Here is a 115,343-nt window from a genome sequence, read left to right on the forward strand (position 1 = left end):
GCCGCGCAGGGTGCAGGCGAAGTTGGAATCGGCAGCGCCCTGGACACCGTGCGGGAGCGCGGCGCTGCGCTCCCGTTTGTTGACACCCGTCACAATTTATTTAATTTACTCGTAAGCCCGGCAAATAAACCTGCCGTTACCTATTTGTTAGGTTCGCGCATGTCAGAGGCATCGAGCAGGTGTTGCGCAGCAAGCGCGGGGGTCAACTCCCCGTCCCGCACCTGACGTTCGATCTCGGCGCGCACGCGCTTCACGTTCGGGTTGGACAACACCCGGTCGAGCACCGCATCCCGCACCATCGACCAGGTCCACTCGACTTGCTGAGCACGGCGTCGGCTCTCGAACTCCCCCGCCTCGGTGAGCACGTCGCGGTGTTTGAGCACGGTCGCCCACAGCTCCTCGAGGCCCGTGCCCTCCAGCGCGCTCATCGTGAGAACCGGTGGGCGCCACAGAGTTTCGCGGGGATAGATGAGTCGGATGGCGCCGGAGAGTTCGCGGGCAGCCCGTTTGGCCTCGATCGCGTGCTCACCGTCGGCCTTGTTCACCACGACGATGTCGGCGAGCTCGAGAACACCCTTCTTGATGCCCTGCAGCTGATCGCCGGTGCGCGCGAGCGTCAGGAACACGAACGTGTCGACCATGTTGGCGACCGTCACCTCGGACTGCCCCACGCCGACCGTCTCGACCAGGACCACGTCAAAACCGGCCGCCTCCAACAACACGATCGTTTCGCGGGTCGCCTTGGCGACGCCGCCGAGCGTGCCCGAGGTGGGCGATGGGCGGATGTAGGCGTCGGGGTGCACCGCCAGCTGTGCCATGCGGGTCTTGTCGCCCAGGATCGAGCCCCGAGTCCTGGTCGAGGACGGGTCGACGGCCAGCACCGCGACGCGGTGTCCCTGGTTGATCAGGTACATGCCTAGCGCCTCGATCGTCGTCGACTTGCCGACGCCGGGCACCCCGGTGATCCCCACGTGTAGCGAGCTGCCCGCATGCGGGGTCAGCTTCAGCAGCAGTTCCTGGGCCTGCTCGCGGTGGTCGACACGCGTCGACTCCACCAGCGTGATGGCCCTGGCCAGAGCGGCGCGGTCGCCGTCCGCCACGGCGGCCGCAAGGTCGGCGGTCGGATCGGCCATCTAGTCGAGGCGGTAGCCCAGCCGCTCGGCCAGCTTGTGCAGGAGGCCGACCGCCGCGTCGGCGATCACCGTGCCGGGCGGGAAGATCGCGGTGGCCCCGGCCGCGTAGAGCTCGTCGAAGTCACCGGGCGGGATGACCCCGCCGACCACGATCATGATGTCGGGCCGACCGACTTCGGCGAGCGCTTCGCGCAGCGCGGGCACCAGGGTCAGGTGCCCGGCGGCGAGCGACGAGACACCGACCACGTGCACGTCGTTGTCGGCGGCCTGCCGCGCGACCTCCTCGGGGGTGGAGAACAGCGAGCCGACGTCGACGTCGAAGCCGATGTCGGCGAAGGCGGTCGCGATCACCTTCTGCCCGCGGTCGTGGCCGTCCTGGCCCATCTTGGCGATGAGGATGCGCGGCTGACGACCGTCGGCTTCGGCGAACTTCTGCACGAGGTCGGTGGCTTGCGTGATGTTGCTGACCCCTTTACCCCCCATCTCATCTCGGTAGACGCCGGCGATCGTACGGATCTCGGCGACGTGGCGCCCGTAGACCCGCTCGAGCGCATCGGAGATCTCGCCGACGGTGGCCTTGGCCCGCGCGGCGTTGATCGCCAGGGCCAGCAGGTTGTTGCCGAGCCCATCGGAGCCCGCCGGCTCGCGGGTGCCGGCCGCCCGGCTCAGCTCGGCCAGCGCGGCGTCCACCTCCGCCTGGTCGCGATCGGCCCGCAACTGCTGCAGTTTGGCGAGCTGCTCGGCGCGCACGCGGCTGTTCTCGACCTTGAGGACCTCGACCTCGTGATCCTCGTCGACCTGGTACTTGTTCACGCCGATCACCGTCTGCTGGCCGGAGTCGATGCGCGCCTGCGTGCGCGCGGCGGCCTCCTCGATGCGCAGTTTCGGGATGCCGTCGGAGATCGCCTGGGCCATCCCGCCGTGCTCGACGACCTCGCCGATGTGCATCCGCGCCGCGGTGGCCAGCTGGTGGGTCAGCCATTCGACGTAATACGAGCCGCCCCACGGGTCGATCGGGCGCGTGGTGCCCGACTCCTGCTGCAGCACCAATTGGGTGTTGCGCGCGATGCGTGCCGAGAAGTCGGTCGGCAACGCCAACGCTTCGTCGAGCGCGTTGGTGTGCAACGACTGGGTATGCCCCTGCGTCGCGGCCATCGCCTCGATACAGGTGCGCGCGACGTTGTTGAACGGGTCCTGGGCGGTCAACGACCAGCCCGATGTCTGCGAATGGGTACGCAGCGACAGCGATTTGGGATTCTTCGGGTTGAACTCGGCGACCAGCTCGCTCCACAGCAGCCGGCCCGCCCGCAGCTTGGCGACCTCCATGAAGAAGTTCATGCCGATGCCCCAGAAGAAGGACAGCCGCGGCGCGAACTTGTCGACGTCGAGCCCGGCATCCAGACCCGCCTTGATGTACTCGACACCGTCGGCCAGGGTGTACGCCAGCTCGAGATCGGCTGTGGCACCGGCCTCCTGGATGTGGTAGCCCGAGATCGAGATCGAGTTGAACTTTGGCATCTTGACGCTGGTGTAGCCGAAGATGTCGGAGATGATCCGCATCGACGCCTGCGGCGGGTAGATGTAGGTGTTGCGAACCATGAACTCTTTGAGGATGTCGTTCTGGATGGTCCCGGCCAACTTCTCCGGCGGCACGCCCTGCTCTTCGGCGGCGACGACGTACAGCGCGAGGATCGGCAGGACGGCGCCGTTCATCGTCATCGACACCGACACGGTCGACAGGTCGATGCCGTCGAACAGCTGGCGCATGTCGAGGATGGAATCGATTGCCACGCCTGCCATTCCGACGTCACCCTGAACGCGTGGATGGTCGGAGTCGTAACCGCGGTGGGTGGCAAGGTCGAACGCCACCGAGAGGCCCTTCTGACCCGCGGCGAGGTTGCGCCGGTAGAACGCGTTGGACTCCGCGGCGGTGGAGAAACCCGCGTACTGCCGGATGGTCCACGGCTGGTTGACGTACATCGTGGGGTACGGGCCCCGTACGAACGGCGGTTCACCCGGGAACGTGTCGAGCGGATAGCCGGCGGCCGCGGCGGCGTCGCGGTCGGAGCCGATGTAGACGGGCTTGACGTCGATGCCCTCCGGCGTCACCCAGTCCACCTGGTCAGCGCTGTACCCGTGCGTCGCGGCGGCCGCCTCCACGTGTGCGGTGACGGCGGCTTCGGTCGGCGCTTCGGCACGCTTCTCGCCGTGCAGCGGGACGTCGGCGAAGCTCCCGATGGTCTTTCCGATCCCGGCTGTGGCAGTCACCTCAGGCCCCCAATCTGGTGAGCAGGTCCGACAACGTGGCGACCGCGTCGATCTTCGCGGTCAGGTAGCCGTCCGGTTTGGAATCAGCTTGCGCGACGGCCTTTTCCGGCCCGGCGAGCAGCACATGCGTTACGCCGGCCGCGCGCGCCTCTTCGACCGCGGCCGAGGCTTCCTCGGCGTAGCGGGCGTCGGTGCCGCAGATCACGGCGATCGGCGGGGTCTGATCCGCCTCGGTCACCGCTTCGATACCGCCCGACGCAAGCAGGTTCGCCGCGAAGGTGGTGCGCACGTTGTGTTCGGCGAGCGGACCGAGCGGCAGCAGCAGCACCTCGGGTCGGGCCCCGGTCTTCTCGAGGAAGGCGTCGGAGCGGTCCCGCAGTTCCTCGAAGCCCGCCGCATATCGGGCCACACCGGGCAGCGAATCACCCTGCGGCAGAGCCGGATCGGCGATGTTGGGAAACTCGTTCACCCCCGTCAGCGCGGTGCGCCGGTGTGCGATGTCCTCGGCGCGCCGCTCGGCCACCTCGGCGATCTGGGATGCGATGTGATCACGGGCCTGTTCGAAGCCGCCGCGGGACTCGATGTCCTGGAAGTGTTTCCAGGCCTGCTCGGCCAGTTGCTCGGTGAGGTCCTCGACGTGCCAGGAGCCCGCCGCCGGGTCGAGCACGCGGCCCAGGTGCGATTCCTCGAGCAACAGCAGTTGGGTGTTGCGCGCCATCCGGCGCGCGAAGCTGGGGGCCGTCCCCGGAAAGCCACCGGGAATCGCGACGTCGAACGGGTGGACCTGGATGGTGTCCGCCCCGCCGACACCGGCCGAGAAGGCGGCCACCGTCGTTCGCAGCATGTTCACCCAGGGATCGCGCTTGGACATCATCGGCAGCGACGTCGTGGCGTGCAACCTGACCGCACCGTGCTCCGGCGCCCCGACCACCTCGGCGGCCCGGGCCCACAGCAGGCGCGCGGCCCGCAGTTTGGCGATCGTCATGAACTGGTCGTCGTCGGCGGCGATGCGGAAACTGATCTGCCGCAGCGCATCCGCGACACCGACGCCGCCCTCTTCCAGCGCCCGCAGGTAGCTCACGCCCGCGGACACCAGGCCCGCCAGCTCCCACGACGCGTTGGCGCCGAGGTTGTGGAACGCGGGTCCGTCGACGGTGATGGCGCGAACGCCGCCGCGGTAGTCACCGAGTCTGGCGGCGGTGGCCACGACGTCGGCGGTCTCGGGAGCCACGCGTCCGCTCAGCGGTGACGTCAGCGGGTCCGCGCCGAGGTCCACCGAGAGCCGGGAGCGCTGATCGTCGTCCAGGTCGCTCAGCAGGCCGAGCACCGCGTCGGCGGCCGGAAGGTAATCGGGCCCGGCGATCTCGAAGAACACGGGGACGAGGTCGAGGAAGACGCCGTCGAACAGCCGGTCGAGCTCGGCGGGCACGACGCCGGCGGGCGCACCGACGCGGATGACGAGCGCGCTGACCCCCTCGGTGAGGCTGAGCAACACCGCGCCGTTGTGTTCGGCCACGTTGCCGGGCCCGTTCGCCGGAAACGCCTCGGCGACTTTCCAGCCGGCCTTGACGTCGCGCAGTGCGTCACCACCACGCACGAACGGCCACTGCCCGGGCAGCGGGGGTTCGGGTAGCGCATCGGCGCTCGTGTACAGCGGGCGGATCGCGAAGCCGTCGTAGGTGGGCGAATCCAGCAGTCGCTCGGGTTCGGCGGGTAGATCGGCGGGATCCCGCCGGGTGCTCTTTGCCAGCACCGCGGCCACCGCTGAGCGCCAGCGCTCGCGATCGGCCTCGACCACAGTGGGTTTCTGCACGATCATCAGGCTAAATGATCGCAGTCACAGCGGTGTCCGCCGGTCGGCCGACTCGCGGGCTCGCGAACAGGTGACTGCGGCCGCGGTTCCGTAGTCTTGGTAGACGTGAACTCCGTCGTCAGCACCCTGCGCGCGGTCCGCGGCGCGGTGATCGCGACGCTTTCGAGCGTCTCCAGGGCGCGTCTCGTCGGTTCCCTGGCGGCGATTGTGATTCTCGTCGCAGTTGCGTTGCTGGTCCCGATGCCGACCGCCGTGCAGTTGCGTGACTGGGCCACCTCGGCCGGGCCGTGGTTTCCGCTGGCGTTCTTGGCCGCCCACATCGTGGTGACGGTGTTCCCGTTTCCGCGCACGGCGTTCACGCTGGGTGCGGGCCTGCTCTTCGGGCCGGTGCTGGGGATTCCGCTGGCGGTGACGGCGGCGACGATCAGCGCGGTCATCGCGGTGCTGCTCGTGCGCGCGGTGGGTCTGCGACTGGACCGGGCGGTGCGCCACCCGCGAATCGAGTCCGTCAACGCGCGGCTACGCGAACGCGGGTGGCCGACGGTGCTGTCGATGCGGCTGATTCCCGCCGTGCCGTTCGCCGTGCTCAACTACGCCGCCGGCGTGTCGTCGGTGCGCGTGCTGCCGTACGCGCTGGCCACCCTGGCGGGACTGGTGCCGGGCACCGCGGCGGTGGTGATCCTCGGTGACGCGCTCACCGGCAACGTCAGCCCCCTGCTCGTGCTGATCTCGTTCTGCACGGCCTGTTTGGGCGTGGCAGGTCTGGTCTACGAGGTCCGCGTGCACCGGCGTCATCAGCGCGAGCGGACCATCGCACCGGAGGCCGAAGAGGCGCTCCGCCTGACGCGGTGAGGTGCACTTGATCGGGAGGGCCGGAACTTCCTACGCTGTTTTGCACACATGAGTGTCGACGTACGAACGAGGGTCGACGGCGAGCCCGCGCTTATTGAGCCCGCCGAATTCTTCGAGGCCACACTCCCGCGACTGTTCGTCGACTCGAACGAACGGCTCGCGCCGTCGCTTCAGCAGCGGCCGCCGCGACCGCTGACCGTTTCGGTAGACGATCAACGCTGGACTCTCGGCGTCGACGGCCGGCGCATGACATGCGCGAGAGGGGCGGCGACCGGCACGGAATTGCGCATCGACGCAGAGCAGCTGGCGGCGCTGGTCAACGACCAGGTCACCCCGATGGGATGGCTGACCACCGGCACCTTGCAGATCGCCGGGCAACTGTCCGACGTTCTGGACTGGTGGCTCCTGCTGCGAGCCGCACTCGACAGCACGACCCCTCATGTCAACGGCGCCGTCGTCTTCAAGGATCGCGACGGCGAGCAACTGGACCTGAAACACTGCTACACCCCGGACGATCCAGCCGACGAGATGGCCTGGTTCCTCGAACAAGCCGGCTACCTGCACATCAGGGGCATGTTCAGCCAGGCGGAGATGGCCGCCGTCTCGACCGAAATGGATCTTGCCGCACCGCGCTACTTCGAAGGCGACGGGCGTTCGTGGTGGGCCACCCTCGAGGACGGGAGCAGCGCGCTGGTCCGGATGCAGGGGTTCGATGCGGAATCTCGAACAGCCGCTGAGCTCGTCGCTGACGAACGCCTCTTGGGAATCGGTGGGTTGACCGGTGACGGCCACGTCTTCAGCGGGTGGGAAGGCAAACGCCTCGAGGCGCTTTTCAAGCCGCTCGGCGTCACACGGGGGATTTCAGATGTCCCCTGGCACAAGGATTGTGCCCTCGGCCGGCACAGTTATGACTGCTGTGGGCTGACGGTCGGCATCTCAGTGACCGCGGGCGGTGCCACGTCGGGCCAGCTGCGCGTCGTCGCCGGTTCGCATCGAGCCCTCGTGTGGCCGGCACCCAGCCTCCAACCGGGTCTCGACCTTCCCGTCGTCGATCTGGCCACCGAGGCCGGCGATGTCACCGTCCACCTGTCGTGCACGTTGCACATGGCCCAGCCACCGGTAGAACGGGATCGGCGGGTGATGTACACCAGCTTCAGCCTTCCGACAATCGACACCCACGCCCAGGTCGGCCGTCAGCAGGTGAAGCGGATGGCCGACGCGGCGCCGCTGAACACGAGCCAGTGAGCCCGGTCAGCGGGAGTGCGCCCCGCCGCCGGATTCGCGTTCCTGCGGCGCGGGATTCGGCTGCTGCTGGCCGATTCCGGGAAACGACGGCGGTGGGGTGACGGCCGCGGGACCGTCCACCGACGTGCGCGCCTCGGCTTCGGCCTTCGCCACGGCGCGGGCGATCTCGGGATCGGTCTCGGTGTTGAACCAGTCGGCGACCTCGTCGTCGTCATCCTTGACCGGCACGTCGTCGACCGGCGACGGCGTGTAGCGGAACACGCCGTCCTCCCCCGGCGCCCCGAGTAGCTTGGTGAAACCCTGTAGCGCCGAACCGAAGTCGCTGGGCACCAACCAGACCTTGTTCGCCTCACCCTTGGCCATCTGGGGCAGGGTCTGCAGGTACTGGTAGGCCAGCATCTCCGGCGTAGGCCGGCCCGCCTTGATGGCCGCGAACGTCTTCTCGATGGCCTTGGCCTGGCCCTGGGCCTGCAGGTAGGCGGCGGCGCGTTCGCCTTGGGCGCGCAACATGCGCGACTGGCGGTCGGCCTCGGCGGCCAGGATCGCGGCCTGCTTGGCGCCCTCGGCTGCCAGGATCTGGGCCTGCTTCTGGCCCTCGGCCTGTTTGATGGCCGATTCCCGGTTGCCTTCGGCGGTCAGGATCATCGCGCGCTTCTCGCGGTCGGCGCGCATCTGCTTTTCCATCGAATCCTGGATCGACGGTGGTGGGTCGATGCTGCGCAGTTCGACGCGCGCCACCCGCAGACCCCACCGGTTGGTGGCCTCGTCGAGCACGCCGCGCAACGCCGTGTTGATCTGGTCGCGCGAGGTCAGCGTCTGCTCCAGCGTCATGCCGCCGACGAGGTTGCGCAGCGTGGTCGTGGTCAGCTGCTCGACGCCGACGATGTAGTTGCTGATCTGGTAGACGGCGGCCTGCGGATTGGTCACCTGGAAGTAGACCACCGTGTCGATCTGCACGGTCAGGTTGTCCTCGGTGATCACCGGCTGCGGCGGGAAGGACACCACCCGCTCGCGCAGGTCCACCCGGGCGCGGATCCGGTCGATGAACGGCAGCAGCAGCGTCAGCTGACCGGACACTGTCTTGCTGTAGCGACCCAGCCGCTCGATGACCGCGGCCTCGGCCTGCGGTATCAGCGCGATCGACTTCGCGACGATGATGGCGGCGAACACCACCAGCACGCCGACGAGCACCAGGCCCGCGACGGCACCATCCATGACGATTCCTTCCCTCGTACCCAGTGAGTCCTAGGCGAGCCTCTGGACGACGGCGGTGGCACCGTCGATCTGCACGACGGTCACCTGGTCGCCCGGTTCGTAGACATCGTTCTCGTTGAGGGGGCGCGCGGTCCAGACTTCGCCGTCGAGCTTCACCTGGCCCTCGTGCTGGGCCACCCGGTCGAGCACCAGCGCGCTCTTGCCCTCGAGCGCCTTGGCCGGATCGGGTAGGCCGCCGCCGGCCTGGAAATGCCTGCGCAGCGCGGGCCGCACGAGCACGAGCAACAGGATGGACACGACGGCGAACACTGCGCCGTGGACCCACAGGTCGTCGAAGATCAGGCTCGACCCGGCGGCGGCCAGCGCCCCGCCGCCGAGCATGAGCAGGAACAGGTCGCCGGTCAGTGCCTCGGCACCGGCGAGCGCCAGCGCGGCAATCAACCAAATCAGCGCAGCGGGCATGACACCACCCTATCGTCGTGTCCGACCGGCTGCGGGCGTAACAACTACACTTCGAACATCATGTGGTGTCCCAGTGTTTCGCTGTCGGTGTGGGCCAATGCCTGGTTAGCGGGCGTGGCCGCCCCCGACGATGTGCTCGACGCGCTATCGCATTGGGCGCCAAAGCATTCCGTAACCGCCTATGATTCGGTGGCGGCCGGCGCGACCGGTTTGCCCTGGCCCGATCTGGTGGATACGGGCGCGGTGTCGCTGTTGCAGACGCTGCGCACCGCCGCCGGTCCCGGCCTGACCGAACCGCCGATCGGCCTGGCGCTGCCGGTCCCCGGCGACGTCCGGGGTCTACCCGCGGGCACCCAGTTCCAGCGCGACGCGGTGACGGCGGGTGAAGCCATCGTCGTCTCCGGTCCGGGGTCGATCGGCCTCGTGCCCGACTTCGAATACGACGAATTCGATGACGAGGACGAGTTCGACCGCGACCCGTGCGGGCTGTCGTGGACGGTGTACTCGATACCCGATGCGTCCACGTCCGCCGGATACGGCGACCTGGCCGAGGCGGAGTACGCGCTACGGTCGGCGGTCCGCTCGGCGGCCGACGCGCTCGGGGCACTGCGTGCCGGCGCGGCCGAGATCGACGTGGAGGATCCCCGCGGACTGGTCGAGCAGACGCTGGAATCCACCCGCATGCACCGCCTTCCCGACCACGCGCCGCACCGGGCGGCGCGCGTGCTGGAGAACGCCGCGCACGTCGACGCGATCATCTCGGTCAGCGCCGGGCTCATACCGATCGGGCTGCACAGCTCCGCTGAGGTGCAGATCGCCAACGACGCGCTGCGGCCGCTGTCGACCGTGGTGCGCTCGGCGCGACTGGCCGCGATCGACGCGGTTCTGCATTCGGCCTGGCAGGGCTAACCACAGGCCGGCGTACAGACCACGCCGTCGACCGAATACCCCTGCAGCGGCGGTGGATTCGTTCCGGAAACCCGTACGGGGTCCCGGCCGTCGCGTAACTCGGCGAGCAGCTCGGCGGCGACCCGCGCGAGATCCGCGTTGGGCGTCGCCGCCCTCGCGAAGCCCATTCCGGCTGCTTCGGCCTGTTCGCGCAGTTCGTGGTCGAGGTCCCACACCACCTCGATGTGGTCGGCGACAAAACCGATCGGGCAGACGATGACGGCTGTGGCGCCGTTCTCGGCGAGGGACGAAAGATGGTCGCCCACATCGGGTTCCAGCCACGGCACCTGCGGCGGCCCGGAGCGCGACTGCCACACCTGGTCGTAATCGTCGTATCCGGCCGCGGCCGCCACCAGCGCCGAGGCATACCCGACCTGTCGCTCGTAAAGCTCAGTGCCGCAGCGCGACCGCGCGGCCAACGGAATCGAGTGCGCGGTGAACACCAGGCGGGCATCCTCCGGCACCGTCGCTGCCGCAGCCGTGATCGCGTCGGCGAACATCTGGACGAACAGCGGATGGTCGAAGTACTGACGCAGTTTGATCAGCTGCGGGGCCGAGGCACCCGCCGCCTGCCGCCCCCGCGCGATGTCCTCGACGTACTGCGTACAACTCGAGTAGCCGCCCCACGCGGACGTGGTGAACACCGCCGCACGGCGCACCCCGTCGTCGCGCATCGCGGTCACGGTGTCCTCGACGTAGGGCTCCCAGTTGCGGTTGCCGAAGTACACGGGAACGTCGACGTAGCTGCGCAGCCGCTCGATCACCGCCCGGTTGATGCCGTTGATCGGTGAGACGCCGCCGAAATGCAGGTAGTGCTCGGCGACATCCGCCAACCGCTCCGGCGGGATGCCACGGCCGCGGGTGACGTTCTCCAGGAACGGAATCACGTCGTCGGGACGCTCCGGCCCGCCGAAGGAGAGCAGCAGGACGGCGTCGAACTCGGTCACAACAACTGCGTGCTGGCGCCGCCGTCGGCGTAGATCACGGTGCCGGTGGTGGCCGGCAGCCAGTCCGACAGCAGGGCGCACACCGTCTTGGCGACCGGCGTGGGGTCCTTCATGTCCCAGCCGACCGGTGCGCGCTGATCCCAGCCTTCTTCGAGCAACCGCATCTGCTCACCGGCCTCGGCGCCGAGCGCACCGCCGACGATCGCACTCATCGCCAGCGTGCGGATCGGTCCGGCCGCCACGAGATTGGAGCGCACACCGTACGGTCCGGCTTCGCGCGCGACGAAACGGTTCACCGACTCGAGCGCACTCTTGGCGACCGTCATCCAGTTGTAGGCGGGCATCGCGCGGGTCGGGTCGAAGTCCATGCCGACGATGCTGCCGCCGCGGTTCATGATGGGCAGCGTCGCCTTCGCCAGCGAGGCGTACGAATAGGCCGAGATGTGAATGCCTTTGGCGACGTCCTCGTAGGGCGCGTCGAAGAACGGGTTGATGCCCATGCCCGACTGCGGCATGAAGCCGATCGAGTGCACCACGCCGTCGATCTTGTTGCCCTCGCCGATCACCCCGGTGATGCGCTCGGCCAGCGTGTCGAGGTGCTCGTCGTTCTGCACGTCGAGTTCCAACAGCGGCGCCGGGTTGGGCAGCCGGTCGGCGATCCGCTGGATCAGCTTCAGCCGGTTGAATCCGGTCAGCACCAACTCGGCGCCCGACTCCTGGGCGACCTTGGCGATGTGGAACGCGATCGACGAGTCGGTGATGATCCCCGTGACGAGGATGCGCTTGCCTTCGAGCAAACCGGTCATGTGAAAGTCCCTCTCCTTCGCGAAAAGATCTAATGGCCCATACCCATGCCGCCGTCGACGGGGATCACCGCGCCGGCGATGTAGCTCGCATCCTCGGACGCCAGGAAGCTGACCACGCCGGCCACCTCCTCGGCGGTGCCCACCCGCTTGGCGGGGATGAAATCGAGCGCCCCGGCCTGGATCCGCTCGTCGAGGGCCCGGGTCATCTCGGTGTCGATGTAGCCGGGCGCGACGACGTTGGCGGTGACGTTGGCCTTGGACAGCTCGCGGGAGATCGAGCGGGCCATGCCGATCAGGCCGGCCTTGGCGGCCGCGTAGTTGGCCTGGTTGCCGATGCCCCACATGCCCGACACCGAGCCGATGAAGATGATCCGGCCGAAGCGCTTGCGCTGCATGGTGCGGGATGCCCGCTGCGCCACCCGGAACGCTCCCGTGAGGTTGGCGTCGATGACCTCGGTGAACCGCTCTTCGGTCATGCGCATGAGGAACGCGTCCTTGGAGATGCCGGCGTTGGACACCAGCACCTCCACCGGTCCCTGATGCTCCTCGACCTCTTTGAATGCGCGGTCGACGGCGGCGTTGTCGGTGACGTCGCACACGACCCCGAACAGTCCTTCGGGGACTCCAGAACCGCGGTGGGTGACGGCGACCTTGTGGCCGTCGGCCGCGAGGCGCTGCGCGATGGCCAGGCCGATGCCACGATTGCCGCCGGTCACCAGCACCGAGCGGGCGACGAAAGGCGGACGACCACCGGCCGATTCGGACTCGGCGGTCGCTCCTGTGTCATTGCTCGTCGCGTGCGCAGTCATGCCCGCCAACCTATCGCCTGCCCGCCATTCCTAAGAAATCGCCTTAGTGAACGGGTGCGCTCACAGCGGTAGCCGGCGGTTGATCAGCAGGGCGGCCACCGCCGCCACGGCCGCGAACAGGGCACCGAGCCGGAGCCAGCCGGTGGTCGCCTCACCTCGCACGGTCTCGTACCCGATCTGGTCCTGGAGGGTGTCGTAGACCTTGTTCAGCTCGTCGAGGTTGGACGCGGTATAGGCCTCGCCGCCGGAGAGCTGGGCGATCTTCTCCATGCCCTCGTCGTCGACGGGCACCGGGACCCGCTCGTTGTTCACCTCGACCGACCCGTTCGGCGTGCCGAACGAGATCGTCGAGACCGGCACACCCTGATCTTTGGCGGCCCGCGCCGCGGTGAACGCGCCCTTCGGGTTGTCCGGGTTGTTCGGCACGGTTTCCTTGCCGTCGGAGAACAACACGATGTGCGCAGGCGGTGGCGTATCGCCGCCACCGATGACGGCGCCGACGGTGGAGATCGACGACAGAGCGGTGAAGATGGCCTCACCGGTCGCAGTCTTGTCGGCCACCTGCAGATTCTCGATGGCGCGCCGGCTCGCGTCGCGGTTGGTGGTGGGCGAGACCAGAACGTTGGCGGTTCCGGCATAGGCGATGACTCCGAGGTTGATACCCGGCGTCAGCTCGTCGACGAACCTCTTCGACGCCTCCTGGGCGGCGGCCAGGCGGCTCGGTTCGACGTCGGTGGCGCGCATCGACTGGGAGACGTCGATGGCCAGCACCACCACCGCGCGGTTGCGGGGAAGGCGCTGGTCGTGGGTGGGCCCGGCCAGGGCGATGGTGCACAGCAGCAGCGAGATCGCCAGCAGTGCCGCGGGCACGTGACGCAGCGGACTGGGCCGATGGGGCGCGACGCTGTCGAGCAGTTCGGTGTTGGCGAAGCGCTGCAACCGCTTTCGCCGGGCGATCTGGGCTGCGGCGTACAGCCCGGCCAGCACCAGCAGGACCACCAGGAACAGAAGGAACCACCAGATGTGCTGAAAACCGGTGAGCGACAGCGGTCCCAGCAGTGGAATCGTCATGTCAGATCGTCATCCCTTGCGAATCAGTTCGGCAGACGACGGTTGATGAACAGGGCCGCCAGCGTCGCCATGGCGAGCGCCAGTGTTCCCAGCCGCAGCCACCCCACGCTCGCATCGCCACGGATCGTCTCGTAGCCGATCTGCTGCTGAAGGTTGGCGTAGACCTCTCGCAGCTGTTGAAGGCTCGACGCGGTGAACGCCTCACCGCCGGACAGGTCGGCGATCTTCTTGAGCATCTCGTCGTCGACCGGTACGGGCTGGCGCTGGTCGTTGATCTCGACATAGCCGTACGGCGTGCCGAACGAGATCGTCGAGATCGGCACCCCCTGCTCCTTGGCGGTGCGGGCCGCAGTGTAGGCGCCCTTGGGGTTGTCCGGGTTCGACGGCACGGTCTCCTTGCCGTCGGAGAACAACACGATGCGCGCCGGCGGGGGTTCGTCGCCGCCGCCGATGACCGCTCCGACGGTGGCGATCGCCTGCAGCGCCGTGAAGATGCCCTCACCGGTCGCCGTGCGGTCGGCGAACTGCAGTTTGTCGATCGCGGCCTTGGTGGCCTCCCGGCCCGTGGTCGGCGACACCAGGACGGTCGCCGTGCCGGCATAGGAGATCAACCCCAGATTGATGCCGGGGGTGAGTTCGTCGGCGAACTGCTTGGACGCCTCCTGCGCGGCCGCCATCCGGTTCGGGGCGACGTCGGTGGCCCGCATCGACTGCGAGACGTCCATCACGAGCATCACCACCGCGCGGTTGCGCGGGATGCGGACGTCGTGCGTCGGGCCGGCCATCGCCACCGTCAGCAACACCAGGCCGATGACGAGCAGGATCGCGGGCACGTGCCGCCAGCGCGAAGGACGTTTGGGCGCAACGCTTTCCAACAGCTCCATGTTGGCGAACCGCAGCATCCGCCGATGCCGGGCCAGCTGAACCACCATGTAGAGCCCGACGATTCCGAGCACCGCGAGTAGGAACAGGAAGAACCAGGCGTTTTCGAAACCCGACAGCGTCATGGGTCCGAGCAACGGCAATGTCATGTGCGCCTAATCATCTCGATATCAGGCGTGGCCCGCCAGCGCGCCACGCCTGCGGTTGGCGACGAACCGGACGACGTCGGCGATCCAATCGCGGTCGGTGCGCAGCGTCAGCAGCGGTGCATCGCATCGCCGCAACGTCCTGGCCACCTCCGCGCGGTGCGCCGCGGCCGCCCGCTCGAAGTCGTCGCGCAACTGTTCGTCGATGGTGAACTCACGGGTCGCCCCGGTCTCGGCATCCTGCAGCACCACTTCGCCGACCGCAGGCAGTTCGACGTCGCGCGGGTCGAGTACTTCGATTCCGAGCACCTCGTGGCGCCCCGCGATCGCCCGCAGCGGCCGCATCCAGTTGATCGGCCCGAGGAAGTCGCTGATGATCACGGCCATCCCGCGGCGGCGCTCGGGTCTGCGCAGCGCGTCGATCGCCGCGGCAAGGTCACCGCGGACACCGGCGGGCGCCTTGGGCATCGTGGCGATGGCGCGCAACATCTCCTGCTCGTGCATCCGGCCCGACAGCGCGGGCACCCGCCGCATGGTGTCGCCGTTGGCGATGATCGCACCGATCCGGTTACCGCCCCCGCTGTTGAGGAACGTGATCGCCGCGGCGGCGGCCACCGCGAGATCGCGCTTCTCGCAACCGGTTGTGCCGAAGTCGAGGCTGGCCGACATATCGATCACGAGCCAGGTCTCGAGTTCGCGGTCGGCGATCATCTGCCGCACGTGCGGATGCGTGGTGCGCGCCGTGACCGACCAATCCATCCGGCGCACATCGTCGCCGGGCTGGTAGAGCCGCGACTCCCCCGGTTCCGATCCCGGGCCGGGCAGCAGGCCGAGGTGGTCGCCGTGCAGCACGCCGTCGAGCTTGCGCCGCACCGTCAACTCGAGCTTGCGCAGCGCCGCGCTCAGTGCGGGGTCACGGATCTCGCCGCGCTTCAGCGACGGCAGATCAACGGAGCGCCGGGAACTGGTCACCGATTGCTGGCCGCACCAGCGGCGGCGGGCACGACGGGCGGCACCGAATGACCTTGCTGCGGAATGGCGTTCACCTGCGGCAGGGCCACGGTCTGCAGAATGCGGTTGATCACCGTCTCGGCCGAGATCTCGTCGGCCAGCGCGTCATAGGTCAACACCAGCCGGTGCCGCAGCACATCGGGGATGACCTCGACGACGTCCTGCGGGATCACGTAGTCGCGGCCCCGCACGAGAGCCAGCGCGCGCGACGCCGCGATGATGCCGAGCGATGCGCGCGGTGATGCGCCGTAGGCGATCCACGCCTTGGCGTCGGGCATGCCGAACTTCTCGGGCTGACGGGTCGCGGTCACCACCCGGACGACGTAGTCGACCAGCGCGTGGTGCACGAAGTTGTTGGCCGCCACGTCCTGCAGGCGCAGCAGGTCACCGGGCGCGAGGATCTGCTTGGGCTCCGGCGGCTTGACGCCCATCCGGTAGATGATCTCGCGCTCTTCCTCGGGCGACGGGTAGTCGATGTTCAGCTTGAACAGGAAGCGGTCGCGCTGGGCCTCGGGCAGCGCATACACGCCCTCCTGCTCGATCGGGTTCTGCGTGGCCATCACCAGGAACGGCTGGGGCAGCGGAAACGTCTTGCCGCCAATGGAGATCTTGCGCTCGGCCATGACCTCCAGCAGAGCCGACTGCACCTTGGCCGGGGCGCGGTTGATCTCGTCGGCCAGCAGGAAGTTGACGACGACGGGCCCGAGTTCGATGTCGAACTCCTCCTTACCCACCCGGTAGATGCGGGTACCGACGATGTCGGTCGGTACCAGGTCGGGCGTGAACTGGATGCGTGCGAAGGTGCCGCCCACCACCTTGGCGAAGGTCTCGACGGCCAGCGTCTTGGCCACGCCGGGCACACCCTCGAGCAGGACGTGGCCCTTGGCGAGCAGGCCGACCAGCATGCGTTCGACCAGTTGGTCCTGTCCGACGATGATCCGCTTCACCTCGAAGACGGCCCGCTCGAGCGTGTGGACCTCCTGCTGCAGACCGCCATTCTGGGAAGCCGGGCTCGACGGTGCGGCGTGTGAGCCCTGGTATCCCTGTGCCGGTGCCTGGCCGGGGTAGCCTCCAGGCCCCTGCGACGGCCCACTCGGTGAGGTCATCAACATTCCTTCCACATAACTCGCTGGTCAAAGCGGCGCAGGCCGGTCTGGGCTGCACGCTCGACGTCAACTATTCCAGGCACGACAGAATCCGTCGACGTTGCCCGATACCTTCAGGTTCGGCTCAGGTTGCGCTCAGGATTCGATGATGCGCGCCACATACGGCTGCAGGCCGGAGTGACGCACGGGGCCGACCGTGACCTTGCCGGCACTGCCCGAGGACTCGAGCATCTGACCGCCGCCCAGATAGATGGCCACGTGCTGGCTGCCGCCGGGACCCCAGAACAGCAGGTCGCCGCGCTTGGCCTGCGATGTCGGCACCTTGCGGCCGGTGTCGTACTGGTCGCCGGAGTACTTGGGGATCAGCACCCCCACCCCCGCGAACGAGAACTGGGTGAAGCCCGAGCAGTCGAACCCGACGGTGTTGGCCCCCGAGTCGATACCCCGGCTCGGGCCGTTCGGCTTTCCGCCGCCCCACGAGTACGGCACGCCCATCTGCGAGGCGCCGCGACGGATCACGTACTCGATCGCCTGCGGTCCACGCACCCGGCCCGGCGCGACGCTCGCCGTGGCCGCCTCCGGCGGCGCGAGACCCAAGGTGGTCAGGAACTTGCGGCCCAGGTTCATCGTGACCTCGGTGGCCTGGGCGGTCGCCGCGAGCGAGGCGTTGGCGATCGCGAGGGGATCGCCCGGGGCGCCGGCGCTGATCAGTTTGGGCAGCGTCGGATCCCACTGGCCGTCTTCGGGCGCCGACGCCGCCGGCGTCGCCAACCCGACGGTGAGTGCGACGGTCGCCACCAGCAACGCGCAACCGCCCAGGAACCGAATCAGCTTGAAACGCAAAGTTTTCCTAACGTCTGTCGCTGGTGACCTCTCACCATTCGATGAGACGGGTCGCGTACGGGGTCATGCCACTGGTACGCACCGGCGAGATCTTCACCACCGAACCCGTGTAGGGCGCTTCGATCATCTGTCCGTCGCCCAGGTACAGCGCCACGTGCTGGCTGGCGTTGGGACCCCAGAACAACATGTCGCCGCGCCGCATCTGTGAGGTCGGGACCTTGCGCCCGGCGTTGTACTGCGAGCCCGAGTAGTGGTCGAGCTTGATGCCGACGCCGGCGAACGCGTAGAGCATCAGCCCCGAGCAGTCGAATCCGACTGTGCCCGCGCCGGAGTCGATACCGCGGCTGGGTCCGGCGGCGTTGCCACCGCCCCACGAGTACGGCACACCCATCTGCGACATGGCCCGTTTGATCACGAACTCGGTCGCCTGCCTGCCGTAGACGCGGGGAATCGCGCCGTTGTTGAAGGCCGGCGCGGCAGCCGGTTTCGGGAGGATTCCCACCGACTGCAGGAATTTGCGCCCGAGGTCCTGGGTCACCTGCGCCGAGGTCGACGCGATGCCGAGAACCGCGTTGATGATCGCGATCGGGTCGCCGCTGACGAAGGCACTGGGGATCGCGGGCAACGTCGGATCCCACGGCGTGGCCCAGTTACCGGTGCCGGGGTCGACGCCTTGCGGGGCGCGGTCCCAGTCCGGGCTACCCGGCGCCGCGGCGGCCGCCGGTTGTGCCGGAGCACCGGCCGCTTGCGCCGGAGCGGCCTGAGTGCGCGCCTCGGCGAGCTTGGCCTGCGCGGCCTTGCGCTCGGCGGCCAGCTTGTCGAGTTGGGCCTGCTGGGATTTGAAGGTCTCCTGCGCGTTGGTCAGTGCCGAAACCGCGGACTGCTGGCTGGCCTCGGCGTCGGCGACGGCCTTGTCCGCGTTCTGTTTCGCCAGCCGCGCCGCGGACTCACGGTTGACCTGCTCGGTACGGGCCCGTTGCAGATCGGCGATCACCTGCTGCGAGCTGATCGCCAGTGTCTGCCCCGCCGCTGCGGTCTTGATGACCTCGGCGGGATCGCCCGCGGTCAGGTACGAGTCCGAGGGGCCGTTGACGTATGTGGCGGCGGCAAACGAGTTGAACCGCTTCTGCGCCTGCTCGATAGCGATGTTGGCGTCCTCGACGCGCTGTCGGCTCGCGTCGACCTCATGCTGCGCGGCGTCGGCGTTGTCCCGCGCGGTCTGCACGTCGAGGATCGCCTTGTTGACGCTTTCCTGCTGCTGCTGGATCTCGGCACCCAGATCCTGCAGCCTCTGGTCGGCATCGGCGACGGCGGCGACCAGCGCCGCGAGGCTGTCGGGACTGCTGGGTTGAGCGAGGGCCAGGCCGGGCGTCGTGGCCAACATGGTCGCCACGACCAGGGCCGCGCAGAACCGTCCACACGGCCGCGTAGCGGATGCGCCAGGTGTGCGTCTCATCCGACTCAGTTCTCCTATGGCTTCAGGCGAACGTGCGGACACATTCGTCGCGGTGACTGTGCTCATTTGTCACAACATGCACATCTACAACACAGTTACCGATTGCACCGTACGTCACATCTGACGCCAAAGAAACTTAAGTCGCGAATTACAACTTTGTAATTGAAAGAAGTGTTATCGCGTCGTGACTTCGCCAATACCGAGGCGGTATCCGATCACGCCAAAACCGTTGCCGCAGTGCGGTTTCAGGCGTCCTCGCGCGACGCGGCACGCTTGGCGCGAACCTGCAAAAGTCGCGTACCGATAACGGCGGCAACCACTCCCAAGACCACCACAATCGTCAATGCAGTCCACGGAAAGTGCGATGCCGTCAACTCGCTGAGGAAATTCTTCGAACCCTGCACCGGGCCACGCCCTTCGGCCACGTCCTGGCCCGCCTCCAACGTCATGCGGTCGAACGTCGTACTGAAGGTGCCCGAATCCGTCGGGCTGAGCACCAGCACCGTCGACCCCGGGAACGCCTCCCCCACCTCGGTGGCGATATCGCGCAGTGGCGTGTCGATCGGCGGGTTCTGATCCACGACGACGATCTTCAGGTCGATGCCCTTCTGCTGGGCCTCGGCGACCACCTCGGGCAGGCCCTCGTTCTCCGGCCTGGGCGAGGCGCTCACCCCGTCGTCGCGAACGTCCTCGATGACCAGGTTCAGACACGTGTCGACCGGCGTGGTCGCGGGGTCCATGCCCACGGGCCCGCAGACGTCGGGAGGGATGTAGGCCGGCAGAAACGGAATCACATGCGGTCCGAACACAGAAGAACCGTACGTGATGGGTACCCGACAGGGTGACAGCACGCGCGGTCCCGGACGAGACCGAGAACGGACCCCGTCGGCCTTGCAGGACAAGCGTACTGTTAGAGTTGAAACGTGGCCGTCACAGCCCGTCGGCTGCGAGAACTAGCCGGGAGTTGATGTGAGCAAAGGTAATACGGAAAATTCTTCCCCCAATTCTTTTGGCGCCCGCGACACCCTGAAGGTCGGAGACAAGAGCTACGAGATCTACCGCCTCGACGCGGTGCCGGGTACCGACAAGCTGCCCTACAGCCTGAAGGTCCTTGCCGAGAACCTGCTGCGCAATGAGGACGGCGCCAACATCACCAAGGACCACATCGAGGCCATCGCCAACTGGGACCCCGAGGCCGACCCCAGCGTGGAGATCCAGTTCACGCCGGCGCGCGTGGTGATGCAGGACTTCACCGGCGTGCCGTGCATCGTCGACCTGGCGACCATGCGCGAGGCCATCGCCGACCTCGGCGGCGACCCCGAGAAGGTCAATCCGCTCGCCCCGGCCGACCTGGTGATCGACCACTCGGTGATCGCCGACCTGTTCGGCCGCGCCGACGCATTTGAGCGCAACGTCGAGATCGAATACGAGCGCAACGGCGAGCGCTACCAGTTCCTGCGCTGGGGCCAGGGCGCCTTCGACGACTTCAAGGTGGTGCCGCCCGGCACCGGCATCGTGCACCAGGTCAACATCGAGTACCTGGCCAGCGTGGTGATGGACCGGGACGGGGTGGCCTACCCGGACACCTGTGTGGGCACCGACAGCCACACGACCATGGTCAACGGCCTGGGCGTGCTCGGCTGGGGCGTCGGCGGTATCGAGGCCGAGGCCGCGATGCTGGGCCAGCCCGTGTCGATGCTCATCCCCCGTGTCGTCGGGTTCAAGCTGACCGGCGAGCGGCAACCGGGAGTGACGGCCACCGATGTCGTTCTCACGGTCACCGAGATGCTTCGCCAGCACGGTGTGGTCGGCAAGTTCGTCGAGTTCTACGGTGACGGTGTGGCCGAGGTGCCGCTGGCCAACCGGGCCACGCTGGGCAACATGAGCCCCGAGTTCGGCTCCACTGCGGCGATCTTCCCCATCGACGAGGAGACCATCAGCTATCTGCGCTTCACCGGGCGCAGCGAGGAACAACTGGCGTTGGTCGAGGCCTACGCCAAGGAACAGGGCATCTGGCACGACCCCCAGCGGGAGCCCAAGTTCTCCGAGTACATCGAGTTGGACCTGTCCGATGTCGTGCCGTCGATCGCCGGGCCGAAGCGCCCGCAGGACCGCATCGCGCTCAACGAGGCCAAGGCGGCCTTCCGTCAGGACATCACCGACTACGTCGAGGACGGCGAGTTCAACGGCGAGTACTCGCAACTCGACGAGGCCATCGACGAAACCTTCCCGGCCAGCGATCCGGTGCGCAACACGTCGTTCCTCAACAACAAGAAGCCCCCCGCCCACGTCGCCTCCGCGGCGCTCGAACCCAATGGCCGGCCGAGCAAGCCGGTGACCGTGAAATCCGACGAGCTCGGCGAATTCGTGCTCGACCACGGCGCGGTGGTGATCGCCGCGATCACGTCGTGCACCAACACCTCCAACCCCGAGGTGATGCTCGGCGCGGCGCTGCTGGCCAAGAACGCCGTCGAGAAGGGTTTGGCCACCAAACCGTGGGTGAAGACGACGATGGCGCCGGGCTCGCAGGTGGTGACCGACTACTACGAGAAGGCCGGGCTGTGGCCGTATCTGGAGAAGCTGGGCTTCTTCCTCGTCGGCTACGGCTGCACGACCTGCATCGGCAACAGCGGCCCGCTGCCCGAGGAGATCAGCAAGGCCGTCAACGACAACGACCTCGCGGTGGCCGCGGTGCTGTCGGGCAACCGCAACTTCGAGGGCCGGATCAACCCGGACACCAAGATGAACTACCTGGCGTCCCCGCCGCTGGTGATCTCCTACGCGCTTGCCGGCACGATGGACTTCGACTTCGAGGCCATGCCGCTGGGCCAGGACGAGGACGGTAACGACGTCTACCTGCGCGATATCTGGCCGTCGCAGTCCGACATCAACGACACGATCGCCAACGCGATCAGCCAGGAGATGTTCACCAAGAACTACGCCGACGTCTTCAAGGGCGACGAGCGCTGGCGCAACCTGCCGACCCCGGAGGGCAACACCTTCGAATGGGCCGAGGAGTCGACCTATGTGCGCAAGCCACCGTACTTCGACGGGATGTCGGCCGAACCGGAGCCGGTGACCGACATCAAGGGCGCGAGAGTGCTGGCGCTGCTGGGCGATTCGGTGACCACCGACCACATCTCACCCGCCGGCGCGATCAAGCCGGGCACGCCGGCCGCCGAGTACCTGGAGTCCAACGGCGTCGAGCGGGCGGACTACAACTCCTACGGTTCCCGGCGTGGCAACCACGAGGTGATGATCCGCGGCACGTTCGCCAACATCCGGCTGCGCAACCAGTTGCTCGACGACGTCTCGGGTGGCTACACCCGCGACTTCACCAAGGACGGCGAGCAGGCGTTCATCTATGACGCCGCGCAAAACTATGCGGCGCAGGATATTCCGCTCGTGGTGCTCGGCGGCAAGGAGTACGGTTCGGGTTCGTCGCGTGACTGGGCGGCCAAGGGCACGCGGCTGCTGGGTGTGCGCGCGGTGATCACCGAGTCGTTCGAGCGGATCCACCGGTCGAACCTGATCGGCATGGGCGTGATCCCGCTGCAGTTCCCCGAGGGCGAGTCGGCGGAGTCGCTGGGCCTCGACGGCACGGAGACGTTCGACATCACCGGCATCGAGGAGCTCAACGAGGGCAAGACCCCGAAGACGGTGCACGTCACTGCGGAAAAGGAAGACGGCTCCAAGGTCGAGTTCGACGCGGTGGTGCGCATCGACACCCCGGGTGAGGCGGACTACTACCGCAACGGCGGCATCCTGCAGTACGTGCTGCGCAACATGCTCGAGTCGCAGTAACCGAAGAAGGGACAACCGCGTTGCCCCGGGTCACCGACGACCACCTGGCGGCGCGTCGTCGGCAGATTCTCGACGGCGCCCGCCGGTGTTTCGCGGAGTACGGCTACGACAAGGCGACCGTGCGGCGGCTCGAGCAGACGATCGGGCTGTCGCGCGGCGCCATCTTCCACCACTTCCGGGACAAGGACACGCTGTTCTTCGAACTGGCCCGCGAGGACGCCGAGCGCATGGCCGATGTCGCCGCGCGCGAGGGGCTGGTCCAGGTGATGCGCGACATGCTGGCCGCGCCGGAGCAGTTCGACTGGCTGGCCACCAGGCTCGAGATCGCGCGAAAGCTGCGCAACGATCCCGACTTTCACCGGGGCTGGGCGGAACGGTCCGCTGAGCTGTCGGTGGCCACGACCCAGCGGCTGCGCATGCAGAAGCAGGCCGGCCGGCTGCGCGACGACGTGCCCAGCGCCGTGCTGCAGACCTATCTCGACCTCGTCCTCGACGGCCTTGTCGCGCGTTTGGCGTCGGGTGACGATCCCGAAAAGCTCAGTGCCGTACTGGACCTGGTCGAGGCGTCACTGCGGCAGCGACGCGACCAAGAGACCGTGCCGCAGAGCGACTAGCGGCGCCTGCTGCGGTGGTTCGGACCGCCACGGCTGCGCATCGTCGTACCCGACTCACGCAGCATGCTGTGGATGGAACCGTACGAGCGTCCCGTGGACGCGACCAGAGTACGGATACTTGCGCCACCCTCGTAAGCACTCCGCAACTCGTTCAGCAACTGGTCTCTCGACTTGTCCAGCTTCTTCATCAGCACCTCCCCGCTTCGATGCCCCGACGGATACCCAGCGTAGGAAGCGGTTACACACGACGCTTGAAAATGCCCAAACGCTTCGCGGAACGGACCGGGCCGGCTTGACCGGTCACCCAGTTCAGGCGAGCTCGATCAGATCCGAGTAATCCTCGGACCAGTAGTCCTCGGTGCCGTCGGGAAGAAGGACCACGCGTTGCGGTTCGAGTGCCTCGGCGGCGCCGGGATCGTGGGTCACCAACACGACCGCGCCGACGTAGCTGCGCAGCGCATCGAGGACCTGCTCGCGCGAGGCCGGATCGAGGTTGTTCGTCGGCTCGTCGAGCAGCAGCACGTTCGCAGTGGACGCGACCAGGCCAGCCAGCGCCAGCCGGGTCTTCTCACCGCCGGACAGCGTGCCCGCCGGCTGGTCGAGCTGCGGTCCACTGAACATGAAGGCGCCCAACAGCCCGCGCAGGTCCTGCTCGCCGGTGTCGGGTGCGGCGTGGCGGATGTTCTCCCACACCGTCGCGTTGTTGTCCAGGGTGTCGTGCTCCTGGGCGAAATATCCGAGCTTGAGGCCGTGACCCGGTTCGAGGCGCCCGGCGTCGGGCGTCTCGGTGCCCGCCAGCAGGCGCAACAGGGTGGTCTTGCCGGCACCGTTGAGCCCGAGCACCACCACCCGCGAGCCTCGGTCGATCGCCAGGTCGACGCCGGTGAAGACCTCGAGCGAGCCGTAGTTCTTGGTCAGCCCCTTGGCGACGAGCGGGGTGCGCCCACACGGCGCGGGGGTGGGGAACTTGATACGGGCCACCTTGTCGGCGACGCGTTCCTCGTCGAGTGCGGCCATCATCCGGTCGGCGCGGCGCAACATGTTCTGCGCGGCAACGGCTTTGGTGGCCTTGGCCCCCATCTTGGCCGCTTGGGTGCGCAACGCGGACGCCTTGCGTTCGGCGTTGGCGCGTTCGCGGCGGCGCCGGGCTTCGTCGGTGGCGCGGGCGTCGAGATATTTCTGCCAGCCCATGTTGTAGACGTCGACTTCGCTGCGCACGGCGTCGAGGAACCACACCCGGTTCACCACGTCGGCGAGCAGGTCGACGTTGTGGCTGATGACCACCAGGCCCCCGGGATGGTTCTGCAGAAAGTCACGCAGCCAGCCGATGGAGTCGGCGTCGAGGTGGTTGGTCGGTTCGTCGAGCAGCAGCGTCGTGCTCGAGCCCGCGCCGCTGTCGGAGGCCGCGAACAGAATCCGGGCCAGCTCCACGCGGCGGCGCTGACCGCCGGACAGTGTGCGCAGCGGTTGGGTGAGGACCCGCTCCGGCAGTCCGAGGCTCGCGCAGATACGGCCCGCCTCGCTCTCGGCGGCGTATCCGCCCAGCGCGGCGAAGCGCTCCTCGAGCTGACCGTACTTGCGCACGGCCTTGTCGCGGGCGGCGTCGTCGGCGACTTCGGCCATCAGCAGCTGCTGTTTTTCGAGGTCGGCGAGCAGGGTGTCCAGGCCGCGCGCCGAGAGCACCCGGTCGCGGGCGAGTACGTCCAGGTCGCCTTCTCTGGGATCCTGTGGCAGGTAACCGATTTCGCCGTTGCGGACGATGTCGCCCGCATACGGTTCGCCCTCGCCGGCGAGGATGCGCATCGTGGTGGTCTTACCCGCGCCGTTGCGACCGACCAGTCCGATCCGGTCGCCGGGCTGTACGCGAAGCGCGGTTCCGTCGGTGGACAGCAACGTGCGCGCCCCGGCGCGGACCTCCAGGTCCGTTGCGGTGATCACGCTGTGCGGTCCTTACTTGTCGTCGGTGAATACGGGGTCTCGTTTTTCGGCGCGCGCTGCCACCGCTTCTTCGAAGTTGGCGGTGAGCAAACGGACGAACAGTTGTCCGAGGCCCTCGGCTTGCATGTGCCCTTCCAGGCTACCGGCGTCCAGTCCACTCCAAAGTGTGCGCTTGGTCAACTCGATTCCGGGCCGGGAGAACGCGGCGATGCGCTCCCCCATCTGGTAGCAAACCTCGAGCAGCTGATCGTCGGGCACCGCGTGCGACACCAGGCCGATGCGTTCGGCCTCTGCGGCGTCGACGTCGCGGCCGGTCAGCATCAGCTCGAACGCCCGTGACGTGCCGATGGCGCGCGGAAGCAGATAGGACAGTCCCAGCTCGCTGGCGGTCAGGCCGTTGTTGATGCCGGCCGCGCGGAAGTAAGCACCGTCGGCCGCCACGCGGATATCGCAGGCCAGCGCCAGGCACAGGCCCCCGCCGATCGCGGCGCCGTTGACCGCCGCGATGACCGGCTGGTGCATTTTGCGCAGGGCGAGGATGACGTCGTCGAGCACCTCCATCGAGCGCAGCGCGAACGTCGGCCGGGTCAAACCGTCGATGTGAGGCACCGAACCGGCCGACTTGTGGTCGGCGCCCGAGGAGAATCCGCGGCCGGCGCCGGTGAGCACGACCGCCCGCACGGAGTTGTCGTAGGTCAGCTCGTCGAGCACCTTCTTGAGCGGAACCATGACGTCGAACGCCATGGAGTTCATTCGCTCGGGGCGGTTCAACGTCACCAGTGCGACGCCGGGTCGCGGCCGGTCGACCAGGACGAAGTTGCTCTGCTCGTTCTCTGCTTGCTCGCTCACGCATGCACGCTATCGCGTGCGGAGGTTCACTCCGGCTGGCCGTTATCCTGCGCGGCGATCGCCGCGTCGATGTCGAACTCCTTGACGCGCTGGACCAGTTCCTCCAGGGCCGCGGGCGGCAGCGCGCCCGCCTGGTTGAACACCAACTTGCCCTTCTTGAACGCCATCAGCGTGGGGATGGACCGGATGTCGGCCGCGGCGGCCAGCGCCTGCTCGGCCTCGGTGTCGACCTTGGCGTACACGACGTCGGGGTGTTGTTCGGAGGACGCCGCGAATGTGGGGGCGAACGCCTTACACGGGCCACACCACGACGCCCAGAAGTCCACCAGCACGATCTCGTTGTCGTTGATGGTGTCGTTGAATTGTTCGGCAGTGATGTCTTGGGTAGCCACGTTGCTTCCTAACGCTGATGGTCAGCTGTCTGTTCCCAGCCTACGGGCGGATACCCAGTTCAGTGCGGCCGCGCTCGAAGAACTCGGTGACCCGCGCGGCCAGCGCGTCGACGTCGTGCGTGGCGTCGAGTGGGTAGAGGGCTCCGAACGGCGCATTCCAGAACGGTCCCGTCCGCTTCTGCCATGGGCCGACGTATGCGTACGGCGTCGGGTGGGTCTCATCACCGGCCGACACCCCGTAGTTCACCTCGTCCTCGACAGCGGCGACATCGAAGTGCTCCGGCCACAGCGTCGGATGCTGCTGCGGCAGAACATGTTTGAGGGCATATCCACCCGCGTAGTGGGCCCGCTGGAGCCACGCCGCCGCATCGGGATCGAGTGCGAGCTCGGCGTGGGCGGGCAACGGATCGACGATCCGGTAGACGCCCTCCGGCGGCCCGGGTACCACGCCGGCCGCCTCGGCGATGGCCGCGACGCGGCCGGCCAGCGCAACGCTGCCGTCCGGGAAGACCAGCTCCGTACCGTGCACCGACAGGGGTAACGCGACGGCGGCGAAACCGTCGGGGCGCACCGCGAGCCGGATCGTGCCCGCGGACCGGTACTGGGGGCCTGCGATGAGGCTTTCGGCCACACCACGCAGTTGACGGCGGGTGGCGACGTAAGGATGGCTCATACCGCATCGAGCGTACGGGCGTGGGTCAGCAGCTGGGATTGCCGTCGCGGCCACCAGAACAGCTCGACGAGCAGTGCGACCAGGTAGATGACGGATGCCACCGCGTTACCCCAGGAGCCGAAGAAGGCGTCCCAGACCGCCGCGCCCAGCGCGACGACCAGGGCGATGACCAACACCCACCGCAGTGGACGGGCCTCTTCCGCCGCGGCGCACAACCCCCGCGCGTAGTCGATTTCTGGCCCCGCCAGCCGGGAATCGGCCAGGTCGCCCCCGCTTCGCACCGCGCGCACGACCGCGACCCGCTCCTGACCAGTGAGCTCTCTCGATCCCGGCCAGTACCGGTTCATCCGGCGCGCCATCCAGATGCCGTAGAACGTGCCGACGACCACCGTGACGATGACAGCGCTGAGGAGGAAGCCGGAATCGAGCCACGCCAAAACGCCGAGGCAGAGCCCGACACAGCCGCCGATCAACAGCGCGCGCCATCCGAACCCGCCCCGCCAGACGAACGCCGGGACCGTGACCACGAGATCATTCTGGGCTCTTCGTCCACGACTTCGTATGACAATGTCGGCAATTCCGAATACCAACACCACCTCCCCTGCTCCGGCAGGTCCCGTGCCGGTGTTCAGATTTCCGTCAAAGCCTTCGGCCGCAGCAGCAATGTGGCCACGACGCTGATCAACGCGGTGACCACGAGGTAGGTGCACGCGAGCCACGGCGACTGATTCGTGGCGGCGATCAACGCGGTCAGGATCAGCGGGGTCAGACCCGACGCGTAGACCCCTGACAGCTGATACACCGTCGACAGCCCGGTGTAGCGGATACGTGCCGGATACAGCGACGCGTAGAGCGTGCCCTGGGCACCGTAGAACCACGCGTGAATCACGCCGAACACCACCAACATTCCGAGCGCGTAGGCGGTCATGCTGCCGGTGTTGAACAACGCGAACACCGGGAACACCGCGACGGCGTAGGCAGCGATCCCGCTCGCGTACACCGGTCGCGCCCCGAACCGGTCGGTCAGCAATCCCGAGACGGGGAGCAGCGCGGCCATCAGCAGCGCCGCGACCGTGACGGCGATGAGCACCGGAACCCGTTCCAGCTTCAGTGTTCCGGTCGCATACGAGATCGCGAACACGCCCCATGTATTGAAGGCCGCGCCCTCGCCCCATCGCGACAGCAGTCCCAGCACCGTATTGCGCAGCGCGGGAGGGCGGAACACGTCACGCAGCGGCGCTGCCGAGCGGTCGTCCTCGTCGCGGACCTTCTCGAAGGCCGGTGTCTCGGTCGCCTTCGATCGAACGATGAAACCGAAGACCACCAGCACGATGCTGAACAAGAACGCGATCCGCCAGCCGTACGACTCGAAGGCATCCTCGGGCAAGGCGATTTGGAGCAGCGCGAACACGCCGGTGCCCAGTGCGAGCCCGAGCGCCAGACCGACTTGAGGCACGCTGCCCGCGAAGCCACGCCGATGCGCCGGACTGTGTTCGACGGCGAGCAAGATCGCCCCGGCCCATTCGCCGCCGAGCGCGAAACCTTGTACGACGCGCAGGAGTACCAACAGGATGGGCGCGAGCACCCCGATCTGGGCGGCGGTGGGCAGCACCCCCATCAGAGCGGTCGCACCGCCCATCAGGACCATGGTGAGTGCCAGCGTCTTCTTCCGGCCGATCCGGTCGCCGACGTGGCCGAACACGAACCCGCCGATCGGGCGCACGATGAACCCGACCGCGAACGTCGCGAAGGACAACAGCGTCCCGACCAGCGAGCTCTGATCGGGGAAGAACGCCTGGTTGAACACCAGGCTCGCCGCGGTCGCATAGAGAAAGAAGTCGTACCACTCGATCGTGGTTCCGACGAGGCTCGCGACCAGCGCGGTGCGGACCCTCGACGCATCCGCCTTCGAATCGATCAGCGCGCGTGCGGGTTCGGGGGAAACATCTGTCGCCGAAGACACGAGATTCGACAATTGTCGATTCGGCGACGGCGGCACAGATTTGTGCCCGCCGTGATTCGAAGGCTGACTCCACGAGGCCGTGGCGGGCCAGACCCGACGCTGCCTGAGCTAGACGGTGAAACCCAACGCGCGCAACTGCTCGCGGCCGTCCTCGGTGATCTTGTCCGGCCCCCACGGCGGGTTCCACACCCAGTTGATCTTCAGCTCGTTGACCAGCCCTGCGCCGACCAGCGCTGTGCGCGACTGGTCCTCGATCACATCGGTGAGCGGGCAGGCGGCCGAGGTCAACGTCATGTCGATCAACGCGACCTTGCCCTGCTCCCCCTGCTCGACGTCGATCCCGTAGACCAAGCCCAGATCGACGACGTTGATACCGAGCTCGGGGTCGACGACGTCACGCATCGCCTCCTCGAGATCGAACAACAGTTCCTCGTTGGGCACTGCGGTATCACTCATCCTGCCTCCTGAAATCTCTCCGATGCCTGTGACAGTGCATCTTTGAAAGCCATCCACCCCAGCAACGCGCACTTGACCCGCGCCGGGTACTTCGCGACGCCGGCGAACGCGATGCCGTCCCCGATGACGTCCTCGTCGCCCTCGACGGTCCCGCGCGAGGAGATCATCTCGCTGAAGGCGGCGACCGTTTTGAGTGCGTCGCCGACGCTCTGGCCGATCACCTGATCGGTCAGCACCGATGTCGAGGCCTGGCTGATCGAACAGCCCTGCCCGTCATAGGAGATGTCCACCACCTGCTCACCGTCGTCGGACAGCGCCACCCGCAGCGTCACCTCGTCGCCACACGTCGGGTTGACGTGATGGACCTGAGCTCCGTACGGCTCACGCAATCCACGGTTGTGCGGGCGCTTGTAGTGATCGAGGATCACTTCCTGATAGATCTGATCCAGCCGCACGTCAGTCCCTGCCGAAGAATTCCACGGCCCGGCGCACACCAGCCACCAACCGGTCGACCTCGTCGATAGTGTTGTACACCGCGAACGACGCCCGCGCGGTCGCGGCGATCCCGAACCGCCGATGCAGCGGCCACGCGCAGTGATGGCCGACACGCACCGCCACGCCCTCGTCGTCGAGCACCTGGCCGACGTCGTGGGCGTGAACTCCGTCGACCACGAAACTGACCGGCGACGCCCGGTTCTCCAGCGACGTCGGGCCGATGATGCGTACGCCGTCGATTGCGGACAGTCCCTCCAGCGCGGCGGCCACGAGCTCGGATTCGTGCGCTTGCACGGCGCTCATCCCGATCTCGCGCAGGTAGCGCGCGGCGGCGGCCAAACCGACCACTTGCGACGTCACCGGCGTTCCCGCCTCGAAGCGCTGCGGCGCAGGCGCGTACGTCGTCTCCTCCATCGTGACGGTCTCGATCATCGAGCCGCCGGTCAGAAACGGTGGCATCGCATTCATCAGCGCAGAGCGTCCGTACAGCACGCCGATACCCGTCGGCCCCAACATCTTGTGCCCGGAGAACGCGGCATAGTCCACGCCGAGCGCATGCAGATCGACAGGCTGATGCGGCACCGACTGGCAGGCGTCGAGCAGGGTCAGCGCGCCGACGGCCTTGGCCCGCGTGACCAACTCGTCGACCGGCGCCAATGCGCCGGTGACATTCGAATGATGGCTGAACGCAACGATTTTCACACGCTCATCGAGCTGCAGCGAATCCAGGTCGATGCGGCCGTCCTCGGTGACGCCGTACCACTTGAGCGTCGCTCCCGTCCGGCGCGCCAACTCCTGCCACGGAACCAGGTTGGCGTGGTGTTCGAGTTCGGTCGTCACGATCACATCACCGGGCCCGACGGCGTGGTCGAACCGCTTGTCCCCGATCGCGTACGAGACCAGGTTGATCGCCTCGGTCGCATTCTTGGTGAACACCAACTCATCGGGATCGGCGCCGACGAACGCCGCGATGTCCGCCCGGCCATCCTCGTAGGCGTCGGTCGCCTCCTCCATCAACTGGTGCGCGCCGCGGTGCACCGCGCCGTTGGAGGTCACGAGGAACTCGCGCTCGGCGTCGAGGACCTGCACCGGCCGTTGCGAGGTCGCCCCGGAATCGAGATACGCCAACGTGTTTCCGCCGCGCATCTGCTTCTTCAGGATCGGGAAGTCCGCGCGGATGGCGGTCAGATCCAGCGGGCGAACGGTGGCGGTCATGGCTACGCCTCCGCGGCAGCCGTCTGCGCGAAGCGGACGTAGCCCTTCTCCTCGAGCTCGTCAGCGAGCTCGGGACCACCGGAAGTGACGATGCGGCCGTCGACGAAGACGTGGACGAACTGCGGCTGGATGTAGCGCAGGATTCGTGTGTAGTGGGTGATCAACAGCACGCCGCCGTTCTCGGTCTCGGCGTAGCGGTTGACGCCCTCGCTGACCACCCGCAACGCGTCGACGTCCAGGCCGGAGTCGGTCTCGTCGAGGATCGCGATCTTCGGCTTGAGCAGCGCCAGCTGCAGGATCTCGTGGCGCTTCTTCTCCCCACCCGAGAACCCCTCGTTCACGCTGCGTTCGGAGAACGACGGGTCGATCTCGAGGTCGCCCATCGCGGACTTGACCTCTTTGACCCAGTGCCGCAGCTTCGGAGCCTCACCGCGCACCGCCGTCGCCGCCGTGCGCAGGAAGTTCGACATCGACACACCCGGCACCTCGACCGGGTACTGCATCGCGAGAAACAGGCCGGCGCGGGCGCGCTCGTCGATGCTCATCTCGAGCACGTCCTGCCCGTCCAACGTGATCGAACCGGACGTCACCGTGTACTTGGGGTGACCGGCGATCGCGTAGGACAGCGTGGACTTGCCCGAGCCGTTCGGCCCCATCACCGCGTGGGTCTCCCCCGACTTCACGGTCAGGTCGACGCCCTTGAGGATCGGGATCTCGGTCTGCTCAGGGGTTTGCACCGAGACGTGCAGGTCTTTGACTTCAAGTGTGGTCATGATTGCGTTGTTCTCGATTCCGTGATCGCTAGTTCTCGTTCGATGGCTTCGGTGAGGCGCTCGCGCACCGCGGGCACGGCGATCTTGGCGATGATCTCGTTGAAGAAACCGCGCACCACCAAACGCCGCGCCTGGTCCTCGGGGATGCCGCGGGCCCGCAGATAGAACAACTGCTCGTCATCGAAACGCCCGGTGGCACTGGCGTGTCCGGCGCCGATGATCTCGCCCGTCTCGATCTCGAGGTTGGGCACCGAGTCCGCCCGAGCGCCGTCGGTGAGCAGCAGGTTGCGGTTCACCTCGAAGGTGTCGGTGCCGGTGGCCTCCGCGCGGATCAACACGTCACCGACCCACACGGTGTGCGCATCAGGCCGGTTGGATGCCGGATCACCTTGCAGCGCACCCTTGTACAGCACATCGGATTTGCAGCTTGGATGGGCGTGGTCGACCAGTAACCGCGACTCGAAGTGCTGGCCGTCGTCGGCGAAGTAGGTGCCGAGCATCTTGGCGTCGCCGCCGGGTCCGGTGAACCGCACCGTGGCCGTCGTCCGCACCACGTCCCCGCCGAGCGTCACGTTCACGTGGCCGAGCACGGCATCCTTGCCGAGGCGGGCGTGATGCGCGCTGACGTGCACGGTGTCGTCGGCCCAGTCGGCGATCCAGATCACCCCGAGGCCTGCCGAATCGCCGACGATGATCTCGACGTTGTCGGCGTAGGTCCCGCTGCCACGCAGATCCACGACGACGATCGCGCGCGAAAGCTCCTCGACGCGGATTTGCAGATGCCCGTAGGCCACCGCGCCCTCGCCGGGGCCGTCGATGTCGATCTCGATCGGTTCGGCGACCTCGGTGTCACGGCCGACCGTGACGATGGTGGCGGTGTCGAACGACGAATACGCCTGTGCGGCAACTCGGTCGGCGGGCACACCGCCCTGGCCGAGCCGCTCGTCATCGCGACCGACCGTCTCGACGGTGACACCGGGGCACTCCCTCACGGTGATGCGTGCGCTGCCGGTGGCGACGGCGGAACCGTCGTGCAGGCCGCGCAGGCGCTTCAACGGCGTGAACCGCCAGATCTCGTCGCGGCCGCCGGGCACCTCGAAGGCGTTCACGTCGAAGGACGTGAAGATCTCGCCTTTGTTGAGTGCCGACCCGGCTGGTGTCCCTTCGACCGCTGTCTGCAGAGGGGAACTCACTTAGCCCACAGCCCCTTCCATCTGCAGCTCGATCAGCCGGTTGAGCTCCAGCGCGTACTCCATCGGAAGCTCCTTGGCGATCGGCTCGACGAAGCCGCGCACCACCATCGCCATCGCCTCGTCCTCGGTCAGGCCGCGGCTCATCAGATAGAACAGCTGATCCTCGCTGACCTTGGACACGGTGGCCTCGTGGCCCATCGTCACGTCGTCCTCACGGATGTCGACGTAGGGGTAGGTGTCGGAGCGGCTGATCGTATCGACAAGCAGCGCATCGCATTTCACGCTCGACCGCGATCCGTGGGCACCCTTGTTGACCTGGACCAGGCCGCGGTAGGAGGCCCGACCGCCGCCGCGGGCGACCGACTTGGACACGATGTTGCTCGACGTGTTGGGCGCCAGGTGCAGCATCTTGGCGCCGGTGTCCTGATGCTGCCCCTCGCCGGCGAACGCCACCGAGAGCACCTCACCGCGAGCGTGCTCACCGGTCATCCACACCGCGGGGTACTTCATGGTGACCTTGGAGCCGATGTTGCCGTCGACCCACTCCATCGTCGCGCCGGCCTCGGCCCGGGCCCGCTTGGTGACCAGGTTGTAGACGTTGCTCGACCAGTTCTGGATGGTCGTGTAGCGGCAGCGGCCACCGGATTTGACGATGATCTCCACGACCGCGGAGTGCAACGAGTCGCTCTTGTAGATGGGCGCGGTGCAGCCCTCGACGTAGTGCACGTAGGCACCCTCGTCGACGATGATCAGCGTGCGCTCGAACTGGCCCATGTTCTCGGTGTTGATCCGGAAGTAGGCCTGCAGCGGGATGTCGACGTGCACACCGGGCGGGACGTAGATGAACGAACCACCCGACCAGACCGCCGTGTTCAGCGCGGAGAACTTGTTGTCGCCGGCCGGGATCACGGTGCCGAAGTACTGCTTGAAGATCTCCGGATGCTCACGCAGCGCGGTGTCCGTGTCGAGGAAGATGACGCCCTGCGCCTCCAGGTCCTCGCGGATCTGGTGGTAGACCACCTCGGACTCGTACTGCGCCGCGACACCGGAGACCAGGCGCTGCTTCTCCGCCTCCGGGATGCCCAGCTTGTCGTAGGTGTTGCGGATGTCCTCGGGCAGGTCGTCCCACGTGGCCGCCTGCTTCTCGGTGGACCGCACGAAGTACTTGATGTTGTCGAAGTCGATGCCCTCGAGGTTGGAACCCCAGTTCGGCATCGGCTTCTTCTCGAAGGTGCGCAGCGCCTTCAGCCGGATGTCGAGCATCCACTGCGGCTCGTCCTTCTTGCCGGAGATGTCGCGAACCACCGCCTCGGACAACCCGCGCTGTGCGCTGGCGCCCGCGACGTCGGAGTCCACCCAGCCGTAGCCGTACCGGCTCAGCGAGGCGATCGCCTCGTCCTGGCTGAGCGGTTCGCCTACCTTGTGGACTTCAGGTGTCGTCGTCATCTCGACGCTCCTTGCTTGCTAGTGGGGGCTGTTGGGGCTGAAGCACTGATCTTTTCGACCAGAGGTACGTGCGTTGTGCAGGCGCAGTCGCCGTTGACGATGGTGGCGAGCCTCTGCACGTGGGTTCCCAGAATCTCCGCGAAAGCCTCACGCTCGGTCTCGCACAACTCGGGGAACTCCTCCGCGACGTGTGAGACCGGACAGTGATGCTGACACAGCTGGATTCCGTGGATTGATCCAGGCGCCGGTGTCACCGAAGTCACACTGGTCGCGTAGCCGGCCTTGGTCAGCGCGTCGGCCACCCGGTCGGCTTTGGATACAACGTCATCGGGGCCCTTGGTTACTCCCGCGAGGATCCCGTCGATACGGCGCCGCGCGAACGTCCGCACGGCGTCATCGCCGCCGATCTCGCGTAGCTGACGAATGGCCGCCGCGGCCAGGTCGTCGTAGGCGTGGCCGAGCTTGGCACGACCCGCCGCGGTGAGCCGATACCGTTTCGCGGGCCTGCCGCGGCCGGTGTGCTGCCAGGCCGCCGCCGCGCTGGCCTGCGCGTCGCCGGCCTCGATCAATGCGTCGAGGTGGCGACGCACGCCCGCAGCGGAGATTCCGAGCTGTTCGCCGATCTCACCGGCGGTGATCGGTCCGGATTCGAGCAGCAATTGCACGATCGCACCACGCGTCTGGCGATCGGCTCCTGCCTCCGGACTGAATTTCACAACACTATTGTGACGGAATTCGGAAACCGCTGTAAAGCAAGGGCACCCTTAGCGGGACGGCAGCCATGACGTGGACGGTTACGCTGCTGAGGTGGCAGCCCGCCTCCCGTCGTTCAGCTCGTCGATCGCCCGTTGGCACGCCGACGAACGCCCGGTGGGCTCGCCGCTCAATGATGCCGAGGTCATCGCGCTGCGCCGGACACGGCTGTTCGGTGCTGCCGGCACCGTCCTGATGGCGATCGGCGCGCTCGGCGTCGGGGCCAGGCCGGTCGTGCAGGACCCGACGTTCGGTGTGCGGTTGCTCAACCTGCCCTCGCGCATCCAGACCGTGAGCCTGACCATGACCACCACCGGCGCGGTGATGATGGCGCTGGCCTGGCTGATGCTCGGGCGGTTCGCTCTCGGCGACCGACGCATGTCGCGCAGCCAACTCGACCGACTGTTGTGGCTGTGGGTGCTGCCACTGCTCATCGCCCCACCGATGTACAGCCGCGACGTCTACTCCTATCTGGCGCAGAGCGAGATCGGCGTCAAAGGCCTCGACCCGTATCGAGTCGGCCCGGCCACCGGCCTGGGCCTGGACCACGTGTTCACGCTCTCGGTGCCGAACATGTGGCGCGAGACACCCGCGCCGTACGGGCCGCTCTTCCTGTGGATCGGTCAGGGTATCTCGACGCTGACGGGTGAGAACATCGTCGCCGCGGTGCTCTGCCACCGATTGGTCGTGCTGCTCGGCGTGGGCCTGATCGTCTGGGCGACCCCGCGTCTGGCCCGGCGCTGCGGCGTCGCCGAGGTGAGCGCGCTGTGGCTGGGCGCCGCCAATCCGCTGCTGATCATGCATCTGGTCGGGGGCATCCACAACGAGGCGCTGATGCTGGGCCTCATGCTTGCCGGCACCGAGTTCGCGCTGCGCGGTGTCGACGCCGCCGCGCCGCTGCTGCCCAGGCCACTGTCCTGGCCGCACGGACGCGAGCAGTGGGCGCGCTGGTGGCCGCTGACGATGCTGCTGGTCGGCGTCGTGCTGATCACGCTGTCCTCGCAGGTCAAATTGCCGTCGCTGCTGGCGCTGGGTTTCGTCGCGATGGCGCTGGCCTGTCGATGGGGCGGCACAGTCAAGGCGTTCTTCCTGGCCGGCGGATCGTTGACCGCGGTGTCGGTGGTGGTGATGGCGCTGATCGGGTGGGCCAGCGGCCTGGGGTTCGGCTGGCTGAACACGCTGGGCACCGCCAACGTCGTGCGCAGCTGGATGTCGCTGCCCACCCTGCTGGCCCTGGGCACCGGTCAGGTCGGCATCCTGCTGGGGCTCGGCGACCACACCACGGCGGTGCTGGGACTCACGCGTGCGATCGGCGTGTTCATCATCGCGATCCTGGTGACCTGGCTGTTGCTGCTCGTTCTGCGGGGACGCCTGCATCCGGTGGGCGGGCTCGGCGTCGCGCTGGGGGTGACGGTGCTGCTGTTTCCCGTCGTCCAGCCCTGGTACGTGCTGTGGGCCGTCCTGCCCCTCGCGGCGTGGGCCACCCGGCCGGCATTCCGCAGCACCACGATCGTGGTGACGCTGGCCGTCGGCATCTTCGGCCCCACCGCCAACGGCGATCGCTTCACGGTTTTCCAGATTCTCCTCGCTACCGCGGCGAGCACCGTGATCGTCGCCGCGCTGTTTCTGCTCACCTACAACCGGTTGCCCTGGCGCAGCGTGGCCAGCCCGCCGCACGAGCAACCGCCACCACCGCCACCACAGCCCGCGCGGCCCGACGCTTACGCTGAGTCCCCGTGACCCACTCTGGATCCGGGGCGTCGCCCCCCGTGCCCGTGCGCCTCAGCGGGGTCACGAAGCGCTACGGGTCGACCGTCGCGGTGTCCGACCTCGACCTGCAGGTGCAGGCCGCCGAGGTGTTCGCGCTGCTCGGGCCCAACGGCGCCGGCAAGACCACGACTGTCGAGATGTGCGAGGGCTTCATCCGGCCCGACTCCGGCACCATCGAGATCCTCGGCCTCGACCCGTTCGGCGACAACGCCCGGTTGCGTGAGCGCATCGGCGTGATGCTGCAGGGCGGCGGCGGCTACCCGGCGGCCCGCGCCGGCGAGATGCTCAACCTGGTGGCGTCCTACGCGGCCAACCCGCTCGATCCGGCATGGCTGATGGACACTCTGGGGCTGACCGAGTCGGCGCGCACGACCTACCGCAGGCTGTCCGGTGGCCAGCAGCAGCGGCTGGCGCTGGCCTGCGCGGTGGTCGGCCGTCCGGAGCTGGTCTTCCTCGACGAGCCGACCGCGGGAATGGACGCGCATGCGCGAATAGTGGTGTGGGAGTTGATCGATGCGCTGCGTCGCGACGGCGTGACCGTCGTGCTGACGACCCATCAGCTCACCGAGGCCGAGGAGCTGGCCGACCGCATCATGATCATCGACCACGGCGTCCCGGTGGCGACCGGTTCGCCCGAGGAGCTGATGCGCAGCGGCGCCGAGAACCAGCTGCGGTTCCGCGCCCCGCGCATGCTCGACCTGTCGCTGCTGGTTTCCGCGCTGCCCGAGACTTACCAGGCAACCGAGACCGCGCCGGGCGAATACCTCGTCGAGGGCGCGATCAACCCCCAGGTCCTGGCGACGGTGACGGCGTGGTGCGCGCGTCTCGATGTGCTGGCCACCGATATGCGCGTCGAACAGCGAAGCCTCGAGGACGTGTTCCTCGACCTGACCGGGCGGGAGTTGCGGCCGTAATGACGAATCGCTTTGCGCCGGGCACCTTCACACCCGATCCGGGGCCGGCCACGGTGCAGAAGATGCTCGCCGCGCAGTTCGGCCTGGAGGTGCGGCTGCTGCTGCGCAACGGCGAACAGCTCTTGTTGACGATGTTCATTCCGATCACGCTGCTGGTGGGCTTGACGCTGCTGCCGCTGGGGTCGTTCGGGCCGAACCGGGCGGCGACGTTCGTACCCGCCATCATGGCGCTGGCCGTGATCTCCACCGCGTTCACCGGGCAGGCGATCGCCGTGGCATTCGACCGCCGCTATGGGGCGCTCAAACGCCTTGGCGCCACGGCCCTTCCGGTGTGGGGCATCATCGCGGGCAAATCGCTGGCGGTGGTCGCGGTGGTATTCCTGCAGGCGATCGTGTTGGGCACCATCGGGGTTGCCCTCGGCTGGCGACCGCACCTGGCGGGGCTCGCGCTCGGCGCAGCGGTGATCGCCTTGGGCACAGCGGGTTTCGCGGCGCTGGGGCTGCTGCTCGGTGGCACCTTGCGCGCCGAGATCGTCTTGGCCCTGGCGAACTTGCTCTGGTTCGTGTTCGCGGGGCTCGGCGCGCTGACGCTCGAGGGCGGCATGGTGCCCTCCGTCGCGCAGTGGGTGGCCCGGTTGACGCCGTCCGGCGCCCTCACCGAAGCGCTGACCCAGGCGATGACGTTGTCAGTGGACTGGTTCGGCCTTCTGGTGCTCGCGGTCTGGGGCGCCGTCGCCGCGCTGTGCGCGCTGCGCTGGTTCCGCTTCACCTGAGCGCAGCTGCGGCAGCAGATATTCGAGCTGTCCGACCTCTTCGATGTTGTGCTTCACCCAGGCGCGCAACTTGTGGTCCGGGAACCGTCGGCGCACGATCCTGTTCACGGGCGTGAGCAGCGGTGAGCGCGCGCCGAGATCCATCACCGTCACGTAGTGGGCGCCGTCGGCACCCGCAGACCAGGTGTGCTCCAACTGGAAGATCGGAATCCCCGCAACGCGTTTGACCAGTCGGATGCCGGTCTCGTCGAGCTTTTCGACCCTTGCGATCTCGTCGATCTTGTATTCGGGTCGGCCGCCGAAAGCCTCGACCATGCGGAATCGCGCGCCATCGGCCGCACCACCTCCCGGTGCCGGACGGGCCAACGCCCAGTGGATGTGATCGATCGGGTGCCAGGCGAGATAGCGGTCGATGACCTCTCCCCCGTACGCCATCGTTTCGCCGAGGTGCGTGAACCAGTCGAGGAGCATCGCCGGGGTTACTTCCGCGAGCGGTCGGTGGTCGATGGTGATGCGGCGCCTGCCATGGCGATGGTCGAGATAGTGCACGGTCGCGGTGTCGACGCAGCGCAGCGGATAAAGCACCGGGCGAGCCATGGGATCCTCCTAAGATACGGATGCGTTTCTTATAGCCCGACGGTAAGCTTCCGCGTTAAGATACGCAAGCGTTTCTTCTCGAAGGAGTGGCGGATGGCGCGTCGGCGCGGCCAAGAACTCGACGCTGCGATCCGTGACGCGGCGCTCGATCTGCTCGCCCGGGTCGGACCGGCCGGTGTCACGATGGAGGCCGTCGCCGCGGCGGCCGCAACGAGCAAACCCGTGCTCTACCGTCGCTGGCCCGATGCCACCGCCCTGCTCCGAGACACGCTGCTCAGCATCGCGACCGAGGCCATCCCGCACGAGGACACCGGCAGCTACCGCGGCGACATGCTCGCCGTATTGCGCGGATGGGCCGCGCTATTCACCGGCCCTCGGGCGCCGCTGATCCGCGCCGCGATCGCGGCCGGCTCCCACGACCCAGACCTCACCGAGGCCTTCCGCAACGGCGTCATCGGCTGGCGCAAAGAGGAAATGGCCGCGTTGTTGGCGCGTGGTGTTGTCCGCGGCGACGTGCGCGCCGACGTTCCCGTTGAGATCGCCCGCGAGTTGGGGCAGAGCGTGCTGTGGCACCGGCTGCTGATCACCGGCGACCGCATCGACGACGATCTGGTCGTGCAACTGGTCGACGAGGTCCTGGTTCCGTTCGTGTCGCCCCGGTAACCGGCTCACCCGCTACTACGGCTTGTAGTTGCGCTGCTCTACCATCGGAACCGTGCGACGCGCCTTTCTGCGGCTGGTCGATCTGCTGCCGCTGCCCAGCCTGCGGACCCAGCGCGTCATCGCCTTCCTGGTCATCCTGACCCAGGGCGGGATCTCGGTGACGGGCGCGATCGTCCGCGTCACCGCGTCCGGGCTGGGCTGCCCGACCTGGCCGCAGTGCTTCCCGGGCAGTTTCACACCGGTGCCTGTCGCGGAGGTTCCGGTGGTGCACCAGGCGGTCGAATTCGGCAACCGGATGGTCACCTTCCTCGTCGTGCTCACCGCCGCGGCTGTCGTGCTGGCCGTGACCAGGGCCCGTCGCCGCCGCGAGGTACTCGTCTATGCGTGGCTGATGCCGGTGTCGACCGTGGTTCAGGCGGTCATCGGCGGCATCACGGTGCTGACCGGGCTGCTGTGGTGGACGGTCGCGATTCACCTGCTGGCGTCGATGACCATGGTCTGGCTGTCGGTGCTGCTGTTCGTCAAGATCGGTGAGCCCGACGACGGAGTCCTCATCCGCCGGGCGCCCACGGCGCTGCGGCAGCTGGCCCTGCTCAGCGCCGCGGCCCTGGCCGCCGTACTCGTGACCGGCACGTTGGTGACCGGCGCGGGCCCACACGCCGGAGACAAGAGCGTCGACCGCACGATCCCCCGCCTGGAGGTCGAGATCACCACGCTGGTGCACGCGCACTCGGCCCTGATGGTGGCCTACCTTTCGCTGCTGATCGGCCTCGGTTTCGGGCTGCTGGCGGTGCGCGCACCCCGTCCGGTACTGCAGCGGCTGGGTGTCCTCGTTGCCCTGGTCGTGGCTCAAGGCCTGGTCGGCACGGTGCAGTTCTTCACCGGCGTGCCCGCCGCGTTGGTGGCCGTGCACGTCGCCGGCGCTGCGCTCTGTACCGCCGCGACGGCCGCGCTATGGGCGTCGATGCGAGAGCGGGCCGAGCCCGAACCGGTCGAGCGCTGATTCGACGGCGACGACGAACTCGCGCTGCTGTCGGGACCTGGTGGTTTCGTCCAGCTGCATCCAGCCCAGTGACGGTTCGACGAGCTCGACTTCCAGTACGCGTGGGTCAGAGCGTCCGCCGATGACGTCGACCCGCGCGTAGAGCAACTCATCGACGGACAGGTCCAGGTGCGCGGCCGCCGCCGCCAGCGCATGGTGCCCGATGTCCCAGACCTCGAAATCGGGGTCGGCGGGGCCGAGGGACTCCTGGGCGTAGGTACCCGACTCGTCGAAAGCGGGCGCCTCGCCGAGCCGCTGCAGGATCGGGCCCTTCGCGAAGGCATGCGACTGCGCGCCGCCGATGAACACCAACGCGGTCTCCCCGTCTTCGATGCGCGGGTCATAGGGCTGGATCACCACGGTCCGACCGGCGTCCATCAGTCGGGCCGCATGCCGCCGCGCATCCGCATGATTCGAAAACCGAAGGGTGCCAACCGATCCCACGCCGACGGCGGGTTTGACCACGACTTCGCGGCTGTTCGGCAGCGCAACCGCGTCACCGGGGGCGAAGAACCGGCTCGGGACCGTCGGCACTCCCGCTGCCACCAGGTCGGCCAGGTAGCGCTTATCGGTGTTCCAGGGCACCACCCGGGCCGGGTTGAGCAGGTTGCGGACCCGCCGCGTCCAGGACAGGAATTCGTCGAGGCGATCGATGTAGTCCCACGTCGCCCGCAGGATCACCAGATCCGCCGTCACGGTCGCCGGGTCGTCCCACGACATCCAGCGCGCGTGTAACCCATGCTTACCCAGCGCCGCGACCAGGCCGGCGTCGTCGCCGTCCCCTTCCGGCAGTGCCGGGCATCCGGCCAACACGATGCGTGGATGGAACACGTCGGGCCGCGCGAGCTTCACGAGTGCCAGGATATTGGCACGATGGAGCCATGCATGCCATCGAAGTCGCAGAGACCGGCGGACCCGAAGTCCTCACCTACGTCGAGAAGCCACAGCCCACGCCGGGCCCCGGGGAGGTGCTCATCAAGGCCGAGGCCATCGGCGTGAACTTCCTCGACACGTACTTCCGGTCGGGCCAGTACCCCCGGGAGACGCCGTTCATCGTCGGCAATGAGGTGTGCGGCACCGTGGCGGCGATCGGTGAAGACGTCGCCGCGCTGAAGGTCGGTGATCGGGTCGTCACCGCTCAGGCCAACGGGGCCTACGCCGAATACAGCGTCGCCCCAGCTGATTTCGTTGCCTATGTACCGGAAGGCGTGGCCCCTGATGCGGCCGCCGCATCCCTGCTCAAGGGCATGACGGCGCACTACCTGATCAAGTCGCTGTATCCGGTGCAACAGGGCGACTCGGTGCTGGTGCACGCGGGTGCGGGCGGCGTCGGGCTCATCCTCACCCAGTGGGCGACCAGCATGGCGGTACGCGTCATCACCACCGTCTCGACGCCGGAGAAGGCCGAGCTGTCGCGTCAGGCCGGTGCGGTGCGAGTGCTGGACTATCCGACCGACCCGGCTGCCTTCGGCGCCGAGATCAAGGAGATGACCGACGGTGGTGTCGCGGCCGTGTACGACGGGGTGGGGGCCGCGACGTTCGAAGCCAGCCTGGCCAGCCTGCGGGTGCGGGGCACGCTGGCGTTGTTCGGGGCCTCGAGCGGGCCGGTGCCGCCGTTCGACCCGCAGCTGCTCAATGCGGCGGGCTCGCTGTTCCTCACCCGGCCGACGCTCGTGCACTACACCCGCACCGCCGACGAATTCGCATGGCGTGCCGGTGAACTTCTCGATGCGATCGCGTCGGGCACGCTGACGATCACGGTCAGCGAGCGCTATCGTCTCGCCGATGCCGAGCAGGCGCACCGCGACCTGCAGGGCCGCAAGACCGTCGGTTCGGTGGTGCTGGTGCCCTAGCGGAGCGGGCTACAGCAGCGTGGGCAGCGCCAGGACGGAGTCGACCGCGAGGGCCAGGAACACGACGGCGAGATAGTTGTTCGACTGCAGGAACAGGCGCAGCGGCTTGACCGCCTCGCCGCGACGCACGCCGTTGTAGAGCTGGTGCGCCATCACCAGGAACCATCCGCCGGCCAGCAGCGCAACCGCCGCGTACAGCCAGCCGGTGACGGGCGTCAGCGCGAGCGTCGCGGCCACCGTCAGATACGTGTAGATCAGGATCTGCTTGGTGACCTGACGTTCGGTGGCGACCGCGGGAAGCATCGGGACGCCCGCGGCGCGGTAGTCCTCCTTGTAGCGCATCGCCAGCGCCCAGGTGTGCGGCGGAGTCCAGAAGAAGATGATCGCGAACATGACCACTGCGGGCCAGGCGATCGTCCCGGTGACCGCGGACCAGCCGATCATCACCGGCATACAACCGGCCGCCCCGCCCCACACCACGTTCTGCGAGGTGCGGCGCTTGAGCAACAGCGTGTAGACGAGTACGTAGAACGCGATCGTCGCGCCGGCGAGATGGGCCGACAGCATGTTCGTCGTCCACCACAGCCAGAAGAACGACGCGACCGACAGGGCCAGCCCGAAGATCAGCGCGTGACTGCGCGGAACCGTGGCACGCGCCAGCGGCCTGCGCTCGGTGCGCTTCATCATCTTGTCGATGTCGGCGTCGGCCACGCAGTTCAGTGCGTTGGCGCCTGCCGCGGCCAGCAGTCCGCCGAACAGGGTGTTCAGGATCAGCAGCGGATCGACCGTGCCCCGGCTCGCCAAGAGCATGGCCGGGATGGTGGTGACCAGAAGCAGTTCGATGACCCGCGGCTTGGTCAGCGAGACGTAACCGAGAAGCGTGTCGCGGATTCGCGTCCGGAACCGCCCCCGCGGCGACATCGAATCCCCGTCGACGAGGTGATGACCGTCGCGAACTCTCACGCAGTTGCTCCTGTCGAAATGGTCCCAGCGCGCGGGCGTCTACTACAGACGATGGTAGACCGCACGACAACGCCGTCCTAATCCTGCCCGGCATCTCGCCCCAGCGGCCTGCATTGCGCGACCATCCCGCACTAGGGTGGTTGAACGTGCAGCTGAGAAATGCTCTATGCCGACCAGGAGTGCGCCTGTGACCACACTCGAAGAAATCTCCGCGCTGACCCGCCCGAATCACCCCGAGGACTGGACCGAGGTGGACTCGGCGGCGGTCGACACCGTCCGGGTGCTTGCGGCCGACGCGGTGCAGAAGGTCGGCAACGGCCATCCCGGAACCGCGATGAGCCTGGCGCCGCTGGCCTACACGCTGTTCCAACGTCAGATGCGTCACGACCCCAGCGATGTGCACTGGCTCGGCCGCGACCGCTTCGTGCTGTCTGCCGGCCATTCCAGCCTGACTCTGTACATCCAGCTCTATCTCGGCGGATTCGGGCTGGAGTTGGACGACATCAAAGCCCTGCGGACGTGCAAGTCCAAGACCCCGGGCCATCCGGAGTTCCGCCACACCGACGGCGTGGAGATCACCACCGGTCCGCTTGGACAGGGCCTGGCCTCCGCGGTCGGCATGGCGATGGCCTCGCGCTACGAGCGCGGGTTGTTCGACCCCGACACTCCCTGGGGTGAGAGCCCGTTCGACCACTACATCTATGTGATCGCCTCCGACGGCGACATCGAAGAGGGCATCACCAGCGAGGCGTCCTCGCTGGCGGGCACCCAGCAGCTCGGCAACCTGATCGTGTTCTACGACAAGAACCAGATCTCAATCGAACACGACACCAACATCGCGCTGTCCGAAGATGTCGCCGCCCGCTACCGGGCCTACGGCTGGCACGTGCAGGAGGTGGAGGGCGGCGAGAACGTCGTCGGCATAGAAGAAGCCGTGCGGGCCGCCAAGGCGGTGACCGACAAACCGTCGTTCATCGCGCTGCGCACGATCATCGGCTACCCGGCCCCCAACAAGATGAACACCGGCGACGTGCATGGTTCGGCGCTGGGCGAGGACGAGGTCGCGGCGACCAAGAAGATCCTCGGCTTCGACCCCGACAAGACCTTCGAGGTGCGGCCGGAGGTCATCGAGCACACCCGCAAGCTGGTGGACCGCGGCAAGGAGGCACACGCCAAGTGGCAGACCGACTTCGACGCGTGGGCCGAGCGTGAGCCCGAGCGCAAGGAGCTGCTGGACCGGCTGCTGGCTCAGAAACTGCCCGACGGCTGGGATTCGGACCTGACCTACTGGGAGCCGGGCTCCAAGCCGTTGGCCACCCGCGCCGCGTTCGGTCAGGTGCTCAACGACGTCGCCCCGAAGCTGCCCGAATTGTGGGGTGGTTCGGCGGACCTCGCGGGAAGTAACAACACCACCATCAAGGGGGTGAACTCGTTTGGCCCGCCGTCGATCTCGACGGACGATTTCACGGCGGACTGGTACGGCCGGGTGCTGCACTTCGGTGTGCGCGAACACGCGATGGGCGCGATCCTGTCGGGCATCGTGCTGCACGGCCCGACCCGCGCGTTCGGCGGCACGTTCCTGCAGTTCTCCGATTACATGCGGCCGGCCGTGCGGCTCGCATCGCTGATGGACATCGACACCATCTACATCTGGACCCATGACTCGATCGGTCTCGGCGAGGACGGCCCGACGCACCAGCCGATCGAACACCTCGCGGCGCTGCGCGCGATCCCGAACCTGTCCGTGGTCCGACCGGGCGATCCCAACGAAACGGCGTACGCGTGGCGCAGCATCATCGCCCGCGGAAACGGCAGCGGTCCGGTCGGTTTCATCCTGACGCGCCAGGGCATCCCGGTTCTGGAGGGCACCGACGCCGACGGGGTGGCCCGCGGCGGCTACGTCCTCGGCGGCGGCAACCCCGCCGACGACGCGGACGTGATCATCATCGCGACGGGTTCGGAACTACAGCTGGCGGTGGAGGCGAGAAAGCAGTTGGCGGAAAAGGACATCACGGCCTACGTGGTGTCGATGCCGTGCGTGGAGTGGTTCGAGTCGCAACCGCGCGAGTACCGCGATTCGGTTCTGCCTCCGAGCGTTTCAGCGCGCGTGGCGGTCGAAGCGGCCGTCGCGCAGAGCTGGTACAAGCTCGTCGGCGACACCGGGGAGATCGTCTCGATCGAGCACTACGGCGAGTCCGCCGATCACAAGACGTTGTTCCGTGAGTTCGGGTTCACTCCCGAGGCTGTGGTGGCCGCCGCGGAGAGATCGATAGACAACTGAGGTCGAAACGCTAGGAAAGGCACAGCTATGGCTCAGAATCCGAATCTCGCGGCTTTGTCCGAGGCAGGCGTGTCGGTGTGGCTCGACGATCTGTCGCGCGACCGACTGCAGACAGGAAATCTCCAGGAGCTCATCGACACCAAGAGTGTCGTCGGGGTGACAACCAACCCGTCGATCTTCCAGGCCGCACTGTCCAAGGGACACGCTTACGACGAACAGGTCAATGAGTTGGCCGAGCGTGGCGCGGACGTGGACGCCACGATCCGCACCGTGACCACCGACGATGTGCGCAACGCCTGCGACGTATTGGCCAAGCAGTACGAGCTCTCCGACGGCGTCGACGGCCGGGTGTCGATCGAGGTGGACCCGCGGGTCGCGCACGACACAGACAAGACCATCCTGCAAGCGATCGATCTGTGGAAGACCGTCGACCGGCCCAACCTGCTGATCAAGATCCCCGCGACGATGGCCGGCCTACCCGCGATCACCGCGGTGATCGCCGAAGGCATTTCGGTCAACGTCACGTTGATCTTCTCCGTGGAGCGCCACCGACTGGTGATGGACGCCTACCTCGAAGGCCTCGAGAAGGCCAAGGAGGCGGGCCACGACCTCTCCAAGATCCATTCGGTCGCTTCGTTCTTCGTGTCCCGGGTGGACACCGAGATCGACAAGCGATTGGAGAAGATCGGAACGCAGGAGGCGCTGGATCTGCGGGGCAAGGCCGGTGTCGCCAACGCGCGACTCGCCTACGCCGCCTATGAGGAGGTGTTCGTCGGCGGTAAGCGCTACGAAGCGCTCAAGGGCGACGGGGCGCGTGTGCAACGTCCGCTGTGGGCCTCCACCGGGGTGAAGAATCCCGAGTACTCGGACACCTTGTACGTCACCGAGTTGGTCGCCCCGAACACGGTCAACACCATGCCGGAGAAGACGATCGACGCCGTCGCCGAGCACGGCGTGATCACCGGCGACACGGTAACCGGCACGGCCGACGAATCGCAGGCGCTGTTCGACAAGTTGGACGCCGTCGGTATCGACCTGCCCGACGTGTTCCGCCTCCTCGAGGACGAGGGTGTGGAGAAATTCGAGAAGTCGTGGCTCGAGTTGCTCGAGGCGACGCAGGAACAGCTCAACGCCGCCAAGAAATGACGGACTGGGTGAATCCGCTTCGCGACAAACGCGACAAGCGGATGCCCCGGATCGCGGGGCCCTGCGGGATCGTCATCTTCGGTGTCACCGGCGACTTGTCGCGCAAGAAGCTGATGCCGGCGATCTATGACTTGGCCAACCGTGGCCTGCTGCCTCCGTCTTTCTCGTTGATCGGATTCGCCCGAAGGGACTGGGCCGACGAGGATTTCGGTCAAGTGGTCTACGAGGCGGTGAAGAAGCACGCCCGCACGCCGTTTCGGCAGGAGGTGTGGGATCGGCTGGCCGAGGGATTCCGGTTCGTTCAGGGCACTTTCGACGACGACGCGGCATTCGGCCGACTTGCCGAGACGCTCGAGAAACTCGACGCCGAACGCGGGACGGGTGGAAATCACGTTTTCTACCTGTCTATTCCCCCGAACGCGTTCCAGCCGGTGTGCGAGCAGCTGCACAAGTCCGGTTTGGCGAACCCGCAGGAGGGCCGCTGGAGCCGCGTGGTGATCGAGAAGCCGTTCGGCCACGACCTGGAGAGTGCGCAGGAACTCAACGAGGTCGTCAACAGCGTGTTCCCCGAGGAGTCGGTGTTCCGCATCGACCACTACCTCGGCAAGGAGACGGTGCAGAACATCCTCGCGCTGCGGTTCGCCAACGAACTGTACGAGCCGATCTGGAACAACAACTACGTCGACAGTGTGCAGATCACGATGGCCGAGGACATCGGGCTGGGCGGCCGCGGAGGTTATTACGACGGGGTCGGCGCCGCGCGCGACGTCATCCAGAATCATCTCCTGCAACTGCTGGCCCTGACCGCCATGGAGGAGCCGGTCAGCTTCGGTCCGAAGGAACTGCAGATCGAGAAGATCAAGGTGTTCTCGGCCACGCGGCCGATGCAGCCGCTCGATCAGACCACCGCACGCGGGCAGTACGCGTCGGGCTGGCAGGGCAGCGAGAAAGTGGTGGGGCTGCTCGAAGAAGAAGGCTTCTCGAAGGATTCGAAGACCGAGACCTACGCGGCCATCGCGCTGGAGGTTGACACCCGGCGGTGGGCCGGTGTGCCGTTCTTCCTGCGCACCGGAAAACGGTTGGGGCGCAGAGTGACCGAGATCGCGCTGATCTTCAAGCGGGCGCCGCACCTGCCCTTCGACAAGACCATGACCGAGGAACTCGGCCAGAACGCACTGGTGATCAGGGTTCAGCCGGACGAAGGCATCACGACCCGATTCGGGTCCAAGGTGCCCGGCAGCGCGATGGAGGTCCGCGACGTCAACATGGACTTCTCTTACGGGTCGGCGTTCGCCGAGGACTCCCCCGAAGCCTATGAGCGGCTGATCCTCGACGTGCTGCTCGGTGAACCCTCGCTGTTCCCGGTGAATAGGGAGGTCGAATTGTCCTGGGAGATCCTCGATCCCGTGCTGGACTACTGGGCCGCGCATGGCAAGCCTGAGGCGTACGAGTCGGGCACCTGGGGTCCGGCCTCGGCCGACGAGATGTTGCATCGCATGGGCCGGGAATGGAGGCGGCCGTGATCGTCGACCTGCCGAACACCAACACGAACGACATCAACAAGAAAATCACCGGCCTTCGCGAGGAGGGCGGCGCGATCACCCTGAGCCGGGTGCTCACCCTGGTGGTCTCGCTCGATTCCGATGAGCTGCTGGAAGAATCGATCGAAGCCGCCAACTTCGCCAGCCGCGAGCACCCCTGCCGGGTGATCATCGTGGTGCCCGGGGATCGTGACGCCGACGACGCCCGGCTGGACGCGCAGCTTCGCGTCGGCGGGGATGCCGGCGCCGGGGAGATCGTCGGGCTGCGCCTGCACGGTGAGCTCGCCGATCATGCGAGCGCCGTGGTGCTGCCCTTCTTGTTGCCCGATACCCCGGTGGTGGCATGGTGGCCGGCAGGCGGGCCGGCGGTGCCCGCCGAGGATCCGTTGGGCCGGTTGGCGATTCGTCGAATCACGAACGCGACGCAATGTTCTGATCCGCTGAGCGCGATCAAAGGGCGACTTGCCGGCTACACCGCCGGAGACACCGACCTGTGCTGGGCGCGGATCACGTACTGGCGGGCCCTGCTGGCCGCCGCCGTCGATCAGGAGCCGCACGCGCCGATCGCGTCCGCGGTGGTGTCGGGTCTACGCGACGAGCCGTCACTCGACGTGCTGGCGGGTTGGCTCGCGGCTCGAATCGACGGTCCGGTGCACCGACAGGTGGGCGAGTTGAAAGTCGAGCTGATCCGCGACGGTGAGACCATCACTTTGCGTCGGCCGCAGGACGGCGTCACCGCGACGCTGAGTCGCACCAGTCGGCCCGAGGCCCGAATCCCGTTGGCGCGCAGGGAGGCCAAGGAGTGCCTGGCCGAGGATCTGCGTCGGCTCGACCCCGACGAGATCTATCACGAGGCCCTGCAGGGAATCGACAAGGTGCAATACGTATGAGCGCGACCATCGAGCGTCATCCCGACACCGCAACGTTGGTGGCGGCCGCGGGTGATCGACTTGTCGCGGCGATGGTCGCGGCCATCGACAAGCGCGGGTCGGCGCACATCGTACTCACGGGCGGGGGCACCGGTACCGGGCTGTTGAGGCGCGTGGCCGAGAAGGGCGCCGAGATCGACTGGGCGAAGGTGCATCTCTACTGGGGCGATGATCGCTTCGTGCCGGCCGACGATGACGATCGCAACTACAAGCAGGCCCGGGAGGCGCTGCTGGACCACGTGAGCATCCCGGCCGGGAACGTGCACCCGATGGCCGCCAGCGGCGCGGAGTTCGGCGACGACCTCCACGCTGCCGCAGCGGCATACGAGCAGGTGCTGGCCGCCAACGCCGAGGGTGGCGAGCCGGCCCCGGACTTCGACGTGCATCTTCTGGGGATGGGCGGCGAGGGCCACATCAACTCGCTGTTCCCCCACACCGCCGCGGTGCGTGAGACCGAGCGGCTGGTGGTCGGTGTCGAGGACTCCCCCAAGCCGCCGCCGCGCCGGATCACGTTGACGCTGCCCGCGGTTCGACGGTCGCGGGAGGTGTGGCTGGTGGTCTCGGGTGACGGAAAGGCCGACGCGGTCGCAGCGGCAATCGGCGGTGCTGATGCCGACGACGTGCCGGCGGCGGGTGCGGTGGGGCGCGAGGCGACCGTGTGGTTGCTCGACGAGGCCGCGGCAAGCAAGCTCTGATGACTGGCTGAGGCCGTGGAACTCAGTGCCGCTCTAGGACGAACGCCTCGATCCGCCGGTCGCCGGCCCAGACTTCTTCCTTGCTGAGACCTGGATACATCCGTACGCCCCGTGCCCATATCCCTTCTCGCTCGTCCGGCGTGGCGAGCCGGGCGGTGGCATCCCAGGTGTCGCCCTCGATCGTGACCCGTGCCGACGGGTTCGCCCGAGGTTGTAGTACCAGCCTGGGTGTGTGGCGCCACCGTAGTTGGCGGCGACGACAGCCACGCCGTCGGGGTGTGGGATCCCCAAAAGCGCTACCGCGCGGGGCTTTCCAGATTTTGCGCCGGTCGTGGTGAGGATGACCGTGGGAAGGCCAGCGGCGATCCCGGCGAAACTGTACTTCCCGCCGCTGAGCTTGCTGACCAACTGGTCCAAGCGGTGTGCGGTGGGACGAAAGATCACCCGTCCCGCCTTGGTCCCGGCAACGCGGCGCATCACCCGATGGAACGGATTGGCATCGCCGAAGGAGCGCACAGCCATAGCGGCATTCTTCCGGACCCGGCGCGATGACAGTTCCGATTCCGGCGCGATCCCACGAATGTCCGAGCACCGCGCTTGTCAGGGTATGCGAGTACTATCGCACATATGTTCGAGGCATTCGATGACGCGGCGGTGGTGGACACCATCGCTGCGTCATCGCGCGAACAGAGCGCAGCTTGTGGCCGCGAGCTGATGGCCATCGGCGAGCTCTATGCCCGCCGCGCCCCAGATGACGACGATGAACGGACGAACTGGGCGATCGACGGCCACGCCAATGTGGTCGCCGAGATCGCGGCGGCACTGAACATCAGCCGCGGGCGAGCGGCCAGTCGCCTGCACTACGCCATCGACCTCCGCGAGCGCTTGCCCAAGGTCGCCGAGGTCTTCGCGAGCGGACAGATCGACTTTCGGATGATGACCGCCCTGGTCAACCGCAGCTCCAATGTCCAGGACGACGATCGCCTCGCCCGGCTCGACGCGGCGTTCGCGAAATGGTCGCCCAAATGGATGAAGTTGTCCGGGCCGAAGCTGCACGAGCGCATCGACATGTGGGTGGAGAAGTTCGACCCGGACGGGGTTCGGGAACCGAAGCCGCCCAGCGACGACCGATATGTCGAGGTCGGTCCGATCAGTCCAGGCATGGTCGGGGTCTGGGCCAAACTCGCCTTCGCCGACGGCGTGGCTTTCGACACGCGCATCGATGAGATTGCCGCAACGGTCTGTCGCGACGATCCGCGCACCGCTTCACAACGCCGCGCGGACGCGATGGTGGCGATGAGCGCAGGGCAGATGCGGCTCCAGTGCGGCTGCGGCGCCGAGGACTGCCAGAACGGGGCCCCCAGCCGGCCTGCGAGCGAGGTCGTCGTCAATGTGATCGCCGAGCAGGCCACGATCGAGGGCCGGTCGGACAATCCGGGATACCTGCCAGGCTTCGGCGCGGTGCCCGCCTCGTTGTTGCGCGAGATGATCGCAACCGCGCGGGTGCGCCCCGTTCCGCTGCCCGAACCCTGCCCCGAGCAGGGCTACCGGCCGTCGGCGGCGTTAGCTCGTTTCATCCGATGGCGTGACCTGACGTGCCGCTTTCCCGGATGCGATGTAGCGGCATCTGCGTGCCAGATCGACCATACGATCCCGTATCCAATGGGACCCACCCATCCGTCAAACTTGAAGCTGCTCTGCGGGTTTCACCATCTGCTGAAAACTTTCTGGTGCGGTGCCGACGGGTGGTCAGACCGACAACTCGCGGACGGCACCGTCATATGGACGGCGCCCAGCGGGCACACGTACACCACCACCCCCAGCGGTGCCGAGTTCTTCGAACAGCTGGGCCGCCCCACTGGCGATATCGTGGTCGCCCCGCACCCGGGTGGGCCAGACGATCTTCATCGCGGCGCGAAGATGCCAATCCGCAGGCGCACCCGCGCGGAGGACAAGGCATATCGGATCGCGCTGGAGCGGCAACACAACGCCGAGCGCATCGCTCGCAAAGAGCTACTCCTCGCCGAGCGACTCGCCAGAGACGATGAACCACCGCCGTTCTGACCAGCGTTCAGCCTGAGAGGGCCGAGAGATCATCGTTCTGTCCGTCGCGGAAGCCCGCGTCGTAGTCGGCCCGTGAGGTCGTGGTGTCCGATCCGACCATGACAATTCGCGGATCCATCGGGCACTGCCGAGAGGTGGTTTCTGCGTGGCTCACATGTGTTCAGACGCCGGGTTACGTCCAGCGGTTCCGACAGCGGTCATAATGGCCCTCATGGCAGACAAGGGTGGTAGGCCGGTGCGCACCGGCCCGGAACGCATCAGGAAGCTCGCCCAGGCGGCGCTGAATGCCGACGTCACCGTCGAGCAGGTCGACACCATCCTCGAAGGGCTGAGCGAGACGCTCGAGGATCTCAACAGTTCCACCGCCAACCTCGATGCCACCCTGGAACGGTTCAACGAGACCATCAATCAGATCAACCAGCTCGCCCCCCGTCTGAACGCTGTGGTCGACCGTATGGAGGGCATAGTCGGGCGAGTGGAACGCATCGTCGGGCTCGGCGAGTCGGTGATCTCACCGCTCGCCGCGACCGAGCAGGTGGTGCGCGGGGCGGTGAACAAGGTGCGCCGCTCCACCGGTCTCTAGATTGCCTGCTGTCTAACCGCTGTTGCGAAGTGCGCTCGCCAGCCCGCTCATCGTCAACAGGATCCCCCGCTGGACGAGTTCGTCGTCGTCGCCGGACCGATAGCGGCGCAGTAACTCCACTTGCAGATGGTTCAGCGGTTCCAGATACGGAAAGCGGTTGAACACCGAACGGGCCAGCGCCGGGTTGTCGGCCAACAGATCGTCCTGGCCGGTGATGAGCTTGTGCATCCGGATCGTGCGCTCATGCTCGTCGGCGATCTTGTCGAACACCCGCCGCCGCAACTCCTCGTCGTCGACCAGTTCGGAGTAGCGGGCCGCCAGCCCCAGATCGGATTTGGCCATGACCTGCGCCATGTTCGACAGCACGGTGCGGAAGAACGGCCAGCGCCGGTACAGGTCCCGCAAAACCTCGACGCGGTCCTCCTCGGACTGCGGCCCCTCGGCGATCCACTCCTCGAAAGCCGTGCCGGTGCCGTACCAGCCGGGCAGCATCACCCGCGACTGGCTCCACGCCAGCACCCACGGGATCGCCCGCAGATCGGCGATCGACGTTGTCGGCTTACGCGACGAAGGCCGGCTGCCGATGTTGAGCGCCCCGATCTCACTCACCGGCGTCGACGACTTGAAGTAGTCGACGAAACCGGGTGTCTCGTGGACCAATCCGGCGTATGCGCGCTGAGCGCGTGCGGCCAGATCGTCGAGCACCTCGTAGGCTGGGCCGGCCTCGTCGCCGAGGCCTTCCACGTCGAGCAGCGTGGCCTCCAACGTGGCGGCCAGGAGGGTCTCGAGGTTGCGGTACGCGGCTTGTGGTTCGGCGTATTTCGCCGCGATGACCTCGCCCTGCTCGGTGAGCCGCAGCGACCCGTTGACCGCGCCCGGCGGCTGGGCCAAGATGGCGTCGTAGCTCGGCCCGCCACCTCGACCCACGGTGCCACCGCGACCGTGGAAGAGCCGCAACCGAATTCCGGTCTTACGTGCCGTCTCCACCAGGTCGAGCTCCGCACGGTACAGCGCCCAGTTCGCCGCGAGGTAGCCGCCGTCCTTGTTGGAGTCGGAGTAGCCGAGCATCACCTCCTGGCTATCGCTGCGCGCCGACACGATCGACCGGTACACCGGAAGATCCAGCGCCGCTTCGAGAATGGAGGATCCGCGCTGCAGATCGTCGATGGTCTCGAACAGCGGCACGATACCGACGGGCGCGTACGGCCGCTCCCCCGACACGTCGAGCAGCCCGACCTCTTTGAGCAGGATCGCGGCCTCCAACATGTCGGACACCGACTCGCACATCGAGATGATGTAGTTCGGCACCGCCCGCGACCCGAAGACGCGCACCGCCCGCGCGGCCGCCGCGACGATGTCGAGTTCTTTGCGGGCCAGCTCGGACAGTTCGGCGCCGGGCTTGACCAGCGGGCGCCGGGTCGACAGCTCACCCGCGAGCAGTTCCACCCGGTCCGCCTCGGCCAGCGAGCCGTAGTCGGGGTGCACACCCGCCCACGCCAGCAGCTCGGCGACGACCTCCTCGTGCACGTCGGAATTCTGCCGCATGTCGAGGCCGCAGAGGTGAAACCCGAATGTGCGCACCGCCTCCCGTAGCCGCGCCAGCCGGTCGTCGGCCAGCACCGCGCTGCCGTTGCTCCGCAGCGACTCATCGACGGTGTCCAGGTCGGCGAGCAACTCAACGGGCGACTCGTAGCGCTCGAGACCCAGATCGAGTTCGTGCTCGGGCTGCTCGTCGAGGGTCTCCTTCGCCGTCGACGTCAGTCGGGAGTGGATCACGCGTAGCGCTCGCCGGTAGGGTTCGTCGGCCCGTGCGGGTTCCTCGCAGCGGGCGGCCAACGCGTCGAGCCCCTCGCTGATCCGCACCAGCCGCGCCGACATCGACAGCTCCTCTTCCAGTGCGGTGATCTCGGCGAAGTAGTGGTCTAGCGCCGTGTAGGCGGCGCGGCCGGTTGCGAGCCGGACGACGTCGGCGGTGACATTGGGGTTGCCGTCACGGTCCCCGCCGATCCACGACCCGGGCCGCACGATCGGTTCGTCCAGCAGCCCGGCGTCGGGCCAACGAGCCTGCAGTTCGGTGCGCACATCGGCGTTCACTCGGGGGATGACTTCGAAGAACGCCGCCGGGTAATACCGCAGACCCGTCTCGATCTCGTCCTGGATCTTCAAGCGCGACAACCGAACCAGCGCCGTCTGCCACAGCGTCAGGATGTGGCGGCGCAGCTCGAGCTCGATATCGCGTCCATCGGCGTCGCTGCGCCCGTGCAGGCGTAAGCGCATCAGCTCGGTGATGCGGTGTTGGGTGTCGAAGACCGTGCGGCGCCTCGTCTCGGTCGGGTGCGCGGTGATCACCGGCGAAACCATCGCCCCGGCGAGCGCTTCGGCGACGGTGGCGGCATCGAGGTCGACGGCGTCGAGTTTGGCGTACGTCGCGGCAAGGCTGCTGTTCTGCGGCGGCTCACCCGCTTCGACATGGACCGCCCGGCGACGCTCTCGGTGAATGTCCTCAGCGACGTTGGCCAACAGTGCAAAGTGAGTGAAGGCGCGGATGACCGGGATCGCCTGACGGATGTCGATGCCGTTGAACATCCCCGCCAGTTCCGCGCGGTCGATCTCGGACCGGCGCACCCGGAACGACTCGACCCGGGCGCGCTCGACGAGGTCGAACACCTCGTCGCCGTTCTGCTCACGCACGGTGTCGCCGAGTATCGCTCCGAGAAGGCGAATGTCTTCGCGCATCGGCTCGGTGGCGTCACGACCCACCTTGGTCCGCTGGACCGCGCCGATCGGTTCCAGCGCATCGGGAAGTTCGGCCATGCGCTCAGTATCGCCGTCGCGGTCGGGGTCTGCGCGACGGGAACTCCCGGCACCGCTGAGAGCGCGCAAGAAAAATGTCCGAAACCGACACCACGGAGCAATTCCGGCGCACGCTTGGTACATCACACACCCTCGTCAGAGGACCGACGATGACCGATTCACCTCCACTTCTGCATCGACTCATGATTGCCGGCTGTGCCGGCGCCTTTCTTGCACTGAGCTGGCCTGCCAGCGCGGCCGCTGCGCCCGACGACGGCACGTGGGACGTCGAGCAGTACGACAATTGCATGAAGCAGACTGTCCGCAACGCCGACCTGTGCTGCGTCGACTCGGGCGGCGTGCCGACCAGTGACCCGAACGACACCCAGTCCGACGGATCGCCGAACTGCTATGCCCCGCCTGCACAGGCGCAGCAAGCGGAGCAACAGCCGGCCGCCCCGATGGGGCCCGGCGCGGTCCGGGGAGACCTGCCCGTCCTTCAGCTGCCGCCGGCTCAGCCGGCTCAACCGCAGCAACCGGTGGCCCCCATGCCGCCGCGCGTACTCGCGCCCTAGCACTGGGGAGCCCGCACGCGGGCAAGTGGGTCGCACCGGCTACGACGGCCGTGCGCTCCGCGTCAGCTGTACTTGATCAGCAGGGCCACGCCGACGATCGAGACGAGCCAGATTCCGGTGACGAACAGCGTCAACCGGTCGAGGTTCTTCTCCACCACCGTCGAGCCCGACAGGCTGGACTGAACGCCGCCGCCGAACAGCGTGGACAGGCCGCCGCCCTTGGCGCGATGCAGCAGCACCAGGAGCACGACCAGCACGCTGGTCACTACCAGGGTGATCTGCAGGGCCAATTCCATGGGCGCAAGACTACCTAATCGTCGGCGACGCTCACCAATCGGCGCGCTACGGCAAGGGCCCGCCGGCCGCGATGGCCGACAGCGTCGCGAACTGCTCACCGTCGAGGGAGGCACCGCCGACGAGGGCTCCGTCGATGTCCTCCTGCGCGACGATGTCGCCGACGTTCTTGGCATTGACCGACCCGCCGTACAGCACCCGGACACCGGCCGCCACCTGCGGCGTCGCCAGCTTGCCCAGCTCGTCGCGAATTGCCTTGCAGACCTCCTGCGCGTCCGCCGCGCTGGCCACCCGGCCGGTGCCGATGGCCCACACCGGCTCGTAGGCGATCACGGCCTGGCCGATCTGCTCGGCCGACAGGCCCGCCAGCGACCCGCGCAGCGACTCGACGTTGTGCTCGACGTGGTTACCCGCCTCGCGGACTTCGAGTTGCTCACCGATGCAGATGATCGGCACCAGCCCGTGCCGGAAGGCGGCCGCCGCCTTGGCCGCTACGAGGGCGTCGTCCTCGTGGTGGTAGGTGCGCCGTTCGGAGTGCCCGACGACGACGAAGGTGCATCCCAGCTTGGCCAGGAACGCGCCGCTGATGTCGCCGGTGTAGGCGCCCGAATCGTGCTGTGAGAGATCCTGGGCGCCGTAGGACAGCAACAGCTTGTCGCCGTCGACGAGGGTCTGCACGCTGCGTAGGTCGGTGAACGGCGGGATCACCGTCACATCGACCTTGTCGAAGTACTTCGCAGGCAACGCGAACGCGATCTTCTGCACCAGCGCGATCGCCTCGAAGTGGTTGAGGTTCATCTTCCAGTTGCCGGCGATCAGCGGCTTACGGCTCACGATTCTCCAGACCTCTCACTGTTCCAATACGGCGATACCGGGCAGCTTTTTGCCTTCAAGGTATTCCAGCGAGGCCCCGCCCCCGGTCGAAATGTGGGAGAAGCCCTCTTCGTCCAGACCGAGCTGACGGACCGCCGCGGCGGAATCGCCGCCGCCGACGACGCTGAATCCGCCCTTGGCGGTCGCGGCGATGATCGCCTCGGCGACGCCCTTGGTGCCCGCCGCGAACGCCGGGAACTCGAACACGCCCATCGGGCCGTTCCAGAACACGGTCTTGGCGTTGGACAACAGCGTCGTGAACCGCTCGACCGAGCCCGGTCCGATGTCCAGGCCCATCTTGTCGTCGGGAATCTTGTCGGCGGCGACGACCTCGGCCGTCGCGTCCGCGGCGAACTTGTCGGCCACCACGATGTCCACCGGCACGTGGATCACGTCGGCGTAGGTGTCGAGAAGCTTGCGGCACGTTTCGATCATGCCTTCCTCCAGCAGCGAGGAGCCGACTGAAACGCCTTGTGAGGCAAGGAAGGTGAAGCACATGCCACCGCCGATAATCAGGCTGTCGGCCTTCTCGGCGAGCGATTCGATGACCGCCAGCTTGTCCGACACCTTGGACCCGCCGAGCACCACGGCGTAAGGCCGGTCGGTCGAGGTGGTCAGCTGCTCGAGCACCTTGACCTCCGCGGCCACCAACGTGCCCGCATAGTGCGGGAGCAGCGTCGCGACGTCGTATACCGACGCCTGCTTGCGGTGCACCACCCCGAAACCGTCGGAGACGAAAGCCCCGTCCTCACCGACCAGTTCGACGAGCTGCTTGGCCAACGCCATCCGTTCGGCGTCGTCCTTGCTGGTCTCGCGCGGGTCGAAGCGGATGTTCTCCAGCAGCAGGATGTCGCCGTCGGTCAAACCCTCGGCACGGGCGAGCGCGTCGGTTCCGACGACATCACCGGCCAGCTGAACATGGCGACCGAGCTGCTCCCCCAACGCCTTCGCCACCGGAGCAAGCGACAGCTTCGGATCGGGTCCGCCCTTGGGCCGACCGAGATGCGCTGTGACGATCACCTTGGCGCCGGCATCGGAGAGTGCCTTCAGCGTGGGCACAGACGCGGTGATACGACCCGGGTCGGTGATGTTGCCTTCATCGTCGAGCGGGACGTTGAGGTCCGAACGAACAAGCACTCCCCGATCCGAAACACCTTCTGCCAGAAGGTCTTCCAGAGTCTTGATGGAAGACGAAGCCACGGCTTACAGCGACTTGCCGACGAGCGCGACCAGGTCGACCAGCCGGTTGGAGTAGCCCCACTCGTTGTCGTACCAGGACACGGTCTTGGCCTGGTTGTCGATCACCTTGGTCAGGCCGGCATCGAAGATCGAGCTGTGTGGGTCGGTGACGATGTCGCTGGAGACGATCGGTGCGTCGTAGTACTTCAGGATGCCCTTGAGCGGACCGTCCGCGGCCGCCTTGAACGCCGCGTTGATCTCGTCAGCCGTGGCGGACTTGGACAGCTCGGCGGTCAGGTCGGTGCACGACCCCGTGGGGATCGGCACGCGCAGCGCATAGCCGTCGAGCTTGCCCTTCAGCTCGGGCAGGACCAGGCCGATCGCCTTGGCGGCGCCGGTGGAGGTCGGGACGATGTTCAGCGCGGCGGCGCGGGCGCGGCGCAGGTCCTTGTGGGGGCCGTCCTGCAGGTTCTGGTCCTGGGTGTAGGCGTGGACCGTCGTCATCAGGCCCTTGACGATGCCGAACTCGTCGTTGAGCACCTTGGCCAGCGGGCCGAGGCAGTTCGTGGTGCACGAGGCGTTGGAGATGATGTTCTGGCTGCCGTCGTACTTGTCGTCGTTGACGCCGAGGACGATCGTGATGTCCTCATCGGTGGCGGGCGCGGAGATGATGACCTTCTTGGCGCCGGCGTCCAGGTGGCCCTGCGCCTTGTCCCGCTTGGTGAAGATGCCGGTGGACTCGACGACCACGTCGACCCCGAGATCGCCCCACGGTAGGGCCGCCGGGCCCTCCTTGACCTCGAGGGCCTTGATCTTCTGGTCACCGATGACGATGGTGTCGTCGCCCTCGAGACTGATCTCGGCGGGGAACCGGCCGAGGATCGAGTCGAACTTCAGCAGGTGCGCCAAGCTGGCGTTATCGGTGAGGTCGTTGACGGCAACGATCTCGATGTCGGTGCTCTTGCCCTCGGCCTTCTGCGCGGCGAGCGCCCGGTAGAAGTTGCGCCCGATGCGGCCGAAGCCGTTAACGCCTACCCGGATGGTCACTGGTCTCTCCCTTAGTTGCCTCAACGTGTAGTGCTCGACCGCCAGCCTAGTGGTGTGATAGCGGCCACGTGTCACCTGGTCAGTGCATGGCCAGGCGTTGATCCGCGTACGGGTTGCCGAGCCACTTGCGGCGCATCTGCTGCAGGGTGCCGTCGGCCTCCAGCTCGGCCTGCGCGACGGTAAGCCGTCCGAGGAGCGCCTGGTCACCGAGCGGAACCGCGATCGCGATGTCTTCGACGGTGAGGCCGCGCTGGACGACCTCGACCGCTGGAACCGCCCTGACCAATTCGGTCAGCACCGGCGCGAGCTTCATCAAGGCGTCGCAACCTCCGGTGGACAGATCGGTCAACGCGTCGCTGATGGAGCCATAGTCGTAGAGGCGCACGGCGCCGGCCTTGCCCTCCGCGGCGAGGCGCTCGGCGATCGGCTGGCTGGTGTTGCCCCGCTGCACGCCGAGGGTCAGGCCCTGCAGGTCGTCGATGGAGGTGACGCGCGGCAGCCGGCGGGTGTCGACGGCCAGCGCTTGACCGGAGATGAGGTACGGAGGAAGGAATGTCGCCTTCCTCTCGCGCTCGGGTGTGACGGTGGTACCGGCGGCGACGCAGTCGTAGTCCGATCCCAGCCCGTCGAAGATGCCGTCGAAGTCGGCTCCGTCGTAGGGCACGAATTCGATTGTCGCGCCGATCTTGTCACCCAGCGCGTGCATCAGGTCGATGTCGAAGCCACCGTCGTCGGGCATCGCGTTGAAGGGCGGGTCGGGCTTGGCCACACCGACTCTCAATGTCTCCATGGATTCACCGTAGTTGTTGCGCGCAACCGGCCAAAGCTGCTGCGGGGCTGAACAGAAACCTGTCGTGCGCCTCGATGGCCGACCGCAAAACCCTGTCAAGGCAAACAAGCGCGACCCGCATGGCATCCGCTTCGGACTCCCACCGGCGAGTCGAACCCTCGATGTCGGTGAACAGAAACGTCACGACGTCCCGCGGTGCATTCATGACGATTGGTCGAGTTCTGCTCGGAGCCGAGCTATTTGATCGTAGGCGTAGGCCGCGATCTCGGCAGTCGTCAAGGCTTTGCCCGTACCGGCAAGCGCTTCATACGTGCCCTCATCGAGAGCGTCACGCAAGGAATCCGTCGCGGCTTCGAACTCTGGAATGACAGCCAAGGCAAGCGCGTTGCCCGCGAAACCAGAGATCACGGCCGCGGGTTCGTATCGTCCCAGACGTCCGAACAGCGAAGCGAGAATGGCCAGCGGGGTGCAGATACTACTGGTGTTGCCGGAGTCGTGATATGAGCGGATCGCCAGCGTGATGTGGTCCAAGGCCGAACTCATGTCGCCCTCCTCGACCTCGAGTCTGGCCAGACCGACCGCCGGTATCGACTCGTTGAAGCGGACGCCGTTGTCCCGGGCGATCTCTAAACTTCGCCGTAAGACGGCGATAGCGCGTGCCGGGTCTGTCGTACTGATCGCGAAGCCACAGGCACTCAACGCGAACGAAACCATGAACGGGTTGTGGGTGCCCTCGGCATCTTCGACGAGGCCGTTCGCAGCTCTTATAGCCCGGTCGTAGGCACCGGAGAATACCAGGCCGAAAATCTCACTACCCCTGATGAACACATTGGCGTCTTGTCGGCGTGCAAGTTGGGCACGGCAAGATTCCGCCCACTTACCGGCCTCGCCCACGGCGAGATTCGCCGAGCCGAGCCAGTTCTCGATTCCGTACGGCAGCGGGCTGCGGTTCTTCTCGAGGATCACCCGACCAAGCCGGTCGTACTCGAACGCTTCCTCGATCCGCCCGGCCATCCAACATACGGACGCTGTAACACAGAGATGTGGCAGCAGCGGATGATCGATGTCGTTCGCCGGCCCGATGAGCTCTTCAGTCCAGGCGACCGGCTCGTAGTTCGCCACGCAGAAACCGATCAGTGCGGCGTGAGTGGCGATCGTGGCGGCCGTGTCGAGATCATTTCGGCCCGAGCTGAAGCGAAACGCTGTGCGCAGGTTGGCGAGCTCCTTGAACAACCAGTCATAGGCCTCGCGTTGGCGGGGGCTGTCCCACAACGCCGTGATGTCGGCGACCCGTTGAGCGAAGTAGTGGGCATGGGCGGTTCGAACCTCAGTTGCTTCAGCGGAAATTGCGAGTTCTTCCGCGGCGAATTGGCGAATGGTTTCGAGCATGTGATACCGAATTCGTTTCGCAGACCGGTCCGCGACGAGCAAGGACTTGCGCACCAGCGCGTCAAGTCCATCGAGGACAGCGTAATCATCGGCTTCATCGAACCCAGCCACTGCGCAAGCACTTTCCAGATCGAAACCGCCCGTGAACACCGAACATCGGACCAGGATTGACTTTTCGTTCTCCGACAGGAGGTCAAACGACCAGGCGACCGCGTGACGCAGCGTTTGATGCCGACGAGACCCGCGTCGTGATCCCACTAGCAGCCGGAACCTGTGATCGAGGCGGTCACGCACTTCGGTCGCCGTCATCGAGGCCATCCGCGAACCGGCCAGTTCGATCGCGAGGGGGATCCCGTCGAGACGTCCACAAATCTCTGCGACCGCGTCCGCCTCGTCCCGCATCGAGAAATGGGGTGCAGCCGCGCGGGCGCGCTCAGCGAACAGGGTCGCTGCCGGCGACTCGGCCCCAGCATCGACGGCCAACGCAGGAACCGGCCAGATCTGTTCGCTTTCGACGCCCAGCCCCTCCCGGCTGGTGGCAAGTACTCGCACTGTCGTCGATTGGGTGAGTACTGCCTCAACGACCTCAGCTGCGGCGTCGAGCACGTGCTCACAGTTGTCGATTACCCACAGCCTGTTCCGGCCTTCTTGCGCCGCGGCCATCGTTTGCGTCACGGTTCTTCCAGGTTGCTGCGTGATACCTAAGACTGCGGCCATCGCGTCAGGTACCGCGGACGGATCAGAAACGGCCGCGAGCTCAAAAACCCAGATGCCATCCGGGAATTCATCGATCATGCGGCTGGCGGCCTCAAAACCCAAGCGGGTCTTTCCGACACCGCCCATCCCGGTCAACGTGACGAGGCGATGGGCCCGTATGGCATTCTGGACGTCGAGAAGCTCCGACTCACGCCCGATGAAGCTGGTCGTATGTGCGCGTAGATTCCCGTGACTCGCGTCCACTGTCCGTGGGGCCGGAAACGCGGTCTGTAGCCCCTGTGCGTGGACCTGAAACAGCGTCACCGGAACTGAAACGTCGCGCAGCCGCTGCGGGCCAAGGGTCACGAGTTCCACGCCGCCGAGAAGAACCGCCGTCGACTCCGCGACGAGGATCTGTCCACCGTGACCGGCCGCCATCACGCGGGCCGCGCGGTTGAGCACCGTGCCGAAGTAGTCACCATCGCGAACCTCGGCCTCACCGGTCGCGATACCCATCCGCACCGGCAACTCCAACTCGCGCTGGGCGTCGACGGCGGCCTCGACCGCGGCGCTCGGTGACGCGAACGCGGCAGCAAGACCATCACCACTGTGGCTGAACACGAATCCGTCATTCGCCTCGATGGCGGACCGCAACACCTTGTCATGGCAAGCAAGCGCGACCCGCATGGCATCCGCGTCGGACTCCCACCGACGAGTGGAACCCTCGATGTCGGTGAACAGGAACGTCACGACTCCGGTGGGCGGGTCACCCGCGGACACAAGTGAAGTGTCGGCCGAGTGGCCGCTTGTCACACGCTTTTCGCCGAAATGCCCGCCGTATGGCGAATCGAGTTAGGCGTCCTCGAGCAGGTCCGGGGTGACGGCCGCCTCGGTGTCGGGAATGCCGTCTTGTTTGGCCTTGCGATCGGCCATCGACAGCAACCGCCGAATGCGGCCCGCCACAGCGTCCTTCGTCATCGGCGGATCGGCGAGCCGGCCCAACTCCTCCAACGACGCCTGCCGGTGCTCGACGCGCAACTTGCCGGCGGCGGCGAGATGGTCGGGCACCGTATCGCCGAGGATCTCCAGCGCGCGTTCCACGCGTGCGGCCGCGGCGACCGCCGCCCGGGCCGAGCGACGCAGGTTGGCGTCATCGAAGTTGGCCAGCCGATTGGCGGTGGCCCTGACCTCGCGCCGCATCCTGCGCTCTTCCCATGTCAGCCGGGTGTCCTGCGCCCCCATCCGCGTCAACAGCGCACCGATCGCCTCACCGTCGCGCACCACCACCCGGTCGGTACCGCGCACCTCGCGTGCTTTCGCGCTCACCCCCAGCCTGCGGGCGGCGCCGACAAGTGCCAGCGCGGCCTCCGGACCCGGACAGCTGACTTCCAACGCCGACGAGCGTCCCGGTTCGGTGAGCGATCCATGCGCCAGAAATGCTCCGCGCCAGGCTGCTTCGGCATCGGCCACGCTGCCGCCGACCACCTGTGCCGGCAGCCCACGCACCGGGCGGCCCCGCAGATCGAGCAGACCGGTCTGCCTGGCCAACGCCTCGCCGTCCTTGGCCACCCGCACCACATACCGGGTGCTCTTGCGGATCCCGCTGGCCGATACGACGTGCACCGTGGCGTTGTAGCCGTACAGGTCGTAGATGTCTTTGCGCAGCCGCCGGGCGATGATGCCGAGATCGACCTCCGCCTCGACGACCACACGACCCGAAACGATGTGCAGTCCGCCGGCGAACCGCAGCAGCGAGGCGACCTCAGCGCGCCGAGCACTGACCGAATTGACGATCAGCCGACTCAACTCATCCTTGACCTCGGCTGTCATCGCCACGGGTCGTCACCTCTCGGTCCATTCGCTGTCGACGTGGGCACTGCCGGCGCCGGAGCGGCGGCGCCGCGAAGACGCACACCTTCCAATGCCGCGGCCAAGCGCGCCGGGTCATGTAAAGGTGTACCAGGTCTGGATACGTCGGCAAACTGAACTTGAGCACGAAGGATGTTCGCGGTTCGACGCAGTTGCTCACGCTCACGCTCGCTGGGCACCCGGCTGGCGTCGACGATGATGTCGTGCACGCTGAAGTCGGGCGCATGCTGCGACAGCACGTGGATGTGTCGCTCGACCGAGAAGCCCGCCGTCTCCCCCGGTTCGGCCACCAGGTTGAGCACCAGAGCCCGCCGCGCCGCGGTCGCTTGTAGCGCAGCCGCGAGCTCGGGAACCAGCACATGCGGGATGACGCTGGTGAACCACGAGCCAGGGCCCAGCACCACCAGGTCCGCCGCCATGATCGCGTCCACGGCCTGTCGGGTGGCGGGCGGATCCCCGGGCAGCAGCCGCACGCGGCGGACCTTGCCCACGGTCGTCGCGATCGCCACCTGTCCGCGGATGACCCGGCTCATGCGGGGGTCGGATTCCAGACCCGCCACGTCGGCCTCGATGCCGAGCCCCATCGGGCACATCGGAAGCACGCGACCCTTCACGCCGAGGATGCGGCCGAGTTCGTCGAGCGCGGCGACCGGGTCGGCCAGCACCTCGCTGAGACCCGCGAGAAGTAGGTTGCCGATCGGATGTCCGGCCAACGCCCCGCTGCCACCGAACCGGTGCTGAATGATCGTCGCCCACAGTCGGCCATGTGGACTGTCAGATGCCAACGCGGCCAACGCCATTCGAAGGTCACCCGGAGGCACGACATCCAGCTCGTTGCGCAGTCGGCCCGAAGAGCCGCCGTCGTCGGCGACCGTGACGATGGCCGTCACGTGCGGTGTCAGCCTCCGCGCCGCCGACAAGGTCGCATAGAGCCCGTGTCCACCACCGAGTGCAACGATGCGCACCGCGGCGAGCCGCGAATCAGATGAAGTCATTCGCGACCCAGATCCCGATGCAACACCCGCACCGTCAGGTCATCACCGCCCTGAAGCTGCGCCGCCAATGCCTCGGCGATCGCCACGCTTCGATGTTTGCCGCCGGTGCATCCGATGGCGACGGTCATATATCGCTTCCCCTCGCGGCGGTATCCGTCGATGACTACGTCGAGCAGCCGATGATAGGTCTCCAGGAAGTCGCCCGCACCGGGTTGCCCGAGAACATAGTCGCGGACCGCGGGATGCTGACCGCTGTGCGGGCGCAGGTCGTCCACCCAGTGCGGGTTCGGCAGGAACCGGACGTCCATCACGGTGTCGGCGTCCATCGGCAACCCGTACTTGTAGCCGAACGACTCGACCGTGACATTCGTGTGCGCGACGGTCTCGCCACCAAAGGCGCGTTCGATGCTCTCGCGCAGCGCGGGCACCGACAGCGAGGAGGTGTCGATCACCAGATCGGCCGACGCACGCACCGGCGCCAACAGCGCGCGCTCGGCCGCAATACCTTCTGCCAGAGTCTGATTGCCCTGGAGCGGATGACTCCGTCGGTTCTGTTCGTAGCGGCGCACCAGGCTCTCGTCAGAAGCGTCCAGGAAGAGCACCCGCGGCGCGATGTTGCGGGTCGCGAGCTCGTTGCGGACCCAGTCCAGGTCTCCGGTGAAACCGCGCGAACGCACATCCATCACCACCGCCAGCTGGGTGATCCGCGAACCGGCCGCCAGCCCCAACTCGACCATCTGCGCGATCAGTTCCGGCGGAAGGTTGTCGGCGACGTACCACCCCAGATCTTCGAGCACCTTGGCCGCGGTGCCCCGGCCCGCGCCCGAGAGGCCGGTGACCAGAACCACGTCGATACCGGAGTCGGCGTTGGCCTCGTCGCGAAGCTCCTCGTGCATTCCCTGGTCCGTCATCCCGATACCCTGCTCTGATCATCGTCGACGGCCGGCTCGGGCGCGTCGCTTTCGAGCGGTACGCCGAGCGCGTCGAGCACGGCGCGGGCGGTGGCGACACCGATGCCGGGTACCGCGGTGATCTCCTCGATCGACGCCTCCTTCAACCGGGCCACCGAACCGAAGTGGGTGACCAGTGCTTTGCGGCGATGCTCACCGAGCCCTCGAACCGAGTCAAGCGCCGAAGCGGTCATCCGCTTGGAACGCTTGCTGCGGTGATAGGCGATGGCGAACCGGTGCGCCTCGTCACGGACGCGCTGCAGAAGGTAGAGGCCTTCACTGTTGCGCGGCATGATCAGCGGGTCGGGCTCCGACGGAACCCACACCTCCTCCAGGCGCTTGGCCAAGCCGATCACGGCCACGTCGGTGATACCCAGTTCGTCGAGCACCGCCTGTGCGGCGTTGACCTGTGGCGCACCACCGTCGACCACGAACAGATTGGGCGGGTAGGCGAACTTTCGCGACTTCCCCTCCGCAGAAAGCTCTGTCGGATGCTGCACGTCGTGCAGGTGACGGTAGAACCGGCGCCTGGTCACCTCCGCGATCGACGCGACGTCGTCGGAGCGGCCCTCCCCCGCGGCCTCACGGATCGCGTAGTGCCGGTAATCGGACTTGCGCGGTAAGCCGTCCTCGAAGACCACCAGCGAGGCCACCACATCGGTGCCCTGCACGTGGCTGATGTCAATGCACTCGATACGCAACGGCGCCTCGGCCAGCCCCAATGCGTCCTGAATGCTCTGCAGCGCAGCGGTTCTCGCGGTGAAGTCACCGGCACGCTTGAGCTTGTGCTGGGCGAGCGCATCCTGCGCGTTGCGGCGGACCGTCTCGGCGAGCGCGCGCTTGTCACCGCGCTGCGGCACGCGCAACGACACCCGAGAGCCGCGCAGCTGGCTGAGCCAGGCCGCCAATTCGTCGGAGTTGCCGGGCAGGCACGGAACCAGCACCTGGCGCGGTACCGGATTGGTCGCCTCGTCGCCGCCGCTGTCACTGGCGCCACCCAATTCGGCCTGATCGCCGTAGAACTGCGTCAGGAACTGTTCCACCAAGCGTTCCTGGCTTGATTCACCGGGCTCCCCGGACTTTTCCACGATCCAGCCGCGCTGGCCGCGCACCCGGCCGCCGCGGACGTGGAAAACCTGCACCGCAGCTTCCAGTTCGTCGTCGGCGAATGCCACCACGTCGGCGTCGGTGCCGTCGCCGAACACCACCGCCTGTTTCTCCAGCGCCCGTTTGAGAGCGCCGATGTCGTCGCGCAGGCGTGCGGCCCTCTCGAAATCCAGTTCCTCGGCGGCCTGGTTCATCTGGTGTTCCAAGTCGCGGATCAACCGATCGGTCTTACCGGCGAGGAAGTCGCAGAAGTCGAGGACGATCTGGCGGTGCTCCTCGGCACTCACCCGACCGATGCAGGGAGCCGAACACTTGTCGATGTAGCCCAGCAGGCAGGGCCGATCGATTTGCCTGTGGCGCTTGAACACTCCTGCAGAACACGTGCGGGCCGGAAACACCCGCGTCAGGAGGTCGAGGGTTTCGCGGATCGCCCACGCATGCGAATAGGGTCCGAAGTACCGGACGCCCTTGCGCCGCGCCCCGCGGTACACCATCAGCCGCGGGTACTCCTCGTTGAGCGTGACCGCGAGCACCGGGTACGACTTGTCGTCTCGATACCTGATGTTGAATCGCGGATCGAACTCCTTGATCCAGTTGTATTCGAGCTGGAGCGCCTCGACTTCGGTGTTGACCACCGTCCACTCGACGCTGCCCGCCGACATCACCATCTGCCGGGTGCGCGGCGCCAGGTTGACGACGTCGGCGAAGTAGGAGTTCAGTCGGCTGCGCAGGCTCTTCGCCTTGCCGACGTAGATCACCCTGCCGTGCGGATCGCGGAATCGGTAGACGCCCGGTTCGACGGGGATCGACCCGGGAGCGGGTCGGTACGTCGATGGATCGGGCACGGATCCAGGTTACTGCCGCGTTCCGACCGCCCCGATCCACTACCGTCGAGTGATGCGGATCTCGTCGCTGACCAAGGTGATGGCCCCGCTGACCGGGTTGGTGCTGGTGTTCGCCGGCTGCTCGACCGACGACGGCGCCGAGCCCGAGGCCGCCGGACCGTGTGCGATCGTCGCGAACGGCACCCCGGTGGTCAAGACCACCGCCGCCCCCTCTCCCGGGTCGCCGCCGACCTCCCGCGACATCTCCGTCAATCCCGAGGTGGCCACGGGTTACCGCACCGACATGACGCCGGTGCGCACCAACAGCTATTCGGTGGCCACCGCGAATCCGCTGGCCACGCAGGCCGCGTGTCAGGTGCTCCGCGACGGCGGCACCGCGGCGGACGCGCTCGTCACCGCGCAGGCCGTTCTCGGCCTCGTCGAACCGCAGGCGTCCGGTCTCGGCGGCGGCGGCTTCCTGCTCTACTTCGACGCGGCCTCCGGTGAGGTGCAGGCCTACGACGGTCGCGAAATCGCGCCGGCCGCGGCCACGGAGAACTATCTGCGTTGGGTGTCGGAAACCGACCGCACGGAGCCCAAGCCGGACGCCAGGGCCTCGGGCCGCTCGATCGGTGTGCCCGGCATTGTCCGGATGCTGACCGAAGTGCACGCCGATCACGGCAAGACGGGTTTGCGCGATCTGTTCGCTCCCGCAGTCAGGATGGCCGACGACGGCTTCGACATCAGCGCGAGGCTTGCGGCGGCCATCGATGATGCGGCACCCGAACTCAAGCGCGACCGCCAAGCCGCCGAATACTTCCTCAACGCCGATGGCAGCCCCAAGATCGAGGGCACCCGGCTGACCAACCCGGCGTACTCGAAGACGTTGGGAGTCATCGCAACCGACCCCGCGGCGTTCTACACCGGCGCCATCGCCCGCGACATCGTCGCCGCGGCGGCCGACGGATCCGGTGGCCGGACGCCGAGCCTGATGACCGTCGAAGACCTCGCGGGCTACACGGTCAAGGAACGCGAACCGCTGTGCAGGCCGTACCGCGGACGGGAGATCTGCGGAATGCCGCCGCCGTCGTCCGGCGGCATCGCCGTCCTGGCGACGCTCGGCATCCTCGAACACTTCCCGATGGCCGATCACAAACCCGGTGACGTCGACCTCAACGGCGGCCGGCCGTCGGTCATGGGTGTGCACCTGATATCGGAGGCGGAGCGGCTGGCCTACGCCGACCGCGACAAGTACGTCGCCGACACCGATTTCGTGCCGCTGCCGGGCGGCTCACCCGACACGCTGCTCGGCAGCGACTACCTCGCCGGGCGGGCGGCGCTGATCTCCGAACAGCACAGCATGGGCACCGCGAAACCCGGCGAGTTCGGCCCGCCGACCAGCCCCGCACCGCCCGTCCCGGAACACGGCACCAGCCAGGTCAGCATCGTCGACTCACACGGCAACGCCGCGTCGTTGACGACCACCGTCGAATCGGCGTTCGGTTCGTTCCACATGGTGGACGGGTTCCTCCTCAACAACCAGCTCACCGATTTCTCGGCCGAGCCGGCAGGCCCCGACGGCGCGCCGGTGGCCAACCGGGTCCAGCCCGGTAAGCGACCCCGCAGCACGATGGCGCCGACGCTGATCTTCGACCAGGCGCAGGACCGGCCCGGGCAGCGCGGGCGCCTGTATGCGGTCCTGGGTTCGCCCGGCGGTGCGGTGATCATCCAGTTCGTCGCGAAAACCATTGTGGGAATGTTGGATTGGGGACTCGACCCACAGCAGGCGGTGTCGATGGTCGACTTCGGCGCGGCGAACACGCCGAAGACCAACGTCGGCGGCGAGCATCCGGTCATCGACACCTCCGATGGCGGCAACCACGACCCGCTCGTGCGGGGGTTGCGCGCACTCGGCCATCAGGTGGACCTGGCCGACCAGTCAAGCGGCCTGTCGGCGATCACCCGGGACGGCACAGGCCTCATCGGCGGGGCGGATCCGCGCCGGGAAGGGTTGGTCATGGGCGACACCCGATGACCGCACGCGTCGCCCTGCTCTGCGAAACCGACTGGCAGACATTCGCCGCCATGCGCTTGAGGGCGCTGGCCGACTCGCTGGGTGAAAGGGATCCGAGCTACCGGGACGAGGCGGCCTTCACCGCAGCGCAGTGGCGGCGGCGGTTGCGCGACCATGCCCAGTTCGTCGCGTTCGACGGTGGCCGTCCCGTCGGCATGATCGGGGCGCAGCAGGAGAACCGCGAGACCGTATACCTGTACTCGCTGTGGCTGCAACCTGCGGCGCGGGGCCGTGGCCTGGCGCGGCGGCTGGTCGCCGCGGCCCTCGACTGGGCGCGCACCAGCGACTCGCACACGGTTCGGCTGCGGGTGGCGACCGGCAACGCGGCGGCCCGTCAGGTGTACGAGAGCATCGGGTTCACCGTCGCAGCCGAGCAAACCACCTCCGGGCTCGACGAACTCGCGATGTCGCTCAGCGTGAGTTGAGCCCCTTGTAGCGCTCGACGACGTCGCGAACGCGGTCCATCGCGTCGATGGCGCGTCCCTTATCGACGGCCTGGATCGCCATGATCGGGATGTACTCGTCGTCGGGCAGATCCACACGCGCCCACCGCGCGCCGCGCGGGAAAGAGATGTCGACCACGTCCGACCACGGAATCGTCTTGTCACCGACGAGGTTCCGCACGGTCACACCCGATGCGCCGACGCGCAGCCGGGGCCGGGCGAACATCAGGACGACCGCGGCGATGACGACCCCGAGCAGCGCGATCGCCACCTGGTCGGCGGTGCGGAAAATCACCCCTGTCGAGCTGATCTTGAGCAATGCGCCGACCGTCACGTGCGCGGCGAGGATCACCGCTGCGGCGGCGTAAGCGAAATACGGTGCCAGATGCGGGCGTATCTCGACATCCCAGTCGGTCATGAACCCGAACGAAGGTCGCGCAAGGTCAGCGCGGTGGACAGCGCGGCGGCCGCCGCCTGCGCACCCTTGTCTTCAGACGACGAGGGCAGCCCGGCCCGGTCGAGAGCCTGTTGTTCGGTGTTCGTGGTCAGCACGCCGTTGGCCACCGGTGTCGACGCATCCAGCGACACCCGGGTCAAACCCTGCGTCACCGCGTCACACACGTAGTCGAAATGCGGTGTCTGCCCGCGGATCACCACACCCAGCGCCACGACCGCGTCGTGATTGGCCGCCAGCGCCTGCGCCACGACGGGAATCTCGATGGCGCCCAGCACCCGCACCACCGTCGGATTCTCGACTCCGGCGGCGACAGCCACCTTGAGCGCCCCGTCGAGCAGCGCGTCGCAGATGGTCTCGTGCCAGGTGCTGGCCACGACGGCGAGCTTGAGTCCCGATCCGTCGATGTCCGGAAGATCGGGTACGCCCGTACCGCTCACAGGGCTCCACCGAGGTCGGTCGGGCGGCGGTCACCGAGCAGGTACACACCCTCGTCGTAGTCGGCCATGGTGGTGGCCTCGTGATAGGCGTCCAGCCCGCTCAGATCGTGGCCCATCCGGTCACGCTTGGTCATCAGGTAACGGATGTTCTCTTTGTTCGCCCGCACCGGGAGCGGCACGCGTTCGATGATGTGCAGCCCGTAACCGTCGAGCCCGACGCGCTTGGCCGGGTTGTTGGTGAGCAGCCGCATCGAGCGCACGCCCAAATCGACCAGGATCTGCGCTCCGATGCCGTAGTCGCGGGCGTCGGCGGGCAGGCCGAGTTTGAGGTTGGCGTCGACGGTGTCGTCACCGGCGTCTTGCAGTTGATAGGCCTGCAGCTTGTGCATGAGGCCGATGCCGCGCCCCTCGTGGCCGCGCATGTACAGCACGATGCCGCGGCCTTCGCGCGCGACCATCGCCATCGCCGCGTCGAGCTGAGGCCCGCAGTCGCAGCGCCGGGAACCGAACACGTCACCGGTGAGGCATTCGGAGTGCACGCGCACCAAAACGTCGTGGCCGTCGCTGGTCGGGCCCGCGACGTCACCCTTGACCAGCGCGACATGTTCGACGTCGTCGTAGATGCTGGTGTAGCCGACCGCGCGGAATTCGCCGTGGCGGGTCGGTATCCGAGCCTCGGCGATGCGCTCGATGTGCTTCTCGTGCTTTCGCCTCCACTCGATCAGGTCGGCGATCGAAATCAGCGCGAGGTCGTGCTCGTCGGCGAAGATCCGCAGCTCGTCCGTCTGCGCCATCGAGCCTTCGTCTTTCTGGCTGACGATCTCGCAGATCGCACCGGCCGGCTGCAGCCCGGCGAGGCGCGCCAGGTCGACGGCGGCCTCGGTGTGGCCGGGGCGGCGCAGCACGCCACCGTCCTTCGCCCGCAGCGGCACTACGTGGCCGGGCTTGGTGAAATCGTCGGCGATGCTTGACGGATCCGCCAGCAGCCTCATCGTCGTCGCCCGGTCGGCAGCAGAGATACCCGTTCCCACACCGTTTTTCGCGTCCACCGTGACGGTGTAGGCGGTGCCGTGCTTGTCCTGGTTCACCGCGTACATCGGCAGCAGACCCAGCTTGTCGCAGATGGCGCCGTCCAGCGGGACGCACAGGTAGCCCGAGGTGTAGCGGACCATGAACGCGACGAGCTCCGGAGTCGCCTTTTCGGCGGCGAAGATGAGATCGCCCTCGTTCTCGCGATCCTCATCGTCGATCACGACGACGGCCTTGCCCGCGGCGATATCAGCCACCGCGCGCTCAACAGTGTCAAGCCTCGTCACCACATCAGTATGAACCACCGGGGTCCAGAACTTATTGCCAGGCCGCTGAGCTGGACGTTTACCCCCGCTTTCAGCGTCGGCGGCACCGTGTGGAACCTCTGTGTATTTTCGGGATTGTTCCTCGGCCGAGTCGCCGGATGTCTACGCTACGTTTCCTGGTCACGCTCAAAGGGACTCATATGAACGCGTCACGTCTCACCGTCTCGAGGCTGCTGTTCGCCGTGTGCGCTGTGGCCGCCTCCGGTCTCTTCTTCGGATCCGCTCCCGCGGTCGCCGAGCCGTTCGACCCGGCACCTCCGGGGCCTTCCGCCGGTGCTTCCGACGTGATCCCGGCGGTGGGAGTGCTCGAAGGCATGTGGCGGCAGTACGTGCCCCGAAACGTGGCCCCGCCCGACCAGATGGGTGCGGTCGACCGGTTCTTCAACGAATTCGTTCCGACCGCCACCCAGGTCAGCGACTTCTTCACCGTCATCCAGCAGTTCCGCGGGCCGCTCGGCTACTAGCCCCGGGTAAGACCGCCGGCCTGAAAGTGGCGGCGGGTCAATCGCTTTGGGGAGACAGCAGTCGCTCGACGTACTTGGCGATCACGTCCACCTCGAGGTTGACCAGCGTGCCGACCTCTGCGCGGCCGAGAATCGTGAGATCGAGCGTCGTCGGGATCAACGACACCTCGAACCAGTCGTGGCCGAGCCCGGACACCGTCAGGGAGACGCCGTCGACGGTGATGGAGCCCTTCTCCACGACATAACGCGACAACGCGGTCGGAAGCGCGATGCGCACCACGACCCAGCGCTCCGACGGTGTGCGCGCGATCACGTGCCCCGTGCCGTCAACGTGGCCCTGCACGATGTGCCCGCCGAGGCGGCTGTTCACCGCCGCCGCACGCTCGAGGTTGACCCCGCTGCCCACCCCGAGACGGCCCAGGCTCGACCGGTTCAACGTCTCCCCGATCACGTCGGTGGTGAACGTTGAATCCGGCCTCACCTCGACGACGGTCAGGCAGACGCCGTTCACCGCGATCGAGTCACCGTGGCGGGCGTCCGAGGTGACGAGCGGCCCGCGGATGGCGAGCCGGGCGAAATCGCCGAGATCTTCCTTGCCGACGACCTCGCCGATCTCTTCGACGATTCCGGTGAACACCTCGCCAGACTATCGAGAGCACCGCCTCCTTCGACGTTGCCCCGTTCGCCCTGGCAGCGCCCCGTGCGCCGAGTCCGCGCGTCCGGACCCTTTACGATGCAGTCATGCCCACGCGCCTCCTGACGATCCTCGCCGCCCTCGTTGCCGCCATCGCCCTGCTGGCGGGTTGCTCCTCTACATCGGAGGAATCGACGAAGGACCTCCCCGACGGGGCGACCCTGCTCCAGCAGTCGAGCGAGACCACCAAGAAGCAGACCAGCGCCCATATGAAGCTCACGGTGGAGGGCACGATCGAGAAGCTCCCCATCGAGTTGCTGGAGGGTGACCTGAGCAATGCGCCCACGTTCACGGCCCATGGCAAGGTCAACCTCCTGATGGGCGGCCAGCGTCTCGAGGGCGTGGAGTTCGTCGTCGTCGACGGTGACCTCTACGCCACGTTGACCCCGGGTGGCACGTTGTCGAACTTCGGTCCCGCCGTCGATATCTACGACGCCTCGCTCATTCTCGACCCCGAAACGGGGTTGGGCAACGTACTGGACAACTTCTCCGACCCGAAGGCCGAGGGCCGTGAAACGGTCAACGGCGTGGAGACGGTCCGAGTGACCGGGACCGTCAGTGCCGATGCAGTGAACAAGATCGCGCCGCAGCTCGGCGTGACCGGTCCGGTGCCCGGTACGGCCTGGATCGCCGAGGGTGGCGACCACGAGTTGGCCCAGGTCAAGTTGCAGCCCGACTCGGACAGCAGCGTCACCATGGCAATGTCGGAGTGGGGTAAGCCGGTGACGGTCACCAAGCCCCCGGCAGCCTGATGTCGGTTTCAACGCCAGCCACGAACACCCGCGCCGTAACCACACGGTCGAATCGCCGGATCGCGATCAGCGCGGGCAGTCTCGCGGTGCTGCTCGGCGCACTCGACACTTATGTCGTCGTCGCGATCATCACCGACATCATCGTCGACGTCGGCATACCGATCAATCAGCTGCAGAGGGTGACGCCGATCATCACCTGCTACCTGCTGGGTTACATCGCGGCGATGCCGCTGCTGGGCCGGGCCTCGGACCGGTTCGGTCGCAAGTTCATCCTTCAGGTGAGCCTGGCCGGTTTCGCGGTCGGATCCGTCGTCACCGCGATGTCGAATGACCTGCTTCCGATGGTGATCGGCCGCACGATCCAAGGTGTCGCCAGCGGTGCGCTCTTGCCCGTCACGCTGGCGTTGGCGGCAGACCTGTGGGCCAGCCGCAACCGCGCGTCGGTCCTGGGCGGTATCGGCGCCGCGCAGGAATTGGGCAGCGTGCTAGGCCCGCTCTACGGCATCGCCGTCGTCGCAGTCCTCAACACTTGGCGCGACGTCTTCTGGATCAACCTGCCCCTCGCCGCCGTGGCGATGGTGCTGATCCACTTCAGCCTGCCCTCCCAGCTCAAACCCGAGAATCCTGAACGGGTGGATGTCGTCGGCGGCGTGCTGCTGGCCGTCGCGCTGGGCCTGACGGTGATCGGGCTGTACAACCCCGCGCCCGACGGCCGGAAGATCCTGCCGAGCTACGGACTGCCAGTGCTTTTGGGCGCGGCGGTGGCATTGATTTTGTTCTTCGTCTGGGAGCGGTTCGCCCGCACACGCCTGATCGAACCCGCCGGTGTGCACTTCCGACCATTCTTGGCGGCGCTGGGCGCGTCCCTGTGCGCAGGCGCGGCGTTGATGGTCACGCTCGTCAACATCGAACTATTCGGCCAAGGTGTACTCGGCAAGAACCAGACCGATGCCGTCCTTCTGCTGCTGCGGTTCTTGATCGCGCTGCCGATCGGTGCAGTGATCGGCGGGTGGCTCGCGACCAGGATCGGTGACCGAGTGGTCGCATTCGTGGGTCTCATGATTGCGGCGGGGGGATATTGGCTGGTGTCGAATTGGGGGGCCGATGTACTGACCACCCACCACGACCTCGGCTTCGTGAGACTGCCCGTGCTCGACACCGATCTGGCGATCGCCGGCTTGGGTCTCGGCCTGGTGATCGGACCGCTTACCTCGGCGGCACTCCGCGTGGTGCCCGCCGCCCAGCACGGGATCGCCTCTGCGGCAGTGGTGGTTGCGCGCATGGTCGGCATGCTCATCGGTCTGGCAGGATTGACCGCCTGGGGTCTTTACCGGCTCAACCAGCACCTTCAGACCCTTCCGTTCCCGCCGGCCAACACGCTGGCCGAACGCCTGGCGGCCGAAGGGGCCCGCTACCGCGAGGCCTACGTGCTGCAGTACGGCGATATCTTCCTGGTCACGGTCGTGGTCTGCGTGGTCGGCGCACTCCTGGGCCTGCTGATCGGCGGCAAGCAGGAGCACGCCGACGAACCGGCGGAAGTTGTAGACGGCGCCTAGCAGCGCTCGAGGCCGGGGCGCAGCAGGGTCGGCTCGGCCGGCTTGACCGCGTCTTCGACGGCCTCGGCGGGCTGAGCCCGGAAGGTATCGCAGATCAACGCCTTGAGGGTGCGGGGATGCATCGGGCGATAGCTGAGCCAATCCTGCAGTGCAGTCATGGTCGTCGTCCTTTGTTCGTGCTCACCAGCGCGCAAATCGTCGGTGAAAGCGCGATTACGGAGGGCCACACGTGGCCCACTCTGGTACGAGTGTACCGACGTGAGCGCGCTGATTGACTCCTCGACGCGCGGGGTATGCGGGGCATCACACCTAACCTCAACGGAGAAATCTCATGGCAAGTTCACTGAATGGCAAGAAGATTGCGTTTTTGGTCGCTCCCGAAGGTGTCGAGCAGGTCGAGCTGACCGAGCCGTGGAAGGCCGTCGAGCAGGCCGGGGGCACCCCGGAGCTGGTGTCGACGGAGGTTGGCAAGATCCAGGCGTTCAACCACCTGACCCCCGCCGACACCTTCGAGGCCGAGAAGGCCGCCGACTCGGTGTCAGCGTCCGACTATGCGGCGTTGGTACTGCCCGGCGGCGTCGCCAACCCCGACAACCTGCGCATGAACGCCGACGCGGTCGCGTTCGCAAAGAGCTTCTTCGATGCGGGTAAACCGGTCGCGGTGATCTGTCACGGGCCGTGGACGCTCATCGAGGCGGACGTGGTGCGGGGCCGCACCCTGACGTCGTGGCCGAGCGTGAAGACCGACCTGGTCAACGCGGGAGCCAATTGGGTGGATGACGAGGTCGTCGAATGCTCGCGTGGGCCAAACACTTTGGTGTCCAGCCGCAAGCCTGATGACCTGCCCGCCTTCTGCAACACGTTGGTCAGCGCTTTCGCGAAGTAGCCGAAACCCGCTACGCCGACGGCGGTAGCCGGGGTAACGTCGCCGACATGCTCATCGCCGCGCTGCGCGACATGCAGTGGCGAAGACGGCGTTTCGTCATCGCAGTGCTGTCCACGGCGATCATCTTCGGAATGACGCTGGTTCTCACGGGTTTGGCCAACGGTTTCCAGACCGAGGCCAGGCGCACCGTCGACAGTCTGGGCGTCGACCAGTTCGTCGTGAAGGCGGGCGCATCGGGCCCGTTCGTGGGCGCCACTCCGTTCGCGCCCGTGGAATTGCGTCGTATCGCCGCGGCTCCGGGCGTCGACGCCGCCGCTCCCCTCGCCTACGCCGGCGGCACCGCGACTTTGGACGGGGATACGCGCAATGTCGACATCTTCGGTGCGCCCGAACGCGGACCGGGGATGCCGGAGGTCGTCGAAGGGCGCGCCCCCACGGAACCCGACGAGGTCGCGGTGTCGACGACGTTGGGTCGCGGGGTCGGTGACGAGGTCGAGATCGCTTCGCAGAGGCTGCGTATCGTCGGCTTGGTGGAGAACTCGACCGCATTGGCCAACCTGCCCAATGTGTTTCTCACCACAGAGGGCGCCCAGCAGTTGGTGTACGGCGGGGAACGACTGGTCGCCTCCATCGGCGTTCGCGGTTCGCTCGAGCAGGTGCCGAACGGCTATCGAACGGTCGACCGCGACGGAGCGATCGAGGACCTGCTGCGCCCGTTGAAGGTGGCCGTCAACTCGATCACCATCGTCGCGGTCCTGCTGTGGATCGTCGCGGCGCTGATCGTGGGTTCGGTGGTCTACCTGTCTGCGCTGGAACGGCTGCGAGACTTCGCGGTGTTCAAGGCGATTGGGGTGCCTACCCGTTCGGTGATGGCCGGGCTCGCGCTGCAGGCGGTGATCGTGGCGCTGTTGGCCGCGTTGGTCGGCGCCGGACTGTCGCTGTTGCTCGGACCGCTGTTCCCGATGCAGGTGATCGTGCCCACAGAAGCCTTCGTCGCGCTACCGGTGGTCGCGGTGGTGATCGGGCTGATCGCCAGCGCGGCGGGGTTACGTCGCGCGGTGTCAGTCGATCCCGCGCTGGCGTTCGGGGGGCCCTGAGCCGATGGGCGATCTGTCGATCCAGAATCTCGTCGTCGAATACACCAGCGGCGGGCACACCGTGCGCCCGATCGACGGCTTGAATCTCGACGTCGCCGCAGGCTCGCTGGTGATTTTGATGGGCCCCAGCGGATGCGGGAAGACAACGCTGTTGTCGTGCCTCGGCGGGATCCTGCAACCCACCTCTGGCACCATCAAATTCGGCGATGTCGAGGTGACCGCGCTCGGCGAAAATGAGCTCGCGAAATACCGCCGCGAGACGGTGGGATTTGTGTTCCAGGCCTTCAATCTGGTGCCCAGCCTCACCGCGGTCGAGAACGTGATGGTGCCGCTGCGCGCAAACGGCATGTCGCGCCGGGCTTCCCGGAAGCGGGCCGAACAGCTGCTGGGGCGGGTAGGTCTGCAGGACCGTCTCGACCACCGGCCAGGTGACCTCAGCGGCGGGCAGCAGCAGCGCGTGGCGGTGGCCCGGGCGATCGCGCTCGATCCACCGCTGATTCTGGCCGACGAGCCCACAGCGCATCTGGATTTCATCCAGGTCGAAGAGGTGCTGAAGCTGATCCGCGAGCTGGCCTCCGGCACCAGGATGGTGGTGGTCGCGACACATGACAGCCGAATCCTGCCGCTGGCGGATCGGGTGGTCGAGATGGTGCCGAACTTCGCCTCCGCCGACCGCCCGCCGGAGACCGTGGAACTGGAAGCCGGTGAGGTGTTGTTCGAGCAGGGCACCATGGGCGACCTGATCTACATCGTGGACCGGGGCGAGATCGAGATCATGCGCGAACTGTCCGGTGGCGGTGAGGAATTGCTGAAGCTGGCGGTTGAGGGCGACTACTTCGGTGAGATCGGACCGCTGTTCCACCTGCCCCGGTCGGCGACGGCCAAGGCGCGCACCGATGCGACCGTCGTGGGGTACACGGTCCAGGCATTTCGGGAGCGGCTGGGGATGGCGGGAGTGCGCGACCTGATCGAGCACCGCCCGCTGAGCGGCGAATCAGACGAGGGCCCGCTGAGCGGCGAATCAGACGAGGGCCCGCTGAGCGGCGAATCAGACGAGAGCCCGCCGAGCGGCGAATCAGACGAGAGCCCGCTGAGCGGCGAGGATCCGGCTACCCCGGAATGAGGCTCAGCAGCACGTCGGGGCCGATGGGCTCGATCCTGTCGAAGCGCCACCGCTGGGCGTGCGCGATGCTCAGCACACCGACGTCGTCCACCGCCGTGATCGGACCGCCGAGAAGGATCGGCGCGACGTAGGCCAGGATCCGGTTGATGACGCCGGCGCGTAAGAACGCTCCGGCCAACGTGGGGCCACCCTCCAGCAGCACGTCGGTCCGATCGGACAGCGCCTTGACCACTTCGTGGGGATCGCGGGTGCGGATCACCATCGTGCGTGAGTCGTCGTTGAGAACCCTTGCCTCGTGCGAGATCTCACGCTCCCCGACGACAACCCGCAGGGGCTGACGGTCGGCGAGCGTGCCGTCGGGCAGTCGCGCCGTCAGCGCCGGATCGTCGACGAAGACGGTACCGGTCCCGACCACGATCGCGTCGGCGACGGCACGCCTGCGGTGCACGTCGGCACGGGCGGCTTCGCTGGTGATCCACTGGCTGCTGCCGTCCGCCGCCGCGCTGCGACCGTCCACGCTGGTCGCGAACTTCCATGTGACATGCGGTAATCCGGTGCGCTGTTTGTGCAACCACTCGCGCAGCGGGCCGCCGGCCACCGCGTCTGCGAGCACGCCCGCGGTCACGGCCATCCCCTCCTCGGCCAGGCGCGCTGCTCCACCCGCGGCGATCGGGTTCGGGTCGGCGACCGCGTACGCGACCGCCGAAACACCCGCGGCGACAAGTGCATCGACGCACGGCGGTGTGCGGCCGTGGTGGTTGCAGGGCTCGAGCGCCACGACGGCGGTGCCTCCCGCGGCGCGCTCGCCGGCCCTTCGCAGGGCGACCACTTCGGCGTGCGGGCCGCCGGGGGGTTCGGTCGCACCCACACCGGCCACCTCGCCGTCACGATCCAGAATGACCGCTCCGACCGGCGGATTGGGGTAGGTCGTACCCTTGACCTTCTCGGCCTGCTGGACCGCCAGCCGCATCGCGGCTTCGAGGTTCATGCCCGCAGATGCTTGGAGGCGGCGGCGGCCTGCCTGCGCAACGACTCCACCGCCGCGGCGGGATCCTCTGCGCTGTACACCGCCGAACCCGCGACGAAGCAGTCGACCCCCGCCTCGGCCGCCTGCTCGATGGTGTCGGCGTTGATGCCGCCGTCGATCTCGACGACGATCGTCAACTCGCCCGCGTCCACCAGCCGCCGGGCCGTACCGACCTTCACCAGCACTTCGGGGATGAACTCCTGCCCGCCGAATCCCGGCTCCACCGACATGATCAGCAGCGTGTCGAACTCCGGCAGGATCTCCAGGTACGGCTCCAGCGGGGTGCCGGGCTTGACCGAGAGCCCCGCCTTGGCGCCCGCGGCCCGGATGTCTCGGGCGACGCCGACCGGGTTGTCGGTGGCCTCGGCGTGGAACGTGACGTTGTAGGCGCCCGCTTCGGCGTACGGCGGTGCCCACCGATCGGGGTTCTCGATCATCAGGTGGCAGTCCATCGGGATGTCGGTCACCTTCAGCAGCGACTCGACAACCGGCTGACCGATGGTCAGGTTCGGGACGAAGTGGTTGTCCATCACGTCGACGTGCAGCCAGTCGGCACCGCGCACGGCCTCGGCTTCGTCGGCGAGCCTGGCGAAGTCGGCGGCCAGGATCGACGGCGCGATCAGGGGTCCTGCCATGGGCCTACCCTACTTTGAGCGCCGCGGCGAACATCGCATCGGTGCCGTGGCGGTGCGGCCACAACTGCACGTGCGGCCCACCGCCGAGGTTGTCCGCGGGCGCGAACAGCGGCCGGGTGTCCAGCGCCGTCACGGGGTGTCGGCGCAACGCGTCGGAAACGACGCCCACGGTCTCGGCCAGGTGCGGCGAACAGGTGGCGTAGAGCACCACGCCGCCCGGACGCGTCAGCCGGATCGCCGACGCCAGAAGTTCCCGTTGCAGTTTCGCCAGCGGCGGCACATCGGCGGGCCTGCGCCGCCACCGTGCCTCGGGCCGGCGCCGCAGCGCGCCCAGGCCGGTGCAGGGGGCGTCGACGAGCACCCGATCGAAGCCGGGTTCCACACCGGGGTCACGTCCGTCGACGCGCAGCACATCCACGTGCAGGCCGCGGGTGTTCTGTTCGACGAGATCGGCGCGCGCGGGTGCGGGCTCCACCGCGGTGACGCGGGCGCCGTCGGGGGCCAGCGCGGCCAACATGGCGGTCTTCCCGCCGGGGCCCGAGCACAGGTCCAGCCAACGTCCGCCGTCGGTGCCGTCGATCCCGGCCAGGGTCAGCGCCCGCGCGACGAGTTGGCTGCCCTCGTCCTGCACCAGCGCGGCGCCGTCGCGCACCGCTTGCAACCGGCCGGGGTCACCGCCGGTGAGGTACACCGCGTACGGCGAATACCGTCCCACCGTGCCGTCGGCCTGCTCGGCCAGCTCCTGCGCGGTCAACGCGCCGGGGCGGACGGCCAGGTGCACGGCGGGCCGGGCGTCGTCGCTGGCGAGCAACGCGTCGAGCTCACCGGCGTCGGCGCCCAGCGCATCGGCGAAGGACTGCGCGATCCACCGCGGGTGCGCGTGCACGAACGCCGAATGACCGACGGGGTCGGTCACCGCGTCGGGGGCCAGTTCCGCGACCCAGGACTGCTCGTCGCGGGAGGCGATCGTGCGCAGCACTCCGTTGACGAAACCCGCACGAGCCGAATCGAACTCGATACCTGCCTGCTCGACGGTGGTGGACACCGCGGCGTGTTGTTCCACCCGGGTGCGCAGCAGCTGATAGGCGCCCAACCGCAGCAGGTCGAGCAGGACCGGGTCGATCTTTTCGGTGGGGCGGCCCGCGGCGTGACCGATGACCGCGTCCAACAGCCCCCTGGTACGGCAGGCGCCGTATGCCAGTTCGGTGGCGAAGGCGGCGTCTCGGCCGCTGATGCCGCGTTCCCGCAATAACGCCGGCAGGGCGAGGTTGGCGTAGGCGTCCTTTTCCGAGACGGCGCGCAACACGTCGAATGCGACGCGACGAGCCGGGTCCAGGGGCTTGCGTCGTTGCGGACGGTTCCTGCGGGGCTTGGTCATTCGGCTCGTGCCGAGTCGTCGAGGCGGGCGCCGCGGGCCCAGTCGGCCGCGTTCATGAGCTTCTTGCCCGGTGGCTGGATCAGCCCGAGCAGCACCGGGTCCGAGGCGGTGCCGATGCGCACGCCGTCGCGGCTGACGCGGATCGCGCCGGGCGCCAGGGCTTCTGACGCCCCGTCGACGGTGACGGGACCGACTTTGACGCGAAGGTCGCCGATCATCGTCCAGGCGCCGGGATTCGGTGTGACGGCGCGGATCCGCCGTTCGACGACATGGGCGGGCAGATCCCAGCGCACGCGAGCCTCGTCGACGGTGATCTTGGGAGCGATCGTCACTCCCTCCGATGGCTGCGGTACCGCCGTCAACGTGCCGTCGGCGATCCCGTCGAGCGTGCGCTCGAGCAGCTCGGCACCCGAAATGGACAGTCGCTCAAGGAGATCACCGGCCGTATCCGTTGGCCGGATGGTTTCGGTGACGACGCCGTAGACGGGACCGGAGTCCAGGGCGGGTTCGATGAGGAAGGTCGTCGCGCCGGTCACGGTGTCGCCCGCGGCGATCGCCGCCTGTACCGGTGCGGCTCCGCGCCAGGCGGGCAGCACCGAGAAGTGCAGGTTCACCCAGCCGTGTTCGGGTACGGCGAGCAGTCGCTCGCTGAGCAGCGCGCCGTAGGCGACCACCGCGCAGCATTGCGGTGCCAGCTCCGTCAGTTCGGCGATGAACTCCTCGGAGTTCGGCTTCGACGGCCGCAGCACCGGGATGTCGTGTTCGAGCGCCAACCGCGCTACCGGCGACGGTGAGGGCTTGCCGCGCCGCCCCGATGCCGCATCGGGGCGGGTCAGCACGGCGACGACGTCGTGGCGTGGTGATTCGATGAGACGGCGCAGCGACGGCAGGGCGGGTTCCGGGGTGCCGGCGAAGACGATGCGCACCGCGTCAGTCTAGAGACGGCGGCGGTGACGGCGTCCGGGTGCTCAGCGCGGGGTCTGGTAGTACTCGCGTTCGGACACTCCGGTCATCGGTGCGACGAACATCCAAGGGATGGTGGTGATCAACCGGTTCAGGGTCGCGACGGAGTCGTTGTAGTACTGGCGCGCGAACGCGAGCTTGTTCTCGCTGTCGGTGAGGTTCTCCTGCAGATTGAGGAAGTTGTTCGACGAGTTCAGCTGCGGGTAGTTCTGGCCGAGCGCCAACAGCGGGGCCAGCGCGGTGTCGAGCTGCTTCTCGGCGGCGCTTCGTTGTGCCACCGATGTGCCGGTGGTGGCCGAGGTCAACGCGGCGCGTGCGTTGGTGACGTGGTCGAGGATGCCCTTCTCGTGTGCGGCGAAGGTCTGCACGGTGTGCACCAGGCTGGGGATCAGCGATGCGCGGCGCGTGAGCTCGACGTCGATACCGCTGAGCGCCTCGGCGACGCGTACGTCGGCCGATCGCAGCTTGTTGTAGCCGACCACGAAGACGATGAACGCCAGCACCGCCAACACCAGTGCAATCGTCAGTAGCAGCGTCACCATGAGCCGCCCCCTCCTCCTCCGCCGCCACCACCACCGCCGCCGCCGCCCCCGCCGCTGGACCCGCCGCCCCCACTAGACGACTGAGATGCGGTGTACGCGCCGATCGACGACGACAACGCGGATTCGAAGCTGTCGAAACTCGCTCCGCCGGAACCGCCCATGAACCCCGAACCGCCATATGTGGTCGAGTTGTACCAATCCGGCTGTGGCGCAGCCGTTCCCATCGTCGTCTCATACTTCTTGGCCCACAAGGCCGCGGCGCCGGCGGCGACCGCGAACGGGACATAGGCCGAATAGAGGTCTTTGCGCGCCCCGAAGTCGAACCGCGCCTCGGCCGAGTCGGTGGTCAACATCCGGTGGAAACCCCCTGCACGCGACCAGAGTTCGCGGCCGGCCTCGGTACGCCTGGTGCCCACGCCCGCGGCCCAGGAACCGATCGACAACAAGAAGAACGCCGCGAACGGCAGCGCCCACATCGTCGTCGGGAAGAGCCAGCGGAAGACGGCGCACAGCATCAGCACGAACGCGATCGCGTTCGCGGTGCGGAGCCAGAGTTCCTTGCGCCGTTTGACCAGAAGCTTGTTGTCGAAGGCCCAGTTCTGGACGGCTTTGCCCAGATCGGTCTTGGCTTTGTTGAGCTTCTGCCCCGACTTGACGGTCTTCTTCGCTTCGAACTCGCCGCCCGGATGCAATACCTTGAGCACCGACCCGACCGTCACACTGACCGGATCCACCTCGACCCACGCGCTGTGCTCGGCGATGCCGCGGATCCGCCAATGCTGCTCACTGACCTGGCGCAGTTCGATCAGCCCCCGCTCGGCGAGGTAGAACAGCGTCGCGGTCAAGGCCTGTTTGGGCACCGCCTCGGTCCGGATGTACTCCGTCTGCACCGGACCGAGCCCATCCGGCGGCGCGTACTGCAGCGGGAAGCCCGGCGACGGTTCGACCGTGCTGCGGTACCAGAGCAGACCGGCCAAGCCGGCCGCCACGGTCAGCGCCGCGACCCACAGCACTCCGGCCAGCGACTGTCCCAGTACCCGGTCCCACTCATGGGTCCACGGCAACTCGGTGCGCGGCGGGGTCGGGACGTCCACACTCGCGCGCACCGTCACCGGTGTGCGCGGCGGAAGGTTTCGCGCGGAGAACGTCACCCGGTTTCCGGTCGTCGTCAGGTCCAGGCAGGGCCCGCCGACGCCGTACCCGACCGAACATTGCACGCGGGGAACGTCTCCGGGAAGCCGGACCGAGATGTCGGCGCGCTGGATCCGGTTGTTCCAGGCCGGTGCGATCACGTTCCAGAAGAACACCGACCCGGTTGCGGCGGGTTCGCCCGACGATGTGGCGAATCTGCGGTCGGCACCGGTGGTTCCGGGATCGAGGACACCGTCGATGGAGTAGCGGATCTCGTAGACGTGCTCGCCGTAGCTCAGATAGCTGTCGGGATCGCCGATCTTGGCCACCCGGAAGCGTTCCGCGTCTTCCCACAGCATCTCGTAGGGTGCCGGGTCGCCGTCGAGAAGGATCGACTCGATCTGAGGCACTTGACGTACGTGAGGACTGTTGGGGTTGGTCACGTCCCAGTACCGGAAGATGCCATGCCTGCTGGTGGGAAAATCGGCCGTGATGGTCTCCACGGCCTCGAGTCGCCCGTCCTCGTCGACGACGAGGTTCACGTCGTAGTCGGTGATGACGACGGGGTCGTCGGCGGGCGCGGCCTCTGAACCACCACCGCTGAACACCACGGGCCAGAGCACCGCAAATGCCAGCACCAGCAACGTGATCGACCACGCGAACAGCCGGCGCATGCGGACCTCCTGTTGCCTGCGACGCCAGGTTTCCGGTTCACCCTATGTGCAAAGGGTCGATTTGGACGCGAACCGGCTGTTGGTCGTGACGAGCGCTGAGCACGGCGGTGGCCCGGCGCAGGGCCGAGGAAAGGGCCAGTCCGGTGTTGCGGGGAACCCGCAGCAGCATCCGGATCACGGTCGTGTCGGGGCCCAGTCCTGGCGGGCGGCGCGCGCCGACCGGCAGATCGACCGGGCCGAGTTGTTCGGTGCCCTCGGGCGTATCGGCGGTGTCGAGCAAGGCGTGCACCGCCTCGGGCGGCCCGTCGACCGCGGCCATGTGCACAGCGGGCGGCAGGCCGACTTCGGCGCGTGCGTTCAGCTCGGCGTCGGCGTGGCCGACGGGGTCCCAACGGATCAGCGCCTGCACGGTGGGTATCGCGGACTCGGCCACCACTGCGATCACGCCGCCATCGCCGCGGTTGCGGACCAGCGCGCCCGCGGCCATCCACCGACGCAAGGTGTCCTCGGCCGCCCGCAGGTCCTGGCGGCCGAGCAGCGCCCAGCTGTCGAGCAGCAGCGCGGCGCCGTAGCCGCCCACGGCCCTTGGTTCGGCGCCGGGGGTGGCGACGACGACGGCGGGCCGCTGCGGGACCTCTGCCACCATCGCGTCGCCGCCGGAGGTGATGACCGTCGCGCCCGGGAACGCCCTGCCGAGCTCCTCGGCGGTGCGTCGGGCCCCGACGACGACCGCGCGCACCGCATCCGAACCGCACCGTACGCAGCGCAACGACGGGTGGGCGCGTCCGCACCACCGGCACACCGCGCCGACGGCATCGCGGTCAGGCAGCGACAAGGGCCCGGTGCAGTTTCGGCACCGGGCGATGCTGCGGCAGCGCGCGCACGCGAGCGCAGGTACGTATCCACGGCGAGGCACCTGCACCAGCACGGGCGCGCCGGACTCCAGCGCCTTACGCGCGGCCTGAAGCGCCATCGACGGAAGCCGGGCCGACCGGGCGGCCGGGTCGCGTTCCTGTTCGAATCCGCTGTCGTCGAGGGCGATGACGCGCGGTGAGGCCGCCCGCACCACCGGCCGCAGCGCGACCAGGTCGTGCGCCCAGCCGCTGCGCACCAGCGCCTGAGCCTCCGCGGTTCGGGCGAACCCGCCGATCAGTGCGGCGCAGCGCAGCTGATGTGCCCGCAACATCGCCACCTCCCGCGCATGCGGATACGGCGCACGGGGTTCGGCGAGCGTGTCGTCGCCGTCGTCCCACACCATCACCAGACCGAGGTCGGCGACCGGTGCGAACACCGCGCTGCGGGTGCCGATGACGAGCCGAGCGCTGCCGCGGAGCACCGACAACCAGCGCCGATAACGTTGCGCGGGACCGAGTCCCGCCGACAACGCCACCACCAGGGCCTCGTCGAGGAGGCCGAGCGCGCCGGCGTGCACCGCGTCGATGTCGCGCTGATCCGGCACGATCACCAGCACTCCGCGGCCCGAGTTCACCATCGCCGCCGCGGCCTCGGCCAGCCGATCGGGCCAGGCTTCCCCGGGCAACGCCTGCCATACCGCGCGGGCGGCCCGTCCGCCCGCCACCGCCGCGAGGAACTGCTCGCCTCTGCCGTAGGCGTTCCAGGGATCGGTTGGGACGGGTCGCGGGTCGACCGGCACGGTCTGCGGTGGCTCCTGTTTCTCGACCCGGGCGTGCCGCGGCGGGATGGCCAGCCGCAGAACGTCGGCGCGGGTGCCGGCGTAGCGGGCCGCCACGGCGTCGGCGAGTCGACGGATCTCGGGCGTCAGCACCGGCTCGGGCGAGACCACCCGATCGAGCCAGCCGAGCTTGCCGACATGGTCGGTGTCGGACCGCCTCTCGAGGATGAACGCGTCGACCAGGCGGCCGTGGAAACGCACCCGGACGCGGACGCCGGGTTGTGCGTCGTCGGACTGCTCGGCCGCGACCAGGTAGTCGAACTCGCGGTCGAGGTGCGGGACGGTCAGCATCGGCAGCACCCGCGCGACCGGCTCATGCTCGGCAGGCTGTCTCGTGGCGCCCGGGCGGGCCGGGCTGTCGGACCCCGTCACGCAGGATTGATAGCAGACGGCACCGACGTCCGGCCGAAGAAGAACCCGGCTGTGATGAGCACCAGCGAGGCCGCATACACCCACCAGATCGGCACCGCCAGAGCCTCGGAAACCAACACGAACTTGCCGATCCCGATCATCGCGTCCGACACCGCGAAACACACCGCGCCCAGTGCGGTCCACGGCGTGGGCAGCCGCGCCATCAGCGCGGCGCACACCATCGCCCCGAGCACCGCGATGTACAGCGTCACCGGAACGGCCATGCCCTCGGCGATCAGCCGCGGCCAGAACCACACCAGCAGGGCCAGGCAGGCCGCAACCGTCACCGCGGCGGCGGTCAGCCTGGGACCGGAGCGGGTGACCAACGGCCACAGTGCGCCCAGGAAGCACAGATGGGCGACCAGAAACGCGGACAACCCGAGCACGAACGACGGCTCCCACCACGGCAGCGCCAACAGGAAATCGCCCGCCGCCGAGAACAACAGCGCGGCCACCAACCAGCGTCGTTCCCGGGCGATCGGATGTGTCATCGCGGCCCCGGCGAGCAGCACCGCCGCGGCGGCCTTGACCGCGGGCTGCAGCGCGAACTGACCGGTGAGCTCGGCACCGGCGGGCAGCCGCACCGCGGTCGCGATCAGGAACACCCCGTAGCAGGCGGCGACGACGGCGGCGGCCACCCACAGAAGCCGGGTACGCCGGTGAACGTACGGTGTCCCCATGTCAGTCCCCGAGGTAGGGCCGGCCAGCCCGGAACCCATAGACGCCATTCTGCTGAAGGTACTGCAGGCGGTTCCGTTCCAGTTGACAACCGAAGGCGGCGCGCAGGCCGCGCGTGAACGGTTCAACGCGCTGCCGCGGGTCGAGATCCTGCCCGAGGTGCGCGCCCAGGACCGCACGGTCGACGGGCCGGGCGGCCCGATCCCGGTCCGGGTTTATCGGCCGCCGACCGAAACCGATGCGCCGCTCCCCGTGGTGGTGTTCTTCCACGGCGGCGGCTGGTCGGTCGGCGACCTCGACAGCTACGACGGCACCGCGCGTCGACACGCGGCCGAGGCCGAGGCCGTGGTGATCTCCGTCGACTACCGGTTGGCACCCGAGCACCCCTACCCCGCCGCGGTCGACGATGTGTGGGCGGTGACACAGTGGGCCGCCGCGAGCGCGGACGAACTGGAGGTCGACGCGTCCCGGCTTGCGGTCGCCGGCGATTCGGCGGGCGGCAATCTGGCCGCGGTGGTGGCGCAGTTGGCGCGCGATGCCGGCGGGCCGCAGATTTGCTTCCAGCTGCTGTGGTATCCGGCGACGACGTGGGACACCTCGTTGCCGTCGTTCGCCGAGAACGCCGACGCGCCGATCCTGAATTTCGATGCGGTGGGGGGCTTTTCGCGGTGGTACGTCGGCAACATGGATCTGTCCGACATGCCTGCGACGCTGGCGCCCGCGCGCGCGAAGGATCTGACCGGTCTGCCGCCGGCCTACATCGCCGTCGCGGGGCATGACCCGTTGCGCGACGACGGCGCCCGCTATGCGGAGTTGCTCTCCGCCGCAGGTGTTCGCGTCGAACTGCACAACGCCGAATCCCTCGTGCACGGCTACCTCGGTTACGCCGGGGTGGTGCCCGCCGCGACCGAGGCCACCGAACGGGGATTGAAGGCATTGCGCACCGCGTTGCATCGGTATCGCAACGGCTGAACCACGGGGTACCGTGAGCGAGATGTGAGCGACACGGGAGGCCCTATGACAGTGCCCGATCACGACACCATCATCGTCGGTGCCGGATTCTCCGGTATCGGCGCCGGGATCAGCCTCGACAAGGCCGGTCTCGGCGACTATCTGATCATCGAAGCCGGCGAGGGCCCCGGCGGGACGTGGTACTGGAACACGTATCCCGGTATCGCCGTTGATATTCCGTCGTTCTCCTACCAGTTCTCCTTCGAGCAGAGCCCGGAGTGGACCCGCACCTACGCACCGGGGCACGAACTGCGCGCGTACGCCGAGCATTGCGTCGACAAGTACGGCCTGCGGCCCAAGATCCGGTTCAACACCAAGGTGCTCGGCGCGGTCTTCGACGACGACGAGAGCCTGTGGCGAATCGAACTCGACTCCGGCGACGTCGTCACGGCGCGTTTCCTGATCAATGCGTGCGGGGTGCTCATCACACCGAAACTGCCCGATATCGACGGGGTCGACTCGTTCGCCGGCGTGACCATGCACACCGCGCGCTGGGACCACTCGCAGGACCTCGCGGGCAAGCGCGTCGCGGTCATCGGCACCGGTGCGTCAGCGGTACAGGTGATCCCCGAGATCGCACCGATCGTCAAGCAGCTCACCGTCTTTCAGCGCACACCGATCTGGTGTTTCCCGAAGTTCGACGTGCCGCTGTCGTCGACGGCGCGGCGGATGATGCGGCTGCCCGGCGGCCATGTGGTGCAGCGTCTGCTGAGCCAGGCGTATGTCGAACTGACCTTCACGCTGCCCGCGCAGTACTTCACCATCAACCCGATGGCGAAGAACATGTCGAAGGTGGGCGAGGCGTATCTGCGCAAAGAGGTCCACGACCCGGAGGTCCGCGACAAGCTCACGCCCGAGTATGCGGTGGGCTGTAAGCGGCCCGGCTTCCACAACACGTATCTGTCGACCTACAACCGGGACAACGTCGAGTTGGTGACCGAGCCGATCGACAAGATCACCGGTTCGGGTGTGGCGACCGCCGACGGCGCGACCCGCGATGTGGACGTGCTGATCCTCGCCACCGGTTTCAGGGTGATGGACGCCGACGACATGCCGACCTATCCGGTCACCGGTTCGCGCGGTCGGTCGTGGAGCCGGCACTGGGAGGAGAACCGCCTGCAGGCCTACGAGGGTGTGAGCGTGCCGGGTTTCCCGAACTTCTTCACCGTGTTCGGGCCGTACGGCTACGTCGGATCGTCGTACTTCGCGCTCATCGAGACGCAGACGCATCACATCGTCCGCTGCCTCAAGCACGCCCGGCGCAAGGGGGCCCGCCGCGTGGAGGTGACGCAGGAAGCCAACGACCGCTACTTCGACGAGATGATGCGCAAGCGCCACCGCCAGATCTTCTGGCAGGAGAGCTGCCAGCGGGCCAACAGCTACTACTTCGACAAGAACGGCGACGCCCCGCTGCGTCCGACCACGACGCTGGAGGCGTACTGGCGCAGCCGCCGCTTCCCGCTACGGGATTACGCGTTCAGCCCCTGAGTGGCGTGGGCGCCGAGACCGACGAAATGGCGGCTATCCGTCGCTGACGGCGACCATTTCGTCGGTTTCGCGGACAGAGTCCTAGACGGAAGCCTTGAGCTCGTCGACCTTGTTCAGCTGCTCCCAGGGCAGCTCGACGTCGGTGCGGCCGAAGTGGCCGTACGCGGCGGTCTGCGCGTAAATCGGGCGCAGCAGGTCGAGGTCGCGCACGATCGCGCCGGGGCGCAGGTCGAACACCGAGGTGATCGCCTTCTCGATGCGGCCCGGATCGACCGACTCGCTGCCGAACGTCTCGACGAACAGACCGACCGGCGCGGCCTTGCCGATCGCGTAGGCCACCTGGACCTCGACACGCTCGGCCAGACCCGCTGCGACGACGTTCTTCGCCACCCAGCGCATCGCGTAGGCCGCCGAGCGGTCCACCTTGGACGGATCCTTGCCCGAGAACGCACCGCCGCCGTGACGGGCCCAGCCGCCGTAGGTGTCCACGATGATCTTTCGACCCGTCAGCCCCGCGTCACCCATGGGGCCGCCGAGCACGAACTTGCCCGTCGGGTTCACCAGCAGGCGGAAGTCGGAGGTGTCCATCGAGTCGTGGTTCAGGTCGGCCAGCACGGTGTTGACGACCTTCTCGCGGATGTCCGGCGTCAGCGTCCCCTCGAGGTCGATGCCCGCCGCGTGCTGCGTCGACAGCACGACCGTGTCGAGGCGCACCGGGGTGGTGCCGTCGTACTGCACCGTGACCTGGGTCTTGCCGTCGGGGCGCAGGTAGTCGAGCACGCCACTCTTGCGGACCTCGGTCAGTCGGCGTGACAGCCGGTGCGCGAGCGCGATCGGCAGCGGCATCAGCTCAGGCGTGTCCTTGATCGCATAGCCGAACATCAGGCCCTGGTCGCCCGCGCCCTGCAGGTCCAGCGGGTCGCCGGCGCCCTCGACGCGGGTCTCGTGCGCGGTGTCGACGCCCTGGGCAATGTCCGGCGACTGCCGGCCGATGCCGATGTTGACGCCGCAGGTCTCACCGTCGAAGCCCTTCTCCGACGAGTCGTAGCCGATCTCGAGGATGCGTTCGCGCACCGTGGTGGCGATGTCGGCGAAAGCCTCCTTGGCCGCCGTCGTCACCTCACCGACGACATGCACCTGCCCCGTGGTGACTAGTGTCTCCACGGCGACCCGCGACTTGGGATCACCCGCGAGCAAAGCGTCGAGCACCGAGTCGCTGATCGCGTCGCAGATCTTGTCGGGATGGCCCTCGGTTACCGACTCACTGGTGAACAGCCGAGCTTGACTCACGGTGTGGATCCTTCCGCTCTCATGTCGAGATAGTTAGTACATCAAGTTATAGGTGTGCCCTGTTGCACCCAAGCCTGTGCTTGCCTTGCGCGCAAGCATTTCACGCAGCCGGATGCGTGATCCGCGCTACCCGCTGCCGCTGTGCAGGAAGGCCACGATCGCGTCCACGATACGGCTGGCCATCAGCGTTTTCGAACCGTGTTCCAGTGCGGACTCCGTGCCGTCGGCCGCCAGCAGCCACCCGTCGTTGTTGTCCACTTCGAACGCCCGATTCTCACCCACCGCATTGACCACGAGCAAATCGCATCCCTTGCGCTGCAGCTTCGCGCGAGCGTGGTGGAGCACATCGCCGTTGGCGTCGCCGGTCTCTGCAGCGAACCCCACGATGGCCCGCATATTGGGCAGCTGTCCGTCGGCACGAGCCCGCACGGCGCCCGCCAGCACGTCTTCGGTGCGGGTCAGTTCGATGACCGGCGCGGCGGCATCCGGATCGGCGGACTTCTTGATCTTGGTGGCCTGCATCTGCGTGGGCCGGAAGTCGGCGACCGCGGCCGCCATCACCAGTACGTGCGCGTCCGGCGCGTGCTTGGACACGGCGTCCTTGAGCTGGGCGGCCGAGCCGATGTGCACGACGTCGACGCCGGCCGGGTCGATCAGCCCGGCGGTGTTGCCGGCGATCAGCGTGACGTCGGCGCCGCGCTGGGCCATCACTCGGGCCATCGCATAGCCCTGCTTGCCCGAGCTGCGGTTGCCGATGAACCGCACGGGATCGATCGGCTCGCGCGTCCCGCCCGCGGAGACCAACACCTTGACGCCGGCCAGGTCGTAGGGCAGCGCGTCCGGCCGCGTCAGCAGGAGCTGGGCCAGCGTGCTGATCTCCTCGGCCTCGGGAAGGCGGCCCGCGCCGCTGTCGGCTCCGGTCAACCGGCCCGACGCGGGTTCGAGGACGATGGCACCGCGCCGACGCAACGTGGCGACGTTCTCCACCGTGGCCGGGTGGAACCACATCTCGGTGTGCATGGCCGGGGCGAACAGCACCGGACATCGCGCGGTCAACAGCGTCGCGGTCAGCAGGTCGTCCGCGCGGCCCGCGACGGCACGCGCCAGGAGATCCGCGGTGGCGGGCGCGACGACGACCAGGTCGGCCTCCTGGCCGAAGCGGACGTGCGGTACCTCGTGGACGTCGTCCCAGACGCCGGTGTGTACGGAATGACCCGAAAGCGCCTCGAAGGTGGCGGCACCGACGAACCGGAGAGCGGACTCGGTGGGGACGACGCGCACGTCGTGTCCGGCCTCGGTGAGCTGTCTGACCACCGTGGCCGCCTTGTAGGCGGCGATACCACCGGCGACGCCGACGATGATCCGCTTGGACTCCATGGCGGCCGCTCCCCTATGCCTTGCGGTGTTGCTACTCGCCTTCGGTGTGCTCGAGCAGATCCGCGTGGATCTCGCGCAGCGCGATCGACAGCGGCTTCTCCTGCAGGCCGGGCTCGACCAGCGGGCCGACGTACTCGAGGATGCCGTCGCCGAGCTGGTTGTAGTAGTCGTTGATCTGGCGGGCGCGCTTGGCGGCATAGATCACCAGCGCATACTTGCTCGACGCGCGATCCAGCAGCTCGTCGATGGGCGGGTTGGTGATGCCCAACGGCGTGTCGTAGGCACTGGCGGCGGACGTGTCGAAGTCGTCCACAGCGGCCAGCTGCGTGTCGGCGTGCGGGGTGCTCACGAAAAATTCTCCTGGCGGTTTTAGCTGAATGCGAGATAGCTGTCGGGCCTGCGGCGCCGTCTCCGGCGCGTACTTATCGGTGGCCCACCAGCAAGGATACCAATTCGGCGCAGGCAGACTCCAATTGACTGTTCACGACCACGGTGTCGAAGTCGTCCTGCGCGGCGAGTTCGGCTCGGGCGGTGGCCAGCCGGCGCTCGATCGCCTCGGCGGTCTCGGTGCCGCGTCCGGTGAGCCGGTTCTTGAGCTCCTCCCAGCTTGGCGGGGCCAGGAAGACGGTAAGGGCCTCGGGCATCGCGGTCTTGACGGCCCGCGCGCCCGCGAGATCCACCTCGATCAGTACGGGCCTGTCCGCGGCGATCGCCTCGCGGACGGGCCGGGCGGGTGTACCGGAGCGGTGCAGCCCGCCGTGGATCTCCGCCCATTCGAGCAGGGCGCCGTCGGCGATCAGGTCATCGAATTGGCCAGGCGATACGAAGGAGTAATCAACGCCGTCGACTTCCCCCGGGCGCGGGGCTCTGGTGGTGACGGACACGCTGAAGTGCAGGTCGGGAACGCGTTCGCGCAGACAGCGAACGACGGTCGACTTCCCGACGGCAGAGGGGCCGGACAGCACGACTACCCGGCCGGCCCCTCGGCCGGCGCTCAACTTATGCGCCTAGGACTGGTCGAACTTTTCCAGCAGCGCCTTGCGCTGACGATCGCCGAGGCCACGCAGGCGGCGGGTCGGGGCGATCTCGAGTTCGGTCATGATCTCCTGCGCCTTGACCTTGCCGACCTTGGGCAACGCCTCCAGCAGCGCCGAAACCTTCATCTTGCCCAAGACCTCGTCGGTCTCGGCGTCCTTGAGCACCTGCTTGAGGTTGGTGCCGCCGCGCTTGAGCCGATCCTTCAATTCGGCTCGGGCTCGACGTGCGGCGGCAGCCTTCTCCAACGCGGCCGCGCGCTGTTCGTCGGTCAACTGGGGAAGGGCCACGGGTTCCTCCGTCTCATCACCATCAATTTCCATGCCTCGGCTGATCGGGAAAACCCGCAAACAGCCAGCGACGACGACCGTACCCACGCAGGCTGACGAAAGCGAACCCCACCCCCTGGTTACGGCGTCAAAAGCCCAGCGTGTCGGGCGGTCGCCCCGAGCCCGCGCCGACGGCGTTTCGCGGCCAGGAGCGGCGAAATCTCGCATTCCGCCGCCGGAACCGCCTGCATATCAAGGCAATTCGCATCGCGCGGAGCGCTGATCGAGCGCTCAGCGCGTGACCTGCGCCACACTTGCGCGAGTTGGCGGCGCGGAAAAAGAAAATTTTCGCTGGTCATCAGCTTTCGGGCGTGTCGCGACCAGCCAGTTTGTGACTGCTGTGACAGCTGAGACTGACGTTGCCGGTGTTACACCGTCTGCGGGTGTGTCAGGCCAGATAGGCGACCGCGTCGCGCATTTTGCCCGCGGCTGAGCGCACCGCGCCCACGTCCGGACCCGCGCGCAGCACCTCGCGGGACACCGCGGGCAGTAACTGGCCCGACTGGGCCCCTCCGAGCCCGCTCAACGCCTCTGGACGCCCGCCCTGGGCGCCGACACCCGGGACCAGAACCGGTCCGGCGAGCGCGCTGACGTCGGGCGGTTCGGCCAGCGTGGCCCCGACCACGACACCCACCGGGCCGGGTCGCGCGGACACGGTGCGGTTGACCGCCGCGGCGGCGTCGACGATCGACTGCGCGACGGTGCGACCCCCGGCATCGGCGCGCTGCACGGACGCGCCTTCGGGATTCGAGGTGGCCGCGAGGACGAACACTCCGCGGTCGTTGGCCATCGCCGTCTCGATCAGCGGTTGCAGCGAGCCGAAGCCCAGGTAAGGCGATGCGGTCACCGCGTCGGCGGCCAGCGGCGAATCACCCACCCAAGCCGCGGCGTATGCGGCCATCGTGGAGCCGATGTCGCCGCGTTTGGCGTCGGCGAGCACCAGCACTCCCGCCTCGCGCAGCGCGGCGATGGTGTGCTCCAGCACCGCGAAACCGGCGGCGCCGTACGCCTCGAAGAACGCGACCTGCGGTTTGACGACAGCGAAATCGGCGAACGCGGCCACGCACACGTCACAGAACCGGCGCAATCCATCGGCGTCGGCGCCCAATCCCCACGCGCGCATCAACTCCGGGTGCGGATCGATGCCCAGACACAGCGGTCCACGCCGGGCCACCGCATCGGCCAACCGCAGACCGAAACCCGTCACGGCCCCAGCACGCTGTGCAGTTCCTGCAGCGACATCACGCCGATGTCGCCGCGGATCCCGGCCTCGATGCCCTGAACCGCCGCCGAGGCGCCCTGCACCGTCGTCACACACGGAATGCTGTTCGCCACTGCCGCCGAGCGGATCTCGTAACCGTCGACGCGAGGACCCGAGTTGCCGTACGGGGTGTTGATCACCATGTCCACCTCGCCCGCCTTGATCAGGTCGACGGCGGAGGAAGCCGGCCTGTCCGCGCTGGCTTCCTGGAAGTGCTTGCGCACCTCTTCACAGGGAATCCCGTTGCGCCGCAACATCTCCGCGGTGCCCTCGGTGGCCAGGACCCGGAACCCGAGATCGGCGAGCCGTTTGACGGGGAACACCAGCGAACGCTTGTCGCGGTTGGCCACCGACACGAACACCGTGCCTTCGAGCGGCAGGGACCCGTAGGCGGCGGTCTGACTCTTGGCGAAAGCGCTTCCGAAGTCGTGGTCGATACCCATCACCTCGCCCGTCGACTTCATCTCCGGGCCGAGCAGCGAGTCGATCTGCGTGCCATCGTGTTTGCGGAACCGGTTGAACGGCAGGACCGCTTCCTTGACCGCGACGGGAGCGTTGCGGGCGGTGCTCGCCCCGTCCCCCGTGCGCGCCAGCACGCCTTCCTCGCGCAGCTCGGCGATCGTCGCGCCGAGCATGATCCGCGCACACGCCTTGGCCAGCGGCACCGCGGTGGCCTTGGAGACGAACGGCACGGTGCGGCTGGCGCGGGGGTTGGCCTCCAGCACGTAGAGCACATCGTCCTTGAGCGCGTACTGCACGTTGAGCAGGCCCACCACGCCGATACCGTGGGCTATTGCTTCGGTGGCACGTCGCACGGCCTCGATGTCGCTGCGACCCAACGTCACCGGCGGCAGCGCACACGCGGAGTCGCCGGAGTGGATCCCGGCTTCCTCGATGTGTTCCATGATGCCGCCGATGTAGACCTCGGACCCGTCGCACAGCGCGTCGACGTCGATCTCGATGGCGTCTTCGAGAAAGCGGTCCACCAGCACGGGATGCTCGGGCGAGAGTTCGGTGGCCCGAGTGATGTAGCCCTGTAGGGTCTCATCGTCGTAGACGATCTCCATACCGCGACCGCCGAGCACGTAGGACGGCCGCACCAGCACGGGATATCCGATCTCGGCGGCGAACCGCCGCGCCTGTTCGAAGCTGGTGGCCAGGCCGAACCGCGGTGCGGGAAGGCCCGCGTTGGTCAGCACTTCGCCGAACGCGCCGCGATCCTCGGCCAGATCGATTGCCTTGGGGCTGGTCCCGACGATCGGCACGCCGGCGTTCTGCAGGCGTTCGGCCAGTCCGAGCGGCGTCTGGCCGCCGAGCTGAACGATGACGCCGACCACACCGGGACCGCCTGCGCCGGAGACGGATTCGGCGTAGTACACCTCGAGCACATCCTCGAAGGTGAGTGGCTCGAAGTAGAGCCGGTCGGCGGTGTCGTAGTCGGTGGACACCGTCTCGGGGTTGCAGTTGACCATGACCGTCTCGAAGCCGGCCTGACTCAACGTCGTCGCGGCGTGCACACAGCTGTAGTCGAACTCGATGCCCTGCCCGATGCGGTTGGGGCCCGAGCCGAGGATCAGCACCTTGGGCCGCTCGGTCTGTGGCGCCACCTCGGTCTCGGCGGCGGGGTCGAGCTCGTAGCTGCTGTAGTGATACGGGGTCTTGGCCTCGAATTCGGCGGCACACGTGTCGACGGTCTTGAACACCGGGTGGATACCGAGCCGCTGGCGCAGCGCCCGCACGCCGACCTCACCGGCGAGTTCGGGTCGCAGCGCGGCGATCTGGCGGTCCGACAACCCGTGGTACTTGGCGCGCCGCAGCAGGTCGGCGTCGAGCACCGGCGCGTCGACGATTTCGGCGCGCAGCGCGACCAGCCCGGCGATCTGCTCGACGAACCAGGGGTCGACCCCGGAGGCCGTCGACACCTGTTCGACGGTCGCGCCTTTGCGCAGCACCAGCTCCAGGTCGTACAGGCGTCCGTCCGAGGGGGTGCCCAGCCGCGCCAGCAACTCGTCGACGGTGACGGTGTCCTCGTCGGGGTCGGGCTTGGTCCAGAAGCCGGCGCGCCCGGCCTCCAGCGAGCGCATCACCTTGCCGAGCGCCTCGATGAAGTTGCGTCCCAACGACATCGCCTCGCCGACCGACTTCATGGTGGTGGTCAGCGTGCCGTCGGCCCCGGGGAACTTCTCGAACGCGAAACGCGGGGCCTTGACGACGACGTAGTCGAGCGTCGGCTCGAAACAGGCCGGGGTCTCCTTGGTGATGTCATTGACGATCTCGTCGAGCGTGTAGCCGATGGCCAGCTTCGCCGCGATCTTGGCGATCGGGAAGCCGGTTGCCTTGGACGCCAGCGCACTCGACCGCGACACCCGCGGGTTCATCTCGATCACGATCAGGCGACCGTCGGCCGGGTTGACGGCGAACTGGATGTTGCAGCCGCCGGTGTCGACGCCGACCTCGCGCAGGATCGCGATGCCCAGGTCGCGCATGGTCTGGTATTCGCGGTCGGTGAGCGTCATGGCCGGCGCGACGGTGACCGAGTCACCGGTGTGCACACCCATCGGGTCGAAGTTCTCGATCGAGCACACCACGACCACGTTGTCGCGGCCGTCGCGCATCAACTCGAGTTCGTATTCCTTCCAGCCGAAGATCGACTCCTCGATCAGCACGTTGGCGCTCGGCGAGGCCGCGAGCCCGTCGCCGGCCATCCGCTCGACGTCCTCGGCGGAGTACGCCATGCCCGAGCCCAGCCCGCCCATCGTGAAGGAGGGACGCACCACCACCGGCAGGCCGAGGTCCTCGACGGTCTCGCGCACCTCCTCCATCGTGAAACACACTCGGGAGCGGGCGGATTCGCCGCCGACCTTGGCGACGATGTCCTTGAACCGCTGCCGGTCCTCGCCGCGCTGGATGGCCTCGAAGTCCGCGCCGATCAGCTCCACCCCGTGTCTGGCCAGCGCACCGGACTCCGACAGCGCGACGGCGGTGTTCAGCGCCGTCTGGCCCCCCAGCGTGGCCAGCAGACCGTCGATCTTGTTCCCGCGCTCGGCCTGCTGCACGATCACCCGCTCGACGAACGCCGGCGTGATCGGCTCCACGTAGGTGTGGTCGGCGTATTCGGGGTCGGTCATGATCGTCGCCGGGTTCGAGTTGATCAGGCTGACCTGCAACCCCTCGGCGCGCAGCACCCGGCACGCCTGGGTGCCGGAGTAGTCGAACTCGGCCGCCTGACCGATCACGATCGGCCCGGAGCCGATCACCAGGACGTGGTTGAGGTCGCTGCGCTTAGGCATTTACCGCGCCCCCCTTGTGCCGCCAAAGACCGTGTCTGCACACGACACTCCGCGTCCATCCGTACAACAGCGGTCGCTCACCGCGGACGACGTCACTTGTTTTCCCCTGCCATCAGGTCGACGAACTGGTCGAACAGATAGTTCGCATCGTGCGGTCCCGCCGCGGCCTCCGGGTGGTACTGCACCGAAAAGGCCAGCCCACTGACGAGTTTGATGCCCTCGACGACGCCGTCGTTGGCACACGTGTGGCTCACGATCGCCTCGCCGAACGGGGTGTCGAAGCGCTCCCCCGCCTCGCCCTCGAGGGCGAAACCGTGGTTCTGCGCGGTGATCGCGACCGCCCCGGTCTGATGGTCGATCACCGGCACGTTGATCCCGCGGTGGCCGAACACCATCTTGTACGTCGAGCGCCCCAGCGCACGGCCCAGGATCTGGTTGCCGAAGCAGATGCCGAACAGCGGAATACCCGCGCCGAGCACCTCTTTGGTGACGGCCACGATGTGGTCGGCGGTGGCGGGGTCGCCAGGCCCGTTGGACAAGAACACGCCATCGGGTTTCAGGTCGGCGATCTGCTCATAGGTCGCCGACGCGGGCAGCACGTGGCTGCGGATACCGCGCCTCGCGAAATTGCGGGGGGTGTTGGTCTTGATGCCAAGGTCGATGGCGGCGACCGTGAACCGTTGTGGCCCTTCGGGTTCCACCACGTAGGAGGCGTCGGTGCTGACCTCTCCGGCCAAGTTGGCGCCGAGCATGCCGGGCTGACTGCGCACCCGCTCGAGCAGCTCGTCGGGGTCCGCGAGCGCCGACCCGGAGAACAACCCGGCCCTCATCGACCCCCGACTGCGCAGGTGGCGCACCACCGCGCGGGTGTCGATACCCGCGATGCCGACGATGCCCTGACGTTCGAGTTCTTCGTCGAGTGTGCCGGTGGCCCGCCAGTTCGAGGCCCGCGGCGAGGGGTCGCGCACGGCGTAACCGGCCACCCAGATCTTGTCGCCGCGACTCTCGGCGTCCTCGTGGTTCCATCCGGTGTTGCCGATCTGCGGTGCCGTCGCGACCACGATCTGCCCGTGGTAGCTGGGATCGGTGAGCGTCTCCTGATAGCCGGACATACCGGTGGAGAACACCGCCTCACCGAGCGCCTGCCCGACCGCGCCGAACGTCGTGCCCGTGAAGACGCGGCCGTCCTCGAGCACAAGAACAGCCTTGCCTGTTGCCCTCACGCCGCCTCCTGTTCCACCCAGTGCGAGTACTCGCGGCGGTCGTTGGCGCGGAACCCGGTATCGATCTCGGTGCCCGACGGTAACCGCCACCGGATCGCGAGAATGCCGTCGTGCGTCATCGCCTTGCCCGCGATCCCCTTCTCGGTGCGGATCTCGGTGATCGCCTCGTCGGGGATCCAGATGGGCAGGGCGCCGCTGCGCTGCAACATGATTCCTTCGGGGTAACGGGTCAGCACGGCCTTGGCGCGGAAGCCCAGGTCGCCGACCACGATTCGGTCGTTCCAATGTGGGGCCAGCGTGCTGCCGACGTACAGGCCCTTGGTGGCGGGCACGATCGCGGGCCCGACGGTGTCGGGAAGCGCAGGCAGCGTGCCGATCAGTTCAGCCTGACGCTCTGCGCGACGACGCCATCCGCGGATCATCGCCTGGATCAGCACCGCGATGAGCACGGCCACGACGGCGGCCATGACCAGCGATCCCACGAGCGTACCGGTGTTCATGCGCGATCCGCCCGCGCTACTCGCTCGAAGTTCACGCCGGGCACTTCCCGTCCCGCGCAGTCACCTTGCCGCGCAACAACGTCAGCGTCACCGCCGCGGGCAGTTCGAGCGCCTCGTACGGCGTGTTGGCCGAGCGGCTGGCCAGAGCGGAACCTTCGACGGTCCACGTGGCGTCGGGGTCCACCACGGTCAGGTTGGCCGGCTCGCCGATCTCCAGTGGCCTGCCCTGATCGGGCAGCCCGACGATCTCGGCGGGCCGCTCGCTCATCACCCGCGCGACGTCCCGCCAGGTCAGCAGCCCCGGGCGCACCATCGTCTCCACCACCACCGACAGCGCGGTCTGCAATCCGAGCATGCCGGGACGGGCGACGGAGAACTCGCAGCACTTCTCGTGCTCGGCGTGCGGGGCGTGATCGGTGGCCACACAGTCGATGATCCCGTCCGCCAGCGCCTGGCGCAGCGCCCGCGCGTCCGAGGCCTCACGCAGCGGCGGGTTGACCCGGTAACGCCCGTCGTAGGTGGCCAGCCGTTCGTCATCGAGCAGCAGGTGGTGCGGGGTCACCTCCGCCGTGATCGAGATCCCCTGTGATTTCGCCCATCGCACGATCTCGACGGTGCCGGTGGTTGAGGCGTGGCAGATATGCACCCGCGCGCCGGCGTCGCGCGCCAGCAGCGCGTCACGCGCGACGATCGACTCCTCGGCCGCGCGCGGCCACCCGGCCAGCCCCAGCCGGGCGGCGTTGGGGCCCTCGTGAGCCACGGCGCCGACCGTGAGTCGCGGCTCCTCGGCGTGCTGGGCGATCAGCACGCCGAGGCCGGTGGCGTATTCGAGCGCGCGGCGCATGATCAGCGGGTCGTGCACGCAGATTCCGTCGTCGGAGAACATCCGCACCTGTGCCGCACCGCCGGCCATCATGCCCATCTCGGTGAGCTGGGCGCCCGCCAGCCCGACGGTCACCGCGCCCACGGGATGCACGTCGACCAGACCCACCTGCTGACCTCGCTGCCAGACGTGGTCGGTCACCACCGGGCTGTCGGCCACCGGGTTGGTGTTGGCCATCGCGAACACCGCGGTGTACCCACCGAGAGCCGCTGCGGCCGAACCGGTTTCGATGTCCTCGGCGTACTCGCGGCCGGGCTCACGAAGGTGGGTGTGCAGGTCGACAAAGCCGGGCAGCAGCACCTGGCCGGTGGCGTCGACGACATCGGCATCGTCGGGAATCTGAAGTTCCGCACCGATGTCGGCGATCTGTCCTTCGGACACCCGCACGTCGACGGGATCGCCCTCGCCGTAGAGCCGGACCCCTCGTATCAGCGTGCTCATACGCTGATGGCCTCCTTCTCGGCGCCCACCAGGAGGTGGAACAGCACCGCCATCCGGATGTGCACGCCGTTCGAAACCTGTTGCAGCACAGCTGATTGTGGCGAGTCGGCGACGGAGAACGCGATCTCCATACCCCGGACCATCGGGCCCGGGTGCAACACCACCGCGTTGCCCGAAAGCAGCGCCTGGCGCTTCTCGGACAAGCCGTAGAGCACCGAGTACTCCCGCGCCGACGGGAAGAATCCGCCGTTCATGCGCTCGGCCTGCACCCGCAGCATCAGCACGGCGTCGGCCAGCGGCAGTTCGGCGTCGAGGTCGTGCGACACCGTGACCGGCCAGTCGGCGACCCCGACCGGCAGCAACGTCGGCGGTGCGACCAGCACCACCTCCGCGCCGAGGGTGTGCAGCAGAAGCACATTCGAGCGGGCGACCCGGCTGTGCAGCACGTCGCCGACGATCACCACCCGCTTGCCCTCGATGTCGCCGAGGCGTTGACGGATGGTCAACGCGTCGAGCAGCGCCTGGGTGGGGTGCTCGTGGGTACCGTCGCCGGCGTTGATCACCGCAGGACCGTGCCCGTCCGGGGTGGCCGTCCACTCGGCGAGTTGCTGCGGTGCTCCCGAGGCGGGGTGACGCAGGATCAGCGCATCGGCTCCCGCGGCGCGCAGCGTCAAGGCCGTGTCGCGCAGCGACTCACCCTTGGACACCGACGATCCCGAGGCGCTGACGTTGATCACGTCGGCGCTCATCCACTTGCCCGCGACCTCAAAGGAGACCCGGGTGCGGGTCGAGTTCTCGTAGAACATCGTGATGATCGTGCGGCCCCGCAGGGTGGGCAGCTTCTTGACCTCACGACCGAGCAGGGCCTGGCTGAAGTGGTCGGCATTGTCGAGGATCGCCAGCGCATCGTCGCGCGACAGATCCGCCGCCGAGAGCAGATGCTTCACCTGATCGGACCTCCGTACGGCGCGATGGACACGCGGTCATGGCCATCGTCTTCGACCAACCGGACCTTGACGTTCTCGGTTCGGGCGGTGGGCACGTTCTTGCCCACGTAGTCGGCGCGCAGCGGCAGCTCCCGGTGACCGCGGTCGACCAGCACCGCCAGTTGCACCGCCTTCGGTCTGCCGATGTCGCGCAGAGCATCCAGTGCCGCGCGCACCGAGCGGCCGGTGTAGAGCACATCGTCGACGAGGATGACCAGGGCCTGGTCGACCCCGCCCTCGGGGATCGAGGTCTCCTCGAGAGCACGGGGCGGCTTGAAGTCGAGGTCGTCGCGGTACAGCGTGTTGTCCAGCGCGCCGTGAGGAACGACGACGCCGGAGAACTCCTTGATCTTCTCGGCGAGCCGGGTGGCCAACGTCACGCCCCGGGTGGGGATGCCGAGCAGGACGACGCGCGGGGCCTTGGCATCGCCGGGGGCACCGTCGAGTGCGGTCTTCTCGATGATCTGGTGGGCGATGCGGGAGATGGTGCGGCCGACGTCCGCTGCGGACATCAGCTCCCGGTCGGTGCCCGACGAGCCTTCATGCGCGCCCAAGCGACTCTGACCTCCTTCTCCGCCTCTCTGGACGGCTCCTTAAAGGACGTCGAAACTGCGGGGAAGCTTAGCACCCGGACAGCCGTGGTCCGGTCGCGCCACGAAGGGGCCTGCCCGCACCGGCGCGTCAGTAGGCTTGCCGCGATGAAACTCGACGGCAACCACGCGTCCATCCGCGAGGCGATCGACGCCGGGCTCCTCGCCGGGGCGGTGACCCTGGTGTGGCACGCCGGTGAAGTACTCCAGGTCAACGAGTTGGGGCACCGCGACGTCGACGCCGGACTACCGATGCAGCGGGACACGATCTTCCGCATCGCCTCGATGACCAAACCGGTGACGGTCGCGGCCGCGATGAGTCTTGTCGAGGAAGGCCGCTTCGCGCTCACCGACCCGATCGCCACGTGGGTGCCCGAACTCGCCGACATGCACGTTCTTGTCGACCCGCAGGGTGACCTCGAGAAGACGACGACCGCCCGGCGCCTCATCACGTTCGACGACCTGATGACGCACCGCAGCGGCCTGGCCTATGCGTTCTCGGTGTTGGGTCCGTTGAGCCGCGCGTACGGCCGGATGTCGTTCCGCCAGGATCAGGACCGCTGGCTGGCCGAGCTGGCCGCCCTACCGCTGGTGCACCAGCCCGGCGACCGGCTCACCTACAGCCACGCCACCGACGTGCTGGGCATCGCGATGTCGCGGATCGAGGGCAAACCGCTTTCCGACATCCTGCGCGAACGGATCTTCGAGCCGCTGCAGATGCCCGACACCGGGTTCTCGGTGGGCACGTCGCGACGACACCGCGCCGCGACGATGTACAAGCTCGACAAGGACAACACCCTGCAGCACGACGTGATGGGGCCCGCGCCGATCACCGATCCGCCGTTCTGCACCGGCGGTGCCGGCCTGTGGTCGACCGTCGACGACTACCTGCGCTTCGCGCGGATGCTGCTGGCCGGCGGCACGCTGGACGGCGTCCGGGTGCTGTCCGAGGAATCCGTGCGACTGATGCGCACTGACCGGCTGACCGTTGAGCAGAAGCGCCAGAACTTCCTCGGCGCGCCGTTCTGGGTCGGCCGCGGATTCGGGTTGAACCTGTCGGTGGTGACCGATCCCGCCAAATCCCGTCCGCTGTTCGGACCCGGCGGGCTGGGCACGTTCAGCTGGCCCGGCGCGTATGGCACCTGGTGGCAGGCCGACCCGTCGGCGGACCTGATCCTGATCTACCTGATCCAGAACCTGCCCGACATCAACGTCGACATGGCCGCGATCGCGGGCAACACCTCGATAGCCAAACTGCAGAGCGCCCAGCCGAAATTCGTCCGCCGGACCTACCAGGCGCTCGACATCTGACCGTTTAGTCTGGCGGGGTGACCCAGCAGACCGTCCTGATCAGTGGTGCCGGGATCGCCGGGCCGTCGTTGGCGTTCTGGTTGACGCGCAACGGATATCGCGTCATCGTCGTGGAGGTCGCGCCGGGTGTCCGGCCCGGCGGCCAGACGGTCGATCTGCGGGGCGCGGGTGGCGACGTCGTCGAGCGCATGGGCTTGATCGACCAGATGCGGGCCCGCGCACTCGAGCAACGCGGTGCGGCCTGGGTGCGTTCAGACGGCAGCAGACGTGCCGAGATGCCGGTGACGGCGTTCGGCGGCAACGGTCTGGTATCGAAGCTGGAAATCCTGCGCGGCGATCTGGTGGAGGTGCTCTACCAGGCCACCCGAGACTCGGTCGAATACCGTTTCGGACAGCGGATTTCCGAACTCCGCGAAGGCGATGCGGGAATGGAGGCGACGCTGACCGACGGTTCGGTGCTGCACGCCGACCTCGTCGTCGGGGCCGACGGTCCGCATTCGGCGGTGCGCCGCCTGGCTTTCGGTCCCGAGGACCAGTTCGTCAAGCCGATCGGCGGGTACAACGCGTGGTTCTCCGCACCCGACAGCGTCGGACTCGACGGCTGGTATCTGCTCTACCAGGCGCCCGGCGGCCTCAACGCCTCGATGCGCCCCTCCCACGACCCTGCAATCGCCAAGGCCGGCCTGGCTTTTCGGTCCGAACCCATCGAGTACGACCGGCACGACCTCGACCAACAACGCCAGATCCTCGCCGAGCGGTTCGCAGGCGCCGGGTGGGAATGCGACGCGCTGCTGGCCGCGGCCGACGAAGCCGACGACTTCTACTTCGACTCCTTCGCCCAGATCCACATGCCGTCCTGGTCGACGGGACGCGTCACCCTGGTCGGTGATGCCGGATACTGCGCATCGCCGCTGTCGGGTATGGGCACGAGCCTTGCCCTGGTCGGCGCCTATCTTCTCGCGGGTGAACTGGGCCCGGCGAGTTCGTTCGAGGCCGACGGCCTGCCCGACGCACTGGCGCGATACGAATCGCGAATGCGCCCATATGTCGATACCTGCCAGAAGTTGAACAACACGATCGACCGGTACGCACCGATGTCGGAGTCCGACATCGCGGTCAATGCGGCGGTGATGAAATGGATGCAGCGCTGGCCTTTTCGGCCGGTGGCCGCACGGCTGTGGTTCACGACGGCCGATTCGATCGAGCTGCCGGATTATCCGGCGATGTCCGTGTCGTAGCCCGCGCGCGCCAAGGCCTGCCGGGCGTAGGCACGTACGTCGGCGTCGCCGTCTTTGAGCGCGATCTCCAATGCGTCCCGCGCCGCCTGTTCGGAGGCCACCCAACGGCTCAGGCTGAGCACCGCGGCCTTGCGGACGTCGAGGTGTTGATCGGTCAGCGCCCCCGACAACGCCGGAACGGCGACGGCCGGTGCGGCGCCCGCAAGGGCGCGCGCCGCGCCTTCGCGTACCTGCCAGGCCGGCGCCGTGAGCGCTTCGCGCACGCCCGGCTCGTCATCGCCGCCCCACCCGACCGCGCCGAGCGCTGAGAGCGCCGCCGCGCGGACCAGCGGGTCGGTGTCGCGCACCAACCGGCGCACGGCGTCGACGCCCGTGCCGAGCGTCGCCAGTCCGTTGGCCGCCGCGATGCGGACCTCACGGTTGTCGTCACCGGCGGCCGCCGCCACCCCGTCCGCGTCGTCGACCGACACCAGCGCGCGCACGCCCTCGATCCGCACGCGGTGATCGACGTCGCCGAGGGCGCGACGATACACGTCCTCGGTACCCACACGACGCGACGACAGGAGGTAGATCGTCACCGCGCGCACCGCCGGATCCGACGACTGGACGTGCGCTGCAACAGATTCCGGGGAGCTCAGCACCTCGACCAACTCGCGCACCCCGTCGGCGGCGGCCCGCCGGACGCCGGCATCGGTATCAGCCAGTGCGGCGATCAGCGGCGCCTCGTATCCATCGGGCAGATGCTCCACAAGCGTGGCCACCGCGGTGCGCCGCACGCCTGCATCGGCGTCGGCGAGGAACTCGGCCAGCTCCGGGACCGACGGCAACTCGAGCGCGAGCACCGCGGCGATACGCGGCGACGGCGGCTGGGCAGGCGCGGCGCGCCGGATCCGTGATGCGCCGTCAGCGGGAGCCCGGCCGATAGCGATCGGTGGCTGGTGGACGTGCGTGACCGGATCATCGGAGGGCAGGTGCTCCAGATCGGGTACAGGCACGAAATACGGTGCCACGGGCCGTTTGACGAACGCCATGGACCCGTCGGAATCCTTGCGCAGGTTCAGGTGATACCGCCAACCTTCATCGTCACGCTGCGGCAGGTCGGCCCGGTCGTGGTAGAGGCCCCACCGAGATTCGGTGCGCGTCAACGACGAACGCGCCGCCATTTCGGCGCAGTCACGAATGAACGAGACCTCGACGGCGCGCATCAGCTCGTGCGGTGTCGTGGCGCCCATTTCGGAGATCTCGTCGCGCATGCGCTCGAAGGTCTCGATGGCGATCGACAGCTTGGTGGCCGTCTTCGGCGGTGCCACATAGTCGTTGACGAAGCGGCGCAGTTTGTACTCGACCTGCGGCTGCGGCGGTCCCTCGGGATGGCGCAGCGGGCGGTAGACGAGGTCGTGCGCCTCGCGCAGCTGACCCTGCGGAAGGGCCGCCGGCAGGGCGACGTCGGCGAGTGTGGACGCCGCGTGCTCGCCTGCGAGGTCGCCGTAGACGAAGGCCCCGATCATGTAGTTGTGCGGTACGCACGCCAGATCGCCGGCCGCGTACAGTCCCGGCACCGTGGTCCGCGCATGTTCGTCGACCCACACGCCCGAGGCCGAGTGCCCGCTGCACAAGCCGATTTCGGAGATGTGCATCTCGATGTCGTGGGTGCGGTAATCGTGCCCGCGGTTGGCGTGGAAGGTGCCCCTGGTGGGCCGCTCGGTGGTGTGCAGGATGTTCTCGAGCGCGCCGAGCGTCTCGTCGGGCAGGTGCGAGACCTTCAGGTAGATCGGGCCGCGGGCCGATTCGATCTCGCGTTTGACCTCGGCCATCATCTGCCCCGACCAGTAGTCGGAGTCGACGAACCGCTCCCCGAGCGCGTTGACCTGGTACCCGCCGAACGGGTTGGCCACGTAGGCGCACGCCGGTCCGTTGTAGTCCTTGATCAGCGGATTGACTTGGAAGCACTCGATCCCGGACAGCTCGGCGCCGGCGTGGTATGCCATCGAGTAACCGTCGCCGGCGTTCGTCGGGTTCTCGTAGGTGCCGTAGAGGTAGCCCGATGCCGGCAGCCCCAGCCGCCCGCACGCACCGGTGGCCAGAATCACCGCTTTCGCACCGACGGCGACGAATTCGCCGGTGCGCGAGTTGAGCGCGGCCGCGCCGACGGCGCGTCCGGTGTCGTCGGTGAGCACCCGCACCGGCATCAACCGGTTCTCGATGCGGATCTTCTCGCGCATCGACCGCTGCCGCAGCACCCGGTACAGCGCCTTCTTGACGTCTTTGCCCTCGGGCATGGGCAGGACGTAGGAGCCGGACCGGTGCACCCGGCGCACGGCGTACTCGCCGTGTTCGTCCTTCTCGAACTTGACGCCGTACCGCTCGAGCCGCTGCACCATCGCGAACCCGCGGGTCGCCGTCTGATAGATGGTGCGCTGGTTGACGATTCCGTCGTTGGCGCGCGTGATCTCGGCGACGTAGTCCTCCGGTGTCGCCTTGCCGGGGATCACGGCGTTGTTCACACCGTCCATCCCCATCGCGAGCGCGCCGGAGTGCCGCACGTGCGCCTTCTCCAACAGCAGCACCGCAGCGCCGTGTTCAGCGGCGGTGAGCGCGGCCATGGTGCCCGCGGTTCCGCCACCGATGACCAGCACGTCACAGTCGAGCCGAACGGTGTCGGCGAGTTCAGGAATGTTCATGAGGAATAGTGAAGAGCAGCAAGGATTTCGGTACGTGCTTCGGAACGGACGGCGTCGGCGACCCGCGGTTCGGGCACATCGACGAGCGCGCGCAGCGGTTGGCCCACCCGGCCCAGCACCGCGACACGGTCGCCGATGATCAGCGCCTCGTCGACGTCGTGGGTGACGAACACGATAGTGGTCGGGTGCGCCTGCCACGTCTGAATCAGCAGGCGCTGCATCGCCGCCCGCGTCTGGGTATCCAGCGCGGCGAACGGCTCGTCCATCATCACCGCCCGCGGTGCACCCGCCAGCCCACGCGCCAGTTGCACGCGTTGACGCATACCGCCCGACAGGCTCTTGGGCAGGTAATCGGCGAATCCGGAAAGCCCCACCTCGTCGATCCACCGCTCGGCGCGTTCGCGTCGTCCGGACCGCGGTACACCGCGCAGCTGCAACGCCAGTTCGATGTTGGATCGCACTGTGCGCCAGGGCAACAAAGCGCTGTCCTGGAACACCATGCCCCGGTCGCGTGACGTCGTCGCGACCTCGGCGCCGTCGGCGAGCACTCGGCCGGAGTCCGGTCGCAACAGCCCGGTGAGCGCGCGCAGCACCGTCGACTTGCCGCACCCTGATGGTCCGGTGAGCACCAGGATCTCCCCTGGGCGCACGTCGAGGCTCAGGCCGTCGACGACGGGTTCGCCGGTGTAGGACAACCGGACGTCCTCGAGCTGCAGCCGCAAGCCCTGCAGCGTCTCCGGGGCGACGGTGACGGTCATCGAATGTTCTCCTCGGCGCGCGGCAGCCAGCGCGTCGCTCGCCTGCCGATCAGTTCGACCGCGGCAGCCGTCGTGAAACCCAGCACCCCGATCGTGATGATGCCGACGAACACGTCGGAGTAGTTGAGAACCGTGTAGGCCTGCCACGTCCGGTACCCGACACCCAGTCGGCCGGAGATCATCTCGGCCGAGATCACACAGATCCACGCCACGCCCATGCCGACCGAGAGGCCGCCGAACAGACCCGGCAGGATTCCCGGTAGCACGACCCGGCGCAACACATCGGCGCGGCTGCCGCCCAACGTACGGACCGAGTCCTCCCAGATGGTCGGGAGTGCGCGGACCGCGTGACGCGTGCTGACCATGATCGGGAAATACGCCGCGAGGAACGTGATGAAGACGATCCCCGCCTCGTCGGTGGGAAACAACAGGATCGCGACCGGCACCATGGCGATGGCCGGGATGGGTCGGGCGAGCTCGGCGAGCGGTCCGAACACGTCGGCGAACACCGTCGATCGGCCGAGCATGATGCCGGTGATGACACCGACGAGTGCGGCAAGCCCGAACCCGGTCAGGATCCGGATCAGCGACTGCCCGAGGTCGAGCCAGTAGTTCTGGGTGCCCAGCCGGCCGGTGAGCGCGGTGGCGACCTCGGTCACCGTCGGGAGGGTGTCGAAGCGCAGCCACGCGCGAACATCGTTGGCCGTCAACACCTGCCAGAGCGCCACGGCCGCGACGACGGACCCCACCCGTACCGACCGGCGGCGCCAGAGCACCGACTTCCCGTCGCGCACCGATGCGGCCTCGACGCGCACCGGGGATTCGATCACCTCGGCCACGGTCGTCATGCCGCACCTGCCAACGCCTGCTCGTAGTCGACCGCGGCGCTACCGGGATGCGCGACGATGAACCGCTGCGCACCGCCGGGGGTGGCGAACGGCCGGTAATCTTGGCCGTCCTTCACCCAGATCGCTTTGTCGGCGAACCAGCGGGTGCCGAACTCGGTGTCGGGCACGTAGGCGGCGCGGATGGTCGTCCCGTGGGCGGTGGCCTCACGAACGGCCTTGAGCAGGCACCCGGGCGTCGCCGCCGGTTGTGTGGCGTCGGCGCCGTCCAGCCACAGTTCACCGGCCTGGGCGGGATCGGTCACCGCGGTGTTGCAGACGGGGTCGGTGCCCTTGATCAGCGACGGGTTGGCCGTGGCCGCCACCGCCTCGTCGTAGTCGAGGCCGCGCTCGTCGAACGCGGCGCGCAGCGGAGCGTCCTCGACGAAGCCGGCCACGTCCAGGTCGGCAAAGTCGTCGATCGACTTCAAATACGGCACATCACCTTCGAGCGCTTTGATCAGCGACGGCTTGAGCGTCGTGTCGAACGACGTGCCGCCGGGACCGTTGTAGAGGTACACCACCTCCTGCGGCAACCCGCTGGCCTCGGCGACGATCCGCGCGGCCTCCAACGGTTGGTCGTTGAGGAATTCGGTCGCGTCCAGCTGCGCTTGCAGGAAGGCATCGAGCACCTCTGGGTGCTCGGCCGCGTAGGCACGCCGCACGACCACCCCGTGCAGGGTCGGGTAGTCCAGCTCGGCGCCGTCGTAGAGCAGCTTGGCCTTGTCCTGGAAGACGAGCAGCCCGGGCCAGGCGACGAACTGCGAGAGTGCCTGTACCTGACCGGATTCCAGGGCCGAAGCGCCGACCTGCGGTTGCTGGTTGAGCACCTCGACCCCGGTGGTGGGGTCCACGCCCGCTCGCGACAGCGCCTGCACCAGCATGCCGTGGCCCGCCGACCCGACGCTGGCCGAAACTTTCTGGCCCTTGAGGTCGGTCAGCGTCTGCGCCGGTGAATCCGGTTTGACGACAACCATGTTCAGTGCGCCCCTGGGGTTGTAGCCCGTCACCGAGACGATCTCGGTGCGGGCGCGCTCGTTGGCCTGCGTCTTGGATCCGTTGATCAGCATCGGATAGTCGCCCATGGATCCGATGTCGATCTTCTCGGCGACCATCTGTGCGGTGATCGGCGCTCCGGTGTCGTAGTCCTGCCACGTCACGCGGTACTCGGTACCGGTGCGCTCGCCGATGTCGCCGAGTCGACGCTCCAAGTATCCCTGCGCGCGCAGCAGCGTGCCTGCGGTGACGGTGTTGATGGTCTTGGACTGGTATCCGACGACGACGTTGACGACGTCGGAGGAATCGGACGCGGAGTCGAGCGCGCAGCCCGAGGCCGCGACGGTGAGCCCGGCGGCCAACGCGGCCAGGCGGATGAATGGTCTGGTCATGGTGGGGGGTCCTCAGCGGATCAGGTAGGGCATGTTGACGGTGACGGCGCCGGTGGGACAGCGCGCCGCACAGGGACCGCAGTACCAGCACTCGTCGACATGCATGAAGGCCTTGCCGTTGTCGGGGTTGATCGCCAGCGAGTCGAGCGGGCAGATGTCGACGCACAGCGTGCAGCCCTGGATGCACAACGACTCGTCGATCGTCACGGGCACATCGGCGCGTTGGTTGATCAGTGTCACGGGTTGCTCCTCATCAGGCTGCCGCGCATGGTGATTCGGTCACCGCGCATGCGGATGTACTCCAGGTCGACGGGCCGGCCGTCGTCGAGACTGGTGAGTCGTTCGAGCATCAACAGGGCCGCGCCGTCGGGCACCTGCAGCGTCGCCGCGGAGTGGGCGTCGGCCGAAACCGCCTCCAGCGCCAGTGTCGCCGCGCCCAGCCGGTGACCGCTGACCTGTTCGATGAGTGCGAACACGTCGTTGGTCTCCAACGGGTACGTCACCACCTCGGCCCCGATGTCGGGGGCCAGGTACGTCAAATCAAGTGAGAGGGGAAGGTCGCCGAGATAACGCAGCCGCTCGATGAAGACGACCTGCTCGCCCGGTTGCAGCCGCAGCCTGCGGGCGACCGCGGGAGGCGCGGACAGGCGCTGCACCGCGCGGACCTCGTTGCGAACCTCGCCGTAGTCCTTGAACGTCTCCTTCAACCCCACCAGTGCGTCGAGCCCGTGGTCGTACTTCCGCACCGCCACCTGGGTGCCGACCTTGGGCCCGCGATCGATCAGCCCCTCGTTCTTGAGAACGGTGAGCGCCGCGCGAATCGTGTTGCGGGACACAAAGAACTCGGCCGCCAGATCGTGTTCGGCGGGCAGGCCGCCGTCGAAGGCGCCCGCGTGGATCTGGTGCCGCAACACATCGGCGACCTGCCTGGCGCGATCGGCGCGGGGCCGGCGCAGGGGCGTCGGCTCGGGCTGCGACATGCCGAACACGCTAGGGGCGTGGGCGAGCCGTCGCGCGGTGCCCGACATCGCCTCGAAACGGTGACGTTCAATGCGCCGCCCGCACCGGGCGGCTACCAGGTGAAACTGCGCCGAAGCACGCGTATGCGCCACCAGCACTGCGGCGACCGATTAACAATCGCGGTGAACGAAAGTTGGGGTTATTGCATGCTGCGCGAGAGGACCCGGCCGAACTGCAGCAGCCGTTGCATTTGAGCGAGCCCACCGTTGTCGACGGACTTGTAGTAGCGGAACGACTCGCAGTAGATGTCTGACTCGGTGGCCGACTTCTGCCGTACGCGGGTGATCAGTTGGGTGTACATCCGCAACCTCACCTCCGACAGGCGCCGAGTGCCGTCGTCGAGTACCTCGTACTCGGTCGTGAGCACGTGATCGGTGATCGTCGACAGCAGGATCGTGCGCACCGATGCGTTGAGGACGCGACGGTCGCGGTCGGTCGACGACATCTCGTCATCGGCGCGCCACATGATCAACCGGTGCCCGTCGGTGAGGACGACCTCCTGCCACAGGGCTTGGTCCTCCTCGCCCCACGGCTCGTCGATGTAGCCGCGCGACATGATGAACGACTTGATGATCGGCAGGTCCACCACCGGCCGCAGTTGGTCGAGCGCGAGTTCGGGGTCGCGGAGATACACCCTGGCCGCTTCGTCGACGCTCGAGTACGGCGCCCAATCCTGCGGTGTGGGCATCACCTATTTCCCGCTACCCTCACCCCGCACGACCGCAGCGGCGGCTCGGATCTGCGGCGTCACGAGCATCACCTGACCGAGCACTCCGTTGACGAAACCCGGTGAGTCGTCGGTGGACAACTGCTTGGCGAGTTCGACCGCCTCGTCCACTGCCACCGGTTCGGGAACGTCGTCGGCGTGCAGCAGCTCCCACACCGCGACCCGCAGGATCGCGCGATCGACCGCGGGCAACCGCTCGAGCGTCCACCCCTGCAGGTGGGCGGCGATCAGATCGTCGATGTGTGCGGCATGCTCCGTCACCCCCCGGGCCACCGTCACGGTGTAGGGATTCAGTGGCGAAACGTCGGACTGACTCTCGGCCAACGCATTTCGCGCATCGGCCACCTCCGCTGCGGTGAGGCCGCGCGCTTCGGCTTCGAAGAGCAGGTC

General features: G+C 67.6%; 107 protein-coding genes and 2 pseudogenes (2 of these 109 cut by a window edge). 31 read left to right on the forward strand and 78 right to left on the reverse strand.

Translation table 11 applies throughout. From position 1 onward, the window contains the following. The 4 genes in view from lipL to mutA are tightly spaced (at most 47 nt apart) and all read right to left on the reverse strand, a layout consistent with a single transcriptional unit that may run on beyond the window. Positions 1-93: the 5' portion of an esterase/beta-lactamase LipL gene (gene lipL, locus RMCN_RS13275; RefSeq protein ID WP_067389855.1), read on the reverse strand. It extends 1,182 nt beyond the left edge of the window; only the first 93 of its 1,275 coding nucleotides appear in the window; it begins with the start codon at positions 91-93; its stop codon lies beyond the left edge, outside the window. A gap of 47 nt (positions 94-140) precedes the next feature. Further along, positions 141-1,133: a methylmalonyl Co-A mutase-associated GTPase MeaB gene (gene meaB / locus RMCN_RS13280; protein WP_064416246.1), complete on the reverse strand. Its 993-nt coding sequence runs from the start codon at positions 1,131-1,133 to the stop codon at positions 141-143. Next, positions 1,134-3,401 (reverse strand): methylmalonyl-CoA mutase, encoded by a 2,268-nt coding sequence (gene scpA, locus RMCN_RS13285; RefSeq protein ID WP_064416247.1) that lies wholly within the window; start codon positions 3,399-3,401, stop codon positions 1,134-1,136. A 1-nt stretch (position 3,402) separates the two neighbouring features. Continuing rightward, positions 3,403-5,220 carry a methylmalonyl-CoA mutase small subunit gene (mutA, locus tag RMCN_RS13290; protein ID WP_067389858.1) on the reverse strand — a complete coding sequence of 606 codons (1,818 nt, stop codon included), beginning with the start codon at positions 5,218-5,220 and terminating at the stop codon, positions 3,403-3,405. A 99-nt stretch (positions 5,221-5,319) separates the two neighbouring features. Here mutA and RMCN_RS13295 point away from each other — a divergent pair, with 99 nt between their 5' ends. Beyond that, positions 5,320-6,066, forward strand: a complete 747-nt coding sequence (locus RMCN_RS13295) for a TVP38/TMEM64 family protein (protein ID WP_064416249.1) — start codon at positions 5,320-5,322, stop codon at positions 6,064-6,066. 48 nt (positions 6,067-6,114) lie between these two features. Beyond that, positions 6,115-7,311, forward strand: coding sequence for a phytanoyl-CoA dioxygenase family protein (locus tag RMCN_RS13300; RefSeq protein WP_064416250.1), 1,197 nt, complete (start codon positions 6,115-6,117; stop codon positions 7,309-7,311). 6 nt (positions 7,312-7,317) lie between these two features. Here RMCN_RS13300 and RMCN_RS13305 read toward each other — a convergent pair whose 3' ends face one another. Together RMCN_RS13305 and RMCN_RS13310 are read right to left on the reverse strand one after the other, a co-directional pair. After that, positions 7,318-8,526 (reverse strand): SPFH domain-containing protein, encoded by a 1,209-nt coding sequence (locus RMCN_RS13305; protein ID WP_064416251.1) that lies wholly within the window; start codon positions 8,524-8,526, stop codon positions 7,318-7,320. Positions 8,527-8,556: 30 nt separating this feature from the next. Then, a complete protein-coding gene (locus RMCN_RS13310; RefSeq protein WP_064416252.1) occupies positions 8,557-8,988 on the reverse strand; it encodes an NfeD family protein in 432 nt (143 codons plus the stop codon). Between the two features lie 60 nt (positions 8,989-9,048). Between RMCN_RS13310 and RMCN_RS13315 the strand changes: the two genes are divergently transcribed. Beyond that, a complete protein-coding gene (locus RMCN_RS13315) occupies positions 9,049-9,897 on the forward strand; it encodes an Rv1486c family protein (protein ID WP_064416253.1) in 849 nt (282 codons plus the stop codon). On the opposite strand, the gene RMCN_RS13320 is transcribed toward RMCN_RS13315, so the two are convergent. From RMCN_RS13320 to RMCN_RS13365, 10 genes are all read right to left on the reverse strand, one after another. Then, entirely contained in the window at positions 9,894-10,883 is a 990-nt protein-coding gene (locus tag RMCN_RS13320) for a ferrochelatase (RefSeq protein WP_067389861.1), read from the reverse strand. The two genes, RMCN_RS13315 and RMCN_RS13320, sit on opposite strands and share 4 nt — an antisense overlap. Beyond that, the gene (gene inhA / locus RMCN_RS13325; RefSeq protein WP_067389863.1) at positions 10,880-11,689 is read right to left on the reverse strand and encodes an NADH-dependent enoyl-ACP reductase InhA; all 810 of its coding nucleotides are present in this window, start codon (positions 11,687-11,689) and stop codon (positions 10,880-10,882) included. Before inhA ends, RMCN_RS13320 begins: the two co-directional genes overlap by 4 nt. 29 nt (positions 11,690-11,718) lie before the next feature. Further along, positions 11,719-12,498 carry a 3-oxoacyl-ACP reductase FabG1 gene (fabG1, locus tag RMCN_RS13330; RefSeq protein ID WP_067389865.1) on the reverse strand — a complete coding sequence of 260 codons (780 nt, stop codon included), beginning with the start codon at positions 12,496-12,498 and terminating at the stop codon, positions 11,719-11,721. Positions 12,499-12,558: 60 nt separating this feature from the next. After that, positions 12,559-13,569, reverse strand: coding sequence for a VWA domain-containing protein (locus RMCN_RS13335; RefSeq protein WP_064348395.1), 1,011 nt, complete (start codon positions 13,567-13,569; stop codon positions 12,559-12,561). Between the two features lie 23 nt (positions 13,570-13,592). Next, on the reverse strand, positions 13,593-14,600 hold the full coding sequence (locus tag RMCN_RS13340; protein WP_067389868.1) for a VWA domain-containing protein: 1,008 nt from the start codon (positions 14,598-14,600) through the stop codon (positions 13,593-13,595). Between the two features lie 21 nt (positions 14,601-14,621). Further along, positions 14,622-15,569, reverse strand: a complete 948-nt coding sequence (locus RMCN_RS13345) for a DUF58 domain-containing protein (RefSeq protein ID WP_064416258.1) — start codon at positions 15,567-15,569, stop codon at positions 14,622-14,624. Beyond that, the gene (gene moxR1, locus RMCN_RS13350) at positions 15,566-16,714 is read right to left on the reverse strand and encodes a chaperone MoxR1 (protein WP_064348434.1); all 1,149 of its coding nucleotides are present in this window, start codon (positions 16,712-16,714) and stop codon (positions 15,566-15,568) included. Before moxR1 ends, RMCN_RS13345 begins: the two co-directional genes overlap by 4 nt. A gap of 135 nt (positions 16,715-16,849) precedes the next feature. After that, positions 16,850-17,557: an NlpC/P60 family peptidoglycan endopeptidase RipB gene (ripB, locus tag RMCN_RS13355; protein ID WP_082681011.1), complete on the reverse strand. Its 708-nt coding sequence runs from the start codon at positions 17,555-17,557 to the stop codon at positions 16,850-16,852. 31 nt (positions 17,558-17,588) lie between these two features. Continuing rightward, the gene (ripA, locus tag RMCN_RS13360) at positions 17,589-19,013 is read right to left on the reverse strand and encodes an NlpC/P60 family peptidoglycan endopeptidase RipA (RefSeq protein WP_067389871.1); all 1,425 of its coding nucleotides are present in this window, start codon (positions 19,011-19,013) and stop codon (positions 17,589-17,591) included. 245 nt (positions 19,014-19,258) lie between these two features. Next, a complete protein-coding gene (locus RMCN_RS13365) occupies positions 19,259-19,822 on the reverse strand; it encodes an Rv1476 family membrane protein (RefSeq protein WP_067389874.1) in 564 nt (187 codons plus the stop codon). Between the two features lie 160 nt (positions 19,823-19,982). On the opposite strand from RMCN_RS13365, the gene RMCN_RS13370 reads away from it, so the two are divergent. Both RMCN_RS13370 and RMCN_RS13375 read left to right on the forward strand, forming a co-directional pair. Continuing rightward, complete coding sequence (locus RMCN_RS13370) at positions 19,983-22,817, forward strand: aconitate hydratase (RefSeq protein WP_067389877.1); 2,835 nt, start codon at positions 19,983-19,985, stop codon at positions 22,815-22,817. A 20-nt stretch (positions 22,818-22,837) separates the two neighbouring features. Further along, positions 22,838-23,431 carry a TetR/AcrR family transcriptional regulator gene (locus RMCN_RS13375; RefSeq protein WP_067389880.1) on the forward strand — a complete coding sequence of 198 codons (594 nt, stop codon included), beginning with the start codon at positions 22,838-22,840 and terminating at the stop codon, positions 23,429-23,431. On the opposite strand, the gene RMCN_RS13380 is transcribed toward RMCN_RS13375, so the two are convergent. The 14 genes from RMCN_RS13380 to RMCN_RS13445 form a co-directional block, all read right to left on the reverse strand. Beyond that, on the reverse strand, positions 23,428-23,619 hold the full coding sequence (locus tag RMCN_RS13380; protein WP_064348432.1) for a helix-turn-helix domain-containing protein: 192 nt from the start codon (positions 23,617-23,619) through the stop codon (positions 23,428-23,430). The two genes, RMCN_RS13375 and RMCN_RS13380, sit on opposite strands and share 4 nt — an antisense overlap. A 121-nt stretch (positions 23,620-23,740) precedes the next feature. Continuing rightward, positions 23,741-25,369: an ABC-F family ATP-binding cassette domain-containing protein gene (locus RMCN_RS13385; protein ID WP_067389883.1), complete on the reverse strand. Its 1,629-nt coding sequence runs from the start codon at positions 25,367-25,369 to the stop codon at positions 23,741-23,743. 12 nt (positions 25,370-25,381) lie between these two features. Further along, on the reverse strand, positions 25,382-26,218 hold the full coding sequence (locus RMCN_RS13390) for an enoyl-CoA hydratase (protein ID WP_067389885.1): 837 nt from the start codon (positions 26,216-26,218) through the stop codon (positions 25,382-25,384). Positions 26,219-26,244: 26 nt separating this feature from the next. Next, positions 26,245-26,610 (reverse strand): thioredoxin, encoded by a 366-nt coding sequence (trxA, locus tag RMCN_RS13395; protein WP_064406104.1) that lies wholly within the window; start codon positions 26,608-26,610, stop codon positions 26,245-26,247. Positions 26,611-26,650: 40 nt separating this feature from the next. After that, the gene (locus RMCN_RS13400; RefSeq protein WP_067389888.1) at positions 26,651-27,283 is read right to left on the reverse strand and encodes a hypothetical protein; all 633 of its coding nucleotides are present in this window, start codon (positions 27,281-27,283) and stop codon (positions 26,651-26,653) included. Beyond that, the gene (locus RMCN_RS13405) at positions 27,280-27,810 is read right to left on the reverse strand and encodes a hypothetical protein (RefSeq protein ID WP_064416266.1); all 531 of its coding nucleotides are present in this window, start codon (positions 27,808-27,810) and stop codon (positions 27,280-27,282) included. Before RMCN_RS13405 ends, RMCN_RS13400 begins: the two co-directional genes overlap by 4 nt. A 101-nt stretch (positions 27,811-27,911) precedes the next feature. Further along, positions 27,912-29,204, reverse strand: a complete 1,293-nt coding sequence (locus tag RMCN_RS13410; protein WP_067391083.1) for an MFS transporter — start codon at positions 29,202-29,204, stop codon at positions 27,912-27,914. A gap of 150 nt (positions 29,205-29,354) precedes the next feature. After that, positions 29,355-29,702, reverse strand: a complete 348-nt coding sequence (locus RMCN_RS13415; protein ID WP_064416267.1) for a metal-sulfur cluster assembly factor — start codon at positions 29,700-29,702, stop codon at positions 29,355-29,357. Next, a complete protein-coding gene (sufU, locus tag RMCN_RS13420) occupies positions 29,699-30,157 on the reverse strand; it encodes a Fe-S cluster assembly sulfur transfer protein SufU (RefSeq protein WP_064416268.1) in 459 nt (152 codons plus the stop codon). Before sufU ends, RMCN_RS13415 begins: the two co-directional genes overlap by 4 nt. Position 30,158: 1 nt before the next feature. Further along, positions 30,159-31,412, reverse strand: a complete 1,254-nt coding sequence (locus RMCN_RS13425) for a cysteine desulfurase (protein ID WP_067389891.1) — start codon at positions 31,410-31,412, stop codon at positions 30,159-30,161. Between the two features lie 2 nt (positions 31,413-31,414). Next, positions 31,415-32,185, reverse strand: coding sequence for a Fe-S cluster assembly ATPase SufC (gene sufC, locus RMCN_RS13430; protein ID WP_067389894.1), 771 nt, complete (start codon positions 32,183-32,185; stop codon positions 31,415-31,417). After that, on the reverse strand, positions 32,182-33,378 hold the full coding sequence (gene sufD / locus RMCN_RS13435) for a Fe-S cluster assembly protein SufD (RefSeq protein ID WP_067389897.1): 1,197 nt from the start codon (positions 33,376-33,378) through the stop codon (positions 32,182-32,184). The genes sufC and sufD overlap by 4 nt, the downstream gene beginning before the upstream one ends. Next, the gene (gene sufB, locus RMCN_RS13440; RefSeq protein ID WP_064416272.1) at positions 33,379-34,824 is read right to left on the reverse strand and encodes a Fe-S cluster assembly protein SufB; all 1,446 of its coding nucleotides are present in this window, start codon (positions 34,822-34,824) and stop codon (positions 33,379-33,381) included. Then, positions 34,821-35,540, reverse strand: a complete 720-nt coding sequence (locus RMCN_RS13445) for a helix-turn-helix transcriptional regulator (protein WP_067389900.1) — start codon at positions 35,538-35,540, stop codon at positions 34,821-34,823. The genes sufB and RMCN_RS13445 overlap by 4 nt, the downstream gene beginning before the upstream one ends. Positions 35,541-35,631: 91 nt before the next feature. On the opposite strand from RMCN_RS13445, the gene mptB reads away from it, so the two are divergent. From mptB to RMCN_RS13460, 3 genes are read left to right on the forward strand one after another with little or no spacing between them, the layout of a single operon-like run. Beyond that, positions 35,632-37,317 carry a polyprenol phosphomannose-dependent alpha 1,6 mannosyltransferase MptB gene (gene mptB / locus RMCN_RS13450; protein ID WP_067391089.1) on the forward strand — a complete coding sequence of 562 codons (1,686 nt, stop codon included), beginning with the start codon at positions 35,632-35,634 and terminating at the stop codon, positions 37,315-37,317. A 35-nt stretch (positions 37,318-37,352) separates the two neighbouring features. After that, positions 37,353-38,261: an ABC transporter ATP-binding protein gene (locus tag RMCN_RS13455; RefSeq protein WP_067391086.1), complete on the forward strand. Its 909-nt coding sequence runs from the start codon at positions 37,353-37,355 to the stop codon at positions 38,259-38,261. After that, positions 38,261-39,034, forward strand: a complete 774-nt coding sequence (locus tag RMCN_RS13460) for an ABC transporter permease (protein ID WP_067389903.1) — start codon at positions 38,261-38,263, stop codon at positions 39,032-39,034. The genes RMCN_RS13455 and RMCN_RS13460 overlap by 1 nt, the downstream gene beginning before the upstream one ends. Here RMCN_RS13460 and RMCN_RS31045 read toward each other — a convergent pair. Then, positions 38,948-39,631, reverse strand: coding sequence for a hypothetical protein (locus tag RMCN_RS31045; RefSeq protein WP_067389905.1), 684 nt, complete (start codon positions 39,629-39,631; stop codon positions 38,948-38,950). The genes RMCN_RS13460 and RMCN_RS31045 overlap by 87 nt on opposite strands. Before the next feature lie 93 nt (positions 39,632-39,724). Between RMCN_RS31045 and RMCN_RS13470 the strand changes: the two genes are divergently transcribed. Together RMCN_RS13470 and RMCN_RS13475 are read left to right on the forward strand one after the other, a co-directional pair. Beyond that, on the forward strand, positions 39,725-40,294 hold the full coding sequence (locus tag RMCN_RS13470; protein WP_067389908.1) for a TetR/AcrR family transcriptional regulator: 570 nt from the start codon (positions 39,725-39,727) through the stop codon (positions 40,292-40,294). A 52-nt stretch (positions 40,295-40,346) separates the two neighbouring features. Further along, positions 40,347-41,297: a COX15/CtaA family protein gene (locus RMCN_RS13475; protein ID WP_165604440.1), complete on the forward strand. Its 951-nt coding sequence runs from the start codon at positions 40,347-40,349 to the stop codon at positions 41,295-41,297. On the opposite strand, the gene RMCN_RS13480 is transcribed toward RMCN_RS13475, so the two are convergent. Further along, positions 41,247-42,188 carry an ATP-grasp domain-containing protein gene (locus tag RMCN_RS13480; protein WP_067389911.1) on the reverse strand — a complete coding sequence of 314 codons (942 nt, stop codon included), beginning with the start codon at positions 42,186-42,188 and terminating at the stop codon, positions 41,247-41,249. The genes RMCN_RS13475 and RMCN_RS13480 overlap by 51 nt on opposite strands. 29 nt (positions 42,189-42,217) lie before the next feature. Between RMCN_RS13480 and RMCN_RS13485 the strand changes: the two genes are divergently transcribed. Continuing rightward, on the forward strand, positions 42,218-43,189 hold the full coding sequence (locus tag RMCN_RS13485; protein ID WP_067389913.1) for a quinone oxidoreductase family protein: 972 nt from the start codon (positions 42,218-42,220) through the stop codon (positions 43,187-43,189). Positions 43,190-43,198: 9 nt separating this feature from the next. Here the strand turns inward: RMCN_RS13485 and RMCN_RS13490 are convergent, their stop codons facing one another. Then, a complete protein-coding gene (locus RMCN_RS13490; RefSeq protein WP_064416279.1) occupies positions 43,199-44,152 on the reverse strand; it encodes a heme o synthase in 954 nt (317 codons plus the stop codon). A gap of 187 nt (positions 44,153-44,339) precedes the next feature. Here RMCN_RS13490 and tkt point away from each other — a divergent pair, with 187 nt between their 5' ends. The 5 genes from tkt to pgl are packed head-to-tail and all read left to right on the forward strand — an operon-like array spanning position 44,340 to position 50,744. Further along, on the forward strand, positions 44,340-46,433 hold the full coding sequence (gene tkt / locus RMCN_RS13495) for a transketolase (RefSeq protein ID WP_067389916.1): 2,094 nt from the start codon (positions 44,340-44,342) through the stop codon (positions 46,431-46,433). A gap of 27 nt (positions 46,434-46,460) precedes the next feature. After that, positions 46,461-47,579, forward strand: coding sequence for a transaldolase (tal, locus tag RMCN_RS13500; protein WP_067389918.1), 1,119 nt, complete (start codon positions 46,461-46,463; stop codon positions 47,577-47,579). Next, complete coding sequence (gene zwf, locus RMCN_RS13505) at positions 47,576-49,102, forward strand: glucose-6-phosphate dehydrogenase (protein ID WP_064416282.1); 1,527 nt, start codon at positions 47,576-47,578, stop codon at positions 49,100-49,102. Before tal ends, zwf begins: the two co-directional genes overlap by 4 nt. Beyond that, complete coding sequence (gene opcA / locus RMCN_RS13510) at positions 49,099-50,010, forward strand: glucose-6-phosphate dehydrogenase assembly protein OpcA (RefSeq protein WP_067391095.1); 912 nt, start codon at positions 49,099-49,101, stop codon at positions 50,008-50,010. Before zwf ends, opcA begins: the two co-directional genes overlap by 4 nt. Continuing rightward, a complete protein-coding gene (gene pgl, locus RMCN_RS13515) occupies positions 50,007-50,744 on the forward strand; it encodes a 6-phosphogluconolactonase (protein WP_067389921.1) in 738 nt (245 codons plus the stop codon). Before opcA ends, pgl begins: the two co-directional genes overlap by 4 nt. 22 nt (positions 50,745-50,766) lie before the next feature. Here the strand turns inward: pgl and RMCN_RS32000 are convergent. Continuing rightward, positions 50,767-51,266: pseudogene (locus RMCN_RS32000) on the reverse strand (nitroreductase family deazaflavin-dependent oxidoreductase). Positions 51,267-51,371: 105 nt separating this feature from the next. On the opposite strand from RMCN_RS32000, the gene RMCN_RS13525 reads away from it, so the two are divergent. Together RMCN_RS13525 and RMCN_RS13530 are read left to right on the forward strand one after the other, a co-directional pair. Next, positions 51,372-52,808 carry an HNH endonuclease signature motif containing protein gene (locus RMCN_RS13525; RefSeq protein ID WP_067389924.1) on the forward strand — a complete coding sequence of 479 codons (1,437 nt, stop codon included), beginning with the start codon at positions 51,372-51,374 and terminating at the stop codon, positions 52,806-52,808. Positions 52,809-53,019: 211 nt separating this feature from the next. Then, positions 53,020-53,391, forward strand: coding sequence for a hypothetical protein (locus tag RMCN_RS13530; protein WP_064416285.1), 372 nt, complete (start codon positions 53,020-53,022; stop codon positions 53,389-53,391). A 12-nt stretch (positions 53,392-53,403) separates the two neighbouring features. Here the strand turns inward: RMCN_RS13530 and ppc are convergent, their stop codons facing one another. After that, entirely contained in the window at positions 53,404-56,205 is a 2,802-nt protein-coding gene (gene ppc / locus RMCN_RS13535) for a phosphoenolpyruvate carboxylase (RefSeq protein WP_067389927.1), read from the reverse strand. Between the two features lie 149 nt (positions 56,206-56,354). On the opposite strand from ppc, the gene RMCN_RS13540 reads away from it, so the two are divergent. Continuing rightward, positions 56,355-56,759, forward strand: a complete 405-nt coding sequence (locus tag RMCN_RS13540; RefSeq protein ID WP_131808549.1) for a hypothetical protein — start codon at positions 56,355-56,357, stop codon at positions 56,757-56,759. A gap of 62 nt (positions 56,760-56,821) precedes the next feature. On the opposite strand, the gene secG is transcribed toward RMCN_RS13540, so the two are convergent. The 10 genes from secG to uvrC form a co-directional block, all read right to left on the reverse strand. Further along, positions 56,822-57,055 carry a preprotein translocase subunit SecG gene (gene secG / locus RMCN_RS13545; RefSeq protein ID WP_019348649.1) on the reverse strand — a complete coding sequence of 78 codons (234 nt, stop codon included), beginning with the start codon at positions 57,053-57,055 and terminating at the stop codon, positions 56,822-56,824. 46 nt (positions 57,056-57,101) lie between these two features. Then, on the reverse strand, positions 57,102-57,887 hold the full coding sequence (gene tpiA, locus RMCN_RS13550; protein ID WP_067389935.1) for a triose-phosphate isomerase: 786 nt from the start codon (positions 57,885-57,887) through the stop codon (positions 57,102-57,104). Between the two features lie 15 nt (positions 57,888-57,902). Next, a complete protein-coding gene (locus tag RMCN_RS13555; RefSeq protein WP_067389938.1) occupies positions 57,903-59,126 on the reverse strand; it encodes a phosphoglycerate kinase in 1,224 nt (407 codons plus the stop codon). Positions 59,127-59,129: 3 nt separating this feature from the next. After that, positions 59,130-60,152: a type I glyceraldehyde-3-phosphate dehydrogenase gene (gene gap, locus RMCN_RS13560; RefSeq protein ID WP_064416290.1), complete on the reverse strand. Its 1,023-nt coding sequence runs from the start codon at positions 60,150-60,152 to the stop codon at positions 59,130-59,132. 79 nt (positions 60,153-60,231) lie between these two features. After that, the gene (locus tag RMCN_RS13565) at positions 60,232-60,942 is read right to left on the reverse strand and encodes an ABC transporter substrate-binding protein (protein ID WP_067389941.1); all 711 of its coding nucleotides are present in this window, start codon (positions 60,940-60,942) and stop codon (positions 60,232-60,234) included. 201 nt (positions 60,943-61,143) lie between these two features. Beyond that, positions 61,144-63,777: an ATP-binding protein gene (locus RMCN_RS13575; RefSeq protein ID WP_067391098.1), complete on the reverse strand. Its 2,634-nt coding sequence runs from the start codon at positions 63,775-63,777 to the stop codon at positions 61,144-61,146. A gap of 102 nt (positions 63,778-63,879) precedes the next feature. After that, a complete protein-coding gene (gene whiA / locus RMCN_RS13580) occupies positions 63,880-64,857 on the reverse strand; it encodes a DNA-binding protein WhiA (protein WP_110765852.1) in 978 nt (325 codons plus the stop codon). After that, positions 64,854-65,891 carry a uridine diphosphate-N-acetylglucosamine-binding protein YvcK gene (gene yvcK / locus RMCN_RS13585; protein ID WP_064406055.1) on the reverse strand — a complete coding sequence of 346 codons (1,038 nt, stop codon included), beginning with the start codon at positions 65,889-65,891 and terminating at the stop codon, positions 64,854-64,856. Before yvcK ends, whiA begins: the two co-directional genes overlap by 4 nt. Further along, positions 65,888-66,802, reverse strand: a complete 915-nt coding sequence (gene rapZ / locus RMCN_RS13590) for an RNase adapter RapZ (RefSeq protein ID WP_064406053.1) — start codon at positions 66,800-66,802, stop codon at positions 65,888-65,890. The genes yvcK and rapZ overlap by 4 nt, the downstream gene beginning before the upstream one ends. After that, the gene (uvrC, locus tag RMCN_RS13595; RefSeq protein ID WP_067389946.1) at positions 66,799-68,793 is read right to left on the reverse strand and encodes an excinuclease ABC subunit UvrC; all 1,995 of its coding nucleotides are present in this window, start codon (positions 68,791-68,793) and stop codon (positions 66,799-66,801) included. Before uvrC ends, rapZ begins: the two co-directional genes overlap by 4 nt. Positions 68,794-68,845: 52 nt before the next feature. Between uvrC and RMCN_RS13600 the strand changes: the two genes are divergently transcribed. Then, positions 68,846-70,807, forward strand: coding sequence for a gamma-glutamyltransferase family protein (locus RMCN_RS13600; RefSeq protein WP_234787657.1), 1,962 nt, complete (start codon positions 68,846-68,848; stop codon positions 70,805-70,807). Beyond that, positions 70,804-71,271 carry a GNAT family N-acetyltransferase gene (locus RMCN_RS13605; protein ID WP_067389949.1) on the forward strand — a complete coding sequence of 156 codons (468 nt, stop codon included), beginning with the start codon at positions 70,804-70,806 and terminating at the stop codon, positions 71,269-71,271. Before RMCN_RS13600 ends, RMCN_RS13605 begins: the two co-directional genes overlap by 4 nt. On the opposite strand, the gene RMCN_RS13610 is transcribed toward RMCN_RS13605, so the two are convergent. The 3 genes from RMCN_RS13610 to RMCN_RS13620 are packed head-to-tail and all read right to left on the reverse strand — an operon-like array spanning position 71,258 to position 73,499. Beyond that, positions 71,258-71,707, reverse strand: coding sequence for a PH domain-containing protein (locus tag RMCN_RS13610; RefSeq protein ID WP_064416295.1), 450 nt, complete (start codon positions 71,705-71,707; stop codon positions 71,258-71,260). The genes RMCN_RS13605 and RMCN_RS13610 overlap by 14 nt on opposite strands. After that, entirely contained in the window at positions 71,704-72,183 is a 480-nt protein-coding gene (gene ribH / locus RMCN_RS13615; protein ID WP_064416296.1) for a 6,7-dimethyl-8-ribityllumazine synthase, read from the reverse strand. The genes RMCN_RS13610 and ribH overlap by 4 nt, the downstream gene beginning before the upstream one ends. After that, a complete protein-coding gene (locus RMCN_RS13620; RefSeq protein WP_064348424.1) occupies positions 72,180-73,499 on the reverse strand; it encodes a bifunctional 3,4-dihydroxy-2-butanone-4-phosphate synthase/GTP cyclohydrolase II in 1,320 nt (439 codons plus the stop codon). The genes ribH and RMCN_RS13620 overlap by 4 nt, the downstream gene beginning before the upstream one ends. 179 nt (positions 73,500-73,678) lie before the next feature. Here RMCN_RS13620 and RMCN_RS13625 point away from each other — a divergent pair, with 179 nt between their 5' ends. Next, positions 73,679-74,002 carry a hypothetical protein gene (locus tag RMCN_RS13625; protein WP_067389952.1) on the forward strand — a complete coding sequence of 108 codons (324 nt, stop codon included), beginning with the start codon at positions 73,679-73,681 and terminating at the stop codon, positions 74,000-74,002. A 37-nt stretch (positions 74,003-74,039) separates the two neighbouring features. On the opposite strand, the gene RMCN_RS13630 is transcribed toward RMCN_RS13625, so the two are convergent. Then, positions 74,040-74,639, reverse strand: coding sequence for a riboflavin synthase (locus RMCN_RS13630; RefSeq protein WP_064416298.1), 600 nt, complete (start codon positions 74,637-74,639; stop codon positions 74,040-74,042). A gap of 104 nt (positions 74,640-74,743) precedes the next feature. Between RMCN_RS13630 and RMCN_RS13635 the strand changes: the two genes are divergently transcribed. Both RMCN_RS13635 and RMCN_RS13640 read left to right on the forward strand, forming a co-directional pair. Next, positions 74,744-75,448 (forward strand): LppX_LprAFG lipoprotein, encoded by a 705-nt coding sequence (locus RMCN_RS13635; protein ID WP_067389955.1) that lies wholly within the window; start codon positions 74,744-74,746, stop codon positions 75,446-75,448. Further along, positions 75,448-77,004 carry an MFS transporter gene (locus tag RMCN_RS13640; protein WP_067389959.1) on the forward strand — a complete coding sequence of 519 codons (1,557 nt, stop codon included), beginning with the start codon at positions 75,448-75,450 and terminating at the stop codon, positions 77,002-77,004. Before RMCN_RS13635 ends, RMCN_RS13640 begins: the two co-directional genes overlap by 1 nt. On the opposite strand, the gene RMCN_RS31050 is transcribed toward RMCN_RS13640, so the two are convergent. Then, positions 77,001-77,162, reverse strand: coding sequence for a hypothetical protein (locus RMCN_RS31050; RefSeq protein ID WP_165604441.1), 162 nt, complete (start codon positions 77,160-77,162; stop codon positions 77,001-77,003). The two genes, RMCN_RS13640 and RMCN_RS31050, sit on opposite strands and share 4 nt — an antisense overlap. Positions 77,163-77,335: 173 nt before the next feature. Here RMCN_RS31050 and RMCN_RS13650 point away from each other — a divergent pair, with 173 nt between their 5' ends. From RMCN_RS13650 to RMCN_RS13660, 3 genes and pseudogenes are all read left to right on the forward strand, one after another. Then, positions 77,336-77,890, forward strand: a complete 555-nt coding sequence (locus RMCN_RS13650; RefSeq protein ID WP_174523814.1) for a type 1 glutamine amidotransferase domain-containing protein — start codon at positions 77,336-77,338, stop codon at positions 77,888-77,890. A 47-nt stretch (positions 77,891-77,937) separates the two neighbouring features. Then, positions 77,938-78,987: an ABC transporter permease gene (locus RMCN_RS13655; protein WP_064416300.1), complete on the forward strand. Its 1,050-nt coding sequence runs from the start codon at positions 77,938-77,940 to the stop codon at positions 78,985-78,987. A gap of 4 nt (positions 78,988-78,991) precedes the next feature. Next, positions 78,992-79,981 (forward strand): annotated as a pseudogene (locus tag RMCN_RS13660) (ABC transporter ATP-binding protein); the annotation flags it as partial. A 115-nt stretch (positions 79,982-80,096) separates the two neighbouring features. Here RMCN_RS13660 and ribD read toward each other — a convergent pair. From ribD to RMCN_RS13700, 8 genes are all read right to left on the reverse strand, one after another. After that, a complete protein-coding gene (gene ribD / locus RMCN_RS13665; RefSeq protein WP_064416301.1) occupies positions 80,097-81,098 on the reverse strand; it encodes a bifunctional diaminohydroxyphosphoribosylaminopyrimidine deaminase/5-amino-6-(5-phosphoribosylamino)uracil reductase RibD in 1,002 nt (333 codons plus the stop codon). Further along, positions 81,095-81,772: a ribulose-phosphate 3-epimerase gene (gene rpe / locus RMCN_RS13670; protein WP_067389965.1), complete on the reverse strand. Its 678-nt coding sequence runs from the start codon at positions 81,770-81,772 to the stop codon at positions 81,095-81,097. The genes ribD and rpe overlap by 4 nt, the downstream gene beginning before the upstream one ends. Positions 81,773-81,776: 4 nt before the next feature. Further along, entirely contained in the window at positions 81,777-83,150 is a 1,374-nt protein-coding gene (locus tag RMCN_RS13675; RefSeq protein WP_067389969.1) for an RsmB/NOP family class I SAM-dependent RNA methyltransferase, read from the reverse strand. Beyond that, positions 83,147-84,076: a methionyl-tRNA formyltransferase gene (gene fmt / locus RMCN_RS13680; RefSeq protein ID WP_067389972.1), complete on the reverse strand. Its 930-nt coding sequence runs from the start codon at positions 84,074-84,076 to the stop codon at positions 83,147-83,149. Before fmt ends, RMCN_RS13675 begins: the two co-directional genes overlap by 4 nt. 42 nt (positions 84,077-84,118) lie before the next feature. Then, positions 84,119-84,655: a LemA family protein gene (locus RMCN_RS13685; protein WP_064348342.1), complete on the reverse strand. Its 537-nt coding sequence runs from the start codon at positions 84,653-84,655 to the stop codon at positions 84,119-84,121. After that, positions 84,649-86,460 (reverse strand): DUF2207 domain-containing protein, encoded by a 1,812-nt coding sequence (locus tag RMCN_RS13690; RefSeq protein WP_067389975.1) that lies wholly within the window; start codon positions 86,458-86,460, stop codon positions 84,649-84,651. Before RMCN_RS13690 ends, RMCN_RS13685 begins: the two co-directional genes overlap by 7 nt. A gap of 37 nt (positions 86,461-86,497) precedes the next feature. Continuing rightward, positions 86,498-88,444: a primosomal protein N' gene (locus tag RMCN_RS13695; RefSeq protein WP_201028845.1), complete on the reverse strand. Its 1,947-nt coding sequence runs from the start codon at positions 88,442-88,444 to the stop codon at positions 86,498-86,500. A gap of 77 nt (positions 88,445-88,521) precedes the next feature. Continuing rightward, positions 88,522-89,244, reverse strand: a complete 723-nt coding sequence (locus RMCN_RS13700) for a lysoplasmalogenase (protein WP_067389981.1) — start codon at positions 89,242-89,244, stop codon at positions 88,522-88,524. Between RMCN_RS13700 and RMCN_RS13705 the strand changes: the two genes are divergently transcribed. Then, the gene (locus RMCN_RS13705; RefSeq protein ID WP_067389984.1) at positions 89,243-90,214 is read left to right on the forward strand and encodes an alpha/beta hydrolase; all 972 of its coding nucleotides are present in this window, start codon (positions 89,243-89,245) and stop codon (positions 90,212-90,214) included. The genes RMCN_RS13700 and RMCN_RS13705 overlap by 2 nt on opposite strands. 45 nt (positions 90,215-90,259) lie before the next feature. Further along, positions 90,260-91,741, forward strand: coding sequence for a flavin-containing monooxygenase (locus RMCN_RS13710; RefSeq protein WP_067389987.1), 1,482 nt, complete (start codon positions 90,260-90,262; stop codon positions 91,739-91,741). A gap of 81 nt (positions 91,742-91,822) precedes the next feature. On the opposite strand, the gene metK is transcribed toward RMCN_RS13710, so the two are convergent. From metK to pyrR, 12 genes are all read right to left on the reverse strand, one after another. Then, positions 91,823-93,031, reverse strand: coding sequence for a methionine adenosyltransferase (gene metK, locus RMCN_RS13715; protein WP_064415713.1), 1,209 nt, complete (start codon positions 93,029-93,031; stop codon positions 91,823-91,825). Between the two features lie 126 nt (positions 93,032-93,157). Beyond that, the gene (gene coaBC, locus RMCN_RS13720) at positions 93,158-94,408 is read right to left on the reverse strand and encodes a bifunctional phosphopantothenoylcysteine decarboxylase/phosphopantothenate--cysteine ligase CoaBC (protein WP_067389991.1); all 1,251 of its coding nucleotides are present in this window, start codon (positions 94,406-94,408) and stop codon (positions 93,158-93,160) included. 31 nt (positions 94,409-94,439) lie between these two features. Then, entirely contained in the window at positions 94,440-94,757 is a 318-nt protein-coding gene (gene rpoZ / locus RMCN_RS13725; RefSeq protein ID WP_064395447.1) for a DNA-directed RNA polymerase subunit omega, read from the reverse strand. A 73-nt stretch (positions 94,758-94,830) separates the two neighbouring features. Next, on the reverse strand, positions 94,831-95,406 hold the full coding sequence (gene gmk / locus RMCN_RS13730; RefSeq protein ID WP_067389994.1) for a guanylate kinase: 576 nt from the start codon (positions 95,404-95,406) through the stop codon (positions 94,831-94,833). Positions 95,407-95,415: 9 nt separating this feature from the next. Then, on the reverse strand, positions 95,416-95,733 hold the full coding sequence (gene mihF / locus RMCN_RS13735; RefSeq protein WP_003889986.1) for an integration host factor, actinobacterial type: 318 nt from the start codon (positions 95,731-95,733) through the stop codon (positions 95,416-95,418). A 427-nt stretch (positions 95,734-96,160) separates the two neighbouring features. Beyond that, positions 96,161-96,979 carry an orotidine-5'-phosphate decarboxylase gene (gene pyrF, locus RMCN_RS13740; protein ID WP_067389997.1) on the reverse strand — a complete coding sequence of 273 codons (819 nt, stop codon included), beginning with the start codon at positions 96,977-96,979 and terminating at the stop codon, positions 96,161-96,163. Beyond that, positions 96,976-100,323 carry a carbamoyl-phosphate synthase large subunit gene (gene carB, locus RMCN_RS13745; protein WP_067390000.1) on the reverse strand — a complete coding sequence of 1,116 codons (3,348 nt, stop codon included), beginning with the start codon at positions 100,321-100,323 and terminating at the stop codon, positions 96,976-96,978. Before carB ends, pyrF begins: the two co-directional genes overlap by 4 nt. A gap of 92 nt (positions 100,324-100,415) precedes the next feature. Further along, positions 100,416-101,546, reverse strand: coding sequence for a glutamine-hydrolyzing carbamoyl-phosphate synthase small subunit (gene carA, locus RMCN_RS13750; protein ID WP_064415718.1), 1,131 nt, complete (start codon positions 101,544-101,546; stop codon positions 100,416-100,418). Next, a complete protein-coding gene (locus RMCN_RS13755) occupies positions 101,543-102,046 on the reverse strand; it encodes a PH-like domain-containing protein (protein WP_067390003.1) in 504 nt (167 codons plus the stop codon). Before RMCN_RS13755 ends, carA begins: the two co-directional genes overlap by 4 nt. 31 nt (positions 102,047-102,077) lie before the next feature. Continuing rightward, positions 102,078-103,370: a dihydroorotase gene (locus tag RMCN_RS13760; protein WP_067390006.1), complete on the reverse strand. Its 1,293-nt coding sequence runs from the start codon at positions 103,368-103,370 to the stop codon at positions 102,078-102,080. Then, a complete protein-coding gene (locus tag RMCN_RS13765) occupies positions 103,367-104,317 on the reverse strand; it encodes an aspartate carbamoyltransferase catalytic subunit (protein ID WP_067390010.1) in 951 nt (316 codons plus the stop codon). The genes RMCN_RS13760 and RMCN_RS13765 overlap by 4 nt, the downstream gene beginning before the upstream one ends. Beyond that, positions 104,314-104,910: a bifunctional pyr operon transcriptional regulator/uracil phosphoribosyltransferase PyrR gene (gene pyrR / locus RMCN_RS13770; protein ID WP_064415722.1), complete on the reverse strand. Its 597-nt coding sequence runs from the start codon at positions 104,908-104,910 to the stop codon at positions 104,314-104,316. The genes RMCN_RS13765 and pyrR overlap by 4 nt, the downstream gene beginning before the upstream one ends. A 144-nt stretch (positions 104,911-105,054) precedes the next feature. Here pyrR and RMCN_RS13775 point away from each other — a divergent pair, with 144 nt between their 5' ends. Together RMCN_RS13775 and RMCN_RS13780 are read left to right on the forward strand one after the other, a co-directional pair. Then, entirely contained in the window at positions 105,055-106,257 is a 1,203-nt protein-coding gene (locus RMCN_RS13775) for a serine hydrolase domain-containing protein (RefSeq protein WP_067390014.1), read from the forward strand. Between the two features lie 17 nt (positions 106,258-106,274). Then, positions 106,275-107,495 (forward strand): FAD-dependent monooxygenase, encoded by a 1,221-nt coding sequence (locus tag RMCN_RS13780; RefSeq protein ID WP_067390017.1) that lies wholly within the window; start codon positions 106,275-106,277, stop codon positions 107,493-107,495. On the opposite strand, the gene RMCN_RS13785 is transcribed toward RMCN_RS13780, so the two are convergent. The 8 genes from RMCN_RS13785 to nusB all read right to left on the reverse strand — a co-directional run. Next, positions 107,471-110,176, reverse strand: coding sequence for a fumarate reductase/succinate dehydrogenase flavoprotein subunit (locus tag RMCN_RS13785; RefSeq protein ID WP_067390020.1), 2,706 nt, complete (start codon positions 110,174-110,176; stop codon positions 107,471-107,473). The genes RMCN_RS13780 and RMCN_RS13785 overlap by 25 nt on opposite strands. Next, positions 110,173-110,934, reverse strand: coding sequence for an ABC transporter ATP-binding protein (locus tag RMCN_RS13790; protein WP_067390024.1), 762 nt, complete (start codon positions 110,932-110,934; stop codon positions 110,173-110,175). Before RMCN_RS13790 ends, RMCN_RS13785 begins: the two co-directional genes overlap by 4 nt. Next, entirely contained in the window at positions 110,931-111,782 is an 852-nt protein-coding gene (locus RMCN_RS13795) for an ABC transporter permease (protein WP_084377392.1), read from the reverse strand. The genes RMCN_RS13790 and RMCN_RS13795 overlap by 4 nt, the downstream gene beginning before the upstream one ends. Beyond that, complete coding sequence (locus tag RMCN_RS13800) at positions 111,779-113,206, reverse strand: ABC transporter substrate-binding protein (RefSeq protein WP_067390027.1); 1,428 nt, start codon at positions 113,204-113,206, stop codon at positions 111,779-111,781. The genes RMCN_RS13795 and RMCN_RS13800 overlap by 4 nt, the downstream gene beginning before the upstream one ends. A 12-nt stretch (positions 113,207-113,218) precedes the next feature. Further along, a complete protein-coding gene (locus RMCN_RS13805; protein WP_064350766.1) occupies positions 113,219-113,446 on the reverse strand; it encodes a 4Fe-4S dicluster domain-containing protein in 228 nt (75 codons plus the stop codon). Further along, positions 113,443-114,186 (reverse strand): GntR family transcriptional regulator, encoded by a 744-nt coding sequence (locus RMCN_RS13810; RefSeq protein WP_067391106.1) that lies wholly within the window; start codon positions 114,184-114,186, stop codon positions 113,443-113,445. Before RMCN_RS13810 ends, RMCN_RS13805 begins: the two co-directional genes overlap by 4 nt. 179 nt (positions 114,187-114,365) lie before the next feature. Beyond that, the gene (locus RMCN_RS13815) at positions 114,366-114,914 is read right to left on the reverse strand and encodes a hypothetical protein (RefSeq protein ID WP_064415908.1); all 549 of its coding nucleotides are present in this window, start codon (positions 114,912-114,914) and stop codon (positions 114,366-114,368) included. Positions 114,915-114,917: 3 nt separating this feature from the next. Further along, positions 114,918-115,343 carry the 3' portion of a transcription antitermination factor NusB gene (gene nusB, locus RMCN_RS13820; protein ID WP_067390031.1) on the reverse strand. 54 nt of this gene lie beyond the right edge of the window, so 426 of the gene's 480 nt are visible here — the last part of the coding sequence; its start codon lies beyond the right edge, outside the window — the gene reads right to left on this strand; it ends in the stop codon at positions 114,918-114,920.

Source organism: Mycolicibacterium novocastrense (assembly GCF_001570485.1).
In the GTDB taxonomy this organism is placed as follows: Bacteria; Actinomycetota; Actinomycetes; order Mycobacteriales; family Mycobacteriaceae; genus Mycobacterium; species Mycobacterium novocastrense.

What these genes read in the sequence shown, in the direction of transcription:
- meaB (WP_064416246.1), bottom strand. Translation starts at nt 1,133, where the DNA reads ATGGCCGATCCGACCGCCGACCTTGCGGCCGCCGTGGCGGACGGCGAC.
- mutA (WP_067389858.1), bottom strand. Translation starts at nt 5,220, where the DNA reads ATGATCGTGCAGAAACCCACTGTGGTCGAGGCCGATCGCGAGCGCTGG.
- RMCN_RS13300 (WP_064416250.1), top strand. Translation starts at nt 6,115, where the DNA reads ATGAGTGTCGACGTACGAACGAGGGTCGACGGCGAGCCCGCGCTTATT.
- RMCN_RS13305 (WP_064416251.1), bottom strand. Translation starts at nt 8,526, where the DNA reads ATGGATGGTGCCGTCGCGGGCCTGGTGCTCGTCGGCGTGCTGGTGGTG.
- RMCN_RS13310 (WP_064416252.1), bottom strand. Translation starts at nt 8,988, where the DNA reads ATGCCCGCTGCGCTGATTTGGTTGATTGCCGCGCTGGCGCTCGCCGGT.
- RMCN_RS13315 (WP_064416253.1), top strand. Translation starts at nt 9,049, where the DNA reads ATGTGGTGTCCCAGTGTTTCGCTGTCGGTGTGGGCCAATGCCTGGTTA.
- inhA (WP_067389863.1), bottom strand. Translation starts at nt 11,689, where the DNA reads ATGACCGGTTTGCTCGAAGGCAAGCGCATCCTCGTCACGGGGATCATC.
- fabG1 (WP_067389865.1), bottom strand. Translation starts at nt 12,498, where the DNA reads ATGACTGCGCACGCGACGAGCAATGACACAGGAGCGACCGCCGAGTCC.
- RMCN_RS13335 (WP_064348395.1), bottom strand. Translation starts at nt 13,569, where the DNA reads ATGACGATTCCACTGCTGGGACCGCTGTCGCTCACCGGTTTTCAGCAC.
- RMCN_RS13340 (WP_067389868.1), bottom strand. Translation starts at nt 14,600, where the DNA reads ATGACATTGCCGTTGCTCGGACCCATGACGCTGTCGGGTTTCGAAAAC.
- moxR1 (WP_064348434.1), bottom strand. Translation starts at nt 16,714, where the DNA reads ATGACCTCACCGAGTGGGCCGTCGCAGGGGCCTGGAGGCTACCCCGGC.
- ripA (WP_067389871.1), bottom strand. Translation starts at nt 19,013, where the DNA reads ATGAGACGCACACCTGGCGCATCCGCTACGCGGCCGTGTGGACGGTTC.
- RMCN_RS13380 (WP_064348432.1), bottom strand. Translation starts at nt 23,619, where the DNA reads ATGAAGAAGCTGGACAAGTCGAGAGACCAGTTGCTGAACGAGTTGCGG.
- RMCN_RS13400 (WP_067389888.1), bottom strand. Translation starts at nt 27,283, where the DNA reads ATGAGCCATCCTTACGTCGCCACCCGCCGTCAACTGCGTGGTGTGGCC.
- RMCN_RS13415 (WP_064416267.1), bottom strand. Translation starts at nt 29,702, where the DNA reads ATGAGTGATACCGCAGTGCCCAACGAGGAACTGTTGTTCGATCTCGAG.
- RMCN_RS13425 (WP_067389891.1), bottom strand. Translation starts at nt 31,412, where the DNA reads ATGACCGCCACCGTTCGCCCGCTGGATCTGACCGCCATCCGCGCGGAC.
- sufC (WP_067389894.1), bottom strand. Translation starts at nt 32,185, where the DNA reads ATGACCACACTTGAAGTCAAAGACCTGCACGTCTCGGTGCAAACCCCT.
- sufB (WP_064416272.1), bottom strand. Translation starts at nt 34,824, where the DNA reads ATGACGACGACACCTGAAGTCCACAAGGTAGGCGAACCGCTCAGCCAG.
- RMCN_RS13460 (WP_067389903.1), top strand. Translation starts at nt 38,261, where the DNA reads ATGACGAATCGCTTTGCGCCGGGCACCTTCACACCCGATCCGGGGCCG.
- RMCN_RS31045 (WP_067389905.1), bottom strand. Translation starts at nt 39,631, where the DNA reads ATGGCTCGCCCGGTGCTTTATCCGCTGCGCTGCGTCGACACCGCGACC.
- RMCN_RS13470 (WP_067389908.1), top strand. Translation starts at nt 39,725, where the DNA reads ATGGCGCGTCGGCGCGGCCAAGAACTCGACGCTGCGATCCGTGACGCG.
- RMCN_RS13485 (WP_067389913.1), top strand. Translation starts at nt 42,218, where the DNA reads ATGCATGCCATCGAAGTCGCAGAGACCGGCGGACCCGAAGTCCTCACC.
- tal (WP_067389918.1), top strand. Translation starts at nt 46,461, where the DNA reads ATGGCTCAGAATCCGAATCTCGCGGCTTTGTCCGAGGCAGGCGTGTCG.
- zwf (WP_064416282.1), top strand. Translation starts at nt 47,576, where the DNA reads ATGACGGACTGGGTGAATCCGCTTCGCGACAAACGCGACAAGCGGATG.
- pgl (WP_067389921.1), top strand. Translation starts at nt 50,007, where the DNA reads ATGAGCGCGACCATCGAGCGTCATCCCGACACCGCAACGTTGGTGGCG.
- RMCN_RS13525 (WP_067389924.1), top strand. Translation starts at nt 51,372, where the DNA reads ATGTTCGAGGCATTCGATGACGCGGCGGTGGTGGACACCATCGCTGCG.
- RMCN_RS13530 (WP_064416285.1), top strand. Translation starts at nt 53,020, where the DNA reads ATGGCAGACAAGGGTGGTAGGCCGGTGCGCACCGGCCCGGAACGCATC.
- ppc (WP_067389927.1), bottom strand. Translation starts at nt 56,205, where the DNA reads ATGGCCGAACTTCCCGATGCGCTGGAACCGATCGGCGCGGTCCAGCGG.
- RMCN_RS13540 (WP_131808549.1), top strand. Translation starts at nt 56,355, where the DNA reads ATGACCGATTCACCTCCACTTCTGCATCGACTCATGATTGCCGGCTGT.
- secG (WP_019348649.1), bottom strand. Translation starts at nt 57,055, where the DNA reads ATGGAATTGGCCCTGCAGATCACCCTGGTAGTGACCAGCGTGCTGGTC.
- RMCN_RS13565 (WP_067389941.1), bottom strand. Translation starts at nt 60,942, where the DNA reads ATGGAGACATTGAGAGTCGGTGTGGCCAAGCCCGACCCGCCCTTCAAC.
- whiA (WP_110765852.1), bottom strand. Translation starts at nt 64,857, where the DNA reads ATGACAGCCGAGGTCAAGGATGAGTTGAGTCGGCTGATCGTCAATTCG.
- yvcK (WP_064406055.1), bottom strand. Translation starts at nt 65,891, where the DNA reads ATGACTTCATCTGATTCGCGGCTCGCCGCGGTGCGCATCGTTGCACTC.
- rapZ (WP_064406053.1), bottom strand. Translation starts at nt 66,802, where the DNA reads ATGACGGACCAGGGAATGCACGAGGAGCTTCGCGACGAGGCCAACGCC.
- RMCN_RS13600 (WP_234787657.1), top strand. Translation starts at nt 68,846, where the DNA reads ATGCGGATCTCGTCGCTGACCAAGGTGATGGCCCCGCTGACCGGGTTG.
- RMCN_RS13605 (WP_067389949.1), top strand. Translation starts at nt 70,804, where the DNA reads ATGACCGCACGCGTCGCCCTGCTCTGCGAAACCGACTGGCAGACATTC.
- RMCN_RS13610 (WP_064416295.1), bottom strand. Translation starts at nt 71,707, where the DNA reads ATGACCGACTGGGATGTCGAGATACGCCCGCATCTGGCACCGTATTTC.
- RMCN_RS13625 (WP_067389952.1), top strand. Translation starts at nt 73,679, where the DNA reads ATGAACGCGTCACGTCTCACCGTCTCGAGGCTGCTGTTCGCCGTGTGC.
- RMCN_RS13635 (WP_067389955.1), top strand. Translation starts at nt 74,744, where the DNA reads ATGCCCACGCGCCTCCTGACGATCCTCGCCGCCCTCGTTGCCGCCATC.
- RMCN_RS13640 (WP_067389959.1), top strand. Translation starts at nt 75,448, where the DNA reads ATGTCGGTTTCAACGCCAGCCACGAACACCCGCGCCGTAACCACACGG.
- RMCN_RS31050 (WP_165604441.1), bottom strand. Translation starts at nt 77,162, where the DNA reads ATGACTGCACTGCAGGATTGGCTCAGCTATCGCCCGATGCATCCCCGC.
- RMCN_RS13650 (WP_174523814.1), top strand. Translation starts at nt 77,336, where the DNA reads ATGGCAAGTTCACTGAATGGCAAGAAGATTGCGTTTTTGGTCGCTCCC.
- RMCN_RS13655 (WP_064416300.1), top strand. Translation starts at nt 77,938, where the DNA reads ATGCTCATCGCCGCGCTGCGCGACATGCAGTGGCGAAGACGGCGTTTC.
- ribD (WP_064416301.1), bottom strand. Translation starts at nt 81,098, where the DNA reads ATGAACCTCGAAGCCGCGATGCGGCTGGCGGTCCAGCAGGCCGAGAAG.
- rpe (WP_067389965.1), bottom strand. Translation starts at nt 81,772, where the DNA reads ATGGCAGGACCCCTGATCGCGCCGTCGATCCTGGCCGCCGACTTCGCC.
- RMCN_RS13675 (WP_067389969.1), bottom strand. Translation starts at nt 83,150, where the DNA reads ATGACCAAGCCCCGCAGGAACCGTCCGCAACGACGCAAGCCCCTGGAC.
- RMCN_RS13685 (WP_064348342.1), bottom strand. Translation starts at nt 84,655, where the DNA reads ATGGTGACGCTGCTACTGACGATTGCACTGGTGTTGGCGGTGCTGGCG.
- RMCN_RS13690 (WP_067389975.1), bottom strand. Translation starts at nt 86,460, where the DNA reads ATGCGCCGGCTGTTCGCGTGGTCGATCACGTTGCTGGTGCTGGCATTT.
- RMCN_RS13695 (WP_201028845.1), bottom strand. Translation starts at nt 88,444, where the DNA reads ATGCTGACCGTCCCGCACCTCGACCGCGAGTTCGACTACCTGGTCGCG.
- RMCN_RS13705 (WP_067389984.1), top strand. Translation starts at nt 89,243, where the DNA reads ATGTCAGTCCCCGAGGTAGGGCCGGCCAGCCCGGAACCCATAGACGCC.
- RMCN_RS13700 (WP_067389981.1), bottom strand. Translation starts at nt 89,244, where the DNA reads ATGGGGACACCGTACGTTCACCGGCGTACCCGGCTTCTGTGGGTGGCC.
- RMCN_RS13710 (WP_067389987.1), top strand. Translation starts at nt 90,260, where the DNA reads ATGACAGTGCCCGATCACGACACCATCATCGTCGGTGCCGGATTCTCC.
- coaBC (WP_067389991.1), bottom strand. Translation starts at nt 94,408, where the DNA reads ATGGAGTCCAAGCGGATCATCGTCGGCGTCGCCGGTGGTATCGCCGCC.
- carB (WP_067390000.1), bottom strand. Translation starts at nt 100,323, where the DNA reads ATGCCTAAGCGCAGCGACCTCAACCACGTCCTGGTGATCGGCTCCGGG.
- RMCN_RS13755 (WP_067390003.1), bottom strand. Translation starts at nt 102,046, where the DNA reads ATGAACACCGGTACGCTCGTGGGATCGCTGGTCATGGCCGCCGTCGTG.
- RMCN_RS13760 (WP_067390006.1), bottom strand. Translation starts at nt 103,370, where the DNA reads ATGAGCACGCTGATACGAGGGGTCCGGCTCTACGGCGAGGGCGATCCC.
- RMCN_RS13775 (WP_067390014.1), top strand. Translation starts at nt 105,055, where the DNA reads ATGAAACTCGACGGCAACCACGCGTCCATCCGCGAGGCGATCGACGCC.
- RMCN_RS13785 (WP_067390020.1), bottom strand. Translation starts at nt 110,176, where the DNA reads ATGAACATTCCTGAACTCGCCGACACCGTTCGGCTCGACTGTGACGTG.
- RMCN_RS13790 (WP_067390024.1), bottom strand. Translation starts at nt 110,934, where the DNA reads ATGACCGTCACCGTCGCCCCGGAGACGCTGCAGGGCTTGCGGCTGCAG.
- RMCN_RS13795 (WP_084377392.1), bottom strand. Translation starts at nt 111,782, where the DNA reads ATGACGACCGTGGCCGAGGTGATCGAATCCCCGGTGCGCGTCGAGGCC.
- RMCN_RS13800 (WP_067390027.1), bottom strand. Translation starts at nt 113,206, where the DNA reads ATGACCAGACCATTCATCCGCCTGGCCGCGTTGGCCGCCGGGCTCACC.
- RMCN_RS13810 (WP_067391106.1), bottom strand. Translation starts at nt 114,186, where the DNA reads ATGTCGCAGCCCGAGCCGACGCCCCTGCGCCGGCCCCGCGCCGATCGC.
- RMCN_RS13815 (WP_064415908.1), bottom strand. Translation starts at nt 114,914, where the DNA reads ATGCCCACACCGCAGGATTGGGCGCCGTACTCGAGCGTCGACGAAGCG.